General features: G+C 42.3%; 89 protein-coding genes, 2 tRNA genes and 6 pseudogenes (1 of these 97 running past the window's edge). 45 read left to right on the top strand and 52 right to left on the bottom strand.

Features of this window, described 5'->3' with window-relative positions; all coding sequences use genetic code 11:
- The 5 genes from H6H03_RS23900 to H6H03_RS23880 all read right to left on the bottom strand — a co-directional run.
- Nucleotides 1-279 carry the 5' portion of a hypothetical protein gene (locus H6H03_RS23900; RefSeq protein WP_190957540.1) on the bottom strand. It extends 9 nt beyond the left edge of the window, so the window shows 279 of its 288 coding nt (coding positions 1-279); the start codon lies at nucleotides 277-279; the stop codon falls past the left edge of the window.
- A 387-nt stretch (nucleotides 280-666) separates the two neighbouring features.
- Entirely contained in the window at nucleotides 667-1,383 is a 717-nt protein-coding gene (locus H6H03_RS23895) for a CPBP family glutamic-type intramembrane protease (RefSeq protein WP_242057967.1), read from the bottom strand.
- Between the two features lie 314 nt (nucleotides 1,384-1,697).
- Nucleotides 1,698-2,015: a hypothetical protein gene (locus H6H03_RS23890; RefSeq protein WP_190957539.1), complete on the bottom strand. Its 318-nt coding sequence runs from the start codon at nucleotides 2,013-2,015 to the stop codon at nucleotides 1,698-1,700.
- Entirely contained in the window at nucleotides 2,012-2,254 is a 243-nt protein-coding gene (locus H6H03_RS23885) for a hypothetical protein (protein ID WP_242057966.1), read from the bottom strand. The genes H6H03_RS23890 and H6H03_RS23885 overlap by 4 nt, the downstream gene beginning before the upstream one ends.
- Nucleotides 2,255-2,523: 269 nt before the next feature.
- The gene (locus H6H03_RS23880; protein WP_242057965.1) at nucleotides 2,524-3,141 is read right to left on the bottom strand and encodes a TetR/AcrR family transcriptional regulator; all 618 of its coding nucleotides are present in this window, start codon (nucleotides 3,139-3,141) and stop codon (nucleotides 2,524-2,526) included.
- Between the two features lie 235 nt (nucleotides 3,142-3,376).
- Here H6H03_RS23880 and H6H03_RS40510 point away from each other — a divergent pair, with 235 nt between their 5' ends.
- Entirely contained in the window at nucleotides 3,377-3,532 is a 156-nt protein-coding gene (locus tag H6H03_RS40510) for a hypothetical protein (protein WP_242057964.1), read from the top strand.
- 90 nt (nucleotides 3,533-3,622) lie between these two features.
- Here the strand turns inward: H6H03_RS40510 and H6H03_RS40505 are convergent.
- Together H6H03_RS40505 and H6H03_RS23865 are read right to left on the bottom strand one after the other, a co-directional pair.
- Nucleotides 3,623-3,778, bottom strand: a pseudogene (locus H6H03_RS40505) (Ig-like domain-containing protein); the annotation flags it as partial.
- A 17-nt stretch (nucleotides 3,779-3,795) separates the two neighbouring features.
- Nucleotides 3,796-4,017: pseudogene (locus H6H03_RS23865) on the bottom strand (helix-turn-helix domain-containing protein); the annotation flags it as partial.
- Nucleotides 4,018-4,055: 38 nt separating this feature from the next.
- Between H6H03_RS23865 and H6H03_RS23860 the strand changes: the two are divergent.
- The gene (locus H6H03_RS23860; protein WP_242057963.1) at nucleotides 4,056-4,445 is read left to right on the top strand and encodes a Na/Pi symporter; all 390 of its coding nucleotides are present in this window, start codon (nucleotides 4,056-4,058) and stop codon (nucleotides 4,443-4,445) included.
- A gap of 256 nt (nucleotides 4,446-4,701) precedes the next feature.
- Here the strand turns inward: H6H03_RS23860 and H6H03_RS23855 are convergent, their stop codons facing one another.
- The 8 genes and pseudogenes from H6H03_RS23855 to kdpA form a co-directional block, all read right to left on the bottom strand.
- Nucleotides 4,702-6,480 (bottom strand): iron uptake porin, encoded by a 1,779-nt coding sequence (locus tag H6H03_RS23855; protein WP_190957536.1) that lies wholly within the window; start codon nucleotides 6,478-6,480, stop codon nucleotides 4,702-4,704.
- A 488-nt stretch (nucleotides 6,481-6,968) separates the two neighbouring features.
- Nucleotides 6,969-7,133 (bottom strand): annotated as a pseudogene (locus H6H03_RS40500) (pentapeptide repeat-containing protein); the annotation flags it as partial.
- 165 nt (nucleotides 7,134-7,298) lie between these two features.
- Complete coding sequence (locus tag H6H03_RS23845; RefSeq protein WP_190957535.1) at nucleotides 7,299-7,634, bottom strand: hypothetical protein; 336 nt, start codon at nucleotides 7,632-7,634, stop codon at nucleotides 7,299-7,301.
- Nucleotides 7,627-7,995, bottom strand: a complete 369-nt coding sequence (locus tag H6H03_RS23840) for a TrkA C-terminal domain-containing protein (protein ID WP_313931905.1) — start codon at nucleotides 7,993-7,995, stop codon at nucleotides 7,627-7,629. The genes H6H03_RS23845 and H6H03_RS23840 overlap by 8 nt, the downstream gene beginning before the upstream one ends.
- 270 nt (nucleotides 7,996-8,265) lie before the next feature.
- Nucleotides 8,266-8,904 (bottom strand): K(+)-transporting ATPase subunit C, encoded by a 639-nt coding sequence (gene kdpC, locus H6H03_RS23835; RefSeq protein ID WP_190957534.1) that lies wholly within the window; start codon nucleotides 8,902-8,904, stop codon nucleotides 8,266-8,268.
- Nucleotides 8,904-9,173: a potassium-transporting ATPase subunit F gene (locus H6H03_RS23830; RefSeq protein WP_190957533.1), complete on the bottom strand. Its 270-nt coding sequence runs from the start codon at nucleotides 9,171-9,173 to the stop codon at nucleotides 8,904-8,906. Before H6H03_RS23830 ends, kdpC begins: the two co-directional genes overlap by 1 nt.
- Nucleotides 9,174-9,303: 130 nt before the next feature.
- The gene (gene kdpB, locus H6H03_RS23825) at nucleotides 9,304-11,445 is read right to left on the bottom strand and encodes a potassium-transporting ATPase subunit KdpB (protein ID WP_190957532.1); all 2,142 of its coding nucleotides are present in this window, start codon (nucleotides 11,443-11,445) and stop codon (nucleotides 9,304-9,306) included.
- A 108-nt stretch (nucleotides 11,446-11,553) separates the two neighbouring features.
- Nucleotides 11,554-13,299, bottom strand: a complete 1,746-nt coding sequence (kdpA, locus tag H6H03_RS23820; protein ID WP_190957531.1) for a potassium-transporting ATPase subunit KdpA — start codon at nucleotides 13,297-13,299, stop codon at nucleotides 11,554-11,556.
- Nucleotides 13,300-13,742: 443 nt separating this feature from the next.
- Here kdpA and H6H03_RS23815 point away from each other — a divergent pair, with 443 nt between their 5' ends.
- Nucleotides 13,743-14,831 (top strand): nucleotidyltransferase domain-containing protein, encoded by a 1,089-nt coding sequence (locus tag H6H03_RS23815; RefSeq protein WP_190957530.1) that lies wholly within the window; start codon nucleotides 13,743-13,745, stop codon nucleotides 14,829-14,831.
- Between the two features lie 280 nt (nucleotides 14,832-15,111).
- Here the strand turns inward: H6H03_RS23815 and H6H03_RS23810 are convergent, their stop codons facing one another.
- The 3 genes from H6H03_RS23810 to H6H03_RS23800 form a co-directional block, all read right to left on the bottom strand.
- Nucleotides 15,112-15,408 (bottom strand): hypothetical protein, encoded by a 297-nt coding sequence (locus tag H6H03_RS23810; protein WP_190957529.1) that lies wholly within the window; start codon nucleotides 15,406-15,408, stop codon nucleotides 15,112-15,114.
- A gap of 211 nt (nucleotides 15,409-15,619) precedes the next feature.
- Nucleotides 15,620-16,744 carry a magnesium chelatase ATPase subunit I gene (gene bchI / locus H6H03_RS23805; protein ID WP_190957528.1) on the bottom strand — a complete coding sequence of 375 codons (1,125 nt, stop codon included), beginning with the start codon at nucleotides 16,742-16,744 and terminating at the stop codon, nucleotides 15,620-15,622.
- A 36-nt stretch (nucleotides 16,745-16,780) separates the two neighbouring features.
- The gene (locus tag H6H03_RS23800) at nucleotides 16,781-16,918 is read right to left on the bottom strand and encodes a hypothetical protein (RefSeq protein ID WP_190957527.1); all 138 of its coding nucleotides are present in this window, start codon (nucleotides 16,916-16,918) and stop codon (nucleotides 16,781-16,783) included.
- Nucleotides 16,919-17,155: 237 nt separating this feature from the next.
- On the opposite strand from H6H03_RS23800, the gene H6H03_RS23795 reads away from it, so the two are divergent.
- Together H6H03_RS23795 and H6H03_RS23790 are read left to right on the top strand one after the other, a co-directional pair.
- Nucleotides 17,156-18,352, top strand: a complete 1,197-nt coding sequence (locus tag H6H03_RS23795; RefSeq protein ID WP_390842898.1) for a glycoside hydrolase family 10 protein — start codon at nucleotides 17,156-17,158, stop codon at nucleotides 18,350-18,352.
- 500 nt (nucleotides 18,353-18,852) lie between these two features.
- Nucleotides 18,853-19,512 (top strand): SanA/YdcF family protein, encoded by a 660-nt coding sequence (locus H6H03_RS23790; RefSeq protein ID WP_190957525.1) that lies wholly within the window; start codon nucleotides 18,853-18,855, stop codon nucleotides 19,510-19,512.
- Nucleotides 19,513-19,551: 39 nt separating this feature from the next.
- Here H6H03_RS23790 and hetF read toward each other — a convergent pair whose 3' ends face one another.
- A complete protein-coding gene (gene hetF, locus H6H03_RS23785) occupies nucleotides 19,552-22,068 on the bottom strand; it encodes a cell division protein HetF (RefSeq protein WP_190957524.1) in 2,517 nt (838 codons plus the stop codon).
- A gap of 2,351 nt (nucleotides 22,069-24,419) precedes the next feature.
- Here hetF and H6H03_RS23780 point away from each other — a divergent pair.
- A complete protein-coding gene (locus H6H03_RS23780) occupies nucleotides 24,420-24,743 on the top strand; it encodes a thioredoxin family protein (protein ID WP_190957523.1) in 324 nt (107 codons plus the stop codon).
- On the opposite strand, the gene H6H03_RS23775 is transcribed toward H6H03_RS23780, so the two are convergent.
- Nucleotides 24,730-24,963 carry a hypothetical protein gene (locus H6H03_RS23775; RefSeq protein WP_190957561.1) on the bottom strand — a complete coding sequence of 78 codons (234 nt, stop codon included), beginning with the start codon at nucleotides 24,961-24,963 and terminating at the stop codon, nucleotides 24,730-24,732. The genes H6H03_RS23780 and H6H03_RS23775 overlap by 14 nt on opposite strands.
- A 189-nt stretch (nucleotides 24,964-25,152) precedes the next feature.
- On the bottom strand, nucleotides 25,153-27,003 hold the full coding sequence (locus tag H6H03_RS23770) for a S8 family peptidase (RefSeq protein WP_190957522.1): 1,851 nt from the start codon (nucleotides 27,001-27,003) through the stop codon (nucleotides 25,153-25,155).
- 117 nt (nucleotides 27,004-27,120) lie between these two features.
- On the opposite strand from H6H03_RS23770, the gene H6H03_RS23765 reads away from it, so the two are divergent.
- Nucleotides 27,121-27,555 carry a hypothetical protein gene (locus H6H03_RS23765; RefSeq protein ID WP_190957521.1) on the top strand — a complete coding sequence of 145 codons (435 nt, stop codon included), beginning with the start codon at nucleotides 27,121-27,123 and terminating at the stop codon, nucleotides 27,553-27,555.
- Nucleotides 27,556-27,884: 329 nt separating this feature from the next.
- Here H6H03_RS23765 and H6H03_RS23760 read toward each other — a convergent pair whose 3' ends face one another.
- Nucleotides 27,885-30,755, bottom strand: a complete 2,871-nt coding sequence (locus tag H6H03_RS23760; RefSeq protein WP_190957520.1) for a choice-of-anchor D domain-containing protein — start codon at nucleotides 30,753-30,755, stop codon at nucleotides 27,885-27,887.
- 975 nt (nucleotides 30,756-31,730) lie between these two features.
- Between H6H03_RS23760 and thiD the strand changes: the two genes are divergently transcribed.
- Nucleotides 31,731-32,573, top strand: a complete 843-nt coding sequence (gene thiD, locus H6H03_RS23755) for a bifunctional hydroxymethylpyrimidine kinase/phosphomethylpyrimidine kinase (RefSeq protein ID WP_190957519.1) — start codon at nucleotides 31,731-31,733, stop codon at nucleotides 32,571-32,573.
- 225 nt (nucleotides 32,574-32,798) lie between these two features.
- Here the strand turns inward: thiD and H6H03_RS23750 are convergent, their stop codons facing one another.
- Nucleotides 32,799-32,999, bottom strand: a complete 201-nt coding sequence (locus H6H03_RS23750) for a hypothetical protein (protein WP_190957518.1) — start codon at nucleotides 32,997-32,999, stop codon at nucleotides 32,799-32,801.
- Nucleotides 33,000-33,131: 132 nt separating this feature from the next.
- On the opposite strand from H6H03_RS23750, the gene H6H03_RS23745 reads away from it, so the two are divergent.
- Nucleotides 33,132-33,716 carry a hypothetical protein gene (locus H6H03_RS23745; RefSeq protein ID WP_190957517.1) on the top strand — a complete coding sequence of 195 codons (585 nt, stop codon included), beginning with the start codon at nucleotides 33,132-33,134 and terminating at the stop codon, nucleotides 33,714-33,716.
- Nucleotides 33,717-34,077: 361 nt separating this feature from the next.
- A complete protein-coding gene (locus H6H03_RS23740; protein ID WP_012410794.1) occupies nucleotides 34,078-34,416 on the top strand; it encodes a P-II family nitrogen regulator in 339 nt (112 codons plus the stop codon).
- Between the two features lie 206 nt (nucleotides 34,417-34,622).
- On the opposite strand, the gene rdgB is transcribed toward H6H03_RS23740, so the two are convergent.
- Together rdgB and H6H03_RS23730 are read right to left on the bottom strand one after the other, a co-directional pair.
- On the bottom strand, nucleotides 34,623-35,201 hold the full coding sequence (gene rdgB, locus H6H03_RS23735; protein ID WP_190957560.1) for an RdgB/HAM1 family non-canonical purine NTP pyrophosphatase: 579 nt from the start codon (nucleotides 35,199-35,201) through the stop codon (nucleotides 34,623-34,625).
- Between the two features lie 65 nt (nucleotides 35,202-35,266).
- Nucleotides 35,267-36,703: a phosphoglucomutase/phosphomannomutase family protein gene (locus H6H03_RS23730; protein ID WP_190957516.1), complete on the bottom strand. Its 1,437-nt coding sequence runs from the start codon at nucleotides 36,701-36,703 to the stop codon at nucleotides 35,267-35,269.
- A 376-nt stretch (nucleotides 36,704-37,079) separates the two neighbouring features.
- Between H6H03_RS23730 and H6H03_RS23725 the strand changes: the two genes are divergently transcribed.
- Nucleotides 37,080-37,787, top strand: coding sequence for a hypothetical protein (locus H6H03_RS23725; protein ID WP_190957515.1), 708 nt, complete (start codon nucleotides 37,080-37,082; stop codon nucleotides 37,785-37,787).
- 294 nt (nucleotides 37,788-38,081) lie between these two features.
- Here H6H03_RS23725 and H6H03_RS23720 read toward each other — a convergent pair whose 3' ends face one another.
- The 5 genes from H6H03_RS23720 to H6H03_RS41435 all read right to left on the bottom strand — a co-directional run bounded on the left by H6H03_RS23720 (nucleotide 38,082) and on the right by H6H03_RS41435 (nucleotide 42,418).
- Nucleotides 38,082-38,576, bottom strand: coding sequence for a plasmid segregation centromere-binding protein ParR (locus H6H03_RS23720; RefSeq protein WP_190957514.1), 495 nt, complete (start codon nucleotides 38,574-38,576; stop codon nucleotides 38,082-38,084).
- Between the two features lie 5 nt (nucleotides 38,577-38,581).
- Entirely contained in the window at nucleotides 38,582-39,733 is a 1,152-nt protein-coding gene (locus H6H03_RS23715) for a ParM/StbA family protein (RefSeq protein WP_190957513.1), read from the bottom strand.
- A 217-nt stretch (nucleotides 39,734-39,950) separates the two neighbouring features.
- Complete coding sequence (locus H6H03_RS23710; protein ID WP_190957512.1) at nucleotides 39,951-40,574, bottom strand: DedA family protein; 624 nt, start codon at nucleotides 40,572-40,574, stop codon at nucleotides 39,951-39,953.
- 566 nt (nucleotides 40,575-41,140) lie between these two features.
- The gene (locus H6H03_RS23705; RefSeq protein WP_190957511.1) at nucleotides 41,141-42,223 is read right to left on the bottom strand and encodes a Gfo/Idh/MocA family oxidoreductase; all 1,083 of its coding nucleotides are present in this window, start codon (nucleotides 42,221-42,223) and stop codon (nucleotides 41,141-41,143) included.
- Nucleotides 42,224-42,292: 69 nt separating this feature from the next.
- A complete protein-coding gene (locus H6H03_RS41435) occupies nucleotides 42,293-42,418 on the bottom strand; it encodes a hypothetical protein (RefSeq protein ID WP_277926179.1) in 126 nt (41 codons plus the stop codon).
- A gap of 536 nt (nucleotides 42,419-42,954) precedes the next feature.
- Between H6H03_RS41435 and queC the strand changes: the two genes are divergently transcribed.
- Nucleotides 42,955-43,632: a 7-cyano-7-deazaguanine synthase QueC gene (gene queC / locus H6H03_RS23700; protein WP_190957510.1), complete on the top strand. Its 678-nt coding sequence runs from the start codon at nucleotides 42,955-42,957 to the stop codon at nucleotides 43,630-43,632.
- A 46-nt stretch (nucleotides 43,633-43,678) separates the two neighbouring features.
- Here the strand turns inward: queC and H6H03_RS23695 are convergent, their stop codons facing one another.
- Both H6H03_RS23695 and H6H03_RS23690 read right to left on the bottom strand, forming a co-directional pair.
- Nucleotides 43,679-45,064, bottom strand: coding sequence for a hemolysin family protein (locus H6H03_RS23695; RefSeq protein WP_190957509.1), 1,386 nt, complete (start codon nucleotides 45,062-45,064; stop codon nucleotides 43,679-43,681).
- A gap of 110 nt (nucleotides 45,065-45,174) precedes the next feature.
- Nucleotides 45,175-45,873, bottom strand: coding sequence for a hypothetical protein (locus H6H03_RS23690; RefSeq protein WP_190957508.1), 699 nt, complete (start codon nucleotides 45,871-45,873; stop codon nucleotides 45,175-45,177).
- Nucleotides 45,874-46,154: 281 nt separating this feature from the next.
- Between H6H03_RS23690 and H6H03_RS23685 the strand changes: the two genes are divergently transcribed.
- Nucleotides 46,155-46,227 (top strand) — tRNA-Ile (locus tag H6H03_RS23685).
- 176 nt (nucleotides 46,228-46,403) lie between these two features.
- Here the strand turns inward: H6H03_RS23685 and H6H03_RS23680 are convergent.
- Nucleotides 46,404-46,820: a hypothetical protein gene (locus H6H03_RS23680; protein ID WP_190957507.1), complete on the bottom strand. Its 417-nt coding sequence runs from the start codon at nucleotides 46,818-46,820 to the stop codon at nucleotides 46,404-46,406.
- Between the two features lie 101 nt (nucleotides 46,821-46,921).
- On the opposite strand from H6H03_RS23680, the gene pyrE reads away from it, so the two are divergent.
- Both pyrE and H6H03_RS23670 read left to right on the top strand, forming a co-directional pair.
- Nucleotides 46,922-47,545, top strand: coding sequence for an orotate phosphoribosyltransferase (gene pyrE, locus H6H03_RS23675; protein ID WP_190957506.1), 624 nt, complete (start codon nucleotides 46,922-46,924; stop codon nucleotides 47,543-47,545).
- 114 nt (nucleotides 47,546-47,659) lie between these two features.
- Nucleotides 47,660-48,339: pseudogene (locus H6H03_RS23670) on the top strand (Uma2 family endonuclease).
- 228 nt (nucleotides 48,340-48,567) lie between these two features.
- Here H6H03_RS23670 and H6H03_RS23665 read toward each other — a convergent pair.
- Both H6H03_RS23665 and H6H03_RS23660 read right to left on the bottom strand, forming a co-directional pair.
- Entirely contained in the window at nucleotides 48,568-49,149 is a 582-nt protein-coding gene (locus H6H03_RS23665; RefSeq protein WP_190957505.1) for a Uma2 family endonuclease, read from the bottom strand.
- Between the two features lie 24 nt (nucleotides 49,150-49,173).
- On the bottom strand, nucleotides 49,174-51,879 hold the full coding sequence (locus H6H03_RS23660) for a CBS domain-containing protein (RefSeq protein WP_190957504.1): 2,706 nt from the start codon (nucleotides 51,877-51,879) through the stop codon (nucleotides 49,174-49,176).
- A 150-nt stretch (nucleotides 51,880-52,029) separates the two neighbouring features.
- On the opposite strand from H6H03_RS23660, the gene psbZ reads away from it, so the two are divergent.
- The 7 genes from psbZ to H6H03_RS23625 all read left to right on the top strand — a co-directional run bounded on the left by psbZ (nucleotide 52,030) and on the right by H6H03_RS23625 (nucleotide 57,737).
- Nucleotides 52,030-52,218 (top strand): photosystem II reaction center protein PsbZ, encoded by a 189-nt coding sequence (gene psbZ, locus H6H03_RS23655; RefSeq protein WP_096537631.1) that lies wholly within the window; start codon nucleotides 52,030-52,032, stop codon nucleotides 52,216-52,218.
- A 188-nt stretch (nucleotides 52,219-52,406) separates the two neighbouring features.
- Entirely contained in the window at nucleotides 52,407-52,985 is a 579-nt protein-coding gene (gene ribH, locus H6H03_RS23650; RefSeq protein WP_190957503.1) for a 6,7-dimethyl-8-ribityllumazine synthase, read from the top strand.
- A gap of 23 nt (nucleotides 52,986-53,008) precedes the next feature.
- Nucleotides 53,009-53,221, top strand: a complete 213-nt coding sequence (locus H6H03_RS23645) for a hypothetical protein (protein WP_190957502.1) — start codon at nucleotides 53,009-53,011, stop codon at nucleotides 53,219-53,221.
- Nucleotides 53,222-53,282: 61 nt separating this feature from the next.
- Nucleotides 53,283-53,354, top strand: a tRNA-Gly gene (locus tag H6H03_RS23640).
- Between the two features lie 802 nt (nucleotides 53,355-54,156).
- Nucleotides 54,157-54,564, top strand: a complete 408-nt coding sequence (locus H6H03_RS23635; RefSeq protein ID WP_069072751.1) for a hypothetical protein — start codon at nucleotides 54,157-54,159, stop codon at nucleotides 54,562-54,564.
- Nucleotides 54,565-54,568: 4 nt separating this feature from the next.
- Nucleotides 54,569-55,834: a glutamate-5-semialdehyde dehydrogenase gene (locus H6H03_RS23630; RefSeq protein WP_190957501.1), complete on the top strand. Its 1,266-nt coding sequence runs from the start codon at nucleotides 54,569-54,571 to the stop codon at nucleotides 55,832-55,834.
- Between the two features lie 331 nt (nucleotides 55,835-56,165).
- On the top strand, nucleotides 56,166-57,737 hold the full coding sequence (locus H6H03_RS23625; RefSeq protein WP_190957500.1) for an alkaline phosphatase D family protein: 1,572 nt from the start codon (nucleotides 56,166-56,168) through the stop codon (nucleotides 57,735-57,737).
- A 106-nt stretch (nucleotides 57,738-57,843) separates the two neighbouring features.
- Here the strand turns inward: H6H03_RS23625 and H6H03_RS23620 are convergent, their stop codons facing one another.
- Nucleotides 57,844-61,713: a CHAT domain-containing protein gene (locus H6H03_RS23620; protein ID WP_190957559.1), complete on the bottom strand. Its 3,870-nt coding sequence runs from the start codon at nucleotides 61,711-61,713 to the stop codon at nucleotides 57,844-57,846.
- A gap of 445 nt (nucleotides 61,714-62,158) precedes the next feature.
- On the bottom strand, nucleotides 62,159-62,845 hold the full coding sequence (locus tag H6H03_RS23615; protein WP_190957558.1) for a hypothetical protein: 687 nt from the start codon (nucleotides 62,843-62,845) through the stop codon (nucleotides 62,159-62,161).
- A 443-nt stretch (nucleotides 62,846-63,288) separates the two neighbouring features.
- On the opposite strand from H6H03_RS23615, the gene H6H03_RS23610 reads away from it, so the two are divergent.
- Entirely contained in the window at nucleotides 63,289-65,478 is a 2,190-nt protein-coding gene (locus tag H6H03_RS23610; protein WP_190957499.1) for a DNA polymerase III subunit gamma/tau, read from the top strand.
- On the opposite strand, the gene H6H03_RS23605 is transcribed toward H6H03_RS23610, so the two are convergent.
- Together H6H03_RS23605 and H6H03_RS23600 are read right to left on the bottom strand one after the other, a co-directional pair.
- Nucleotides 65,435-65,662, bottom strand: a complete 228-nt coding sequence (locus tag H6H03_RS23605) for a hypothetical protein (protein WP_190957498.1) — start codon at nucleotides 65,660-65,662, stop codon at nucleotides 65,435-65,437. The genes H6H03_RS23610 and H6H03_RS23605 overlap by 44 nt on opposite strands.
- A 3-nt stretch (nucleotides 65,663-65,665) precedes the next feature.
- Entirely contained in the window at nucleotides 65,666-67,072 is a 1,407-nt protein-coding gene (locus H6H03_RS23600; protein ID WP_190957497.1) for a glycosyltransferase, read from the bottom strand.
- A gap of 465 nt (nucleotides 67,073-67,537) precedes the next feature.
- Between H6H03_RS23600 and H6H03_RS41430 the strand changes: the two genes are divergently transcribed.
- Complete coding sequence (locus H6H03_RS41430) at nucleotides 67,538-67,663, top strand: hypothetical protein (RefSeq protein WP_277926178.1); 126 nt, start codon at nucleotides 67,538-67,540, stop codon at nucleotides 67,661-67,663.
- 99 nt (nucleotides 67,664-67,762) lie between these two features.
- Nucleotides 67,763-68,137, top strand: coding sequence for a type IV pilus biogenesis protein EbsA (ebsA, locus tag H6H03_RS23595; RefSeq protein ID WP_190957496.1), 375 nt, complete (start codon nucleotides 67,763-67,765; stop codon nucleotides 68,135-68,137).
- Between the two features lie 499 nt (nucleotides 68,138-68,636).
- Here ebsA and H6H03_RS23590 read toward each other — a convergent pair whose 3' ends face one another.
- The gene (locus tag H6H03_RS23590; RefSeq protein WP_190957495.1) at nucleotides 68,637-71,015 is read right to left on the bottom strand and encodes a bifunctional serine/threonine-protein kinase/ABC transporter substrate-binding protein; all 2,379 of its coding nucleotides are present in this window, start codon (nucleotides 71,013-71,015) and stop codon (nucleotides 68,637-68,639) included.
- Nucleotides 71,016-71,338: 323 nt separating this feature from the next.
- On the opposite strand from H6H03_RS23590, the gene H6H03_RS23585 reads away from it, so the two are divergent.
- The gene (locus H6H03_RS23585; protein ID WP_190957494.1) at nucleotides 71,339-71,599 is read left to right on the top strand and encodes a MoaD/ThiS family protein; all 261 of its coding nucleotides are present in this window, start codon (nucleotides 71,339-71,341) and stop codon (nucleotides 71,597-71,599) included.
- Nucleotides 71,600-71,730: 131 nt separating this feature from the next.
- On the opposite strand, the gene H6H03_RS23580 is transcribed toward H6H03_RS23585, so the two are convergent.
- The 3 genes from H6H03_RS23580 to H6H03_RS23570 form a co-directional block, all read right to left on the bottom strand.
- Nucleotides 71,731-74,022, bottom strand: a complete 2,292-nt coding sequence (locus tag H6H03_RS23580) for a DUF11 domain-containing protein (protein ID WP_190957493.1) — start codon at nucleotides 74,020-74,022, stop codon at nucleotides 71,731-71,733.
- A gap of 606 nt (nucleotides 74,023-74,628) precedes the next feature.
- Complete coding sequence (locus tag H6H03_RS23575; RefSeq protein WP_190957557.1) at nucleotides 74,629-75,471, bottom strand: M56 family metallopeptidase; 843 nt, start codon at nucleotides 75,469-75,471, stop codon at nucleotides 74,629-74,631.
- A complete protein-coding gene (locus H6H03_RS23570; RefSeq protein ID WP_096537646.1) occupies nucleotides 75,471-75,890 on the bottom strand; it encodes a BlaI/MecI/CopY family transcriptional regulator in 420 nt (139 codons plus the stop codon). The genes H6H03_RS23575 and H6H03_RS23570 overlap by 1 nt, the downstream gene beginning before the upstream one ends.
- A 418-nt stretch (nucleotides 75,891-76,308) precedes the next feature.
- Here H6H03_RS23570 and H6H03_RS23565 point away from each other — a divergent pair, with 418 nt between their 5' ends.
- Genes H6H03_RS23565 through H6H03_RS23555 form a run of 3 tightly spaced genes read left to right on the top strand, consistent with a single transcriptional unit; the run spans nucleotide 76,309 to nucleotide 78,405 of the window.
- Nucleotides 76,309-77,043 carry a 2-phosphosulfolactate phosphatase family protein gene (locus tag H6H03_RS23565; protein WP_190957492.1) on the top strand — a complete coding sequence of 245 codons (735 nt, stop codon included), beginning with the start codon at nucleotides 76,309-76,311 and terminating at the stop codon, nucleotides 77,041-77,043.
- A gap of 28 nt (nucleotides 77,044-77,071) precedes the next feature.
- Entirely contained in the window at nucleotides 77,072-77,302 is a 231-nt protein-coding gene (locus H6H03_RS23560; RefSeq protein WP_242057961.1) for a hypothetical protein, read from the top strand.
- Nucleotides 77,302-78,405, top strand: a complete 1,104-nt coding sequence (locus H6H03_RS23555) for an AI-2E family transporter (protein WP_190957491.1) — start codon at nucleotides 77,302-77,304, stop codon at nucleotides 78,403-78,405. The genes H6H03_RS23560 and H6H03_RS23555 overlap by 1 nt, the downstream gene beginning before the upstream one ends.
- Before the next feature lie 178 nt (nucleotides 78,406-78,583).
- On the opposite strand, the gene H6H03_RS23550 is transcribed toward H6H03_RS23555, so the two are convergent.
- Together H6H03_RS23550 and H6H03_RS23545 are read right to left on the bottom strand one after the other, a co-directional pair.
- Nucleotides 78,584-79,975, bottom strand: coding sequence for a sensor histidine kinase (locus H6H03_RS23550; protein WP_190957555.1), 1,392 nt, complete (start codon nucleotides 79,973-79,975; stop codon nucleotides 78,584-78,586).
- Nucleotides 79,976-80,505: 530 nt separating this feature from the next.
- Nucleotides 80,506-81,048 carry a PEP-CTERM sorting domain-containing protein gene (locus H6H03_RS23545; RefSeq protein ID WP_190957490.1) on the bottom strand — a complete coding sequence of 181 codons (543 nt, stop codon included), beginning with the start codon at nucleotides 81,046-81,048 and terminating at the stop codon, nucleotides 80,506-80,508.
- Between the two features lie 250 nt (nucleotides 81,049-81,298).
- Between H6H03_RS23545 and H6H03_RS23540 the strand changes: the two genes are divergently transcribed.
- Nucleotides 81,299-82,879 carry an alkaline phosphatase D family protein gene (locus H6H03_RS23540; RefSeq protein WP_190957489.1) on the top strand — a complete coding sequence of 527 codons (1,581 nt, stop codon included), beginning with the start codon at nucleotides 81,299-81,301 and terminating at the stop codon, nucleotides 82,877-82,879.
- Nucleotides 82,880-83,023: 144 nt separating this feature from the next.
- On the opposite strand, the gene H6H03_RS41425 is transcribed toward H6H03_RS23540, so the two are convergent.
- Nucleotides 83,024-83,737, bottom strand: coding sequence for a hypothetical protein (locus H6H03_RS41425; protein ID WP_190957488.1), 714 nt, complete (start codon nucleotides 83,735-83,737; stop codon nucleotides 83,024-83,026).
- Nucleotides 83,738-84,017: 280 nt separating this feature from the next.
- Here H6H03_RS41425 and H6H03_RS23530 point away from each other — a divergent pair, with 280 nt between their 5' ends.
- From H6H03_RS23530 to H6H03_RS23505, 6 genes are all read left to right on the top strand, one after another.
- A complete protein-coding gene (locus tag H6H03_RS23530) occupies nucleotides 84,018-85,223 on the top strand; it encodes a sensor histidine kinase (RefSeq protein ID WP_190957487.1) in 1,206 nt (401 codons plus the stop codon).
- 163 nt (nucleotides 85,224-85,386) lie between these two features.
- Nucleotides 85,387-86,031: a response regulator gene (locus H6H03_RS23525; protein WP_190957486.1), complete on the top strand. Its 645-nt coding sequence runs from the start codon at nucleotides 85,387-85,389 to the stop codon at nucleotides 86,029-86,031.
- Nucleotides 86,032-86,145: 114 nt separating this feature from the next.
- The gene (locus H6H03_RS23520) at nucleotides 86,146-87,387 is read left to right on the top strand and encodes an AAA family ATPase (protein ID WP_190957485.1); all 1,242 of its coding nucleotides are present in this window, start codon (nucleotides 86,146-86,148) and stop codon (nucleotides 87,385-87,387) included.
- 8 nt (nucleotides 87,388-87,395) lie between these two features.
- Nucleotides 87,396-87,920, top strand: coding sequence for a hypothetical protein (locus H6H03_RS23515; RefSeq protein WP_190957484.1), 525 nt, complete (start codon nucleotides 87,396-87,398; stop codon nucleotides 87,918-87,920).
- Nucleotides 87,921-88,006: 86 nt separating this feature from the next.
- Entirely contained in the window at nucleotides 88,007-90,610 is a 2,604-nt protein-coding gene (gene mutS / locus H6H03_RS23510; RefSeq protein WP_190957483.1) for a DNA mismatch repair protein MutS, read from the top strand.
- Between the two features lie 236 nt (nucleotides 90,611-90,846).
- Nucleotides 90,847-91,098 carry a hypothetical protein gene (locus H6H03_RS23505; protein ID WP_190957482.1) on the top strand — a complete coding sequence of 84 codons (252 nt, stop codon included), beginning with the start codon at nucleotides 90,847-90,849 and terminating at the stop codon, nucleotides 91,096-91,098.
- A gap of 152 nt (nucleotides 91,099-91,250) precedes the next feature.
- Here the strand turns inward: H6H03_RS23505 and H6H03_RS23500 are convergent.
- Nucleotides 91,251-93,944: pseudogene (locus H6H03_RS23500) on the bottom strand (beta strand repeat-containing protein); the annotation flags it as partial.
- Between the two features lie 1,671 nt (nucleotides 93,945-95,615).
- On the opposite strand from H6H03_RS23500, the gene H6H03_RS23495 reads away from it, so the two are divergent.
- From H6H03_RS23495 to H6H03_RS42250, 3 genes and pseudogenes are all read left to right on the top strand, one after another.
- Entirely contained in the window at nucleotides 95,616-96,536 is a 921-nt protein-coding gene (locus tag H6H03_RS23495; RefSeq protein ID WP_242057960.1) for a DUF928 domain-containing protein, read from the top strand.
- A gap of 101 nt (nucleotides 96,537-96,637) precedes the next feature.
- Nucleotides 96,638-98,587, top strand: a pseudogene (gene leuS, locus H6H03_RS23490) (leucine--tRNA ligase); the annotation flags it as partial.
- A 21-nt stretch (nucleotides 98,588-98,608) separates the two neighbouring features.
- Nucleotides 98,609-99,145: a class I tRNA ligase family protein gene (locus tag H6H03_RS42250; RefSeq protein ID WP_449289994.1), complete on the top strand. Its 537-nt coding sequence runs from the start codon at nucleotides 98,609-98,611 to the stop codon at nucleotides 99,143-99,145.
- A 73-nt stretch (nucleotides 99,146-99,218) separates the two neighbouring features.
- On the opposite strand, the gene H6H03_RS23485 is transcribed toward H6H03_RS42250, so the two are convergent.
- The gene (locus H6H03_RS23485) at nucleotides 99,219-99,851 is read right to left on the bottom strand and encodes an FMN-dependent NADH-azoreductase (RefSeq protein WP_190957479.1); all 633 of its coding nucleotides are present in this window, start codon (nucleotides 99,849-99,851) and stop codon (nucleotides 99,219-99,221) included.
- A gap of 710 nt (nucleotides 99,852-100,561) precedes the next feature.
- Between H6H03_RS23485 and H6H03_RS23480 the strand changes: the two genes are divergently transcribed.
- Entirely contained in the window at nucleotides 100,562-101,434 is an 873-nt protein-coding gene (locus H6H03_RS23480; RefSeq protein WP_190957478.1) for a helix-turn-helix domain-containing protein, read from the top strand.
- Nucleotides 101,435-101,476: 42 nt separating this feature from the next.
- Here H6H03_RS23480 and H6H03_RS23475 read toward each other — a convergent pair whose 3' ends face one another.
- From H6H03_RS23475 to H6H03_RS23465, 3 genes are read right to left on the bottom strand one after another with little or no spacing between them, the layout of a single operon-like run.
- A complete protein-coding gene (locus tag H6H03_RS23475) occupies nucleotides 101,477-102,094 on the bottom strand; it encodes a response regulator transcription factor (protein ID WP_190957477.1) in 618 nt (205 codons plus the stop codon).
- A complete protein-coding gene (locus H6H03_RS23470) occupies nucleotides 102,091-102,906 on the bottom strand; it encodes a S1C family serine protease (RefSeq protein ID WP_190957476.1) in 816 nt (271 codons plus the stop codon). Before H6H03_RS23470 ends, H6H03_RS23475 begins: the two co-directional genes overlap by 4 nt.
- A gap of 26 nt (nucleotides 102,907-102,932) precedes the next feature.
- The gene (locus H6H03_RS23465) at nucleotides 102,933-103,838 is read right to left on the bottom strand and encodes a S1C family serine protease (RefSeq protein ID WP_190957475.1); all 906 of its coding nucleotides are present in this window, start codon (nucleotides 103,836-103,838) and stop codon (nucleotides 102,933-102,935) included.
- 505 nt (nucleotides 103,839-104,343) lie between these two features.
- Between H6H03_RS23465 and H6H03_RS23460 the strand changes: the two genes are divergently transcribed.
- From H6H03_RS23460 to H6H03_RS23450, 3 genes are all read left to right on the top strand, one after another.
- Nucleotides 104,344-104,631, top strand: coding sequence for a Mo-dependent nitrogenase C-terminal domain-containing protein (locus H6H03_RS23460; RefSeq protein WP_190957553.1), 288 nt, complete (start codon nucleotides 104,344-104,346; stop codon nucleotides 104,629-104,631).
- Nucleotides 104,632-105,066: 435 nt separating this feature from the next.
- Nucleotides 105,067-106,158 carry a hypothetical protein gene (locus H6H03_RS23455; protein ID WP_190957474.1) on the top strand — a complete coding sequence of 364 codons (1,092 nt, stop codon included), beginning with the start codon at nucleotides 105,067-105,069 and terminating at the stop codon, nucleotides 106,156-106,158.
- 458 nt (nucleotides 106,159-106,616) lie between these two features.
- Entirely contained in the window at nucleotides 106,617-107,621 is a 1,005-nt protein-coding gene (locus tag H6H03_RS23450) for a zinc-binding dehydrogenase (RefSeq protein WP_313931901.1), read from the top strand.
- Nucleotides 107,622-107,863: 242 nt separating this feature from the next.
- Here H6H03_RS23450 and ypfJ read toward each other — a convergent pair whose 3' ends face one another.
- Complete coding sequence (gene ypfJ, locus H6H03_RS23445) at nucleotides 107,864-108,721, bottom strand: KPN_02809 family neutral zinc metallopeptidase (protein WP_190957473.1); 858 nt, start codon at nucleotides 108,719-108,721, stop codon at nucleotides 107,864-107,866.
- Between the two features lie 694 nt (nucleotides 108,722-109,415).
- On the opposite strand from ypfJ, the gene H6H03_RS23440 reads away from it, so the two are divergent.
- Both H6H03_RS23440 and H6H03_RS23435 read left to right on the top strand, forming a co-directional pair.
- Nucleotides 109,416-111,317, top strand: a complete 1,902-nt coding sequence (locus H6H03_RS23440; RefSeq protein ID WP_190957472.1) for an ATP-binding protein — start codon at nucleotides 109,416-109,418, stop codon at nucleotides 111,315-111,317.
- A 515-nt stretch (nucleotides 111,318-111,832) separates the two neighbouring features.
- Nucleotides 111,833-114,919 (top strand): ATP-binding protein, encoded by a 3,087-nt coding sequence (locus H6H03_RS23435; protein WP_190957471.1) that lies wholly within the window; start codon nucleotides 111,833-111,835, stop codon nucleotides 114,917-114,919.
- Nucleotides 114,920-115,343: the final 424 nt, after the last annotated feature.

The following is a 115,343-nucleotide window of genomic DNA, read 5'->3' as shown; positions in this document are numbered from 1 at the left end:
GTACCACACACGCACACATTGAAAGCAATTGATTGCAAGACCCTGACTGATCATCACTGGGTGGAAAGCATTACTGGTCGTCACTCCGTAGACATCATCACTTGTGCCTTCAATCCGATCGGGTAAAACAACAGTTTCAACATTGATCACCTGTATCGTTGTACTTGCAATCCACTGATTGACAGCACTCACAACCTCAGAGAAGGATTCGTAATCGGAAGGTCCGCCGAAGGGTCCCCGTTCAGTAATCCGAGGCGCAAAATCTTTGTACTGAATCATTTGATTTACCACCTTAAAACTGTAGAGTTGAGCATCAATTCAAGTAGTGAGCATCGCCCACCATTTTTAAAACCTTTCTTTTTAAAACCTTTCACGGTAAAGCTTTGTGGGCAGTGCTAGTAGTCTGCCAACCCAAAAATGTTAGGTGGGGGCAGGCAGAGGAGCAGGGGTGCAGGGGTGCAGAGGAGAGTTCAATGTGCCTTGTTCTTTCCCCTCTGCCCCTCTGCTCCTCCGCCCCTCTGCCCTTGGAGCTAGCCACCATGCAAAGTTTTCTTGGCGTACTACTAGCCCTACGATATCTATTCCAAAACTTAAGCCAACCTTGCCAGTAAACCCCTAAGAACAGAGGCAAAAGCATGAAAGCTGATATGGGCTAACATTGCAGCATTAGTGCGAATATTGCCAAAAGAGCCAGCCAAACGCAATCCCCACAATCCCATTCAGTAACAACGCCCGAATAATCACAACTGGAGTGAGGGGAACGATTGCGGCAGTCGCTGGCAGGTGTAGTAGTCCAAATACCAACGCGGCTAAAACGATCGCACCCTGGTAAATCCCTTGACTTGGCAACGTAACGCCTTGTTTTAGCCCTTTCCACGCGATCCAAACAAGCAGCGACATTAAACCCCAGCGCATCAAAATTTCCTCAGTCATGCCGCCATAGAACATGGCTGTGAGCAAATTCAACCAACTTGGCTCTGTATTATTTGCTGCCCGTAGCGCTTCAGGTAGGACAGGTTGCATCAACTGATCGAGCAACAAGAAAACGATCGCCGCCGCTGCACCCACACCCAAGCTCCACTTCATCTCAACGGCAAAAGATGGAGACTTAGCGGTGTGAAACACCCAATGATCAATCAAATGGGAGCTTAATCCAACACGATAGGCACAACCAATTCCGATTAGAATGCTGATTGCCAGTAGAATTGAATACTGTAGTCCTTGCAGAAGCATTAAAATCCCCAATGGGGGCACTTTTTCCAGTATTTCTGGAGACAGTTTCGCTAACTTTTGCTCGACTAAGGGAATAGACGCGATCGTGAACATGACAATTCCCACACTGCCCAATACAAATAAAATCCCGAATTGTTTGATAATTGCCATTGGTTTAACCTCCAGATGATCCGTCTTATTAGCTCATGCCAGCAACTACCATCACCGGGATAGTGGGCAGGTTGAAAACGACATGAACGATGACAGCAGTTCAGACCGATCCGCTGCGGCGGAATATCTCGGCAGTAGTAGGGTAGGCAGTGTCCACCATTTTGTAAAACCCTTCACAGTAAGGTTTTGTGGGCAGTGTCCACCCTACTGGCAAAGCTGTCACTTGAACGTACGTTAGATAACTACGTTGCTCCAGTCGCTTGGCAGCCCGCAAGTGGGATTTAGGTGTTGGCAACTCATAGTTTGAAACGGCTCTATCCTAAAATTCGGGTTCGATAACCACGCCGCTCCAGTCGCCTGGCAGCACGTCGGGCATCGCGACGATTGTAGTGGATACTCTCATAAATCCATTTGCGATCGTCACGGCTGCGGTAATAAACCACAAACGGCCGATTGCGATATCGATCGTCGCGATATCGTTCAGTACGATCGCGATCGTACTGAGCGATTAACATATTCGGATCTCGATCAAGGTTCTGACCAATTTTTTCTGAATCTAGTGCCTGTGCCGTAAAGGGCATAGTTACTACGAATCCCGTACTCACCAGTGCTAGCAAAATTATCTTTTTCATGAGATTAGTTTGAAGGTGTAAAACTTGGATTGACCGAGCAGAATGCTGATTGCCAGTAGAATTGAATACTGTAGTCCTTGCAGAAGCATTAAAATCCCCAATGGCGGCACTTTTTCCAGTATTTCTGGAGACAGTTTCGCTAACTGTTGCTCGACTAAAGGAATAGACGCGATCGTGAACATGACAATTCCCACACTGCCCAATACAAATAAAATCCCGAATTGTTTCAGAATTGCCATTGGTTTAACCTCCAGATGATCCTTCCTATCAGCCCATACCAGCAGCTACCATCACCGGAATTGTGGGCAAGTTGAAAACGACGTGAACGACAACAGCAGTCCAGACTGATCCACTGACGATATCACCAACGACTCTTGCGATCGCTCTGGGAAACGGGTTGGGACTTTACGCTTGAACACTCCATAGGCGATCGCTAGGAACAGAGGGATAAGCACGAGTTGCGAGAGTTCGTAAAAGGTCGCGTTGCTAGTTGCCTTTGCTATTGTTTTCAGGGTTCGACGGGATCACCGACGGCTCCACCAGTGGCTACGCGCACGGCGTGAGCCATGTGCTTGATCGGGTTGCCGATAGAGGCGCGATCAACTCCCGCCATAAGGGCGGCACTGACATCTTCACTAATGACGCGCAAGACTGCGGTGGCAGTCGCCGCGTGCAGCCGCACCTCGATATCGTCAGCCGGGCGGCGCAGGCGATCCGCGATGATCTCGGCCATCTCGCGCTCTATTCGATCGTGAGTCATTAGCCAAGCCGCGCGCAGATCCGGCTCTTTTTCAGCTAGCACGGTCATTTTGATCACGGCATCGTCGTAGGACTGCTGATCGGGATTCTTGGGGCGATTCGTCGCCCACTCGACGAGGTGATCTTCGAGGGAAACCTCCCGAGGCCAGCAGCGCAACACCGCCAAACACTCCTCAACATCCTGCGCCAAAACAGGTTCAGCGCAGCTCTCCTTGTTACGGAAGTACCGCCAGAGGGTACGCACCGAGATTCCTACCGCGTTTGCGATTTGCTCACCACTCGTGGCAGCGACACCCTGTTCCCAGAACAAACGCGCCGCCTCCCGCGAAATCTCCAGACGTATTCGCTGATGCCGCTGCTCACTCATCCCCCTTGGTCTGCGATCGTTGGTCGTGTCGCTATCACCATCACTCCTCATAGCCGTCTTTCGTTTCAATACTTGTCATTAAATGTCAATTTGACATTTAATGACACCAATCGCAAGAGGTAGCTTTGTCGACAGTGTTATTGAACTTAGGACTGATGCTTCTGTGCAAGATTGTGATAGCACCACAAGGATTAGGTAGTTAAATGTTGGCTCATTCGATGGCAAGCTGTTGTTCTTGCCAGATACCAAAACCAATGACCCCTGGCTAGTGCCATTGCGCTCTGGTAGCCGTGAGGTGCTGGAAGGGTTTTGCGATGGGCTGCGCCCCGCCGTAGGCTATCGCGCTCCGACCAGAGCGAAGAAGCCAACGAACAGTCACGCACCTAATTGACAGATATGACGAATTACTTTCTTTATGGCTATTAAAAGTACCTGTAGTGTTGCCGCCATTGCCATCAGCGACAGTGAAAGTGAAGCTGTCAGTGCCGTTGAAATTGGCATTGGGGGTGTAGATAAAGAAGTCGTCACTGGGGTTGTCTGGAGTGTTGTTGTCGTTGAGTGCTAGTGTGCCGTTAGTGGGGTTAGTGAAGTTGCTAATGCTTAAAGTATCATTATCTAAATCTGTAAATCTACGCAGAATATCTCTAGTTATGTTAGAGTTTCAAGATTATCTGGGTCTCCGTGCATACACCAATATGCTACTGTTCTGGGCGAACAACCTAAAAATTTAGCAATTTCATGTTGCGGTTTACCATCATTCTGGAGCAGAATAATGAGAATTCTTTCTCTGATATGCGATTGGTCGCTCTCTTTTAGAGCTTGTTGTAGTTGTGTGACTTGTTCCGTCGTTAAAAAGTTCTTGGCTGGCTGTGGCATAGTTGCTTTTAAACGGCTTCATCTTCTTATTTGTAACTTTGGCTAGTCAAGGATTAATCTCATTACCCGCAGGTGTGGCGTTAATGCTGGGTGCTGAAGTTGGCACTTGTGCTGACACGCTAGTAGCTACTCTGGGGCGCGACCGCCCAGCAGTGCGGACAGGTGTCTTTCATTTATTATTTAATCTTGTTTGTGCTGGTGTAGGGATTATATTTGCTAGCCAGTTGGCAACAGTCACTCAGTGGATTTCTCAGCTATTTGGTGCTGGAGACGATATTGCTCGGCAAATTGCTAATGCACAATTGATATTTAACGTACTGGGAGTGATGATAGCGATCGCTTTTTTACCCTGGATTGCCCATGCATTAGAACGACTAATTCCTGATGGACAAAACCAAAATCGGCAAGTTGAAATGTTAAAGAAATAATTACAAGACCATAAGGGGAAAGACAAGGAAACCAGGAGAACTGCAAGGGAAATTTCACAAAATACTTGATACAAATTATTACTCTCTAATTCTCTCCCCCGCCATCTCAGAGAACTGGAAATTACACCCTAAAAAATTTTCCAATAAGCACGAATTCGCTAAAAATTAGTCATTTGACTAATAACTAATGAATAATAACAAAATTAAGTCACCAAAGTTAAAATCTTTGGTGACTTAGTAGTGTTTTGCTAAACCTTTAGAATGTGAAAGTTGTTCTTAGGGTACCAATAATTGCATCGTCGTTATCGCTGTTTTGACCAGGAGAGGTCAGCCAAATCACACCAGGGGTGATTGAGATGTTATCTGACACGCGATATCTATAGAACCCTTCAAAGTGATAAGGTACGTCATTACCAACAAAATTTGGTCGGTTACGGGCATATGGTTCTGCACCAGCAAAAATACCCAATACGTTACCTTTTTTACCGAAGTCAGGCAAGGCTATTCCAAGACCATAGCTCCAAGCTTCATAATCATCATCTGCGCCGAAGCCTGTGATATCGTGGTAAGAAATGAAGCCACTAACTGAGAGTTTGTCACTAGGTCTGAAGGCTGCTTCTATACCGTAAGAATTACTGGAAGATCCGTTTAGTGTAGTTAGGGTATTTGCTTGACCTGTACCTACAACGCGGTTAGTGCTACCTAAACCACCACCTAGATCGAATAAATTACCGCCTCCAGCACCATGATAACCATGAACGTAGGTAGCAGCGATCGCTAAGCGATCGCCAATACTAAAGTTCAACTGTCCTAGAGCAGCATAGTTACCCTCGAACAAACCTTGATTTCCCCCAGGATTATTAGCATTTGACGCTAAGTAACCTATGGTCAATGAACTTGGTCTCAAAATGCTACCACCTTTACCAAAGGGTAAAGTCAATGCCGCACCTGCACCACCACCAATACGATAGATGGGACTTTCAGAAGCAAAGGTAGACAACGCACCATTACCACCGTCATAATCCTCAAAATAAGGGTTATTAGTGGCAACGTAATCGCTATGAATACCTCCGGTACCTGCAATGTAAACTTGGGCTGGGCCAATGGGTACGTAATACGCCAACCAGTCTATAATCACACTGTTGTTACCAGTGCTACCGATTTGAAACGTTTGTGTACCTTCAGCAGTATCAATAGGAAAACCAGCATCATCTATTTGACTAAAGGCTGTTGCATTACCAGCTGCCAGACGGGTGTGTAGTACATCTTTACCCGTGAAGCTGGTTTGCAAGTCTAAACGTACCCGATCTTGGAAGACAGTATTATTAACATCGCCAGTGTTACCGCCAAATATATCACTAACAGCAAAAATAGCTTCACCGACTAGTTTGGTGGTAGTGGAAAACTGATTTGCTTCCAGTTCAGCAGTACGCGCTTCTAAAGCATCTACTCGACCACGCAGAGTTGCCAGTTCTGCTGAAAATTCTTCTTGCAAACGCTGGAGAGTCGCCAAATCCTGTTTTGTCACCAAGTCAGCAGTTGCTGTGGCAATCAGTTCAGTAACCCGGTCTAAACAAGCATTCAAACCTGCGGCAAACTCATAACGAGTCAGGGCCCGGTTACCACGGTAAGTGCTATTCGGGTATCCAGCAATACAACCGTAGCGCTCAACCAGAGATTGCAAAGCTTGAAATGCCCAATCAGTCGGCTGTACGTCGGAAAATTGAGAAACTGATGTGACTTGAGACAGTGAATTCTGTTTTTTGCCTTCGCTGCTGTAGCGGTTAACTTGTTCTAAGACTTGACTATCATCAGTCTTTGCTTGGGCAACCACAAATTTTTCGGCACTTGGTTGCTGTATTTGCATCGATAGTGAGGCGCCAATAGCTTCTGGTGCTTCTGTCTGAAAAGCTTTTGCCTTTGCATCTTCAGAAGAGCCTGCTACCTCAGCAGCTATAGCCCTAGCGGAAACCAACACCGTCACTCCTAAAACTACTGGACTTAGTACCAGAGTTTTCCACAATAAATGAGACATTTTTTATTTTCCTTTCCCAAAAAATACCCAAAATCAGTGGGTTCAAGAAAAAGAGAATAAGCAATTATTCTACTTGGTAAAAATATTATCAGATTGTAGTCACATGAGCTATGTCTCACAGAATATTTACGGATGAAGAATCGTAAACTTTTGTAGATGACTTGTGTTTCAAATAAACCGTTGTCAGCATTGGGCACTTAGTAGTCAAAAGTCAGAATCTAGTACGATCGCCCTATTGATTCATCATCCTATTTTCCTAAATTCTGACTTTAAATTGATCAAAAAGTCTTTATGCTGGTATTTCGCTAGCTTTTGACCCATTTCTAGACTTTAGCTTCTTCTTTTTGACTCTAATTTGCGGTAGTTCCTTTTTATCTTTATAAAATTAACAGATTTCCACGAGAGTTGGCCAGATTTCTAGAGAGCCATGAAACTAGCTAATCACATCCCCAATAATTCTAGAGACATTTTGCTGAAAAAAGTCCGGTTCAAACCCATAAAAAACCCGCTCCTTGGAGATTCACACCGCGAAGGTCTACCCACTCCAAATTTGCATACCGGAGATTAGCATTTTTCAGCTTCGCTCTTTGAAGATTTGCCGATCGCAAATCAATTCCTTGTAAGTTTGCTTTTGAGAAATCCAATCTTGATAAATTACAACCGAAACATTTTCTTGTTTATTGAAGCTGTTGAATAACATACTGTCGAAGCAAATCATTGCCTTGACTAATCAGGGAAGGAGTAAAGACAAATGCCATCGGAATCAGGGGTCGTAAAAAGAGATTCACAAATGTGAATTAAAGTTAAATCAAATAACTCTAGCGAGATTTGTAGTCAGAGCAATTTAGGGCTTCTTTGGTTAGAGCAATGGAAGGATTTACTGCACACTTGAGATAATAATTGTTCTTAAAAAATTGACACTTTTTACAAGGATGTTGCTGTACAGTTTTGATACTTACTATTTCATCTTTATCCTGTGTTACATTTTGTTGTGGCTCTTCTAGTGCTTTGCAGAAACATGAAACAAAATAAACAAGAATTCCCCAAGCCATCATGAAGCAAACATGAGCCAAAAATACTGCTACAAAGGAAATATCTCCGTCCCGCGCTTTGATGTGATTATGTGTTGTTTCAATCGCTTTAGCTTCAATCAAGGTAGACTGATAAACGCTCTTTTGGAGGAATAAATTCTGAATCATCTGAATTGAGAGATTGTTTGTCTGTTGGTCGAGATTCCAATAAACAATTGTTGAGGGAATAGTAGAGAGAATGGATTTTCTTGAGAGTGACTTTGAGAGCGGGAATCATCATTGGATGAATCGCGATCGCTAAGATGTAATCTCCAGCACAAATAATCGGATTATCTGTTGCGGAAAGCACTTGATTTTCTCTTAAAATTCCCAAAAAAGCACATTTATCTGGTAACTGAATCTCAGTTAAATGAATACCACAGTAAATACTATTTACTTGGATTAAAACACCAAATAAACTTGGTTCTAAAGTTTTTTTTAACACTCAATCTTCTTTAACTCTAATAATATTGTCCAACAGTATAGAGAAAATTTTATTTAGAATTGATATATTTTCTAACAATAGAAATCATATCTAAATATATATATATCTACCTAATAGTTAGCAAGGCATATACTTAGAGATATATAAAAGCGGGATATTTTTACCATAAAAAATTATTCATCATTTGTAAAAAACAAGCTCTCCGAGTTATTTAAAAATTCGGAGAGCTAAAACTTGAATAGATAAATATTTTAAGCACTTTTCATGCTTTTATTCTTTGATTTTATCCAAAGCTAAATTCAACTTCAAAACATTAACTCCAGGCTCACCAAAGATGCCGAGAAACCGACCATCTGTGTTTTGAGCAATTAAAGTTTCGAGTTGATTCGGCTGAACTCCCCGCGCTTTGGCTACTCGTGCAATTTGGGCTTTGGCGGCTTCGGGGGTGATGTGGGGGTCAAGGCTAGAACCAGAGGTGTAAACAAGATCCGCAGTTGGCTGTACGCCTGCTGTTTTCAAACGATTGAAATCACCTTCAACTTTTTTGCTTGGGTCTGGGTCATCTTTTCCTTTGATGCGTTCTAGTAATGCGGGATTACTGGGAGCTAAATTACTAGCACCGGAAACTCCGGTTTGTAAAACTCCTGCATCATCTTTTTTGGGGTCGGCTGTGCTGTAGCTAGTGGTACTAGGACGACTGTTAAAATAGCGATCGCTACTAAAAGGTTGACCAATTAATGCAGAACCCACTACTTGACCTGTATTATTTGTCAGCAAACTACCATTTGCTTGAAAGGGAAACACAATCTGCCCAATGGCAATCATCAAAAAAGGATAAATAATCGCTCCTATTACCCAGAGTACCAAGGTAGAACGAATAGCTCTGCTGGCTTCGCGTGCAAAACTCATTAAAATTTCTCCGGTACAAACATTACAAAAAATAAATAGATAGAAAGTCCTAGCGTCACCAGTCCTAGCAGTCCCACTCCCCAAGCTTGACTCCGGGAAAGTTGTTCGCTTGTGGCAGCATAAACTACGGGTGCAACTACTAAGTTGAAGCACATTGCGAGGAATAAATACAATGGCAGTTTTTGTTTACGCCATTGACACCAGATTTCACTTATTGCTTCAGATAGTTGGGATATAGGAATAGTGTGTTGGATGTGAGGGAGTTTCATAAGTAAATTTAGGGTTTACCAAGAAAGAAATTATCTAAGAAAACGTAGACGCAAACCGGCTTGCCGCAGGCTACCGCAGAGGCCACAGAGAAATTAAGAGGACAGAGAAATGTTTTTTAATTTGCAAGTCCTAAGAAAAGGGCAAAATTATATCTATCAGTTTGATGGCAATGAAGGGAGCAATGATACCACCAATGCCATAAATGAAGATGTTGCGGCGTAGTAATTGGTCTGCTGAAAGAGGCAAGAATTTTACTCCTTTAAGTGCTAAGGGAATTAGTGCTGGGATAATCAAGGCGTTGTAAATTAACGCTGAGACGATCGCAGATTGAGCGCTCTTTAGTGCCATGATATTAAGTGCGCCGATTCCAGCCGCAGCAAAGATAGTCGGAATGATGGCAAAATACTTGGCGATATCGTTGGCGATGGAGAAGGTTGTTAATGCTCCACGGGTAATGAGCAGCTGTTTGCCAATAGTTACTAAGTCAATCAACTTGGTGGGGTCTGAGTCTAAGTCCACCATGTTAGCAGCTTCTTTGGCAGCCTGTGTCCCAGAGTTCATCGCCAAACCCACGTTTGCTTGAGCCAAAGCAGGCGCATCATTTGTACCATCTCCAGTCATTGCCACCAGTTTACCCTGAGCTTGTTCCGAGCGAATCACCTCGATTTTGTCTTCTGGAGTCGCTTCGGCAATGAAATCATCAACTCCAGCTTCCTGAGCTATCACCGAAGCGGTAATTCGATTATCACCCGTGAGCATAACGGTGCGAACACCCATGCGGCGGAGTTGGTCAAATCGTTCTCGCAAACCAGGTTTGACAATATCTTTGAGGTAAATAACACCATAAATTTTCTCATCCTGGCAAACAGCTAAGGGTGTACCCCCTAACCGGGAAACTCGCTCATAAGCTGCATCTATATCATCGGGAACGTAACCGCCACGAGAACGCACAAATCCCTTAATTGCGTCCACCGCACCCTTGCGAACTTGTTTACCATCGGGTAGATTTGTACCACTCATGCGGGTTTTGGCGGAAAACTCTACACCTTCGGCTTTCTCGGTATTAAAATCGATCCCAACCTGGGACTTTTCTGCTAATGCCACAATTGACTTGCCCTCTGGGGTATCGTCAAATAAGCTAGCAGCTAGGGAAACTCGCGCCACATCTTCTAGTGAGTGATTATTCAGGGGAATAAACTCATCAGCCATGCGGTTACCCAACGTGATTGTTCCTGTCTTATCTAGCACCAAAGTGTTTATGTCGCCGCAAGCTTCCACTGCTCGACCAGAGGTGGCGATGACGTTAAATTGGGCAACCCTGTCCATCCCTGCAATACCGATCGCACTGAGCAAACCACCGATAGTTGTGGGAATCAAAGCTACCAGTAACGATATTAAAATCGCCACGCTAGCACCCGCACGTAAACTGTTTGCCGCCTCAGCACCAAATACAGTGGTGATAAAATTGGCGATGTAGCTGACAAATGGCGGCATCGTCGCTACTACAATTAAGAACACCTGTGTCAGCACTGCTAACAATACCGTCAAGGCAATCTCATTGGGAGTTTTGGTGCGTTCTGCTCCTTCTACTAAGGAAATCATGCGGTCAATAAAGCCTTGACCTGGGTCGGCAGTAATCTTAATCGTCAACTCGTCGGAAAGTAAGCGCGTACCTCCTGTCACCGAACTGGCAATATCCGTACCTGGTTGCTTCAACACAGGCGCAGATTCCCCAGTAATCGCAGACTCATCAACTGAACCAATACCTTTAATTACTTCGCCATCGGCGGGAATCAGATTATTGGCAATTACCTTTACCAAATCACCCCGCCGCAGTTCCGTAGAATTGACTTTTTCAATGGAACCATCAGGAAGGATTTTATTAGCGATGGTATCCGATCGCGTCGTTCTCAGTGAATCAGCCTGAGCTTTGCCCCGTCCTTCAGCCACAGCTTCAGCAAAGTTAGCAAAAACGAGTGTGAAAAACAGAATAAAGGTAATCAACCCATTTAACAAGCGTTGTTGGTTGATATTTGCCTGGATTGTACCAAACAAATTTGGGTTAAGGGTAACTAGAAAAGTGACAATTGTCCCGACCCAAACAACAAACATCACTGGATTTTTAACAGTAATTCGCGGATCGAGCTTGACAAATGACTCACGAATTGCTCTCTGGTAAATTCCCCGCATATCTGCCTTGGGGGTGTGCTTGCGCGAATCACGAGTTCCCGATGGAACGCGGGGTGAATGAGGATTAGTAGTAGTTGGCATAAATTAAATTATGGGAATGGGGCATTGGGCATGGGGCATAAGTCTTTGAGGTGGATTAACGAGTATCAAAGACTCATTAATTTATCTCTGCTCCCCACCTCCCTACTCCTACCCAATACCTTTTGCGATAAAAAATGCTTCACCAACAGGGCCTAATGCTAATACTGGGAAGAATGTAAGTGCGCCTAGAATTAAAATCACGCCTGCGGTAACGCCTGTAAATAATCCGGTATCGGTTCGCAATGTCCCAGCAGTATAGGGAACAGCTTGCTTGCGAGACATGCTATCTGCTAAAAACAGTAAACCCAGTATGGGAATATAGCGCCCTGCTAGTAAACTAAAGCAGGTACTCAAGTTCCACCACAAAGCGGTTAAAGTCGGTTCTGTACCTGTAGCTATTGCTAACGGCGAAGGTTGGGAATCGCCTAAGCCTTCAAACCCGGAACCGTTGTTAGCAGCAGCGGAGGCGTATTCGTAGATAACTTGAGCAAAACCGTGGAAGCCGGGATTGCTAATTCCTGATAATTGTTCGGGAAATGCTAGAGCGATACCTGCGGGAATCATAATTGCGATGGGGTGAACTAGCAAAATTAAGAAACTAGCCAGTACAACTTCCCGCTTCTCAATTTTGCGTCCGAGAAATTCTGGCGTGCGTCCCACCATTAATCCTGTAGCGAACACAGCCAGAATTAGGTAAGCAAACAAGTAAGCGGTTCCTGTACCCTGTCCCCCCCAAATAATTTGTAGGAACATATTGGAAAGGGTAATAAAACCGCCGTTGGGCATGAAGGAATCGTGTAAACTATTGACTGCACCACACATGGTACCGGTGGTACTGACCGCGAACAGCACAGATTGTGCCCAACCAAACCGGACTTCTTTACCTTCCAAATTCGGTTGCTGACTTCCTAGCACCGCATTCACAGCCGGGTTGCCGTTGTATTCACCAATGGCTGTAACGATAATAAATACTAGATAAATAACACCCACCATGCCGTAGACTAACCAAGCTTGCTTAGTGTTATTAGCAAACAAGCCATAGGTGTAGATTAAGGAAGTGGGAATCGCAAGCATGGCGACAATTTCAATTAAATTGGTAAATCCGTTGGGATTTTCAAAGGGGTGTGCGGAGTTGATGGCAAAAAAGCCGCCGCCGTTTTCGCCTAATTCTTTGATGATTTCAAAATGGGCAACGGGGCCGCGGGCGATCGCCTGACTAACGTTAGGATCTTCCAAGGTGGGAAACACCGCTACACTCGCCAGTGTTTCTGGCACGCCAGCCGCCATCAAAACAATCCCGCCGACAATACAAATAGGCAGCAGAATTCGCGTAATCGAGCGAATTAAGTCTACATAAAAGTTGCCCAACGATTTACCAGTTAATCCTCGAATAAAAGCTATTCCCACAGCCAAACCAGTGGCCGCTGAGGTGAACATGTGATAACCAAGTCCCCACATTTGGCTGGCATAACTCATGTAAGTTTCACCAGAATAATGCTGCTGGTTGGTATTAGTAATAAAAGAAATAGTAGTATGCAGCGCTGTATCCCAAGTTGGGGCATTTATCTTAGTTGGGTTTAATGGTAACCATCCTTGATTCATAATAATCAAGAAAATTAGCAACCCCATTGCAACATTGCTATACAATATTGCCCGCCCATACTGCCAACCAGTCATATTTTCTTTAGCTTTTACACCAACCAAGGAATAAAGCACTCGCTCAACCGGATTTAAAACTGGATCGAGAAAAGTACTTTGTTCTTGGTAGACACGCGCCATATAGCGCCCAAAAAATGGAGTAATTGCTACTACAATTAGTAGCGTTAATATAATTTGAATCCATCCTTCTAACATTGGATTAATCGAACTCCGACATGAGTTATGTTGAAATGATTATTAAATAGATTGCTGTGAATATTTAAATGATTCTTGGTTGATGAATATGTACTTTACAAATCAATCATGAAACTTTTTGTTAAGAAAAACAAGGTGTAAATTAATATTTGAACTTAGATATATTAGCGATATAGTTTTGCAGGAATATAAATTGTTAGAGTGTTTATTTTGATATATATCTGCAAGTATATAAATCCTAAATCATTCGGGAACAACAAGATCCCCGACTTCTCAAAGAAGTCGGGGATCTGAAGCCACTCAATTTTCACAGTATCCTTAAAGAATTCAGGTGTCTTGCAGCCTTGAGGGAAGCTTTGTTAGATTTTCAGGCTCAAGCAGATTTAGAAACCTGGTTTAGTGCATTAGAATAGCACAACCCTCGTTATTTATACTCCATTGAAATGAAAAGAATAGAAATTGAACAAAGAACTATTTTAGTTGGTTTGGCAGGTAGCCACGGATATGGTTTAAATCGTCCCGATTCCGACTTGGATTATCGCGGAGTGTTTATCGCACCCAAAAGGTACTATTTGGGATTCGATCGCATAGAACAAAAAGATGCTGGCTGGGATGAACCAGGAATATTTCCATTTCTAGATAATAACAAAGATACAGTTATATATGAATTAAAAAAAATCATCCAGTTATTATCGGGAGCCAACCCCAATGTTTTAGAATTACTCTGGTTAAATAACTATCCTTTTCTAACTCCAGTCGGACAGCATTTAATTAATCATAAACAATTATTTTTGAGCAAGAAGGTAAAGCATACTTACACTGGTTATGCCTTCGCTCAAATCAAAAAAATGGAAACTCATCGCAAGTGGTTATTAAAGCCACCGCAAAAAAAACCATTACCATCTGACTTTGAGATAGAAGACGAAGCAGCCCTAACCAAAGATGAACTAAATGCTTTTTTGGAATATCTTTATAACTTAATTAGAGGCAGAATTGAGTTTTTGGAAGAAGCTGAGCAATTATACAAATTGCTGACAGCAGATATTGATTTTAAAGGAGTGTTAAAACAATATACTTTACCCGACGAAACTTTAGAATATACCCAAAAATTAACTAATAGCCGTAAAGATTTTATCCGCCTGCTTCAGAAAAGTCAAAGTTATCAAACAGCCCTAAGAGAATGGAAGGCTTACTTATCTTGGCAGGAAAATCGAAATCCGGCTAGAGCAGAAATGGAACTCAAGTCTGGTTTTGACCTCAAACATGGGATGCACTGCATTAGATTGTTACGCAGTGGACTAGAAATATTACGTCAAGGAGAGGTGATTGTAGATAGAAGAATAGCTGGTGATGCTGATGATTTAAAAGCTATCCTCAAGGGTGATTATTCCTATGAACAGGTTATGAAAATGGCAGAAGATTTAGTTGCCGAAATGGAAATTGTTTACGAACAATCTAACCTGCCTCATAAACCCGATCTAGAGCAAATTAATGAATTGTGTATGGAATTAGTGGAAATGCAAAAGTGGTGAAAAAGAGGGGGAAAGGGGAAAGGAACCAGCAATTTCAAAACAGGGGTTTCAACGCATGGAGTCGGCAATTTTTATTGCACTATGTATCTCCTCAATCTTCTTTTTTGTTCTCCATTTTTCAAAACAGGGGCTTTATACCTTGTGGTGAAAAGTTTTTTCTTCTTCCCTTCCCCTTTCCCCTTTTCCCCTTCTTGGTAAATAAAAAAATTAGAAGTGAGAAGTTGAGAGTTAGGAGTTTTTAATTAACTTCTCACTCTTAACTCATAACTCATGACTAAATTTAAAGAGTCTGAACTAAATCAGCAAAGCCAAAAAGGCTAATAATTAGTAATAGTAATGCTGTGAATTGTGTAATTCGTGTTTGCGGTGAGGGGGCGATCGCTTCCCGCACTAAGATAGAAATAGATGCTCCAACTACTAAGCTCAAGCCTAAGATTAAATATGGTCTTTCGGGTAAAACACTCGCTATTGCCAGCATAGCGATCGCTAAAAACAGCATCAATAATTCTACAAACCGAGGCGGGTTGTATTGGCTAGATAAAATTAAGCTGTTGAACCAAAAATACCAAAATCTCATAGTCAGTATTCAGTGCTAAGTGCCCAGTGCTGAGTTAGATCTTAAAAGTTAAGAGTTAGGAGTTGGGAGTTAAGAGTTGGGAGTTACTTGGAAGTTAGAAGTTACGAGTTAAGAGTTATTCTCGTTGTCTCTTTTTCCTCTTGTCTCCCTCATCCCCCACTCCTAACTCCTAACTCCTAACTCCTAACCCCTAACCTCTAACTCCTAACTCCTAACCTCTAACTCCTAACTTCTGACCTGTGCCATTTTTTTGTGCAGTATCATCTTCTGGGAGTTCGACGCCAAACACACGGCTAAAAGCTTTGCCAACTTTGTAGCCAGAATCAATCGATTCCAAGGGGTCTTTCCGCAGCCTGTGACGCAAGCACAGCGTAATAACGCGGCGAATATCGTCAACTGTAACTTCACTCCGTCCTTCAAATGCCGTTATGGCTTTGGCGGCGCGGTTACTAACAATGTCACCCCGTAAACCATCTACATCCAGTTCAGAGCAGACTTCAGAAATTTTCACCCGCAAATCATAGTCAATTTTTACTTCTGGTAACAGTTGCTGGGCATTGACAATTTGCTGTTGTAGTGCTTCTTGCTGGGGTTTATACTTTTCGAGAAATTCTGGAGGATTTTGGTCAAATTCCGATCGCTGTTCCACGATTTGTACTCGTAAAGCTGGTTCTTTGACTGTATGAATTTCTGCGTGCATCCCAAAGCGATCGAGTAGTTGGGGGCGCAGTTCGCCTTCTTCTGGGTTTCCAGAACCCACAAGCACAAAACGTGCCGGGTGACGGATTGAGATGCCTTCCCGTTCTACAGTATTCCAGCCACTGGCGGCGGAATCGAGTAGTACGTCTACAAGGTGGTCATCTAGTAAGTTGACTTCATCCACATAAAGAATGCCTCGGTTAGCCTTTGCCAGCAGTCCTGGTTCAAAAGCTTTGACACCCTCAGATAAAGCTTTTTCGATGTCGATAGTGCCGCAAACCCGGTCTTCTGTGGCTCCTAATGGCAGGTCTACCATTTGGACTTTTTTGTGAGTTACGGGAATTTCTGCCCCTTGTTCTAACAGTTGGCGGACATCATCGCTCATCAAGTCAGGGTCGCTAGGATCGCTACTAAACGGGTCATTGGCAACCACAGAGATTTCTGGCAGTAGATCCGCCAGCGCCCGGATAGTAGTGGATTTTCCGGTACCGCGATCGCCCATGATCATTACACCACCAATTTTGGGGTCAATCACGTTCAACAGCAGCGCCAGTTTCATTTCTTCCTGGCCGACAATTGCCGTAAAAGGAAATACGACACGACGCGCACTTGCCGTAGATTGAGCAGTTGGACTCACTAAATTACCTAACAATATTTTTCTTATTACAGTTTTTTATTGTGACACAGCTGGGGACTGAGGAATAGGGAGATGGGGAAGTGTGGGGAGTGTGGGGGGAAAGATTTTTTCCCTATCCTCCCACACCTCCCACCTCTCCCACACTTCCTGCTTGCCCCATGCCCAATGCCCCATGCCCCATTCCCAATACCAGATATATTGGGCACAAATGCCTACTTGCTACGTCAAGTTTCTTAATGTGCATAAGTTTGATTTAGTTTTTCTGGTGCAAAAGTTCCATACACAAGGAACCAACAACTACCAATCTGTCAATTTTTTAGTAAGTATAAATGCTTGTAATATATGACTAGTAGATTGAATCACAAAAGCAAGCAATGGCGTGTGTGGGTAGCTAATGCATCATTCAAACCTATGAAATCAACTTTTTTTGTTCGAGGTTGGCGACGAAAAGTTAAATATATTTTCCCGCTGCTGATGTTAATATCGTTTATTACGGTATTGTTGGTAGACAGCTTCAGCCCTGCTGTTGCCCAGCTACCCCGTCAGGAGATTCGCGGGGTTTGGATGACGAACAATGATTTTGACACCCTCAAGGATCGCGCCAAAGTGCAAGAGGCGATGAGTCATCTGCGTCGGCTGAACTTCAACACAATCTATCCAGTGGTTTGGAATTCTGGCTATGTGATGTATCCCAGTGCGACAGCACAACAGGCAGGGATTCAACCTTTTGTTTATAAAGGTTCAGATGGACATGATATTCTTGCTGACCTCATTAATCAAGCCCATCGCAAGGGACTCTTAGCAATTCCCTGGTTTGAGTTTGGATTTATGGCACCCCCAACGTCGGAACTAGCACTAAATTATCCAGATTGGTTCACACAAAAGCGCGATGGTAGTCAAACTTCCATCAGCGCGGCTGGTGAGGTAATGTGGCTCAATCCCTTCCATCCACAAGTGCAACAATTCATCAGCAATCTTGTGCTAGAAGTTGTCACTCAATATGATGCCGATGGCATTCAGTTTGACGATCACATGAGTTTGCCCCGTGAATTTGGCTACGATCGCTATACAGTTGCGTTGTACGCTAAAGAAACAAAAAATAATCCCCCAGCAAATCCTGAAGATCCAGCATGGGTAAAGTGGCGGGCAGATAAAATTACCGCCTTCATGGTACAACTGAACCAAGCTGTGAAGCAGAGAAAACCCCAGGCAATTTTCTCCGTTGCTCCTAATTACTATCACTTTGCTTACAAGTTCCACCTGCAAGACTGGGTTAATTGGATACGGCAAGATATTGTAGACGAGTTAATTGTGCAAATTTATCGTCCAAATCTGCAAAGTTTCATCGCAAATATTTCCCGCCCAGAAATTCAAGAAGCCCAACAAACCATTCCCACAGGAGTGGGAATTATGACAGGCTTACGAAATAACCCAGTCCCAATGCAACAAATTAAGTCTCAGGTGCGAGCTGCCCAAGAACGGGGTTTGGGTGTAACCTTCTTTTATTATGAAAGTCTTTGGAATTATGCACCTGAACCTTTAAACGAACGCCAAGCAGCATTTGAAAACCTCTTTCCATCTCCCGCACTCCGCGCCAGAGTTGAATAACTTTTTTGCACAAGTGCTTAGTACATCTCATCATTAATATTGGTTAGAAATACTAGTGGTCTATCGCATTAATTTTGCTAGGTAAACTCATTTTCGATTTCTCTTCTTTTCTTCTTCCTTAGCGTTCTTTGCGTCCTTTGCGGTTCGTTATTTTACCCCTCATAATTAATGCGACGAACCACTAGCTGTAGATGAGTTCGATTGAAAAAAGAATTTGACAGATAGATTCGATAGGGGCGCAAAGCTTTGCGCCCCTACAAATTTTTGATGTGTTGCAAAGATTTTTTGAAATGGTATTAGATATCTCGTTTACCGACAAAATTGTTGGTAGAGACGTTGCATTGCAACGTCTCTACATCTGTTGTGATTGCGAAAAATCCTGGGGTGCAATCGTTGATTCGTTATAGGTGTTCAGACTCAAAAGCGATCGCTCCCACTGCAACTTCACCCAAAAAACTGCGTCTATTGCAATAACAGAATTATCTTGACAATTAAAACCTATGCTGCCTAAATGGTTTTTGTCACACTATCGACTCATATTTAGATTACTACTATTAACTGCAACTATCAGCCCGCTAGGGCTAAATTACTATGTAAATGCAATTACTAGCAATCGCCGCTACACTCAACCAGAAAAAATTCCAGCCGGGCGCGTTGCCATCGTCTTTGGTGCAGGAATTTACCCTGATGGTACACTATCGCCAATGCTTAGCGATCGCGTCTCTGCTGCTGTAGAACTTTACAAATTGGGGCGAGTTCAAAAGCTGTTAATGACGGGTGACAATAGCCGCGATGACTACAATGAAGTCCAAGCAATGCAGAATTATGCAGTGGAAAGAGGCGTACCTGCTCAAGATATTACCTTAGATTATGCTGGATTCAGCACTTATGAAAGTTGCTATCGAGCTAAAGATATTTTCGGAATCAAACAAGCAGTTTTAGTTACCCAAAAATTCCATTTACCCCGCGCAGTTTATACTTGCGATCGCCTTGGCGTCAAAGCCATCGGTTTGGGAACACCAGATTGGGAAAGCTACAGTTTTCAAACTGTTATGTACTCCACACTGCGGGAGGAGTTGTCTACTCTCAAAGCTTTGTGGGAGGTTAATATAACTCGCCCTCAGCCAACTTTCCTCGGATCATATCAAGGAATAAAATGAGTTGCGAGTGGTGTAATTCAAAGAAATTCTGAATTCTGATTACTCTTCTCGACTCTTCTCTTGAAGAAGCGATCGCCAATCTTTAATTGCTTTTTCTGTCCATAACCAATTTTTAGCTAATTTATCTACTTGAAAATTTACACCATCGGATTTCATTACCATTTGTCTCAACTTTATCGCTTCATTCATATATTGTGCTTGTTTGGCGCTAGATTCATCTAGTGCAGATTTATACAGTCCCAGAGCTAAACCAGCATAGGAAGTTAAAGCATCCTGAGGTAATGGCGTCTTTGTGGATGTAGTAGAAGCATTATTCTGTGTTTTGAGAGCTAAATTTAAAGCCTTGAACCAAGAATCATTAGCTCGATTCAAATTACCTTCTGCGTAGTAAGCAAATCCTAAAGCGTTTTTATATAAAAGCGAATCTGGTTTAGCCTTAGCAGCAGTCTCCCAGTAACGACGAGCATCATCAACGCTATAGTTAGCATCTCCAGTCTGGATTGATTGCCATGCTAGTCGCCCCTTTAAAAAGTTGACAGATGGATCGTCAGCTTGCTGATTTGTAACTAGCTTCAAAGCAGTTTCAGCCGCAGCAAAGGCACCACGATTGAGTAATTCTTCCACAGCAAACAACCCACCTTGCAAATCGCCTTGGCTCAATTTTTCAGTAGCGGTGGCGGTAACGATTCCAGTTGGTGCTGTTTCTAAATCGATACTTGGTTGCTTTTCGATGGGTAAAGACTCAGTAGGAATTGGTGGTATCTTCGACAGATTCGTCTGTAGTCGATTTTGCCACCACCAATTTAAACCGATGGCAATTGCGATCGCACTTATTCCCACAACGCCAACAATCGGCCACAGCTTACGCCGTTGGTTACGATTTCTAGATGGAGATGAGTTTGGCTGCGATCGACGAGAAAACTCCGAATTTTGCCAATGTCTTTCTGAGTTTCCAACAGTTTCAGGAGGCGGTGCTGGAACTTCTCCCCACAAATCTGCTTCCTCCAAAGAGGAAGTAATTTCTTGTGAAACTGGCCTATTTGGTAGACTATTTTCGTTAATTTGTTGCTCGATTTCTGTGGGGGATTTTTGCTCATCTAGCCGCCGAAACAAATCCGAAACGATCGCCGAATCTTCTGCATAACTTGGGTCATCATACTCGATTTCATCAACGAGATCGCCCCAAGTATCTTCACCTAGCCAATCCAAGCCAGCAGGATCGCGCCCCAAATCAGCAGGAATCATTTCCTCAATTCCTAAAGGCATTTCCGGATCGTCTGCGATCGCAGCATACATGGAACTAGGAATTGTCCCTACAGGCGAACTATATTGGTTGAGCGACTCCTGACTTTGCCCTAAAGCAGTTTCCTGGCTCAGAAAACCGTCAAATTCTGGCTGGAGATACAAAATGGGTAATGCCCAGTACATTTGGTGAGAACCATAGGCAGAAATTAATCCTTGGCGCACCCGACTAACGCATAAATCTACTGGATACCCCTGACTCAAATTGCGGTAAAATAATTGCGTGAGTGTCAGTGCCACTTCATCCGGAATACGCTCTGACATTGCCAAAACACTAGCAATTCCTCGTTTTACAAGACTTTCTGCCAGGTTGCGTTCCCCCGTATCTTCAGAAGCCCCCAAGGCAGCTGTATAAGCCCCCAAGCAGGAATTAAACACCGCCATCTGGATGTTGTTGTTGACGAGCAAACCTGCCAAATCGTCTCCAGTCAGAATTTCCGTTAACCCAGTTCTGCGACTGGCAAGATAAATTTCTCCGCCATTTGGGCCTAAGTTGCTATGACCAGAGTAGTGTAGAACGTGATATCTGCCTTGCTCTAAAGCTTGGGTCAGTTCTTCCCGTCCTGGTTGGTCTAACACAGTGAGTTCAATTTCTGGGAGATGACTGCTAGCTTCAGCAAATCGTGGTGCTGGACGCGCAAGTTCCGCTTGCAGTTTGATTGCTTCCTGTTTGAGTAGGTCGAGACGGACTTGATCTAAGGGCGAAGCAATTACCATCAATACTTTGACACCAGTTTCTTCCATTGGCGTAGGCGTAGCCCCCCGCAGGGATCGCAAACGAGAAGCCCCCAAAATTCCGCTTTGGAAGCGAGAAAAAGCGACATAAGGCCCAGTGGCTAAGGGGCGATCGCCTGCGTGCATCACTTCCCAAGGCAAACGAGCTAACCTGGTGTCTTTCAGCCCCAAGCGTAAGCGCAATACTTGTTGGTGATTCTGGGCAATACCTTGGGCAGTAATCCAACTATCTCTGAGAGTACCTTGAAATAAGGCATTATATAATTGTTGACCTAAAGCCACCAAATTAACAGAATTTCTTGCAATATCACTTTCCCGACCGCTAGAGGCGAATGGATCTCCTTGCAGGACTGACTTCAACGGGTCATTCATCAAATGCCCAGCAGCCATCAACCAATCAGCTACAGGCCAAGTCACCAATTCTTCTGCCAATGGCACCCCAGGCGCGACTTGTTCCGTCCGCACCAAGTAGTCGTTTTGCCCTACTGGGGTTACGGATATGTGGAATTCCTGGGTCACAGCTTCTCCTGCTCGCCTCCTAAATTCGGTTTGAAACGCGAAAGTTTCAAGTCGATTTTTCGCTCCCTCTGATAACTTAGATGCATCCCACCCTTGAATGTTTCTGATTTTTAGTTGTTTTGGCTTTTCTACCTTTACAACTTTATCCGGATTGGATTAGTTCGGTCTAGAACACTTTATTGGTAGATGCACCTTGATCTTCAACTCCCCTAGTAGGCTAACACCCACTGGGGGTTTTTTTATTTTGGCAAACAACAGCAACCTCTAATATCAATTTCGTGTGAACACTTATAGTTAGAGTTAACACCCAGACACAAAGAGAATTCGGAGTGCCAGCTTTTGGCGATCTCAGCTTCTGCTAAGGAAGACGCTGCCCGAACCGAGGACGCTCTACACTAGGAGCTTAGAATTATACAGCAAATTTCAATTGGGTGAATTACACAACCTTAGCTCGAAAAACCAGATATAAGTCCTAATTTTGCTGTCAAATTCCGGATTATGAATTCTGAATTCTGCTGTAAGTAATTAAACTAACTTGACATAACGCAGATATTCTCCGCCAGAAAATAATGCTTAACTTTAGAATACTTGATTGGCAGATGAATGTACCTCGATCTTTAACTCCCCTAAATCGCTTAATATCCACTATCACAGCACAGCAAAAACCCAGCGAGCATCTTCAATTAACCAAACCAGGGGCTTAAGCGCCCTATCTAAAACATAGGGAAAGGTCTGGCAAAGTGTAGTAGTTTTTGTTTGACACAAAAATAATCAAGTTTCTTGGAAATTTATCCTGAGCATGATGGTTAAACCTAGAACATTTAATTGGTAGATGCACCCTGATAACTAGCTCCCCTGGTAGGCTAATAGCCACTAGGGGTTTTTTTTGCTCATCACACATCTATTTTTCAGGTAGCGCACTAATCATTGAATAATTGGTAGATTTGACCGTGCCAATTTTAGATTTTAGATTAAAAATTATTTCAGTTCATACCGTCGGTAGTGAGCGGAACAAATCCAAAATTTAAAATCCGACGCTCCATAACTTGCTAACGCTGCGCTATCAAGCCCTGTAACCTTGTGTCGTCTTTAATCCAAAATCGGCAATCTAGCTTGAAAAGCTTGTTCTTCACCCTTGACGTTGGTGTAGCCAGAGGCTCGCGGATACGGAGAATTACTACTCTATTGCCGCAAGCCTGAGGTCACGCCAGCACCCTACGAAAAGCCACTCTCTGGGCGTCTACCCACAAGTCGGGAAACTCGTCCCAGCGACTGGCTGAACTTTTAGCAAAATCCAAAAATGGTTGACCTGATAACTAACCCCTCTGATTGGCTAACACTTGTTGAGAGTTTTTTTTCTGGTGAGTAAACAACAATAACCTCAACTTCTGCATAATTTATCCGGTGGATAGCCATTAACTTGAGAAAAAAGAATTGGTAGATGCACCCTGATAACTCAACTCCCCTGGTTGGCTAACACCCACTGGGGGTTTTTTTGTTTGGAACCATCGAAGAATTTTAGATTTTAGATTTTGGATTAGGGTTTTTCGGTTAAGAGCAACCTCTTTTCTAGACACAACAAATATCAAACCGAAGCCCAGCACCCTTGTGATTGGGATAAATCTAAAAGACCCTCGCGAACTTGCTAACGCTACGCGATCGCCAATTCCAAATCTTGTTGGAGCTCGATCATTTTCTCCGGAACATGCTGGCTGCCCCTAGAAAACATTATTGGTAGATGCACCCTGATAACTCACTCCCCTAGTAGGCTAACACCAACTGGGGTTTTTTTATTTTAAAAAATAATTGACCTTTGTACAAATTTATCCGGAGTATGGTGTTCAACCTCAGAACATTTAATTGGTAGATGCACCCTGATAACTAACTCCCCTGGTAGGCTAACACCCACTGGGGGTTTTTTTATGCCTAGAGCCATAGCAGCTTGTCGTTAGACATCATGAGCCTCCATAAACTGCCACATACCCAGAATGCACCTTGTTGTTACTGCTGGTAGACCTTGAATATCCCTTTATTGACAGCTTAGAGTAAAACTTGGTCGCCCAATCCCTGAATCGCTTTCCTTTTATTTTTAGCTAAACAGGTGACTCTAAAATGATTGCTATGATATTTAATCACATTCTTAAGTTTTTTTCTAGATTCCTACTTTCTCGTTCTTCGACTGCTGCTTCCTAAAAATAGGTCATTGGGCATTTGTCATTAGTTTTTCTTTGCCTCCCCGCGTCTCCCCATTTCCCCGATGCCATTTTTGTTGACATTAATAACCTGCTATATGGTATATTTCATGGCGTTATGCTAGGACATCTAGCCTAAAACCAAAGAGTTGCCAACCGATGAGTTTAGCTGTAATCAAGTTTTCTTCTGAAGAGTGCGGCATCTGCCACAAAATGTCTTTTTATGACAAAAAGGTGGCTGAAGAACTGGGTTTAGAATTTATCGATGTGAAAATGCAGGATACAGCTGCCTACCGCAAGTATCGCAAGATTTTATTGACTCAGTATCCTGATAAATCAGAAATGGGATGGCCTACTTACATTGTTTGCAATTCTCCAGAAGGAGAATTTGAGATTGTAGGTGAGGTAAAAGGCGGTCATCCCAAAGGTGAATTTAGAAGCCGTCTCCAGCAGGTTCTCGATTCTACAACTAGTGAGAATTAATTACCTCAAAAGATTTAACCTCTAGGACAGGGCCAATCATGGCAGCTGTCATGACATCTTCACGCACCTGTCCTTTAACTTTTGCTTTTTGTCCGGCTTTGAGTAAGTCTTGATCTGCCCCTCTGAGGATTTCGTAAGTAACACCCTCTTCTGTAACTAACGCCCATGCGCCTGGGCCAATATCACGGCGTTGAATTGTACCTGTAAGTGTAATGCTCATAAATAGTTCTGATTGGGAGAGTAGGGACTGGGGACTGGGGACTGGGGACTGGGGACTGGGGACTGGGGACTGGGGAGATGAGGGAGTGTGGGGAGTGTGGGGGGTAAAGATTTCTTCCCTATCCTCCCACACTTCCTGCTTGCCCCATGCCCCATGCCCAATGCCCAATGCCCAATGCTCCATACCCATTTATGCTGCTTTTTCTTGGTTTTGCAATGCTAAACGAGCAAGTCCATAACAAAGTATGGCGTTGGTAATAAGGAACAGACGTGCTAAGTTAACATTTCCAAATCCCCAAACTGCTGGGTCGTAAATAGCACTTACTGTCAAGCAGGCTGCTACTCCTAATGTTGAACCAATGGCAAACCATTTCCAACTAGGATGTCCTAATAGTAATGCCATTAATACAATAGGAATCAATACGCTGGCAAATAGAGGATTGAATGCATCACTTCCTTGGAGGGTATTGCCGAGTTCTGGAATTGAACTGCCCAAAACCCGGAAAGGCCATTGGGGAAGGTCAAAGATATAGATTCCCTTGAGGAAGAATAACCCAGAACTGCCAGCAATTAAACCGCTAGACAAAGACCAACTCCAAGTGAAGGGGAAGTAAACCCGTAAAAACCAAGCCAGCAAGTAAGAACCAATCACCATTAAAATCTTCGGTAACAGTGCTACTGCACCACCGTCAATCCAAAAGCCGGGATTCAGGTAGCCATTATCCCGTAACCACCGGAAGAAATCTTGGAAACTGATTTGCCCTTCAACAGCTAGTTTGACTGCTGCTTCTGCATTGAGTTGTCCAGCACCATAATAGTTCAAACCATCATCTTGGATAACTCGTGCCGACTGTTTGAGGACTTTTAAAACTTCATCTGGTTCTTTAATACCAGTAGCTTTGATTAATGCTGCAACGCCAGCAATGTGGGGGGAAGCCATGCTTGTACCTTGGAAACCAAGAAATACGCCTTCGCCTTTTTCGTTGATAGTTTCTTGGAGAATCTTACCAGCTTCACTACCACCAGGAGCAGAGATATCGACACCTGCACCAAAGTTAGAATAGGGTGCTTTTTCGCCGTCTGGACCGATCGCTGAAACGCCAATAACGTGAGGATAACGTGCTGGATAGCTTGCCCCGTTGGCACTTTCATTACCCGCTGCGGCAATGATGACTACACCTTTTCTATGGGCATACTCGATCGCTTCTTTCATTAACTTGCTTTCACCGCCACCGCCCAAGCTCATATTAATCACATCTGCGCCTTTATCAGCAGCAAATTTAATCGCTTCGGCAATATCGGCTACGGTACCGCCACCATAAGCACTCAGTACCTTCAGCGGCATCAAACTGGCTTCATAAGCAATTCCAGCTACACCATATTTGTTATTTGTGGCTTGGGCAATGGTTCCAGCAACGTGAGTACCATGACCGTTATCGTCATCGGCCTGTTCTTTGTCGTTGACAAAATCATAGCCTTTGACGAATTTTGTTTCATACAAGTCGCGCACCTTGGTAATGCCAGTGTCTATGACTGCAACGGTGACGCCGCTGCCTTTGGTTTGACTCCATGCACCTTCGATGCCAATTTTGTGCAAGTTCCACTGCTTGCTGTAATATTGGTCATTGGGGCCAGTTAATGAGAGATTTACCTCATCATTTTCTTCGGGGCGCAAAAATTCTCCCAACCAAGCGGCTTCACCTGGTTGTGGAATCTTTCTGTAGATATAATTTGGCTCTATGAATTCTGTAGCTTGGGCAAACTGAGATTTTTTCAGTTCTTGGAGTCGTTGCCGATCGCCCTTGATAATATACACATTATCCTTAGCCGAAAACTTGTTGTCTAATTGGGGTGTAACGTTGTATTGTTTGGCGATCGCTTGTAAATTCTGTTCCACCACAGTTGATGGAATATCTTCACGAAAATCAAGCACAATCGTCTCAAACTCACCTTTAGCTGCCAATCCCTGGAAATTCAGGAAACCAAATACAGCAGCTCCCAACCCAATGACAAACAAGCACAATAATATAAGCTTTCTCATATTAACTCATCACCGCTTTTTGCCAGTTTTCCCACTACCATAACTTATCTGTGCCCCTTGTTGGTGTAATTTGCACTTTAGTTTACCTTCACTTCATAACTCAGGACTGTTGAAACGATGGAACGTGGTCTTTTGTGGTTACCTCTGTTAGCAATGTTTTTCTGGCTAGCTTGGCAAGGCTCAAGGGAGTATCAAAAAGTTGAAGCCTATCGCGTATGGGCAGAGCAATTTGAACGCGCTAAGTATGATATTTATTCAGTATTAGGTCAAAAAGGAAACTCTATAACTTGGGGAAAACCCACACCCAAAGGGCCGATTAAACTAGAGACATTTTCTTTAGTTAATGTCCAAGAAATACATCTTTTGATAGATGGCAAGTTAGTAGATATGGAAAATCCGCCCGATAAAGCCCGTTCTATAGAGTTAGAATTTGTATTTTCCGAATCCGCTGACTCAGTGCGCGTTCCGTTTACAGAAATTCCTTTAGCGGCAGAATGGGCAAAGTTTTTAGATTTAGGGTTAGCAACTTGGCGATCGCCAACAAATCAGTAGCTATAGCAGTCCTAAATCATTTGTGAAAATTATATATCTCTTTCTTCTTTTTTCTCTTTGCGTACTTTGCGTCCTTCTCTGGAAGACGCTATGCGAACGCGGTTCGTTTCCTTATTTATATTTTTCACGACTCATTTAGGATTGCCATATATCAAGTTTGGCTAATTATTGATGGCAGTAAATATTAAGTTTTTCCAACATAAACACTTGATAGGAATCAGGCGTAGGGAACTCGATCAAAGAATTTAGTTGTTCAAGACTAAATCTTTTGAGTCTAGTTATTCCCCTACACCTGTTTTGAAGAAACTTGCTTATCAAAAAAAACAGAACTAAATAGTCATAAAAGTCGTAGAAGACTGAGCCAAGAGTATACTTGCACTGGCATTATCCAACTTTGCCAACACTTGATTGTCAGAACTATCGAGAATGAAGGCTTGAGTTCCTTGTTGCTGTATCAACAATTGACCAAACTGGAGACCACCAGAAAGGGCAATTTTGTCTATACCTACATTAAAATCGACAATCGAGTCAGTACCTTCACCTGAAGCTAACACAAAAGTATCACTACCATAATCCCCCGTCAGCACATCGTTGCCTTTACCACCGTAAAGCCAGTCGTCACCTGAACGACCGTTGAGTTTGTCATCATCGATACCACCAAATAAAGTATCGTTGTCATTATTACCCCACAGATAGTCATTGCCACTATCCCCATAGAGGAGATCGTTACCATTTCCTCCCCAGAGAGTATCATATCCGTCACCTCCCCAAACTTCGTCATTTCCTGGATTAGCTACTATTGTGTCTGCCCCTCCAAAGCCATAAATCTTGTTGGCTGGGGCATTGCCTTGTAAGAATTCAGAACGGGCGGTGCCATTGATAACTGGAATTTCCGGAGTGGGAGCGGGTTTAACTATGCCGGTAATGGCAAAGTCAAAGGGGCTTTCGTTACTGTCGTTGTTGCTTAAACTAAAACTACCACTATAAGTACCAGGTGTAGTGGTGTTGAGTGCCACGCTTATGGTAGTGGAAGCATTAGCAGCGACACTAGTGGGGAGACTTCCTACTAAACTAAAACCGTCAGGAAGCTCAAGATTACTCAAGTTGAGTGCAGCTGTGCCGATGTTCTGAATAGTAAAGGTTTCAATTAGAGTGTTACCAACAGTAGTGTTGCCAAAGTCAATGGTAGTCATGCCATCTGCAATGTCAACGGTGCCATTGAGGACTTGGATTTCAGGAGTAGGAACAGGTTTGACTGTGCCACTGATGGCAAAGTCAAAGGCACTTTCATTACTATCGTTGTTGCTAAGAATCAGAGTCCCACCATAGCTGCCAGGTGTGGTGGTGTTGAGTCCGACGGTTATGGTGGTGGAAGCATTGGCAGCCACACTTGTGGGGAGAGTTCCTACTAAACTAAAGCCGTCTGGTAGTTTGAGATTACTCAGATTGAGTGCAGCTGTACCGATATTTTTAATCGTAAAGGTTTTGGTGAGAGTGTTACCAGCGATCGCATCACCAAAATTGATGGCAGTGGTAGTCCCATCTGCAATGTCAACTGTGCCATTGAGGACTTGGATTTCGGGAGTAGGAACAGGTTTGACTGTGCCACTGATGGCAAAGTCAAAGGCGCTTTCATTACTATCGTTGTTGCTAAGAATCAGAGTCCCACCATAGCTGCCAGGTGTGGTGGTGTTGAGTCCGACGGTTATGGTGGTGGAAGCATTGGCAGCCACACTTGTGGGGAGAGTTCCTACTAAACTAAAGCCCTCTGGTAGTTTGAGATTACTCAGATTGAGTGCAGCTGTACCGGTATTTTTAATCGTAAAGGTTTTGGTGAGAGTGTTACCAGCGATCGCATCACCAAAATTGATGGCAGTGGTAGTCCCATCTGCAATGTCAACTGTGCCATTGAGGACTTGGATTTCGGGTGTGGGAATTTTAATGGTTGGAGCTTCATGGGCACCAATGTCAACCACTGCGGTGCCGTTGCCGTCCCCATCTTGAGGAGTTCTCCCAGTTACATTATTGAAAGCACTGGAACCTGCATCGATAGCAATACTTCCAGGTTTGAGTGCAAAATTACGACCCGCAGCATTCACAAATTGGGGATCTTTACCCAGAATCAAATTAGTTCCTGTTTTGTTGTACGTATTAGTGTTGTAAATCAAATTGTGGTCAGCTTTAATATTTTTAGTTGAGCCACCTACAACATACGAAGTGCCATTTAACTTGGCATACATAATGTTGTTTACAACATTCACATTTTCCGATCCACCACTAATCAAAATCTCACCAGCGCCTTGGAGTTCGGGGTGTTGTGAATTTTGGTAAGTAGTGTTGCCGATCACATCGGCATTAGAACTTTTGTATACCTGGATGCCAGCACCACCATTGTTGTAAGAAGTATTGTTGGTAATTAAAATTTTCCCTTTGTATGGTTGATTATCTAAGCCCAGACTATTAGCAGCATCAATCATAATGCCGTGTCCTTCTGTAGCTTTACCTGTACTACTTTCCCACCAAGGGATGTAAGTATAATTGTCGAAACTTACATTATTACGAATGATTATTTTGTAATCGGTGGTGTTATTGTCTAAATTGCGATTATTGAGAGTGGTGATAGCATTTGCTCCCCAAGGGCTATACCAGCATGTTTCAGAAACAGTATTATTTTCAATGATGATATAGTCAGCTTCTTTACTTGTAATTCCACCACCTGGGAATTTAGTAACAGTGTTACCGCGAATTGTAATGTGATGAGAACTGTTGTTGGCTTTATCCGGTTGAATGTAAATCCCGGCTCCATTTGTTAGTGGATTGCCTAAATTTCCTGCTTCTTTCTGTGCGTACTCTAATGTAATTTGATCGTTAGCACCGACAAGCTTCAGTCCCTCGATCGTGATGTAGGATGAACCTACAATGTTGATGGCTTGGAAATTTGTTGATTTGATTAGAGGATTGTGACCAGGTAAGGCTTTGAATGTAATTGGTGCGTCTTCAGTACCCTGTTTTTGATTGATATTCAAAACTGCGGTTTTGGGGTATTTACTCTGTTCATAAGTACCGTTCATAACGTACACAGTATCGCCTGCTTGCACTAGGTCAGCGGCTTTTTGCAGAGTACGAAACGCGCTTCCTTCTTTCAAACCATCATTGCTATCGTTACCTGTTCCAGAAACGTAGTATACTTTGCCAGCCATAGTTTTACTCCAAGAATATGTAAGTTAATTCGTATTAGGCTCTTAGCAACTCAGTTCATTGCTATGTAGTTATCTGAATGGGTGGTCTGTTAAGACTGTTTTCAAAAGTCACAGTTGTCCGCTCGCAACTTCTAAATTGCGTCGGTTTGAGAAACACTGTTGTCAAACTGGAAATTTTTTGTCCTGTCAACCGCTGATGGTTAAACAAAGGATGTAAATATCGTCAATCGTCAGGCTGTTGTTGAGGAAAATCAGACGATTAGCGTGTTCGTTTGGGCGATCGCTTTGGAGTAGAATCAAATCCAATCTCCACTGCGTAGGCGCAGCCCAACCTAGGCATCGCTGATACTATAAGAAGTTGATACAGCGGTCATATTTGGTATCTAATTCCTGTGAACTTTATCCGTTGTCTGAGGTCAGAAGTTGCCAAATCGGCATAGGCAAGCGCACCCCTGGCTGATAACTGGGGACTTAAAGTTACAGTGGTCAAAGCTGAATTATTTCAAACTTTAGTAGGTTGACCCTTTAAGTTAAAGCGACTAATGTAACAACTTAGTCAAACCTGTCTTAATCCGTGTAAGCGAATTTTGTTAACTCAGTTTAGACTAACCTTCACAAACAGTGATTGATATCAGTAAATACTCAGATTTTGGTTAGATTTTTTACAACAAACGCTAAAAATATATGGAAACTTAGTGGTGAGTTCTGTTAATTTTTAGCCTGATATGTGAATAAAAAGGGCTTTATACAAGGATCTGATAAAGTTCCTTGCAATTGACTCGGCTTCATATACAAGGGATTATTTATGGTCAAGTCACACCGGACGCTAAAATCAATTGGCAGCAGGCAATAGGCAATAGGCAATAGGCAATAGGCAGTAGGCTTGAAAATCTTTTGGTATCCGGTTTTGGTGCTTGGTTAATGTCCTAATCTACCTGACAACTGCTATAACATCTCACCAGTAATCTTCATAATATGAACACCCAAAAAAATTCCAGAGTACCTGTTGCTTTAACCATTGCCGGTTCAGATAGCGGTGGCGGCGCAGGAATTCAAGCTGATTTACGTACCTTTGCTTTTCACTGTGTCCACGGTACTAGCGCTATAACCTGCGTCACAGCACAAAATACTCTGGGAGTGAACAGGGTTGATGCTATGCCACCAGAGGCTGTTGTAGCGCAAATTCAGGCAGTAGTTGAAGATATTGGCGTACAAGCTGCCAAAACTGGAATGTTGCTGAATCAAGAAATTATTTTTGCTGTTGCCCAGCAAGTAGAAACTTTACAAATCCATAACCTGGTGGTCGATCCGGTAATGGTGTCACGTACAGGGGCACAATTGATTGATGATGATGCTGTGAAGACTCTGTGCCATAGCCTTATCCCTAAGGCAGCTATCATCACACCTAATCGCTACGAAGCCCAAATTTTAAGCGGTTTAGAAATTTCTTCTTTGGAAGATATGCAAGCCGCGGCTGAAATTATTCACAAAACTCTACGGACAAAGGCTGTTTTAGTCAAAGGTGGAGGTATGCAAGGAAATTTGCGTGGCGTTGATATCTGGTTTGATGGCGAAAAGTTGGAAGCTTTGACCACAAAGCAAGTAGAGACAACAAATACCCACGGTACTGGTTGTACACTATCGGCTGCGATCGCTGCTAATTTGGCAAAGGGAAAAAACTTGTGGCCAGCAGTTCAACAAGCAAAAGAATACATAACTACTGCACTGACTTACGCCTTAGATATTGGCAAAGGGCAAGGCCCTGTGGGACACTTTTTTCCATTGTTGGAACTGGGGACTAGTAGTCTGCCAAGGTAACTTTGCGTTGTGGTCAGCAGAGGAGCAAAGGGGCAACGGGGCAGGGGGGAAAGACTTACTGCAAGTTTCTCCCCTGCTCCCTTGCTTGCCTCCACGTAGCAATTTTGGGTTGGTACACTACTAGATCTGGGGACAACAATTCAAAATAGGACTTACGCACACTCTACGAATCCTTGGCGTTCTTCTCTTATCTACGAGACGCTAAGAGCGAACGAGACGCCTCTCCTAGAGAAGGCGTCTTGGCGGTAGCCTACCCTTCGGGAACGCCAACGGCGAACGGCAAGCCGCAAAGCGTCTACGATAAATAAAGCTTTTTGGCGATTTTTGCGTAAGTCCTGCAAAAGTCAAAATTAAATAATTCCTGAGCACTGGAAATTGGCGAACTAGAGGAGATTTTCCCCCAATGCCCAATGCCCAATGCCCCATGCCCCATGCCCAATAAAAAATCTTTGCCGTCTGGGCATTTTTCTATTATTCTTGGGCATAGTTTCAGGGCTAACTTTCTCTGTTAGCATCTCTGTACGATCTAATCACTTTTATTTTTAATACCAAGCCCCAATGGGAACAACCACAGGTTCTGTTCACAGGAATTCGTCAACACGGACTAGTCAACCGTATCCTCCCTCTGTACCACTATCTGTATACCGGGAATTGTCAATGGAGTTGCAAGCAACCCAAGCAAAGCTAGATGCACTGACGGCAAAAAATCAGCAATTAACACAAGAAAATCAACTACTACGCCAAGAGATCGCCAAAGTTGTTGAGTCTTTTTCACACTTGCAAAATTTTGTAGATTCCTATGGGATGTTTAGCGAACGCCAAACTTCCCAAGCTTCTGGGAATGTTAAAACTGCCCGCAAGAAGCAAGTAACACAAGCACCTCCACCTCAACAGGTTTCTCGTCCCCGCCCATCTCAAAAAAGCCGCCAGGAGTTTTCTACACCTGTGATGGAAATAAATTTCCCCACACCAGAACCAGTTTTTATAGAAGAACAAGAAGTAAGTTATTATTCTACTGCCCAGCCAGATGCCAAGGAACTTAACGGCTGGTGGTTAATTATTACCATCTTGTTAATTATGCTTACTGCCTTTACTGCTGGATATTTAATTGTACGTCCCTTGTTTGAACATCAAAAACGTTAGTTGACACTCCCACAGTCAGCAGCAACCTTCATAACTATTGTCAAATTTCTCTTTCATCGCTGTTTTAAACATCTTAGCGGATCTACTCAATAGCAGAATTTATCTCTTTATCAAGTCACAAACACCACATAAAAGGAATGCTAATTTGACAGCAACTTGCTCACGTCACAAGTTCAAGGATTATCGAATTAGTTAATTGAGTCTGTTTCTGGCTTCAAAAGCACTCACACCAAACATCTACAATTTGAAAAAAGTGGCAATTATTACATATGTTTTAGCAAAGGCGCTACTAGTTACAGTTTCAGACAACAGATCTGGTTAGATAGATAAACGAAGCTAGTACAAATCACAAGTCAAAGAAATGAAAAAAGTAGAAGCTATTATCCGCCCATTTAAGCTTGATGAAGTGAAAATTGCCTTGGTTAACGCTGGGATTGTTGGGATGACGGTTTCTGAAGTCCGGGGGTTCGGACGCCAGAAAGGTCAAACTGAACGATATCGCGGTTCCGAGTACACTGTTGAGTTTCTCCAAAAACTCAAAGTGGAAATTGTAGTTGATGATAATCAAGTTGATATGGTGGTGGACAAAATTATCGCCGCCGCCCGCACTGGTGAAATCGGTGATGGTAAAATTTTCATCTCGCCTGTTGAGCAAGTGATTCGGATTCGTACTGGCGAAAAGAACACAGAAGCGGTTTAAAAAAAGTTATGAGTAGAGACGCGATTATACTCTTACGAGAAGACGCTCTTCGAGCGTCTACGCGTCTTTACAAGAGTTATGAGTAGAGAAGCGATTATACTCTTACCAGAAGCCGCTCTTCGAGTGTCTACGCGTCTGTACAAGTTAGGAATTATGGTAAATCTTCATTGATTATTCCTAAACTCACAACTCATAACTTTTAACTCTTAACTCTTAATTCTTTCAAGTTGCGGAAGTAAAGCTGTAAAAGCCTTGCCTCGATGGCTAATTGACCCTTTTAATTCCCGTGTCATTTCGGCAAAGGTCAATTGCAACTCTTGTACGTAAAAAATAGGGTCATAACCAAATCCACCATCACCACGAGGTGCATGAAGAATTTCACCACGACAAATACCTTCAGATTGTAATACGATCGCACCATCAGGGCTAGCGATCGCGACTACACAAACAAATTGAGCTTGCCGATTTACTTCGTTACCTAATTCTTTGAGTAACCTAGCAATGCGTTCTGAGTCTGTTTTGGCGTAGCGTGCCGAATATACACCTGGTGCGCCATTTAATGCGTCTACTTCTAAACCAGAATCATCTGCTATGGCCCAGTTTCCTGTGGCTTTGGCGATTTGTGATGCCTTCAAACAGGCATTAGCGGCAAAGGTTTCGCCCGTCTCTTCAATTTCTAATTCTTCAGGTTTGAGGATTAATTCCCAGCCAGAATCTGCCAGGTAAGCTTGCATTTCCCGCAATTTACCTGGATTTCCTGTGGCTACTACAAGTAATTTGGGCATGGGGCATGGGGCATTGAACATGGGGGATTAGTCACTTGCAAAGGGCAAATGACTAATAACTTATTTTACTCTGCCCACTGTTTCGCCCAAGCAAGAGTTTGATGCACTTGCTCAAGTGTTGGGGCTTCACAGTAAAGGCGTAAAACTGGTTCAGTTCCGCTAAAACGAATCATTAACCAGCTTTTGTCAGCGAGGCGATATTTATAGCCGTCAATTGTTTGGCAATCTATTACTGCTTTGCCGGCGATTTGTGTTAAAGGTTCGGTTTGTAGCTGTTGCAAAAGACGCGATCGCACTTCCATACTGGCTAAGGGTAAATCAATGCGATCGTATGCTGAGATAAATCCTGTTTGTTGCTGCAAGTGGCGATAATATTCGCCTAAATCTAAACCAGATTCGACGATCGCTTCTAGGACATACAATGCTGATAGCAGTGCATCGCGTTCGGGAATATGGCTACCATAGCCAATACCTCCCGACTCTTCACCGCCTAGTAAAACTTGTGTTGCTAACATTCTGTCAGCGATGTATTTATAACCAACTGGTGTTTCAAATACTGACAGTTTATGTAGTTCTGCCACAAGGGGCATTAAGTCAGAACCGCTGACAGTTTTGACTATTTCACCCTTAAAGTCGCGCCGTAGGGTTAAGTGGTCGATGAGTATCGGAATCAACACTTGAGAACTCAAGAAGTTGGCTTCCCCGTCTACAGCGGCGATGCGATCGCAGTCTCCATCAAATACTAATCCTACAGATAAACTGGATTTATTGGTTTCTCGATGAGTTTTAATAACTTCAAATAGCTTGGAAAGGTATTTTGGCAAGGGTTCCGGCGCACCACCACCAAATAATGGGTCGCGTTCGCTGTTGATTTCTTTAACCTTATCCCCTAAAAGTTGTGCCAACCCGCCAGCCGCAGCGCCATGCATGACATCGACAAATACCGTCAGTTTACCAGAGGCGATCGCTTCCCTAATTTTGGCAATATCAACTTTACGTTCGAGTGCTTGGGTGTAACTCGGCCAAGGATTGAATTTCTCTTGCTTGCCTGGAGTCGCTGTCGGTGGTACTCCTTCGGGCAACAATGCTTCTATCTCTTGTGTGACTTCTGGCGATACCGAACCCCCAAAATATCCCTTGACTTTTAACCCTAAATATGCGCCTGGATTATGACTGGCTGTAATTACTAGTGCCCCTAAAGCATTAAGTTGTTTTGCTGCCCAACTAAATGCTGGGGTAGGGGCGTAGGTTTCGCTGAGTAAAACATCAAATCCGATGGAGGTGACAGCATCGGCGACAGCACGAGCAAAGTCTTCCGCCATAAATCGGCGATCGTAACCGACAATTATAGTCCGGCTACCCACCGTAGAATAATATGTATTATATAATACTTGTGCAGCGACTGGCGCGACTAGGGCTAGGCGTTCAAAGGTGAACTCATCTCCAATAACGCCCCGCCAGCCGTCTGTACCAAACTTGATTGAGTTAGCTACAACTGCCATCTAAGTATCCTAACTGTCTACCTGAGGATTCTAGCATTTATACAGTGTATAAAGTAAAAAAAGAATATAGTATTAACGTGTAGTAGTATTCGGCTGTTTCGACATAAAAGCGATCAAATTTGTGCAATAGAGGTAAATAGATAGCCAGCGATTTGTCGTTAAACAACATCTTTTCTGTAGATAACATACTCTCTATTGGATTATAAGAACGAGGTTTCAGCAAATTTACCATTAACAGTGCAGATCAACGAAGGCTAGGGTGTACCAAATAATATAGACCTAGAAAGCGGTTTCTATAGCAATCAAGATTATAGAAAAGACTTCGCTTAAACTAACGATTCAGAAGCGACCTGTATTGCTCTGGATACTCGGAAGTATGGTATTAACCTTGTCCTCTTTGATGATCGCAAAGTTACCAAATAGAGATTTAGACACCCTCACTTGTAAACGAGTAACTCCAGAGTCAGGGGGTTGTGAGATACAAAGAATCAGTTGGAGGGGGTTGGAGACAGCCTCAATCCCTCTTAATGAGTTGCGTGGTGCTGAAGTTAGGCGAAGAGTTAATGTAGATAGCAAAGGAAAAAAACAAACAACAGCACTACTTGTTTTATACACAGACAACGATTATTTCCCTTTAACATATAACAACACGCTGTTAGAGAAAGAAAGGATTGCTGAGCAAGTCAATCAATTTTTGAGAAATTCTCAAGATACCTCTTTAATCGAAACAGTAGAAGAAGTACACATTGGCAAATGGATTATTTCATCGATTATTGGAATTTTTGGTCTGGTGGCAATACTTTCTGATGAAGTTACCTGGATATTTAACAAGGCTACTGGTGAGGTTCAATCAATAAAAAGAGGCATACGAGGCATTAGAGCAAATAATTATGCCATTAACCAGATTTCGGGCATTCAATTCGAGCAACGCCAGCGGAAGAACAAAGAAGGTAAGTTAATCACAGACTACAGACTGAACCTTGTTTTATATTCAGGAAGTTGTTTGCCAGTTTCAGATTTTACGAACAATATAAATACTCTGGAAGTTTTTGCTAGTTCAATCAAACAGTTCTTGAATTTGTAATATCGAATTGCTTGTGTAAGTCTCTGGATTATTATCAATGGTGCTGTTAATTTTGCAATAAATCAGCAGCAGGTAAAGTCAAGCCGGATTGCCATCGCCCCAGCTGCAATAATCTAAATCAGCATGAAATTTTTATGCGCGATCGCTTTTTACCATACTTAAGTAGTTGTAAAGGCGCTTTCCACCAGAAATTCTATTTCTAAAAAATATCAATAAATATCAATAATCCTTAATAGTATTTACTATTAAGGATTGATGACAGGAGCAAAAACCGCTCAAAAACGTGATTTTTTCTTAAAAATCATCGAGAAACTGACTAAGGCGACTGATTACAGGGTCAACCTCTTGAGGAGGGGCAGGAACACTATAAGAAGTATTATTGACTACTTCTACTTGACTTGGAGACTGAATAAACGATCGCTCATTGACTATGAGTGCCAGTTGTGCAACTTGTTGAGAAAGTTGCAGCAGATGGTGTTCCAACGCCTCCAAACGATTAGATCCCTTGGCAAAAAAACGTTCCTCAAGGCCAGCTACTTGACGTTGCAGCTCACCGATTTGTTGTTCAATCGGTTGTTGTTCCATCGGTGTTGTGGCTGCTGTTTTTGGAGCAGGTCGTACAGATTCCGGTACACATAAGGATTGCCACAGGGCTTCTTTGCATAGGTCACTGAAAGTTTTTTCGGGTTGTTTCTCCAAATAACTTTCTACTTGTGCCAGCAAGCTTTCATCAGCAAGCCCTGGGTTGAACGTGACGGATTTAACTACCTTTTTTGACCATTGGAACATTAGTTTTAAGCCCTAGCAGCGCGAACGGCGGACAATTGCGCCTCTCCATAAATATACTGCCCCAAAGCATTCGCCTGCCGGGAAGGTGCAGATAAATGAGCATTAATCTTTGCTTCCTTGAGCAAACGTTGAACATCTTCCCAGAAAAACTCACCGCCTCCGCCAGTAAGAATCACATCGGTAACACGTTCTGGCAACCAGGCTAGCACACGGCTGCAAATTTCCCGCGAAAACATTTCTATGAGATTCGGCAGAAAATCGTCTAGGTTGGCAGGCTTGCTAGCGCCTTTGGGACGGTAAAAGCGTTCGCCTTTGGGTTTGTTAACAGCGGAAATGAGCGCCAGAGATTGACTATCTGCTCCCTCAATTTCAGCAGCTACCAGTTCATAAAACTTATTCATACCGAAGTCTTCACTCTTAGAAGCACCTCTGGCAAAGCGGAAGTTATCTACCATCAAAAGATCGACAGTTTGATGTCCGATATCAACGATCGCCACCGAGATTTTTGTAAAATCGGGGCTACCGGGGCTTTTCTTCGGTTGAGCTTCACACCACAGCAAGCTACCGTAGCCTTCTGGCATGACCCAAACCTTATTGACGTTCAGTGAAACAGATTCACCTCGGAAATTTAACACATGAGGGCCACCTACTTGGCTGATTAACTGTGCTTTTTCCTTTTCAAATTGCTCTAAAGAAAGAAAAGGTAGACCTAGCACAACTGAGATCTCGTCTTTGAGTTTGAAGTAGCCAGCACATGCTAATACCTTAACCAGTGCAGCCTCTACCTTAGATTGTCCTACTCCTAAATTTGCTCCAAAATCTGCTGCCAGTTGACCTACAGCATATCCATTACCTTGATATTCCAGCCACAAATCCATTAAAGGGTCAGTAGCGCGGGCTTCAAAAACACCACCGCGTACTTGTTCTATAGACATCTGCTTGACGTTGGCAGGTACGAACACAACACTACCAGGTTCGCGGCTGACACAAGTCTTAGTGGAAGTTCTGCCTAAATCAACACTGAGAATGGTTTTACCTGAACTTGTGCTGCCTGGCTTGGGAGTATTAACAGCATTTATGGGAGTCGATGCTGATACTCTATTCATGGGTATAGCAGCGGCATTAATGGGGGTGGCGGCGGAAGGTTGGTCTGTCATGAAAGCTCCTAGTTCTAACTTAAATGTAAAAAGTTGTCATGCTCATCTTACAAAAATGCGGGCAACCAGAAATTCTAGGTTGCGTCAAGTGTAGCTAGAAATACGCCAAAAATTAATTCTGGCAATTGCACATCTAGTATTATTTGGCATAGTGTAGGCGAATTTTGGCCAGATGTAACCCCTGCTTTCACTGCTTTCAAACCAAAAGCGCCCCTGTTTATCTTCTGGTGCGTCTTTGCTGACGCTTCAACACCCAGAAAACAAATGCTAAAACCAAACCCCCAAGCACAATTTTGGACACAGGAGCAAGGTATTCATCCACAAGTTCATACTGACTACCTAATATATATCCTGAGTATGTTAGCAAACCCACCCAAGCTGCGCTACCTAAGGTGCTATAAAACAGAAATGGTAACAAGTGCATATTAGCGATCCCTGCGGGAACAGAAATCAAAGTGCGGATTCCTGGTACAAGGCGACCAATCAATACTGCTTTGCTACCTTGTCGATCGAACCAGCCTTTAGCCTTAGTAATATCTTTACTGGATATAGCCAACCATTTACCATATTTGTCAGCCCAAGCTTTCAAGCGTTTTTCGCCCAAAAACTTACCTGGATAGTACCAAACAAGTGCGCCCAAGACAGAACCCAAAAGTCCTGCAAAAAACACACCAATGATATTGAGTTTTGCCCCTCCTGGTTGATATGGACTTGCTGTAAATCCAGCCAATGGCATAATCAATTCTGAAGGAATGGGGGGAAAGAGGTTCTCTAAGAACATCAGTAGGGCAATTCCCCAATATCCCAAAGAGTTGATAGTGTTAGTTATCCATTCAAGCATTGAGTTAATTCCTAAAAATTACTGTACTAGTTTTTTATTTGGATAGGGCTTGGGCATTGAACAAACAGGGAGTGTTGACTGTTGAGTGATGACTGGAGAGCTAGGATTTATTTACTTTGTCCCCTTGTCTTTTTGTCCTCTCATGTCCCCACTCCCTATTTTCCAAAAGAAGTGTTTTCTAAATAATTAGATCCCCCTTAGCCTGCTTTTTTTTAATGACTAGGGAGGATCTAAAGATTTGAGGCAAATTGCAAAAAACACTCTAAGGTTCTGGATCATTGGATATTAGGCATTGAGAGTGCTGAGTAGCGCGATCGCAAGCGGGGCGTTTAGCCGATACTGCCTGAGGAGTGAGGAGTTAAGAGTTATGAGTGCTGAGTGAGAAGCTAACAGTTATTATCCTACCCTTGTGCCCCTCTGCTCCTCTGCACGCCAGTTGCTACCCTGCGGGAAGGCTTTCAGCGAACAAGCCGGCATTGACGACACTTGCTTCAACGCGGGGAACCCGCGCAACGCAGTGTCTCCCCAACGCACTGGCTCTCCTCTGCCCCTCTGCCTCTTTTGTTCTAGACTGTCGGGGTCAATGATTGTACTCTTGGTTCCGATTGCCAGTCTAAGGGATTCCAAACCCTTTCTTCTAGTGCCATCTGTTCAATTAAACTGGCTAATCTTAGAGCTTTGAGAGCTTGTTCCCCACCTACTGAGGGTTGATTGCCACCATGTACACAGTTGACAAAATGTTCTAATTCTGCACTTAGCGGTTGAATATTGCTGGTGTAGACTTTTTCAATGACGCCATCCTGCCTGTAAAGTACTTGTCGATGGTCGGCAAGAGAGTTAGGATTTGTTTGTCGATGAATCAAAATTTCATTCTTGAGAAAATCTGCCTCAGTGAATGAGTTTTTGCAGTGAGCAACAATCCGGCGAATTTTGCGGTGAGTGACTTTACTGGCAGTCAGGGTGGCGACTATACCGTTAGCAAAGCCCAAGGTGGCAGTTACATAATCTAAATAACCGGAGTCTAGGGCACGAGTACCGCTAGCGGTCAATTTGGTCACTGGGGAAGCTGCTAATTCTAGAAGTAAGTCAATGTCATGGATCATTAAATCTAGGACAACCGAAACATCGTTTGCTCGGTCTGAGTAAGGACTCATGCGGTGTGCTTCCAATGCCAGTAATTCTTCCGTTTTCAGGACTTGGCTAAGTTCCCTAAATGCTGGATTAAAGCGCTCAATGTGACCTACTTGGAGGATACATTGAGACTCAGCTGCGGCATTTACTAGGGATTCTGCCTCAGAAATACTGGCTGCGATCGGTTTTTCAATCAAGACATGAATTCCCGCCAAGAGACAGCTAATACCCACGGCATAATGCAGGCGGGTGGGAACAGCAATACAAACTGCTTCCACCAGGGGTAGCAAGTCACAGTAGTCTTCAAAAAAACGCACTTTGTACTTGCTGGCAGTTTCTAGCCCTCGTTCGACGTTAATATCTGCTACACCTACTAGCTCAACGTCTTTCATTGAACTCAAGACGCGAGCGTGGTGCTGTCCCATGTTACCCACCCCAATCACGCCTATGCGGATTGGTCGTGGCTGGTTGCGCTGTGTATATGGATTCGGTTCTGCCAGTGACATGCTATTTTGCACTATTATTCTCTCCTCAACCACCAAATTAAGAGACGCTACGGCCGTTGGCGTTTATACAAAGAAAGCCAGTTACGATCCGTCTAAAACCATCCAGATGGTAACATAGACCCTATGTTTATGAAGAATTTCAAAGTTTGCGATCGGTTCCCGCAATCCAGCCATCTTTTGTATAGATAGTTCGGGCTTGGTTGGCATTTTGCATTTTCTACAAAAAAATATGTGTCTTTTTATTAACTTTAGAATATCAGGTAAGACTTAAGTATAAATTCTCTAAAATTCTAAGGGTCGTTTTTTTGTGCTTGGATTCTCCTTAAGGTTAGAGTTGGGCAATTAATTTCAATCCAATTGACAGTATTAAAATTACAAAATAATAAACCAGTAATACTATGTTTTTTTTCCAAAAAATGGTATGGGAGAATTACCGCTAGCGATTACCTGAAACGGTTTTTGGATGATTATTTGCAGCATGTGTCGTAGACACGTTCGCGTAGCGTCTCGTAGAGAAGTAGCTTGCCGTAGTTTTAGGCTGAAGCAAACTAGCAAGAGTCTCTCAAAGATAAGATATGACACCACTTTTTGAGAGAAACTGGTATGGATTGTTTCTTTTGAGTATCTAGGGTGCAAAGGTGTTTACAATCACTCACAGAAATTCAGGAGTATTTTTGCCATTGCTTGTTGGTATGTTGTTGAAGCGTGATTTAGTGATTTGAAATCCAAAATTTGCAACCGAGATGAAAGCTGTAATTTTATTATCTGGGGGATTGGACTCTTCCACAATTTTGTACAAAGCTAAAATGGATGGCTGTGAATGTTATGCCATTTCTTTTGATTACCAGCAGCGACACCGACGAGAGTTACAGTCAGCCCTACTTGTGGGTCAAAAAGCTGGGGTAATAAAACATCAGGTGGTTAATTTTGACTTACGACAATGGGGTGGTTCGGCGCTTACCGATAACGCTATTGATTTACCCCAGGAGCGTTCCCTGGATGAAATGGCTCAAGATATTCCTGTTACGTATGTTCCGGCTCGTAACACGATCTTTTTAAGCTTTGCTTTGAGTTATGCCGAAGCGATCGCAGCTGAACGTGTCTATATTGGTGTCAACGCCTTAGATTATTCAGGATATCCTGATTGTCGCCCCGATTATATCCAAGCCATGCAGGAAGTTTTTCGCCTGGGAACTAAACAAGGGCGCGAAGGAGAACCAATTAACATTGTTGCGCCCCTGATTACCCTGAAAAAAACCGAAATCATTCAACTTGGCAACCAATTGGGAGTTCCTTGGGAGCTAACTTGGTCTTGCTATGCCGGTGGTGATGTGGCCTGCGGTGTCTGTGATTCTTGTCGTTTGCGGCTAGCGGCGTTTGCTGAATTGGGACTCGTCGATCCAGTGGCTTATAGTTTTTAAGTCAGGAGTGAGGAGTGAGGAGTTATGAATTATGAATAAAAAACTCCTAACTCTCAACTTCTAACTCTTCTAACCGTCGCAGTTCAATTTGATGCAGGCGCGGGCCAATGACTGACACCACAGTGAATTCAAGATTTTGATAATGGAAGGTTTCGCCTTTGGCAGGAATTTTCTGTAACTGATACAGCAAAAAGCCTCCCAGTGTCTGATATTCTCTTGTCAAGGGTAAATCGAGATGCAAGACCTCATTCAGGTCTTCGAGGTTGATTTGTGCCTGTACCAGAAATTTATCCTCGTCTAACATCTGGATTAGCAAATCGTCGTTGTTTTCAGGTTCGCTGGCGTCGCCAATTATTTCGGCAATGACATCTTTGATGGTCACTAATCCCACAGTACCGCCAAATTCATTGACCACCATCACCATAGCTGGTTTTTCTTGCTGCATCATCGGCAAAAGTTCACTCAAGGGCGTGTGTTCTGGAACAAACCGAGCAGGACGCATCCAAGGTTGAATTTGTGTCTCTAAAGTTAGTTTGCCTACAGCTAAAGGTTGTGCCAAATCTTTAAAATAAACAATGCCGCGAACATCATCCAAAGATTCACCAATCAAGGGATAGCGGGAGTAACCAGTAGCAGCCATTTCCTTGAGTAATGCTTGGAAAGTAGCATCTTTTGGCAACGCTACAATACTGGTGCGGGGAATCATCACAGCTTGAGCCATCACATCCCCAAACTCAAAAACATTATTGAGGAGTTCTCGCTCCGCACGCTGTAAACCGGTAGACCCCCATTCTGTAGAGATAATCACTTGCAATTCTTCGGGAGTTACAGGCGGTCTCCAACCTTGACCAGTGTATTCAATGCCAAAAATTCTTAACAACCAACGAGTTGATTGGTTGAGAATCCAAATAAAGGGGCCAAAAAAACGAACGATCGCTTTTACCGAAGGCCCTAAAAATCTAGCTAGCTGTTCTGAATAGAGCATAGCTAATGATTTAGGACATAATTCGCCTAAAACAATTTGCAAATAAGCAATTAAGAAAAAGGCGATGGGAATCGATAAGGAATGGGCAAAGAAGGTAGTCATTTCACTGGGTAGAGGCCAGGATTTTAACCACGCTTTCACCAGAACGACAATCGTACTTTCTCCAATCCATCCCAGAGCCAAACTAGAGAGAGTGATACCTAACTGGGTGGTAGATAGCAGTCGGTCAATACTGCGTTGTAGCATCTCCACAGCTCTGGCTGGAACATCCCCAGCCTTAACTAGCTGGTGAATACGCGATCGCCGCACGCTCACCATCGAAAATTCTGCCGTTACAAAAAAGGCATTTATGGCAATCAGCAGTAAAACTGACAACAATCGCAGCCCTGCCTCCGTCCAAATTAAATTAGGAAAACCACTCACCGCCAAAGCTTGTGTAAAATTCACGCCCTCTATTTAGGGAGACTGGGGACTGGGTATTGGGTATTGGGAATGAGGGATTAAAAAAAATTCTTTCCCTGTACCCAGTCCCAAATCCCCAGTCCCCAATACCCCTTTTACCTTTCTACAGGAATATTCAATGCTTCTAGCTTTAATTCTTGAGCAGGATAATCAGTTAAAGCCAATGATATTTTTTTGACATCATCAAGTAAAGCCGTGGGAATGCTCACTGTACCTGTAAATGCTGGCCCATTGACAGGCAATTCTGTTGGTAAACCTTCTGTACTAGCGCTCAGGGTTCGTCCTTTATCATCAGTAACATCTAAAAAACTATACAAGAAGCGCACAGAATCCTTACCTTTGTTCTGCATTTTTACTTTCAAGAGTAAATCACCGCCAGAGTAGCGGGCAGATTGCACGGACATAGTTACGCCTTCACTCTGGGCAACCACTGGAAAACCTGGCTGGGGTTTTTCCTCAACTACTTCTTTTGGTTTTTCTTCTGGCTTCTGCTTACTGCTATTGGTTTCTTCATCATCTTCCTCTAGCTTTTCCGATTTCGCAGCCTTGGTCTTACCCTCAATTCGCGCCTTGACAATTTTCAGAATTTCTTCCTCTTTTAATAGCACTACTCCCTGTTGGGAGTTATTTCCTTTACTGCTGGCAAATTTAGTTGTAGGACGCCCATCTGGTGTGCTAACGCCTTTGAGTGCTGAACTTCCTAGTTCAAACCCCAAAAACGCGCTTACAGAACCTGCTCCTAACATCAGGATTAACAAAATCAAAGTAAGAAGTACAGTAGAATTTATTTTCATTGCTGACAAGCTAATGCACAATAATGCTGGTTTTTTTAAGAATAATGAAGCTTGACACCTCAATCCTTAAAGGAAGTTAATCAATATTAGTTTGCACTATTTCATGATTAGATTATGTAGTATAAAAATCTGGCAAACTATTGTCGAGTATTCACAGGCAGTAAATTTGTGCTAAAATAGGGGAGTTTGCTAAAATTAAGTACGTAAGGTAGTGTACCTCACTCTAAAATTAGCAAATAAACTTGACTTAAGGGTTTAAATAACTAAACCCAGCAAAACAAGCGCCTTTGGCCGATTGGGGAGGCAACGAACTCATAATTCGTCTTCAGGCTGGTTCGATTCCAGCAGGGCGCACTAAAGTTATAAAAATAAAATATAGATGGGAATAGGGTATGGGGGATAGGGCATTGGAGGTGCTGGGTGTTGGGTGTTGACTGTTTACTGTTGACTGAAGAGTTAGGAGTAATTAGACTTGTCTCCCTTGTGCTCCTACGCCCTTGATTTCCCTATTCCTAACGAGGTGGTAAAGTTTAAAACTTGAATTCAGTTCCGACTTTTAGCTTGTTAGCATTCAAGCGCGGTGACATCATTAGCGATGTGTCATAGGGATTTGGTAAATCAGGAGTGCGAATATAGGGATCGTTGCCTGCTTGCTGAGTCAGAACATCGTGATATAGAGTATTAACCAATTCAGCATCACGGGCAATTTCATTTTCTGGGAAGGAACCACCAAAACTGGCGCCAGATCCGAGAAATGAGTCTAGTTGACGCTTGAGGGTGCCGTTTTCATAAAAATTGCGATCGTGTCGAAAAAATGCGCGTTCAAACACATCACTTGTAGTCTCGCTTTTGGGTGTTTCTGTTTGGGCGGCGACAATAGAGGGAAAAGCAATACCAGCAGCAAGCAGTATTAATAAACCACCAAAGGTTTTTAATTTTATACCCACGTTCCTTACTCCTCAAATTTGTGGCGAATCTTAATTTATGCTTAATTTCAGAACTGTTATCAGTTCAACCTTTGGTGTAGCACAACTTTTAATGTTTTGTAATGACGTATCCTACTGAAACTCTTACTGACTCAAATATTTGGGCAACTACCCCTGATTTGACTCACTTGCGCCAGAAACTATTAGATTTATTTGCTCAGGTGGCTTATCAAGAGGGTGATTTCGTTCTTGCTTCTGGGCTACGTAGTTCTTATTACGTCAATAAGATGCAGGTAACACTGCACCCCCAAGGAGCTTTGGCAGTCGGACGGTTACTATTTCCTTTACTATCTGAAGATACGCAGGCTGTAGCGGGTTTAACAATGGGGGCCGATCCACTTGTGACAGCAGTGAGCGTGGTTTCCGTTTATGAAAATCGGCCGATACCAGCGCTGATTATCCGCAAGGAAGCCAAGGGTTATGGGACGAGAGCTTATATAGAAGGCCCAACTTTAACAGAAGGTGCAAAGATAGTGGTTTTGGAGGATGTCGTCACAACTGGGCAATCTGCTCTCAAAGCAGTTGAGCGTCTTCAAGCAGCAGGTTATACCGTTAATGAAATAATTGCATTGGTAGACAGACACCAAGGTGGAGGGGAATTGTACCAATCAGCTGGGTTGAAGTTTGAGGCGCTATTTTCGATTAAGGAAATTCAAGAACGCTTCCGACAACTGGCAAATTCATAAACAATAGCACTTCTACTAATTCGTAATTAAAAATTGGTAGAAGTTTCAGCTACAGATAGCGATTTACAACACTGTTAAAATAAACGTAGAACTAATTGATGCTAGATTGATTCTATGACCATTGCTCAAGAATTAGAATCTCAACCAGACATCTCGAAAGATGTAATATTTCCTCCTAGTGATTTATGGAGTGATGAGCCTCCCTTAGAAAGCGATCTGCATCTACGACAAATTATCTTACTTTTACAATCCCTTGAATGGTTGTGGCAAGACAGAAATGATTTTTATGCAGCGGGAAACCTAACTATCTACTACAGTCCACACAAAAAAAATCAGAATACTTTCGCGGCCCAGATTTATTTGTAGTGCTAGGAACGGAATGTAAAGCCCGGAAAAGTTGGGTATTGTGGGAAGAATATGGCAAATATCCGAATGTCATTTTAGAAATTTTGTCAGAATCAACAGGGAAAACAGACAAAAGTTTAAAGAAAGAAATTTATCAAGATACTTTTCGCACACCAAATTATTTTTGGTTTGACCCATATACATTAGAATTTGCTGGATTTCACATAGTAGATGGAAAATATCAACCTCTGCAAGCAAATGAACAAGGGCATTTGTGGAGCAAACAATTAGGGCTTTATTTGGGAATTCATCAGCAATTATGACGTTGGTTTACATCTGATGGACAGTTAGTACCGACACCTGAAGAAACTGCTGCACAAGCACAAGAGAAAGCAGAACGTTTGGCAGCAAAATTGCGAGAATTAAATATTGACCTAGATACAATTTAGTAAACAGGACTTACGCACAGGTAACGGAAAATCGTAGACCCGGAGCGGCTTGCCGTAGGCTACCACAGATAACGCAGAGAACACGGAGGAATAAGAGTTTCAGAGGCTTATTGCGTAAATCCTGGTAAAGTAATAATGAGTGCGATCGCCGACTACAAACGGTAGCACAATTACGAGATTAAATATAGACTATAGATACAATTTAGAATACTGCGATCGCTTTAATTCTTATTCTATTTCCAAATTAATTCCTTCATAAATCTCGCTGAAGCTAATTTGAAAATCTATTGATTTTAATGTTAATAAAGCATCTACTGATTCGTATTCAGTTAATACCCATTGACCTTCAACATTTTTATTAAACTGCTCAACAAGGTATTCGTATTGATTAATTATAATATATTCTTGGAGTGTCGGAATAGAACGATAAAATCTAAATTTATTAGTTCTATCATGATTTTCTGTTGATTTAGATAATACCTCCACAATCATTATGGGATTTGTAACTGTAGTAGTGCTAGTTCCTTCATAAAGTGGTTCTCCCTGAATAACCATGATATCAGGATAAGTGTAGATACGATAACGCTGTATCCATAATTTGACATCACCCATGTAGATTTTGTAATTTTTACCCCGAATTGTAAATTTAAAATTAGCGTAAAAATTACCTGCAATTTCATTGTGATTAGTCGTACCACCAGCCATTGGAATAATTTCTCCATCTCGATATTCATTTTTGAAATCTGATGTCTCCTCTAGTTGTAAATATTCTTCAGGAGTGTAGTGTTTTTTTGATGCTTGAATTTGCATAATATCACCTAGTTGCAATATCAATTAGTGAGGATAAGACTGGCTTAAAAACTCCTCTGCTTCTGCTTTATTTTTAATTACTCCATCTAAAGTTGCAGCAAGTAAATCATCTAACATTTGTCGATACTGCGCCCCTGGTTTATAACCTAATTTTTTTAAGTCATTACCATTTAAAATCGGGCTAATGTTAGCCAAAACTGTTAAGTAATGCCATATTTGCCCCCTGATTACTCGCTGGGTTTGTAAAGCAATTAAAACTAACATTGGTAAGTCGTACTGCCGGAGAAATTGAACTACTTGACTAGGGCGTTGACATGCAGGTAAAGATTCTAAAACTTCGGCTTCAGCCTGAGCTAAATTTTGCAAGCGTTTAATGCCATCCTCTTGTAATTGCAGATTTTTTGCCACTTTCGCCCGATATTGTGGTTGTAGGTGGCCGATTATTGTTTCTAATCGCATTTCCCAATGAATCAGGGTTTGTTGGGGGTCAAATCGCCGTAAACACCGTTCTAGCAAGCGTAATTGGCGCAGGAGTAATGCATCTAGCTTCAGGGTAGGATGGATACATTGCAATGCCCCTAAGTTATCGAGTAACTGTAAAGCTGATTTCCAGTAAGGGGCTTCTAAGATGTGTTTTAATTCTGTTTTCAGTCGAGTTTGGAGAGCTGGAGTTTTGCTATTCTCTTGAGCAGTGCGATCGTAAACACCACTGTTGATGGCATAGCGGATAAACTCTTGTGTTTGTGGTTCAATTTCAAAACCGAAGCGCACGGCAAAGCGCACGCCGCGATAAATGCGGGTGGGATCTTCGATAAAGCTGTTGGCGTGTAAAACCCGAATTTGCTTAGCTTGTAAATCCAGTAAACCACCAAAGAAATCGAGTAATTCACCAGCACGGGGAGAAGTTAGGCGCAAAGCTAGGGCGTTAATGGTAAAGTCTCGCCGATACAAATCTTGACGAATAGAACTTGCCTCAACTTCTGGATTTGCTGCTGGATAAGGATAAAATTCTGTCCTAGCGGTAGCAATATCAACCCATAAAGAATCTAATTCGGGGTCTTTGTGCCACAGCAAAGCCGCAGTTTGAAAAGCCCCGTGGATTTCTAAACGAGCCGTTGGGTAAAGTTGTTGGAGTGCTTTTGCTAATTCCACACCAGCGCCAACATCTGCTGATTTATGAAAGCCATCAACTACAAGGTCAATATCTTTAATCATCAAGTTGCCTGCTGCATCGGCTAACAGCAAGTCCCGCACCGCACCCCCGACAAGATAAAGATGCCAGCCCCGTTTTTCTGCCTCTTGGGATGCTGTAGTCAGCAATTGCCACAGTTGAGGAGCCAGCGAAGATGACACGGAGAGGTTAAGACGCTCTGATGTAAACGGTAAACCAGTACCTACGTCCCCGTGTTCCTGCGTCCCCATGTCCTCTTCATGTAATTCGCGCAATACATCAGTACGGGTAACAATACCAACTAATTGCCCGTTTTCTAATACTGGTAAGCGTCCGATATCATAAGTTACCATCAGCGCTTCAATTTGTGGCAGTGTCGTATCTGGTGTAATCGTTTTCAGATTCGTGGTCATGTAACCTTTAACTGGGGCATGACTAAATCCGTGATGCAGGGCAATATCGAGATCCCGCCGCGAAATAATACCCACCAATTGCCTTTGGGTATCGACTACAGATAAACCAGAGTGTCCATAGCGCAATAAAATGCGCTGGGCTTCGGCAATTGTGGTTTCAGGTAAAATAGTCCGAACAGGAGAAGACATCAAATCCCTAGCAGTCGGCGGATGCGGAATTTGGGCTTTTAACGTGTTAAGGATCTGTTGTAATGTTGCTTGTGAATCTACTCCTCTTAAGTTCAGCGATGCAGCTTGGGAGTGACCCCCACCACCGTAGAGTTGGAATAATAAATTGAGATTTGTTTTGGGAATTTGCGATCGCCCAATTACTGTTAACCTGGAATCACCATCACCCAAAGGATATTCATTAGCCAACAGGATGGCATCAATTTCAGTTAATTCTAGAAGTTCTGAAGCCAGACTCGATAAACCAGGCACAAAATTATCTGTCTTTAAAGTTACCCAGCCAACTGTATATCCGCGCAGACAGATATATTCTAAATTTTCCAGCGATTTAGTTAATAGCTGCTGTAATTGCAAAGACAATCCCGGATCGCGGTATGTGGAAATTACTGATAAACTAGCACCTTGTTGCATCAACCAAGCCAAAGCTAAAGCATCTCGTGGTGTAGACTGGTCAAAGGTCAACGAACCGGTGTCAACATGGATACCCAAAGCCATCACTGTGGCTTCGGCAGGAGTCAGGGATATTTGCTGTTGTTGCAATTGCTCGACAATTAAAGTTGTCGTAGCTCCTACTGAAGAAATATGCGATCGCGTCGCGGGAATATCGGATTGTTGGCCTAAGTGATGGTCATACAGTATAATCTCTGAGACATTAGGTAAATCTAACCATTCGCCAGCTTTACCCAGGCGATCGCGCTGTTGCGTATCCACCACATTCAAAGACCGAATTTTTTCTGGATTCACCGAACGGCGCTCAATTAACGAATACTCATCCCGATGCAACGCTAAGAAATCCCGTACAGGAGGGTGAGAACCGCCAGTCAGCACAATCTTGCTTCCCGGTAGTAAGCGCGTTAGCCCTACCGCTGCTCCTAGTGCGTCAAAATCAGCTGTTGTGTGACAAAGAATTAAATCCATATTTAAGAGTCATTAGTCATCGGTACTTAGACAAAGGACAAATGACTAAAGTGTTGTAATTTCTGGTAGCTTAAAAATAAGAAGAAAGTGTCGGTGTCGCCCTTTAGGATATTCTATCTTTAGTATTTAGCTGTATTGGGAGAAGCAAAAATGACCATAATATTCCAATTTGCTTTAATTAGCCTAGTTCTGTTGTCTTTTGTTCTAGTTGTTGGCGTTCCTGTTGCTTACGCCACCCCTCAAAATTGGGTTGAATCTAAAAAGCTTCTCTGGCTTGGTTCTGGTGTCTGGATTGCTTTGGTATTTTTAGTTGGTTTGTTAAACTTTTTTGTCGTCTAGGCAACGGCTTCCCTCTGGCGCAGACACCTAATATAAAAATTAGAGGGGCAGAAAAGCCAAGGTCAAAGATTAAGGAAAAAAGCAGAAATTTTTTGCAGTTTCCTGATTTTTGACCCCGCTTTCCTGCTCCTCTAGATTTAAATAAGAAATGTATATTGGCCAGAAGTATAGTTGATTAAGAGGCAGTCATGGCAGTTTTTGAGGGAACTTTTACTCAAACGGAACCTTTGCGTTTTGCAGTGGTGATTGGTCGATTCAATGACCTAGTTACCGGAAAGCTGCTTGAGGGATGTCAAGATTGCTTGAAACGCCACGGCGTAGACCCCAACCCCCACGGGAATCAGGTAGACTACGTTTGGGTACCGGGAAGTTTTGAAGTGCCTTTAGTAGCTCGCCAACTAGCACTTTCCCATCGTTATGATGCTGTAATTTGTCTTGGGGCAGTGATTCGAGGGCAAACACCCCATTTTGATTACGTATCTGCGGAAGTTTCTAAAGGCATTGCCGCCGCTAGCTTTCAAACTGGAGTGCCAGTTATTTTTGGAATTTTGACTGTAGACACTATGCAGCAAGCCTTAGAACGAGCAGGTATCAAAGGCAATCATGGTTGGGATTACGCCCTCAATGCCCTAGAAATGGCTAGCCTAATGCGGCAACTGCGTTCTAACTTGGCAGAACCATATCCTCTTAATACCCAGTCTTTGCCACCTTCTTTTCCAAATGCCAGCGTCGGCAATTTAACAGTAGAGTCAGAAGAATTAAGTTAGTAATAGGGCATGGGGCATGGGGCATGGGGCATGGGGACAAGGAAAGAACTCACCAGTGTCGGCTTTTGGCGATGGCTTCTCGTGTCGGAGACGCTGCGCGAACGCCAAGGCCAAGGGCGAACAGAACTTCGGAGGAAAGACTTATTGTAATTTGTCTCCTTGTCCCCTTGTCTCCCCATTTACCCACACTTGCCCATCTGCCCCATAACCAATGCTCCATGCCCTATGCCCAATAATTAATATTAAGGGGTTGACAATTTAGAAGAAATCTGACATATTAATAAATGACCGATGATTGCGGGTATAGCTCAGTGGTAGAGCGTCACCTTGCCAAGGTGAATGTCGCGCGTTCGAATCGCGTTACCCGCTTCCAAAAAAGTCTTAGAGTCAAAGATTCTAAGGCTTTTTTTATTGCAACCCTGTGTGCAAACAGGCTTGCTGTCTGACTCCCAAGGGTAAGACTTGAAATATACCTTACTTGGATGTTGTGGTATGACCAGACAAAAACAAAACCTTTTTCGGCTAACGTTGACCTACGATTGATGAAGCAGGGACGACAGTTGAGTTTTTGGCTATCTGCGTGGTACTCTGGTAGTAGTGCAAACCGCTATTTGGCAGACGAAAGTAGCCATAGTGAGCAAATTTGTCAAAGCGGAAAACAAAAAAGCTAAAGGCCATACTGAAGCTTACAGGTGAACACTGTAGTCTCCCACAAGACAGAGCTTCTACGATATAAACTTGATAACTGCATACTACTATATAGTGACCCCAAGGAAAACGAGGGTTTATTATTAGGGTGTTGTTTATCAGCGTAGCCTTCCCAAAGGATTTGTTTTAGAAGTGGTAGCTACGTAGGGTTAAAATCGTACCAGGTGCGTCAGCAAAATGAATGCCCGCAAACGCGACCACATTACCTTTAAAGCGACAGATGGAAAGAAGGAAATTTTTAAACAAGATTGCTAGCTACGAGGAAAGACCGCAAACAGATAGTCCTCTATTTTACGGAAATTACGCTACTTAGAGTAGTGTACATCTACTGTTTGCAATTATGGCGACATTTGTTTTGCCAGCCAACTTATATAAAGTATAAAGAGAGAAGCCCTCAAGGCATTTACCACGGGATCGTATTCCCAGCATTTATGAAAAACACGCTCAAGTTATTAGAACGCTTGTGCAATCTCAAAAACCAGAAAAGATAGACTTCAATACTGAATACCCCTGTCCCTGTCGTCGGCGGGGTCAGTTAATTCCGATTACGTTGACAGAAGCATTTGGTTGCGATCGCTGTCAGCAAATCTTTGTAGTGGAAGATAATGGTCATGTCCTAGAACAGCTTTCTACCACCTATCCTTACAAGCGAGCTTGGCGTTGGATGGGAAATAGTTGGCATGTTGTCCATCCTCGTTTGGGAGAAAGCTATCTGCCTATAGCACTTGGCATTATTTTCGTGCTAGTGATTATATGGCTGCCATTAGCACTGCGATTGGCAAATAGTTCCAGCATTATTGCTTGGGCAATGGTGGCGGTGCTGTTGGCTATCCTGCCAGCACTAATGGTCTGGCTTACTTACAGACGTTAACTCAATGACTGTTGAAGTTTTGGACGAACGCCCCCAACCGATTAGTATTGCTCAACGAGCGTATCAAGCTTCCTTAAAATTGGGGATTACCAAGGGAGCAGACCGCAGCCGTGCGGTATTGGCGATGGCACGGGCACTTGAGCGCTCATTTGACGACATTCTGGAAGCCAACACCTTGGATTTAGAAGCCAGTCGGGAAATGGCAGTGCCAGAGTTGATATTAGACTGGCTAAAGCTGACTCCCACCAGGCTAGAGACGACCGTGGACATTTTACAACGGTTGGGGGAACTATCAGATCCGCTGCGGCGCGTCAGGAATGCTGATTACCAATTGGAAGATTCCCAAAGTTACTCCCAGCTAATGCCCTTAGGAGTGATTGGGTTTATTTATGAGGCATTTCCTGATTTAGGGGCGATCGCAGCGGGTTTTTGTATCAAAACTGGCAATAGTATAATTCTCAAAGGCAGTACTGAAGCCAGCCATTCTAACGCGGCCATTGCTTCAGTCCTGCAAACTGCGATCGCGGAAGTCGGATTACCACTGGGCTGCCTAGAACTTATCACAGCAGAGCATGGCGCTTCAATTCGGGATTTAGTCACCCAAGACGAGTACGTGAATTTAGTGATTCCCTACGGACGTTCCAGCTTGGTGCAGCAGGTGGTAAGACAGTCAACTTGCCCAGTCTTAAAATCAGCAATGGGCAATTCTTACCTCTACTGGTCGCTAAATGCCAGCTTAGAAATGGTGCGGTGGATGATTCTCGATAGCCATCAGAGCGAACCAGATCCAGTCAATGCCATTGAAAAAGTGCTAATTCATCGTCAAGCCTTGCCATCATCCTTAGCAGTTCTGTGGAACAGCTTAATGGAAAAAGGCTTTGAAATTAAAGGCGATGCAGAACTAGTAGAAGCCTTTCCCCAATTGCAATTGGTGAAGGAAAACGAATGGGGAAACCCTTATTTAACTAGGACAGTAGCTTTTAAACTGGTGGATAGCTTAGAAGCTGCGATCGCGTGGATTAATCAATACAGCAGTGGTCATGCCGACTGCATCGTTACTGAATCCTACCAGGAAAGTCGGCAGTTTGCTTTAGGAGTTAACAGCGCCTCCACCTACATCAATAGTTCCCCGCGTTTTTCTCGCAACCCCTCACGGGGAGATTCAGTATTTCTCGGCATGTCTAACCAAAAAGGTCATCGCCGCGGATTTATCAGCCTGGAAACTTTGACCACCGTGAAGCACATCGTTCAGGGGAATGGCAGGTTTTAAATTGAATGGGGCATGGGGCATGGGGCATGGGTCATGGGGCATGGGAAGACAAGGGAGACAAGGAGAATAACTCTTTACTCAGCATGGGCTAAACGCCCCGCTACCGCTAACAGCAATTTCAATGCCCTATGCCCTATGCCCCATGCCCTATGCCCCAATAGAATTTTAAACTTAACATAATCTTAATTTCCGCTTGATCCTGGATTGCTAAGTTTCTTGTGTTTGGTTGGGCAGCAAGTGGGAGAGAAGTCAAATCAAGCCATTGTTTGCATTTTTGGCAGCTGACTCCACCAAGTTTGTCAACTATATCTAGATCTGGGTAAAGGTGAATATGGAATTTATGGATTGTGAGACTCTGCTGGCAAATCGGTGTAGACGGCGGAGTTTTTTGCTGGGTGCAGGATTCTTAACAGGATTAACAGTAGCTAGCCAATGGCATCCGGTACTCGCTAATTCTAGGTTTTCTGGCTATCCATTCAGTCTTGGTGTGGCTTCTGGCGATCCTTTACCGGATGGGGTTGTGATTTGGACGAGACTCGCTCCTAATCCTCTCAATGGAGGTGGGATGCCATTCGTAAATGTCCCAGTGCGGTGGCAAGTTGCCCTTGATGAAAAGATGACAAAGGTGGTGCGTCGAGGAACAGTGCTAGCTACACCAGAGTTAGCACACTCAGTACACGTTGATGTCCGGGGGCTAGATCCTGACCGTTGGTACTGGTATCAATTTCAAGCGGGTAGAGAAGTTAGCCCCATTGGGCGGACTCGCACAGCACCAGCATCTTATGGCTATATCTCAAAACTAAACTTTGCTTTTGTTTCTTGCCAAGACTGGCAAAATGGCTACTATACGGCTTATCGCTATTTGGCTGAGGAAAACCTCGACCTTGTGGTTCATCTCGGTGATTACATCTACGAATACGGGCCACAACCTGGCGGCCCACGCCAGCATAATGGCCCGGAAATCCTCACTCTTGCCGACTACCGCAATCGCCACGCCTTGTATAAAACTGACTCGAATCTCCAAGCTGCTCATGCTGCTTTTCCTTGGATTGTCACTTGGGACGACCATGAAGTTGATAACAACTACGCTAATTTAATTGCTGAAGACAACCAAACCCAAGAAGCTTTTAAGAAACGGCGAGCCAATGCTTACCAGGCTTATTATGAACACATGCCTTTGCGTCAGTCTTCATTGCCCAAAGGCCCAGACGCGCTGCTTTATCGGCGGTTTACTTTCGGTAATTTAGTTGAGTTCAACGTATTAGACACTAGACAGTATCGCACTGACCAACCTTGTGACGATGGACTCAAGCCACGTTGTGCCCAAGCTTTTGATACTAATGCTACGATGACTGGCTCAGAACAAGAGCAGTGGTTACTAAAAGGCTTAGACAAATCGCGATCGCGTTGGAATGCGATCGCTCAACAAACCATGTTCGCTGAGTACAATTTTAATAGTAATCCCGGTCCTGGTGTGTTCAATGTAGATCAGTGGGACGGCTACGTAGCTGCACGTAATCGGCTTTTAAATTTTCTCAACCAGCGCAAACCCTCTAATCCAGTGGTAATTACTGGAGATATCCATTCTAGTTGGGTACATGACCTGAAGCTTGATTTTAGTAATCCAAACTCACCAACGGTAGGTACAGAGTTTGTAGGAACCTCAATTACCTCTGACTTTCCCACAGGATTTATCGCTCCAGTTAAAGCTGCCCTACCGAATAATCCTCATACTAAGTTCTTTGATGGTGCTTTCCGGGGATATGTTCGCTGTCAGCTTACCCCACAAACTTGGCAAAGTGACTACCGAGTTGTATCTAGCATCGTTGATTTGAATGCCTCTGTCAAAACCCTAGCTTCTTTTGTAGTCCAAAACGGACAACCAGGAGCGCATTCAATTTAGGAACTGGGGACTGGTGATTGGGAATGGGGAGTGTGGGGAGTCTGGGGGGAAAGATTTCTTCCCCATGCCCCATGCCCCATGCCCAATGCCCAATGCCCAGTCCCTTCTAATTTGGCTTCCCTGTAATCGTAAATGCTGCCCAATAGTAAGGATGATTATAAAGTTTTTTATCTGATGTCATTTTGCTATTTCTATATAATTGTGTTGCTAAATAAGCTCTAATTCGTACTTCCTCAGGATGTAGATTGTTGAGTATATCTTCATACCATTTTGTCAGTTCTCCAGCAGTTAGTTCTTTGAGCCATAGTGTTGCTTCAGCTAAGGCTTTAATTGCTGATTTATCAGGCTGTAATCTTCGGTAAAATTCTATGATTACCAAGGCGCTAGCGGAAGATTCTACAGTCCAGAGAGTACTTACTACATGAGGAACGCCCTGATTCAAAAAACCATTAACTAAACTTACATATTCGCTGCTGGTAATGTAGGTGCTGGTAGTGGCATTTTCACAGGCAGAGAGGGTAACAAGGTTATAACTTGCTAGATTTTGTTGACAAATTTCTTCTAAAGTGAGTTTATCTTCACCTGCTAATGCCAATTCTGATTTTTTCGGTTCACCTAAATTATTCGTGGCATAACCAGTAAAGTGAAAAATATTGTAGTTATCAAATAATGCATTTTGGACAATATCTTTCGTAGCTTGTGCGCCCTGAATTCGCTGGTTATTAACAAATATTTCGCTGACAATTTCCGATTCAAGCTTGGCAAATTTTAGTGCAGGATAACCTGCGCTTTCAGGATACTCAATACTGAGTAACAACTGATTTTGCCACGGCAACATTTCTTGATTTTTTATTGATAAACCTATCTGGGCACTAGGCAAATAAGTAACGGTGAAATTTGACTCGATATTTGGTAAATTTTCCTCAGATGGAGAAGAAATATGAAAAAGGGTATGAATCGGCAATCTGTACAAATCGCGGTGAGGAATTAAAATCAGTTGGGTGATGCCTTCAAGTTCTTGAGCAATTGTGGAAATATTCAGAATTTCATAAAGCTGTAACAGCTTTTCTTCCATATCCACTCGCCAAGGATGCTGAGTTTTACTTTCTTTATCTTGGGCTGTGGTGCGATATTCTTGGTATTGTTGATGCCAATCTTCTAGCCAATTTTCAAATTCAATCAAGCGCCGCACTGCTTCGGGTAGGGGCAATTCATTGAGACGAATGGTCTCTTCTCCTAAAGCGATCGCCCCAACATCTTGAATGGGTGTAAACAGTAGAATCGGTGATGGCGCTTGGTCTTTGAGAATGAAAGTTTGTAGGGCGACTGGACTAATATGCCAGTAAATAATTGCTGTTGTGGGATTGAATAGTTCTTGAATTGCACCATAATGGGGCGAATAAATATTATCATCCCAGCCAAAAAGCAGCCAATTTAAACAAGTATTTTTGCCCTGTTCGGCAATTTCCCAGGCTTCTACGACATCACCGTAATCTACAGCTAAATCAACTGCCAATTGATCGAAGCCGACAAATTTCAAAGCTAACTGTTTTTTACTTTCTTCTGAACGAGTTTCTTCATTCAGTAATTGTTGCAATAAATCTCTACCTCGTTGCAGTAATTCTTGAAGTTGTGTTGTTTGTCCCAAACCCATTAGCACTTTGCTTAGGGATTGCAAAACTTCTAAATGCAACAGGGGAAAATATTCTAAGGTGAGAGTTAACAGCGCTTGATGATACTCGGATGCTGCTTTGCGCCAATAATCACGGGGATTAGGCTGTTTTTTACCTTGGTCGTAATAAGTATTACCGATCGCTACATGCAATCTACCCCAACCTTCTGGGTGAGTATCTGTACGCAGATGCTTTAACCCTTCTTCGTAGGTGGCTAATTTACCTTCGTAGCCTACCTGTTGTAAGGCGGGATTTGTTGCGGTGATACTACTCGATAAATTCCGCAACAAATCCGCATCCACTAAATTACCAACGGCGGTTCCCCTACCAATCCAAGCTTCCCAGTAATCTTGTTTAATTTGCAAAGCGTTGTCATAACAAACGATCGCTTCAGTAAATTGTTCTAAATAAAACAATGCCACTGCTTGATTATACCAGGCTAAATGGAAGTCGGGTTTAATGGCGATCGCTTGCCGATAGGAAGTGATGGCTTCTTGGCGGCGTCCTAAGTTATCTAAAGCTACACCCCGGTTGTACCAAGCCAAATAAAAGTCGGCTTGAACTGAAAGTGCTTTGTCCCAAGAAGCGATAGCATCTGACCATCGTCCTAAGTTAAACAACACTACACCCCGGTCTATCCACACTTCGTGGTAGTCTGGGTCAATTTCTAGCGCCCTGTCGTAAGATGTAATCGCTTCTGCAAATTGTTCGCCTACAGCTAGTGCTATGCCTCGGTGATACCAATTTTCTTGGTCTTGTGGGTGTAAATCGAGGGCTTGGTCATAGCTAGAAATTGCTTCCCGTAGCCAGCCTAACTTCAGCAGTGCTAAACCTTTACTAGACCAAGCTTCTTGGTAGTCTGGCTTGATTTCTAAAGCTTTATCAAAGGAAGCGATCGCTTCTTCAAAGTATCCTAGTTCTCCTAGAGTTCCACCCCGGTAATACCAAGCTTTGTAGAAGTCGGGTTTGAGTTGGATAGCTGTTTCATAAGCGGCGATCGCTTCTTCAAAACGTTCTAAATGAAACAGCGTCAAGCCGCGATTAAACCAATATTCCCAAAATTCCGGTTGTAGTTCAATGGCTTGGTCATAAGATGCGATCGCGCCTAACAAATCTCCTGTTTTTGCTTGACTTAGACCTTGATAAAACCAAGCTTGAGCTTGGTTAACAGGATCGTTGCCATAGCGCTCAATAATACTTGGAGAATTGCTGCTTTGAACTGCCAAATTAGAAGCAAGTTGCTGCACTAAATTGCTGCTTTGATCCAACCTCACCCACAACTCATCTAAAGTATTAGCCACATTTGGCTCTAGATTCGCTAAAGTGCTATCCCAGTTTTGTTCTGAGTCAGTTGTTGCCAATTCAGTTTTTTGCCTCGCAGGAAGCAGATTTGCTGCTGTTCTAGTTTGAGTATCTTCCTCTTCATCGTCCCACCTCAGCTGAGTTAATGTAGCGATCGAATCTTTTGCTGGGGGGAGAGGGAAATTTTCAGATATTGTGCTTTGGGTATCTTCTGCCTGATACTCCAATATCACTTCTTCTAAATCCTCCCTCGATACTTCCTCAACAAAGGCATTTTCCGATACTGGCGTTACTGTTTGGGTATCCGGGTCATCATAGTCCCATAACTCTTCGCCTAAATTACGGATTAAGTCTTGTCCTGGCGAAGTTACGATAATTTCTTCATCATTTGCAGTTTCTATGACATCTGGCTCATCATACTCCCATAACTGTTCCCCTAAGTCGCGGAGCAGTTCTTGGTCTGGAGTATTTTCTGTGACATCTGGCTCATCGTACTCCCATAACTGTTCCCCTAAGTCGCGGAGCAGTTCTTGGCCTGGAGTCAATTCGACTAGATTTTCTGCCTGATTGTCCTCATCCTCTATTTCTGTTTCTATTTCTGTGGGTAAGTTTTGCATCAGCCGTATGCCAATCTCATAGGCAACATCTCCAATTCTGCCGATACCAAGTTCTCGCAGCTGCACCATCTGTATTGCTAACTGCGGATTCGGTGTGGGTGAAGCTAGTAAGTTTTCGCCAAACGTCACCAACCAATCTACCCAGCGTTCAGCCGGAATGCGATTTTCGATTCGTTGCAGATACCTCAATGCCCATTGGCGTCCTCGTCCTTGATACACGCCTTCTAGCAATTGGATAAACAATTGTTCCAAATCAGCATCGGTTAGTTCTGGTAGAATCTCTACCAGATTATGTCCTCTTGCACCCTTAAAAGAACGAGTCTGCTTAGTTGCAATGAGGCGTTTTAAAAACCTTTTAAGCGACTGAGATATCCGCCTGAGCATCTGCCACACTCTTGGATTTTGTTTTTCTAGATTGTAGCCATCGTTGTGTTAAAAAAGTCATGAATTACGTGAAAACCCATTATATCCGTACAGTGTTTCTGTGGCAGGCTAGCAAAAAATACACAAAAGGTCAAGAATGCAGTATTATAACGCTACAATTCCAAAACTCAACTCTAGACTTTTGCAGCCCTGATACCACCGTATCAGTTTTCTTGAAGAATACAGTCGCAAGAATCTAGGCAATGCACAGGGTTTTGTTGACCGTGGCAATTTTAGATCTTAGATTATTTCGCTACTCCTGCACAGGAGCAAGCTAGACACCCTGTCACTTGTAGGCGGAAAAATCCAAAAATTTAGTCGCTCTCTAACCCAAGAAAGGACAGGATTCATTACTATACTATTGCCTGTTGCCTGTTGCCTATTGTCTGCTTAAAGGGCTTGGTAATTAATTTTCTGTTTGCTCTGGAGTCGATTGGTCGCCGGAATACAATTGACTAATTAATGCCTGCACCAGTACTTGTGGATCGTCAGTTTCAACAGCCAGCTGCTGGGCAATTTGATGGCGTAAATTTTCATCGTGCTGCAACATCACAAATAATTCTTCTAGGGTAACAGTTTGATATTCTCCCTCTGGTAAATTTTCTTCTTCATATGTTTCCTGGGATGCTGGGGCGGCTGGTTGAGATGGCAAATTAGTACTCACAGTATCTGGCCCTGCATATTCCCAAACTGGTTCGCCTTGATTGCGTTTTAACAACTGCATCCCGATATTATAGGCAACATCTGTGATTTCTCCGATGCCCAACTCACCGAATTGCACCAACCGTGCAGCCATTTCATTGTTAGGCGTGGGTGATGCTAGCAACCTGTCACCAAAGCGTCTCAACCACTCGACCCAGCGTTCAGTTGCGATCCGATGTTCAATATTTTGCAGCCACTTACGTGCCCAAGCTTCACCTCGTGCTTGATTTACTCCTTGCAACAGTTCGTTGAAGAGAAATTCCAGATCCGTATCAGTTAGAGGTGGTGCTGGTTGTTTTTGCACATTCCCCCTAACTTTTGAGGCAGTCTGTTTTCTACCAAATAAGCTCCCAAAAAGCTTTTTGAGCCATTGAACTAGCCGCTTGAACATCTGCTGCACCATTGAGTGTTGTTTATCTTTAAGATTGTAGCGATCGCATTGCGCTATGGCGTTACTTCCGTCAAGAAAATTCGGGATTCGGGCAAGGGGGTAGGGGGCAGGGGGAGCAGGGGAAAAGGTTAAAGGTTAAAGGGAAAAGGAATAAATTTAATCTTTCCCCTTTTCCCCTTACCCCTTTCCCCATGCCCAATGCCCAATTTTTAGAACAAATGTACTAAATGGTATGCTATAATTCGGATGCATCGATGGTGAAATCATAAAAATATGTTCTCTTGGCTTGCTTCTCTTAGTGCCAAAATTTACAGATTAAATATAGTGCAATTGGTATGGCAACATCGACAAATAAAGCAGGTGCAAGAGATTAAAATAATTGAATCCCAAATTCGACTCGGTGCTATTAATCAACGTTAAAAGGCATTGAAGTCCATATTTCCATGTCTTACGAACCCCTGCACCATAAGTATCGCCCCAAGAGTTTTGCTCAACTGGTAGGTCAAGAGGCGATCGCCACCACCCTCACCAATGCGATCGGCACATCCAAAATCGCCCCCGCCTATTTATTCACCGGGCCTAGAGGTACGGGGAAAACTTCTAGTGCTCGAATTCTGGCTAAGTCTCTAAATTGTCTCAAAAGTGACAAGCCCACCGCCGACCCCTGCGGTGTTTGTGATGTTTGTCAGGGAATTACTAAAGGCTATTCCTTAGACGTAATTGAAATCGATGCGGCTAGCAACACTGGTGTCGATAATATCCGGGAGTTGATTGAAAAAGCTCAGTTTGCTCCTGTGCAGTGTCGCTATAAGGTTTATGTAATTGATGAATGCCACATGCTCAGTAATCAGGCATTCAACGCGTTATTAAAAACACTAGAAGAACCGCCAAAGCACGTAGTTTTTGTATTGGCAACAACAGACCCACAACGGGTGTTACCGACAATTATTTCACGTTGTCAGCGGTTTGATTTTAGACGTATTCAGCTAGAGGCGATGGTTAAGCATTTAATTGCGATCGCCTCTAAAGAAAACATTAATATTTCACCCGATGCTGTAACTTTGGTAGCCCAACTTTCTCAGGGGGGTTTACGGGATGCCGAAAGTTTGCTAGACCAATTGGCTTTATTACCAGGTGAAGTGACGCCTGATAAAGTTTGGGATTTGGTAGGGACGGTAAGCGAACAAGACTTATTAAAGCTGTTAAATGCGATCGCTCAAGACAAACCAGAAGCAGTTCTCGACTATACCCTCCACATTTTAGATCGCGGTCGAGAACCGCTGACTATTCTGCAAAATCTCGCCGCTTTTTACCGCGATTTACTGATTGCCAAAACAGCACCCAATCGCCACGATTTAGTTGCTTGTACTCAGCAAACTTGGAATGCACTGGTGGAGTTTGCCCAAAACTGGCACATGAGCACGATTTTGGCAGGACAAGAACACCTACGAACAGCTGAAGTGCAAATCAAAAACAGCACCCAGCCGCGTTTGTGGTTGGAGGTAACAATATTAGGACTGTTACCCAGTGCAACGAATATTCAGCCACAAGCCCCAAGTTTACCATTGCAAGTTAATACACCTGCTGTATCTCCAAAGCATCCTCCAGCAGTTGCCCAAAATCATTCAGCCTCTTCCATACCTTTAACTAATGGGCAAACAGATCGTAATTCTGGAAACCATCATCAACCAGCTGCCCCAAATCACGCTGTGACATCATCTACGCCAGATGAACGGCAAACAAACCACAATTCAGAGAAGCATAATCAACAAGCTGCCCCAAATGGCGCTGTGAAATCATCTACGCCAGATGAACGGCAAACAAATCACAATTCAGAGAAGCATAATCAACAAGCTGCCCCAAATCACTCGGTGAAATCACTTAGCCCAGATGATAGGCAAACAAATCACAATTCTGCTAATAACTCGGTTTCATCACTAACCCCAGAACCCTTACCCTCTGAGAAAAGTGAACCAGCTACCTCCTCAGAAGTTGTTGAAACGCCGCAATACGACTTAACTCAAGTTTGGCAGCAGGTACTCGCTAACTTCCAACCAATCTCAAGGCGAGAACTGCTACGTCAAATGTGCCAACTTATAGAGTTCGATGGTGCAGTGGCTCATATTGCCATCAAACAGGCATGGTATGAAAAAGTTAAATCCGATCTACCTATAATTGTCAAGGCTTTCCAGCAGACTTTTCAACGTGAAGTTAAGGTAAATCTAGAAAAAGGAACTTCATTAAACTCTACCCCAGCTAAAAAAGCTCCAGTACGGCAAGATTCTACTCGCCCTCAGCAACCACCTACTCCCATTTCCAATGGGCAAATTCCGCCTTCAGCACCAGTACCACAGCCAGCTACTCCACAACCAGCACCAACACCATCAGTAAAAACCGAGTCAGCATCCAGAAATGGCAATGGCGTGAATGGAAATGGTGTAAAACCTGTGCCTCCTCCACTAACCCAAACACCCCCACCTAATTGGGAACCGGATGAAGTGGCGATCGCAGCTCAACGTTTAGCAGAATTTTTCAACGGTCAAATTATCCGCTTCACAGATGATTCAACAGAATTTTCTGATTCTATGCCTACACCTGAATGGGTAGAAGAATCAGAAGTTGATGATGAATAAATTGGGCATTGGGCATTGGGCAAGCAGGAAGTGTGGGAGGTGTGGGAGGTGTGGGAGGTGTGGGAGGTGTGGGAGGTGTGGGAGGTGTGGGAGGAAAGGGAAGCATAAATTCTCTTTTTCCCCATCTCCCCACACTCCCCTCTCTCCCCACACTCCCCACACTCCCCCATCTCCCATGCCCCATGCCCTATTCCCCAACCCCAGTATGCAAGGTTTTCACCCATTTCAGGCGCTTTGGTCTGATGGACATACGGGCGGTTGTACTGCTCATAACTACTAGCCAATGCAACATGTATAAACTGCCGCGTATAGTCTGTAGTAGTAAGGTAAAATACGTAGAAAATGAAAATTCTCGATCTTGACGTATCCGTCTCAAGCCTGTAAACATGCCTACCATCGACATGCTGACGGATAAGGTTGTGATGGGGCTTAATATTGGTGGACGATGACGAGCGATCGCCATTAATAAATCTGGTACTGCTGCTGTGGGCAAAATGTACATAATCAGCATAAACATCAGCAAATCCCAGCTTTTGCGGGTTCCCATGCGATTTTTGAGAATTAAATCCCAATAATCCAAGTAGCGCTGATATCCGCCTTCTGCCCAACGGTTACGCTGATGCCAGAGTGCAACTGCTTTTGTCACTCCTTCTTCTTGCACTGCTGGATGAAAAACACACTCAATATCCCATTTTTCCAAATGCAAGCGGATTGTTAAATCCAAGTCATCGGTAATGGTTTCTTCATTCCAGCCACCACAGCTTTGTAAAGCTGAACGCCTGACAAATTGACCATTGCCGCGCAGTTCGCCAATTCCACCAAGGGCTGTCCGTTGTTGCTGAAACCAGGTATCAAGTGCCATTTCTGCCATTTGACCCTTAGTCCAAAAATTTTCTTTGGCGTTGGCGATCGCTTTTCGCACTTGCACCGCCCCGACATTTTCCCTTTGGAATAAAGGTATTACCTGTGATAATAAATCTGGTGTTACTTGGGCATCAGCATCAAATACTGCAATGATTTCGCCCTTGGAGAGCGGTAGTACTTGATTCAACGCCCCTGACTTACCGCCACCAGCGTCTGCTGAGCGGGTAAGTACTTTGAGTTTGTCATATTTGTGCTGTAATTCTGCTAATAAATGGGGCGTATTATCAGTGCTGCGATCGTCAATTATCCATACTTCGTATTTGCCATCTGGATAGTCCAGATTACAAAGATTTTGGGCTAATTTACCAATTACCGCTTCCTCATTTTTCGCAGCCACTAACACAGATACATAGGGATAATCTCCCTGCATTTCTTTTGGTGAGCGACGAGGTTTAGTAAACACTACCACCAAAGCATGAAGACCTAAAACGGTGGTCAATCCTAATATGAATATGGATGCCCAAGAAACTAAATGCAGAGCGATCGTGCCACTCCAGACGATAGTCAAGACCAGAGCTGCTTTACGTCTACGGCCTTGAAACCGGGATGGTAGAGACACAGATTCTGTCTCTAACACAGACTCCTCATCTACTGAGAGGTCAGACAACAAGGAGTTGAGTGGATCAAGCTCTTGATAAGAATCTTTTTCGGGCCAGGAATTCGCTGGCATAGGTTGCGTTGCTTGATTCAAAAACCACTATTTGTCTACAGTTAGTAATTTTACGGACAAATATCCCTAACTACTTTTCCCGATATTAACTCGGAATGGGTAAACTGTAACACCCACTATCCCTTAGCCTAGAGCTTCTGGGACTACCATTTTTGTCACTGCCACTGTGTTTAATTCCCTTAACATTAACCACATTTGCCACTCTTAGACGCAAGCTTGATTCCTTTAATAGGCTCTTAGCCAGGAAGCTTGTAGAGTATGGAGCTTCACCAATGGAAACTCTAGTTTAGGCGAAGCGATCGCAAGGCAGCAGCACTTTATTCTGGGAACAAACAGCAATAACCGCATCCACCACTTTATAGCAGGGATTTTTTAGTGTATTGCCCCCAACTTCGATAAAAGTTAATGCAGCCTTATTGTAACCGAAATTTTAATATTTCTTAGCAGTAACTTCATTTATTGGGTATGGGGCATTGGGCATGGGGAGGTGTGGGAGGTGTGGGAGGAAAGGGAAGCATAAATTCTCTTTTTCCCCATCTCCCCACACTCCCCTCTCTCCCCACACTCCCCACACTCCCCCATCTTCTATGACCCATGCCCTATTCCCTACTATGTGCCTTAGAGACATTTTTTGGGAATACTACTAAGAGCCTATCGCCAGTTGCCAACTAACTTGAGGAGTATTGAATAATGTCTATTGAGCAACTCCAACCAGCTACTCAACAACAAGCCAGTGTTTACTTACCTTACGTTCAGGGTGCTAAAAGGAATCTTTTACCTTTTGCCATTAGTCTTTATCAAAAAGGGGTTTTGGAGGGACATCGAAAAATAGAAGCTAGCGAACATGTCCCTTTTGTTGCTTCTTGGAATGTTGCTACCCTACCTTCAGATTTAACGCGTTGTCGAGTACAGTTTGATGGCAATGCTGAACTGAGTTACGAACTGATGATGGCGAGTTTTGAGTTTATTAATTATTTAATTGAACTTATGGAAAACTATAAACGTTATCGTGCTACCGATTTTTCACAGGGATTTTATCGCAAGCTTTTACGCATAGATGAATGACGGAATTCTCAATTCAGAATTGATCGGCCAGAGTTCTTTGATAACCAAACCTCAAAACCACTAAGAAAATCAATAAATTATAGCAAGCTCGATTTTCAACCAAAAGCTGCATTTTGATTTCTAACTCTGGAATCCTTCGAGTTAAAGCGTTCCGAAAAATAAAATTCCCGATTTTTTAGAAAAATCGGGAATCTCAAGTAAAAAATATTAATTTTATTGAGCGGTGTCAGCAGAATTTACTTGCTCATCAAGGTCGCTAAGTTGAATTTAAAAATCAAGAGTTTGCAATAATAAAGTTGCAGATTCACCTTCAATTTCAGTAACTAACCATTGACTTATGTCAGTTTTCACATATTGCATAACGTCGTGGTAATCTTGCTAGATTAAGATATATTCTTTAAATTCCGGAATTGAGCAATCATATAAAAGTGTGTAATAGATTTTTTGTGTTTTTAATATTTCCTATATTATGAGTTTTTGCTTGTAAATAACCTATAATTTAATCACCTGGAAATTGGTTTGATAAATCTAAAGGTATAAATTCAATATGTCCTGTATTGGGATTTTGTACGATTTTCACCAAATGAATATTATCCTGTTGCCGATCGCCATTTGGTTTAAAAGAAATTAAGCCTGTGGCGCCACTTGCTTTAAAATTAGTTTGAGCGATCGCTTGTTGCAAGTTTTCACGACTGGATGATGGTGTTTTTTCTAGGCCTGCTAGCAATACACGAGTTGCATCGTAAGATAATGCACTGTACCAAGTACCTGTTTTTTCCCAGGTTTTCTCCATTTTTTGAGGAAAATCTCGATTCAAATTACTTCTGGAATGCCAAGGTATAGCTACCACTGCACCGGCTTGGTTACCTACTAATGCTTTGAGAAGTTTATTATTGTCTAGACTATCACCACCAACTACTAAATATTTGTTTTGTTTCGCATATTCAATTACCTGAACTGCGGAATCAGAGGTTAGTCCATCAGTAGTTGGTAATAAAACAATTACATTTGCTTTTTGTTGTTTCACCTGATTGATAGTAGATTCTATATTGTCATATAAAGGTAACTCTACTACTACTTTTCCACCTAATTCAGAAAGTCTACCTTTAATTTGCCCTTGCAGAGATTTACTATAGTTATTATTAGGGTTAAAAAATATCGCCGCCTTAAGTTTATTTTCTTTCTTTAAGTAGTCGGCTAAAGTTTGAGCGATGACACGATTGCTAGGAACAACGCGAAAAAAGCAATTAGGATGATTTGATTTACAGGACGTAGATAAAGATTCTGATGTTGCTGTAGCAGAAACTAATAATAGATTGTGTTCTTGATACACTTTAACCGCTACTAAAGTTGTGTCACTTCTAAAATGACCAATAACAGCTATAACATCCCGTTGATTTACTAAAATTTTTGCTATTTTTTGGGCATCTTGTTCTTGATTGTTATCACTAGCAATCAAAACTTTTAGGCCTATTTTTTGAGTTTTATATTTTTGATTAAATTCATTTTGTGCCTGTGCAACACCACGCAATATTTCTTTGCTGGAGTTGATGTTGTCATTATTATTGCCTAGAGGAGCGACAACAGCGATAGTATAGGCATTAATTTTCTCAACTTCTAAGCGGCTGTTATTAAGATAAATCAAAGTTTCGGGGTCACGATCTTTTTGCCACGCCTTCTCTAACCAAGTAATGGCATCTTGATAATTTCCTGCCGCGATCGCCTTTACTCCTTGTTCTTTTTCTGTTACTTTCATATTAATATTTGGTAACAGAATTTGTTCGCCGCAACTGATACGATCGTCTTGGGTAAAATTCCTAAGCCAAATTTTTGAACATCCGTTTACTCCGTTGAAATACCAATAACTAGTAGGTAATCCAATTCCAAATAAAATAGCCGTACCAGCTATCCAAGGAGGAATACGTGGTAAAGTAATTGGATGATTCAGGCGTCGTAAAATTACTTGAGTATTTTCTGGACGATTTTTCCAGTATGGCTCCATCATTTCATCGAGCAAATCGAAAAGCGATCGCCACCTCAATTTCTCTAACCAGTTTCTCCAATAATTTGAGTTAAATATAACTTGGTCGCGCCAAATTAACTTACCTGTTTGGTGGTCTTCTTCCAGATTCAATGGTGGCTTTCCAGTGAGTAAATGCACAAAAGTTCTTCCCAAAGCAAAAAAATCTGATTGCTTCACTACTGTGCCTTTCATTTGTTCTGGCGATGAGTAACCCAGTGTACCAACGATGGTATTTTCATTTTCTTCTTGCACATAAGTTTGTGCTAAATCACGTACTGCTCCAAAGTCAATTAAAACAATTTTTCCATCTGGTTTAACCATGATGTTGGCTGGTTTAATATCCCGATGAAAATAGCCTTGGGCGTGAACTTGCTGTAAAATTTCTAGTATTTGTTTTAAATAAGCGATCGCTAGTTCTAGTGTGATGGGTTTACGATCGCGATTTTTCAACCATTGTTGTAAATTTAAACCCTCAATTTTTTCCATTACCAAGCAGTATAGTGGCTCTGGACAATTTGGAAAGTTCAATTCAAAATATCCATCTGGCTCAACTTGAGGAATTCCTGAATGATTTAAACGAATTAATACTTCAGCTTCTCGCTGAAATAAATTAACTATCTTAGATTTTTTATCTGAATCATTAAATAAAGATAAATTCAAAACCTTGAGTACTTTTTTTGTTCCATTATCTTCTACTTCAAAAGTCCGAGAAAAACCTCCACTACCTAATAAGTTAATTACTCGGTATTTGTTTTCTAGTAACAAGCTTGCCCCACAGTTACGACAGAAAATGTTACCGTTGGCATTCATTAAATCAGCAGGATTTGGACAATTAGGATTGAGACAATAACTCATATAGGATTGCTATATTTGATTTTTGAAATTATCTACGTGGTGTGCGTTGGCGTTGGCGTTGGCTCTCGTAGAGAACCCTCTGACACCAGAAGCGCAACGCAAGCGCCAGAAGCAGGGAGTAGAGGCTGGAGGTTTTTCAAGTTGAATGCGAATTTTTCAAAAATTAAATTACAGTCCTATAAAGCTAAGGGTATTACTTAAGTGTGGCAATATTATTCGATGTTGATTTGTGCCCACCTGCTTAGTAATGTATAATAAATTTCAAAAATTAAGGGTACTTGTCAAGCGTTAAAATACTTGCTGGCCCTGCCAAAGTATGTTGTATGTCTAAATCTGCAATCACCGTTACCGTCAAATTGTTCGCTGCTTATCAAGAAGCTTTTAAGGTTTCAGAACTGATACTGGAATTTCCCAATGGTACCCCGGTGAAAGCAATATGCGATCGCCTCATAGCTGAACACCCCGAACTCTCCCAATGGCGTAACGTTACCCGCTTTGGGATTAATCTGATATTTGTCGAACCTGATACCCTCTTACAAGATGGCGATGAAGTTGTATTAATTCCGCCAGTTAGCGGCGGCTAGCAGAACAATTGGAGTTTGGAGTAGAGACGCGATTATACTCTTAGGAAAAGCTGCTCTTTGAGCGTCTAGGCGTCTGTACAAGTTAGGAGTTAAAGATTGAAAACTCCCAACTCCTCACTTGTGACTTTTTCTTATTTCACCTTGGCGCGGAAGCGGATAAAACCGTAAACGTCTTTGGCTAAATTGGGTAAATCTGGGCTGCGGGTAATATTAACTACTACAGCGCCATTGCTATTAGTACCGCAGGATGATGGTGCTGACTCGTTAGCAGCGTAAAAACGTCCGCGATCGCCATCCTCTACATTGCTAAAGTAAACTGTAGGATTACTAGAATTAACTGCAAGGGCAATACCTCGATCTGCTCCTGATAAACCGCCATCACCAGGAGTATTACCATTAAATGCAGTGGGAATAAAAGTAGCATTGCTAGGAACTAAGTCGCAGAATTTAACGTTAGTAGCATCATTCGGCCCCTTGGAAAGAAAGTAGATAGTGTATTCCAACTCATCTCCTGGCTTCACAGTTCCAGCATTAATTAATCCCCGCAGATACCCAGCAGGCCATTTGTCATCGTTATCCTCAGAAGCATAGGGTTCTGGTACATAGTTGGCAGCATCATTCGGCACGTCGCTGCGACCATCTACAATGTCGGTTAAATCTTGATTATTGATGCGGGTGATGCGTTTCAATAACAACAGCTTTGCATTCACAGCATTAATAATGTTGAATGTAGCTGGTTCGCTTACACCAGGATAATAAGTCCATAAATCCAACCCTTTAGTATCTCCAAAAGAGCCGTTGCATGATGTCCCAGCGTTACCAGCGTTACCAGACTGACCAAATTTCCGGTTATCGCTGGCGGTGTCGAAACCGTTAATTGGGTCGCTCAAGGCTGGATTTGGTGGATTAATCCCACAGAGTACTTGACCAGTTGTACCAATTTGAGTACCACCGATTGTTTTATAACCGCGATCGTCATAAAATCCTCTGGTGTTGCCTATGGGATTACCGGCATTCAGCATTGTAATGGTAGGACCACCAGTAAAATTGTTTTCCGCGTCTAGCAAGGGAAAGTGATATTCACCTCCATAAGTTCTGACACGAACTTTGTAATTATTGCCAACCGGAAAATAATTGTCACTGTTATCTTTACCATCCCAATTAATTGCTTGCTGTCCCGTGGTAGGCATAATTCCTCGCAAAAGTCGGTTTTGCGAGTTAGTGGGATCAAAATTGCTGCCGTCTCGGCTGATAATGAGTTCGTAAGTGCCTGCAAGATTGCTGTCAAAGCTCAAAGTACCGCCTGTGCTGTAAGAACTGTTATTTCCTCCAGCTGTGCCGTTGAATTGTAAATTACTAACAACAGGAATAATTGGGCTAAGGGGAATACCAGTTCCCTCTAAAGTGCCATCGCGTTTGTAACGCTCAACGTATGGAAGCACGTTGGTGTCGATGGAGTTAAAAAAGGTAGCGTATTGCGGACGAGCCAAGCTAACACCACCTTGGGGATTTGCTAGCTGACTATCCGCCCCCAGTATGTCGTGGTACAAAGGCGATATCCCGTCGCTGTCAAAGAAGCCAGTTTGATTACCATAGAGAACAAATCCGTTAGGATCTGTACCCCTGAGTTCTACTTTATATCGGAAGCCATCTGTGGTTACTGGATAGACTGGGAAGTTGAGATATCGACCGTTACTACCAGTAAAAAGAGCGAGATAATAGCTGAATAAACGCCCATTCAAGTCAGTTGTTGAAGTTTGATCGCTACTGCGTACTGTTACATCCCAAGCTGCTACACTAGTTTTCTGTTGATCGTTAAAGTTGTTGATACTACTCAAATCAATTTCACCAGTAGGAGTGGCATTAGTAGAAGAGTTATCTCCATCAGGCCCGTAGAAAACGATATCATAAACTCCACTGGATGGAGCCTGGTAGTAGCAGGGAATATAGCCGTTGGGATTACCTCCGCCAGAAATAGCACGTGGGCCATTTAACTCCTGTTGGCGAGTTGAGATAAAGCCCCGCCCAGCTTGAGAAGTACACACAAAATCTGCTGTGCCGGGAACAGTTTCACTGCCAATACTTCCACTGACACGACCGGGGTTGTAAACGCGCACATTACCACTATTTACCCCAACTGCGCTGGAACCCAAAAGAATATACTCATCTTTGTTGGCATAGACTTTTAGTAAAGTTCGTCGCAGCACCAAACCGCCATAAGTATCAGTACGCCACTCTAGGTTAGCTCTACTACTGCCGACTGGAGCGGTACTGGGATAGAGGGTGCGGCTACCTTCAGCTTGAGCAGATTGTATGCCAAAATTCAGGTAGCACAGTAAGAGAACAAGGCCAGTTAGTAGTTTTTTATAACGGTTGAAATGCTTGTTATTGACCGCTAAAAGACATTTTAACAGTAGACTCATTTATGCTCTGCTAGCTCCTGATGTTAATTGAATGAGTGCGATGTCTGCGACAAGGCACTCTGTATCTAGGCAAAATTTAAAAAGCACTTAATAAAGAAGAATAAAAACTCTAATGCACTTAGGCGATGCCTGCTGTTAGGTTACCCAAGTTGTACGAAAATCTACCATCTTGATTTGCATTCGCTCTACAATTGTTAAATCGATAGAACTAGCCCTTCAAGAGTGTAGATGCGGTTTCTAACCACTGTTTTCTGTCGATTAAACCTTTGCGTTCCTTTGCGCCAACCTTTGCGATTGCTCTGCGTTTAAAGATACTACCTTTTTAAACGCAAAGGGACACAGAGTAAACGCAAAGTGACGCAGAGTTTTGCCAAATTCAATATTCAACTTGAGCGAAGCGATCGCAATTTATTTTTGAAGTAATTTCTATTTTTTAAAACTATAATCCCATAGTTAATTTTTATGCAAAAATCAACTTATAAATAAATTATCTCATCTTGTGGGGTGGACATCTTGTCCGCCCGTAGAAAAGGGCGGGCCAGACGCTAGTAAAAACATTGTAATGCTACGTCTCTACATGTATATTCATACCTTTTTCAATTTAATTTAAGTATGAAATATCACAGTTATTAAAGGTAGAAATGCTAGTAGAAAGCTATGCCAGGACTGCAATTGAGCTTCTGGGGTTGGTTCTGGTGGTACTAATAAAGCTTCTACTCTTTGTTCTAAGCGATCGCCTGCGCTAGAAGAACCCAATGCAGCACAGCAAATTTCTGATGATAGAGGGCTGCTACTAACCACCAACAGCAGTGACTCGGCTAGCACCAGAGGGTCTACCTGCAATGCTGCATAACTGTCGGCGCGGAGTTCGCGCAAAACTAACAGTTCTTGCCACAATGGTTCTGTATTGGGCAACCAGGCAGTGCAACAACGCACCCAACCCAGCCAGAAAAACCAGAATGTATCCCTATACTGGTAATGCCCTTGCTCGTGCGCTAAGACGCTTTCTAAATGATTTGGTGAAAGAGTTTGCAGTAATCCTTCGCTTACCACTAATTCAGGATGCCAAAAACCAATTTGTCCTGCAAACATCGCTTCAGTTTGCAGTAGTCTGGCTCGTTTTTCCCCCAAATTGACGCTAGGACAGTTGCGAGCAGATTCCACAGACTGCCAACCTTGGAAAGCAAGTCTAATGCATAAAATGGCAAAAATAGCTAAATAAATTAATGCCAGAAAATAACTGATTGAGCCTGTGTACATCCCGCCCATTTTTCCTTGAGGCCCCATGAACAAAACAGCGATCGCTGTCATAAAAATTAACAAGGGGGGGAAGAGAAACAAAAATAGCGATCGCTGCCACCGCAAACTCCAATTGCCTTGGGGTTCTCTCCAAGAGGATCTTAACCACCAAGCAACTGCCAAAGCAATCAAAATCATCATTAGATGCATCATTTTTCCTCCCTGGCTTGGCGTGCAGATTGTATGCGTTTGGCGATGGCTGCAATTTGTTCGCTGGCTGCTTCATCGAGACTATCCGCGAAGGCTGCAATCACATCTGGGTTACCCACCGCGAGAAATCGTTGTAACTGTTCGTGGGCTTTGATTACCTGTGATTGTTGTTTACTCAACAACGGCCGCCAATAAAATGCCCGTCCTTTTTTATCACAAGCTAGCCAACCTTTGTCGGTGAGGCGTCGCAGAACAGTAGTTACAGAAGTATAAGCTAATTCGCGGTTGGGATCGGCCAAAATGCGATCGTGGACATCTTTGACTGTGGCTGAACCAAGTTCCCAGATGATATTTAAAATTTCCGCTTCTAAGGGGCCTAAAGATAGTTGTTTAGGGCGGTAATCGGGTAAAGGTGCCATAGGTTTGAAGGGGAGTAGGGCATGGGGCATTGGGCATTGGAAAGCAGGAGGAGAATAACTCTTAACTCAGCACTCCGTCTTTGGCCAATGACTCTTAGCTGTCTTGTTTTAGATTACAAGATTGTGCAGCAAGTCTTAAAGTCTAAAAACATAAAAATGAGCTTTTTGAGCATTTTTAGGATTAGGGACTCTTAATATTTAGCTAAAAAGCTGTCCCCTTATGTCTTCATCTCCCCATGCCCCATGCCCCATGCCCCATGCCCCATGCCCCATACTCATTTATCTATCTAATGAGATACATTGTGTATTCTGATGCTAAAAAAGATTGTGTGAGCAATTGTAACTATAGTTAGTGACGCTAACTAGGTAGAATGTTATTTGTTTGCCGCACTAGTATAAAAGCAGGTGTATCCAGCGCGTGAAGCTATTTGTATACCATACTCCGGAATTAACTCCAACGGATAAAGCGCCAGAATGTGCGATCGCAGTCGATGTCTTGCGAGCCACTAGCACGATAGCGACTGTCTTGGCTGCTGGAGGCGAAGCTGTACAAGTATTCAGCGATTTAGATCAACTAATCGCAGTTAGTGAGCAATGGCCTCCTGAAAAACGTCTGCGGGCTGGAGAACGCGGTGGCGCTAAAGTAGCGGGCTTTGAGTTGGGTAACTCTCCCCTCGACTGCACCTCAGAATTGGTGCAGGGGCGTCGGTTATTTATCAGTACTACAAATGGCACTCGTGCTTTACAACGGGTACAAGACTCGCCAAATGTATTAGCCGCAGCCTTAATCAACCGAGCAGCAGTGGTGCAATTTCTTCTAGAAAAGCAACCACAGACAGTGTGGATTGTCGGCTCAGGTTGGGAAGGCAGTTTTTCTTTAGAGGATACAGTTTGTGCGGGTGCGATCGCTCATAGTGTTTTACAAAAAACCAAATTGTCACCAGAAGAATTAGCTGGTAACGATGAAGTTATTAGTGCGATCGCTCTTTATTCTCAATGGCAAGATAACTTATTAGGATTATTCCACCAAGCTAGTCACGGTCAACGTCTATTACGTCTTGAATGTCAAGAAGATTTAAAATATTGTTCCCAAACTGATGTTTTAGATGTCTTGCCAATACAACAAGAAATAGGAGTTTTAAAAAGGGGATAGGGCATAGGGCATTGGGCAAGCAGGAAGTGTGGGAGGTGTGGGAGGTGTGGGAGGTGTGGGAGGTGTGGGAGGTGTGGGAGGTGTGGGAGGTGTGGGAGGTGTGGGAGGAAAGGGAAGCATAAATTCTCTTTTTCCCCATCTCCCCACACTCCCCCCTCTCTCCCCTCTCTCCCCACACTTCCCCATCTCCCCAGTTCCCAGTTCCCAGTCAACAGCAGCCAAAATAAAGTTAAAACTTTTGTGGAGTAGTCATCACTAATGCAATCAGCAAACAAACTGCCACGATGGTTAAATATAGGATTGGCATTCCCCATTATTATTCTCAACGGCTGGCTGTTGCTCCAGGTTGTGCAGTATTTTCAACCTCTGGTGAGCATTATTGCCGCCGCTATTCTACTGGCTTTCGTTTTGGACTATCCAATTCAGTTTCTTCAGCAACAAGGGGTGAAACGGAACTTGGCGATCGTGGGAGTGTTACTTTTGACTGTGGTGATTATAGTGGGTTTAGGCATCACTTTGGTGCCACTGATTATAGAACAACTCAATGAATTAGCTAATATTTTGCCTAGTTGGATTGATTCTGGTACTCAGCAGTTACAAGCTTTTCAAGACTGGGCATTAAGTCAACAGCACCTACCTATTAATTTTAGTGCTTTGGTTAGCGAAATTTTAGAAAGATTATCTAATCAAATCCAGTCGTTCACGGGGAGAATTCTCGGTTTTGCTGTTGATACTATTGGTATTGTGCTCAACGTACTGCTGGCGGTGGTGCTGACTATATACCTCATATTAAACGGGGAGCGTCTTTGGGATGGAATTTTTCAATGGTTTCCTCCTAATATTGGCTCAAAAGTCCGGCAGTTACTCCGAGAGGATTTCCACAATTATTTTATCGGTCAGGCGACATTGGGTGCTGTGCTGGGAGTGACGATTATACTAGCATTTTGGATTTTGCAAGTTCCCTTGGCGCTACTTTTTGGCATTGGTATTGGCTTGTTTTCTTTGTTCCCTTTTGGTACAGGAATTGGTATCGCTATAGTTAGTCTTTTGGTAGCGTTACAAAACTTTTGGCTAGGAGTGGAAGTTTTAGGTGTAGCTGTTGCAATAGATCAAGTTAATTCTAATTTTATTGCACCCCGAATTCTCGGCAATTTAACTGGCTTAAATCCTGTCTGGGTAGTAATTTCTTTACTACTGGGGGCTAAATTAGGAGGCGTACTGGGTTTGTTAATTGCAATTCCTGTTGCCAGTTTCATCAAGGATGCTGCTGATAGTTGGCGTGCTGGTGAGTTAAATCAAATAGATGATATTGAGTTAAACTCTACAAAGGTTACAAATGAAACGGCAGGGACTTATAGTTAGCATTTAATTAATCATATTTGAGTTGTGAAATTAATTTTGGAGATAGGCAATAGTAAATATCAAGTAAGGTGCGTTAGGCTACAGCCGTAACGCACCGCCAGATAACTACATTAAAATATGCACCTAAAACAGACTCAAAAAATTTTATTTTTAAATTAAAAATAAACTCTTATATTAACTAAACACAGGAACTAAGTTCAACTGGAATTTTAATAATAAACTCAGTTCCTTTGCCAGAGGCAGAAATGCATTGTAGTTGACCACGATGTTTTTCTACAATGATTTGATAACTAATAGATAACCCTAATCCAGTTCCTTTACCAACTGGTTTAGTAGTAAAAAATGGGTCAAATAATCGCTTTTGTAAACTTTCTGGAATTCCAGAACCATTATCGGCAATGCGAATAATTACTTCCCTATCATCAATGAGTTCAGTGCGAATGCGAATTTCGGGTATGGGGCATTGGGCATTGGTTATTTTTCCCCATTCCCCACTCTCTATTACCTCTTCTACGGCATCAATAGCATTTGCCAAAATATTCATAAACACCTGATTTAGTAGACCAGGGTAACACTCGACTAAGGGAAGATTTGCATATTCTTTAATCAGGTTGATATTTTGAGCAATTTGATGATTTTTAAGACGACTTTGTAAGATTAACAAAGTACTTTCAATACCTTCATGGATGTCAACTAATTTTTTTTCAGATTCATCAAGACGGGAAAAATTTCGTAGGGAAAGAATTATTTCCTCGATTCGCTTTGTACCTATCTTCATAGAATTGAGAAGATTAGGAAGATCTCTAGTTAAAAAATCGAGTTCAATTTGAGCGATCGCAGTTTTAATTTCCCCTTCTGGTTCAGGGTAACATTGTTGGTACAATCTAATTAAACTCAGCAAATTCTCGCTATACTCAATCGCATGGACAAGATTACCAGCAATAAAGTTAACGGGGTTGTTAATTTCGTGGGCAATTCCAGCCACGAGTTGTCCCAAGGCAGCCATTTTTTCATTCTGAATTAATCTGGTATAGTTTTCTTGCAAATCGCGAAAGCCTGCTTTAGCAATTCTCGATTGTTCTTCTACCTGCTGTAATTGAACTAGCGTTAAAACGTGAATTTGAGAATATGCTAAAAGTAATTGATGGAAATCAACCAACCTATATTTTCCAGATGCAGTTTTAACTAAAATTGGTTCATAGGCTATTTGATGTGGTCGTTGCAAAGTTACTTCAGTGGCTTTGACAATGGACATATCCTCAGAAAGTATTAATATCTCTCTCTGAAAAAACTTGTAGAGAATTTTAATCGGTCTGAGAGAGAATAATGACAAACTATAGGGGTGGCTCATCTGCTCAAAGAATTTTCGCCGTGAAATCATCCCCACATATTGTTGATGGTTATTAAGAATAATTCCTGGTAGTAATGGCTCTTGCTTAAAAAGTGTAACTAAATCATTGCCTGGACGCTCTACTTCGATTTGAACCTGCCAAAAGGGTAACTCTTGTAAAGTTGACTCTAATTGCAAGTTTGGCTGATTAGCATTTTTTATGCCACTTGTAGCCATCATACTCTCAATACTAGACTGTTGAGGTAATATTTCTGGTAACATGGTGAACAAACATCTCGCTAATTTTTAACTTCATCAATTGTTACAAACTTATTTTTCCCAAATTGCTAACTAAAATTCACAGGCTAGATGCGGAAAAATCAAGTATGTCATAGTAGCGATTATTAGCTGTATTGTATTATTTATTACCACAAAAATATTACATTTACAGTAGGAGCAGAAAAAAGTTAAGCATAGGCCAAGCCCGCCGCAGGCATCGCTCTTTACCTGTAACATCAATTACATAAGAAAAGTATTACCAATCTCCTAAAAATTTTGTTCCTGAAAAGTAAAAATAAAAATGAAGTATGAGAGATTCACACTTCATTTATCTTTTGTTTAATTATAGGTTAATAAATGATTAAGCTGTCGCGTTTTTATGTTGGCTGTTGATGGTTGACAGCTAACCATCAACAGCCAACGACCCTCATGAATAACTGTGCAATTTAAAAGCGTAATACCTTATATTTTCTAACTCTGCGAAAATTAGGTTAAGCTTTAGCTTTAACCTTTTTGATGGATGTTCCTTTTACCTTTAATATTCCAACAAGACCACAAGCCAAGAGAACGCCACCTAAAGTTGTAGGCTCAGGTACTTTTTTATAAGAAACTTTACCAGAAAAAAGTTCAGTATTTGGAGAAGTGCTAGAAAGAACTGTAAAATTATCACCAACGATTTCGTAAGTGATGAAGTTTTCAGGATTGATATCGTTGAATGTATATTCTAATCCGACAAAAGATGTCTGCTCTATTGAATAGACAATGGGAAAATCTGGATAATTTAAATCGTCTTGTTCCGTGTAAATTGTCGATTCACCATCAAATTGAAAAGAGACTGAGTTAGCGATCGCTTCTGGAATATTATCATTACTAAAAGTAGAATCATCAAAACTAAAAAAGCCTTGTCCTTTCTTTGTAGGGCTATCAACGGTGAAAGCGTAATTAATAATTGCCGCAGATACAGATTTTAAATCTACGGTGGCTAAACCCAGAGCAAGACTACCAGCAAGCACTATTTGTGGAACAAATTTCATTTTTTCCTCAGGATAAACTTCTGCAAGCAATCTAGACATCAAGTTTAAAAATATTATTTTGGAGTAATGAGTTTAAATAAACTTTAATTTTAGGTAAAAATAATATTTAAATTGAATTAATATTAAATTTAATTATGAAAAATAAATATTTATTTATTAACCATTCGATAACTCAATCTTTACTTGTTGCCTGAGAAAGATATGGTAGACACTTATCGTGTAATGCTTCTTAGGCTTGATATTATTTAATATGCTAAACCGTCGTCAGTTTTTGCTACGTTCGGCTGTCACAGCAGGTGGAATTATCACCACAAATGTTGTATCAAAATCCCCAGTTTTTGGACAAGCACCTGCAATGATTACCTCTGATAAAATGCGTCCTAGTATACCTTATGGTGTAGCTAGCGGAGATATATCCAACGATGGCATTGTGATTTGGAGTAAGAGCGATCGCCCTGCCAAAATGATTGTAGAATATTCTACCAGCGAATCTTTTAAAAATGTGCAGCAAGTTGTGGGGCCAAATGCTTTAAAAGATAGTGACTTTACAGCGCGACTTTTTTTGAAGAATTTACCACCAGACCAACAAATATTTTATCGGGTAATTTTTCAAGATTTAAATTATAAAAATACCTATAGTGCAGCTGTTAAAGGTAGTTTCAAGACTCCCTCCAAATATGGTCGAGATATATTCTTTGTTTGGGGTGGTGACACCGCAGGTCAAGGATGGGGAATTAATCCTGATTTTGGTGGGATGAAAATTTACGAAACCATGCGCCAGCTTCAACCCGATTTCTTCATCCATTCTGGAGATAATGTTTATGTTGATGGCCCAATTCAAGCAGAAGTTATCTTAGACGACGGCACAACTTGGAAAAATATTACTACACCAGAAAAATCCAAAGTTGCAGAAACATTAACAGAATTTCGTGGTAATTATATCTACAATTTGCTTGACGATAATATTAAACGTTTCAACGCTGAAGTTCCCATTTTAGCACAGTGGGACGACCACGAAGTCACAAATAACTGGTATCCTGGAGAAGTTCTTTTAAGCGATAATCGCTATACAGTTAAAGATGTTAACTTGCTAGCCCAAAGAGGAAGGCAAGCATTTTTAGAATATATGCCTATTGGATCTGAAACAAACAATCCAGATAAAACCAGAATTTACCGTTCCTTCAATTATGGCCCATTATTAGACATTTTCATGCTCGATGAACGCACTTACCGGGGGCCCAATACTCCTAATAATCAATCGATACCAAGTAAAGAAACGCAATTTTTAAGCAGAACTCAAATACAGTGGTTAAAAAGACAATTACTATCATCAAAATCTACATGGAAAGTAATTGCTAGTGATATGCCTCTGGGATTGATAGTTAGAGATGGTAGCACAGATTTTGAAGCTTGGGCTAATGGAAACGGCCCAGCTTTAGGAAGAGAATTAGAACTTGCGGATTTACTACGATTTATTAAAAATAAAAATATCCAGAATGTTGTTTGGTTAACTGCTGATGTACATTATGCAGCAGCCCATTATTACAACCCAGCAAAAGCGCAGTTTACTGACTTTAAACCTTTTTGGGAATTCGTCGCCGGGCCTTTGAACTCTGGTACATTTGGCCCTAACGAATTGGAAAATACTTTTGGCCCAGAATTGAAATTTCAAAGCCTTCCTCCAGGTACAAAAGCAAATCGTCCCCCAAGTGAAGGTTTGCAATTCTTTGGAGGAGTTAAAATTAATGCCAATACAAAAGTGATGACAGTTTCATTGCGGAACTTAGCAGGGGAAACTGTTTACACAGTAGATTTGCCACCGGAAAAATAAATATTAAGAGTCAGAATTTAGAACCCCGGCTTCTTAAATAAGTCGGGGTTCTAACTTTTTACAAATGATTAAGTAATGCTATAAACCAGTTCTAAATCAGGAAGTGCAATCTTAGATACAGTCAACAGTCAAAATTCATTAATATTAAGTAAGGGTGATAAAAGAGAAGTCAGCGCTGGAAAACTTAGCTTGGTTAGACAAGCTTGTAAGATTGTTTAGATTAGCCAGGACGCTGATTGCTCCGCCGTCTCCTAAATCGCTAGAATATACTAGTCTTGAAATGCCAAGTGTAGAGTTGTAATAAACAAATAATCCTGCATCAGATGTAATCTTATTGTTATTAGCAATGCCTTTAGCAGCAGCAGCAGCATTTGGAAATGCATCAAGTAGAACTATTACATTGGGATTACCTGATATTTTAGAACTAACCCCTTCTTTATATTTGACGCGTTCCCCAAAACCAAGTCCGAGCTGCCCAGTTTCAAAGACGAAATTATCTACACCAATTTGGTAGTCGGTAATTTTATCTGGCTGATTCAACACCCTAATACCATTGGGGCTGCGTGGTGGGTAGCCGTTAGGAAAGAGGGGATCACCGTAGTCAAAACTATCTTTACCAGCTCCGCCTGTGAGTGTATCCACACCAAGACCACCACTTAAGAAATCATTGCCATTGCCACCTCTTACAATGTCATTGCCTGTCTGAGCAATGAGAATATCATCCCCATTTCTACCTTCAAGAATGTCATTACCCTTATCTCCATAGATTAAATCTCTACCCGCTTTGCCATCGATATAGTCATTTTTGACTGTACCAAACAAGGTATTATTGCCGTTATTTCCAATAATATTTGCCATACCTATCCTTGATTGAGGGTTGCGAATTTTTGTTGTGTGAACTGAATTTATCCTAGAGGTTTAGTAAAAGATAAACATCTGAAAAACGTCTCTAATCCCAGCACAACTAATTAGATAAATTCTTTTTGACTTTGGTTTTTCGCTAAGTAAATCTCTCTATATCTTTCGTCGTGGTTAAAAGTATCTACTACAACGAAAGTTATAAACCTATGAATTGCTGTGGTGTTAAAGATACAGTTAAGAGTATTAATTAAAGAAAGCTTTGCATCCGGCTAGTTCTATGAGTCTGTTACTTCCCATCCGCCCTAATCCTTTTCGCTTTCTGCTTTACACCGAATGGGTAATGCTCACTTGTTGCGGTTCACTCGCTGTCATTGAAGCTCTGGAAAATCGATGTATACCAGTTCAACACGTGCTGATTTTGGCCTTGCTTGGTTTAATGGGTTTGAGATTACCAAGCGGCCATTCCTGGATCAAAGTGTTATATACTGCGATCGCCATGATTTTAATTTTTAGCGGCACAGTATTGGGATATCTCCATATCTTACCCACGCTGTATTTAATTGTCGTGATTCGCAGTTGCTTTTTGTTTAGTTCGCGTGGGCGCTTAATTGTGGCAGGTTTGTGCTTTCTCCTATTTTTGGTGCATCAAGGACAGTATCTTCAAACCGTTGTCCAGATAGTGCCACCGGGACAACAACAGCGATTTTGGATGCATCAATTAGCTGAGATGCTGATGTTTGCATTGGGATTATTCTTGGTTTTGCAGTTGGTAAATATATTGCTAGTGGAGCAAAAGACGCGCAAACAACTGACTGTTGCCCACGAGCAACTGCAACAGTATGCTTTGCAAATTGAAGACCTCGCGGCCGTCCAAGAACGTAACCGCATCGCCCGCGAGATTCATGATTCTTTAGGTCATGCTTTGACAGCTCTCAACGTGCAAATCCAAACAGCAATTAGACTTTGGTCTGTTAACCCTGCCTCGGCTGAGTCATTTCTGAGTCAAGCTCAACGGCTAGGCGAAATGGCGATGAAGGAGGTACGCCAATCTGTGAGGGCGTTGCGCGAAGATGTACCAGACGAGCGACCATTAGAAGATGCGATCGCATCTTTGGTGGAAGATTTTCGTCAAGGCACTGGTTTGTCTCCCAGTACTAAAATCAACCTGGGAGTCATTGTACCACTGCCTGTGGTCAGAACCGTATACCGAATTGTTCAGGAAGCCTTGACTAATATTTGCAAATATGCACAAGCCACAGAAGTCAAAATAGAGATTGTTGCTACCAATGACAATATAAATCTGCGAGTCGAGGATAACGGTAGGGGATTCGATCTCAACGATAAAATTACTGGATTTGGAATCCAAGGAATGCAAGAACGAGTGGCGGCTTTAGAAGGTTACTTTCACTTGGAAACCCAGCCTGGTTGTGGTTGTAGAATAACAGTTGAATTGCCATTGCGATCGCCAGATACTTTAGACTGACACGGCGACAGGGGGACGCGGAGAATTTTTTGAGTAAGTGATTAGGTGGACATAAGATGAGGAGTGTTTAACGGTAAGTAAATATATCTAAAAAATAATCCGAAATTCTACTCGTCGCATTGGTAGATTAAATAATGTTTACCTAAGTAAAGTCGCACTTCACATGATTCGCTTGTTACTGGTGGACGATCAAAGTTTAATCTGTCAAGGTTTGAAAGCCATGCTAACGCTGGAACCAGATTTGCAAGTGGTAGGAACTGCTGATAACGGTGAAACAGCCATTGAGCAGGTAGCTGCTTTACAACCCGATGTAGTATTGATGGATGTACGGATGCCTGTGATGGATGGCAGAGAAGCCACACGGATTATCTGTCAGCAGTATCCAGAGACGAAAGTTTTAGTTTTAAGTACATTTGATGATGATAGGTATGTCGCTCAGTCCATTCGTGCGGGCGCGAGGGGCTATTTACTCAAAGATATGCCTTCCCAAGAGTTGGCACAGGCGATTCGGTTTGTGCATTCTGGATATACTCAACTAGGGCCAGGACTAATGGAAAAGTTGATGGCTAATATCCCACCAGAGCCTGTTAAATCCAAGCCAGAAAAGAAAGAATTAACTGAGTTAACCCCCCGCGAGCGAGATGTGTTGCGCTTGATTGGCCAAGGTTTGACTAATCGTGAAATCGCTCAAGAACTTTACATTGCCGAAGGGACGGTGAAAACTCATGTGACTCACCTTTTAAGCCGCCTCAATTTGCGTAATAGATCGCAAATGGCGATTTATGCTAACTCTGTTTGTACATCTTAAATTTTTTGGATAATTAAAAGCTCTTGTTAGTGGCGATTATATTAAAAGGAGAAACGGTGAGCAATAGCCACTTATAAGAGCTAAATTTAAGTAAGTAGAGTTTTGGAGTTGATCGTGCTTAAGCAACTCATTCTTGAAAATTGGAAAAGTTTCCGTTATGCGGAGCTTCCACTCGATCCTTTGACAGTTCTGATTGGAACAAATGCAAGTGGTAAATCTAATGTGGTTGAAGCTTTAGAATTTTTACAACGAATTGCTAAAGGTGAAAATATTGAAGCAGCTTTAGCAGGAAATAAAACACTTCCATCTATTCGCGGTGGTGTAGAATGGGCCGCACTTAAACCGGAAACTGAGTTTACATTAAAATTTATAGTTCAAGGTGATGAAGAAAATACAGATTATTTATATTCAATAGAAATAGAAACACAACCTTTCGTAAGAACCGAAAAAGAATTCATACAAATAATAGATACACAATCTGAAAGTTCAAATATATTAAGTGAATTTTTAATCCTAGACAAAGATAGTTTTCTACCGATTAGAAGTGCATTGAACTCAATACCAGGAAGTGGTAGGGCAACAATAAAAGGGAGAGATGAAATTCGTAAAAGATTTAATTTAAAAAGTGCTAACGATCTTTCTGAGAAAATTCGACAAATTACTTATTTAGTTATTAGCTCACTAGACAAGATTTTTGTTTTAAACCCCATACCTTCTACAATGAGATCGTATTCACTAATATCTGACACTTTAGAAAGCGATGCTTCAAATATTGCAGGTGTCCTAGCAGGGTTATTACCAGATGAACGAAAAAATCAAGTAGAATCAACTCTATCTCATTACCTCAAATATTTACCCGAAGGCGATATTCAAAAAGTATGGGCAGAAAAAGTGGGTAGATTTGGCACTGATGCCATGCTTTACTGTCAAGAAGAATGGAAACCTGGCCATATTACAGAGATTGATGCTAGAAGCATGTCAGATGGAACTTTACGTTTTATAGCAATTCTCACAGCACTACTTACGCGACCAGAAGGTAGTCAACTAGTAATTGAAGAAATAGATAATGGCCTTCATCCCTCGCGTGCAGAATTACTAGTCAGAATCTTACGAGAAATTGGCAGTAAAAGAAAAATTGATATTTTACTTACTACCCATAACCCAGCTTTGCTGGATGCTTTAGGGCCAGAAATAGTTCCTTTTGTGGTTGTCGCACACCGCGATAAAGAAACTGGAGAAAGCAAACTTACTATTTTAGAAGATATTGATAATTTTTCTAAGTTGTTCGCATCATATTCTTTGGGTGATATGACAACTAAGGGCGCGATTGAAAGAAGCCTTTCTCGAAATGAATAGTTAATAATATGAGAAAGGTGTTACTCATTGATACATCACTTTTATGCGTTTGGTTACAAGTTCCAGGTAGAGAAATTGCTGGTAATAATGATTGGGATTATCAGCGTGTAAATCAGAAAATTGAGGCAGAAATCGCCAAATCAACAACGCTGGTACTACCTTTAGCTACTGTTATAGAAACGGGTAATCACATTGCACAGGCTAAAACAGCAAATTCAGAAAGTAAACGTATAGCAGCTCAAAAATTTGCCGAAATCATAACTTATGCAGCTGATGAAACCTCACCTTGGGCTAAGTTCCGCGAACAAATCGTTCTTTGGGAAGAAGATGAATTGAAAAAGTTAGCCGCTAAATTCCCCAATCAAGCTGTAGAAAAGACTTCTATGGGTGATGCTAGTATTGTCATCTTAGGCTGGCACTATCACCAAAAAGGTTTCCATGTAGAGTTTCTGACTGATGATGACAAGCTAAAATCTCAAGAACCACCTTCGCCACAACCACCTACACGCCGAAGCAGTCGAACAAAAGGATAAAATATTTTTGAGCGATCGCCCTTTGCTTCTAACATCACGTTATCATCGGATATTGTGGCATTTCCGTGCGTAACTCGATAGCATCTATGACGGCCTCTCACTCTGAAACTCCATCTACCAAGCCTGATGCAAGTACTTTTATTTCTGACCATCGACAGGTAGACCGCAGTAAGCTAAGTCAAATGTACCTGCACTATGTCGAGACGAAGGATAAATATCCTCACGCGATGTTGCTGTATCGAGTGGGCGATTTCTTTGAATGCTATTTCCAAGATGCTGTAAAATTAGCGCAAGAATTAGAATTAGTCCTCACTAGCAAGCAGGCTGGAGAACAAGGACGGGTAGCCATGTCTGGCGTTCCGCATCACGCTTGGGAACGCTACGCGACGATGCTAGTGGAAAAAGGCTATGCAGTGGTAATTTGCGACCAAGTGGAAGATGCAGCAGAAGCTACTGGGAGACTGGTACGGCGGGAGGTAACGCGCGTCCTCACTCCTGGCACTTTGCTGCAAGAGGGAATGCTCAAATCAAGTCGCAATAATTACTTGGCAGCAGTGGTAATTGCCGCAAATCATTGGGGCTTAGCTTATGCAGACATCTCTACAGGAGAATTCCTCACCGCCCAAGGCAGCGATTTAGAACATCTGACACAAGAATTAATGCGCTTGCAACCTTCAGAGGTGCTGGTGCCTACAAATGCGCCTGATTTGGGTAGTTTGCTGCGTCCGGGGGAAACTTCGCCACATTTGCCGGAGTGTTTGCCGCCAGCATTTTGTTATAGTTTGCGATCGCAATTTCCATTTTCCCAAGGCGAAGCTAGACCTAGATTATTGCAGAAATTTAAACTGCGATCGCTTGAAGGACTCGGTTGCGACCATCTCCCCCTCGCCGTTCGTGCGGCTGGCGGTCTTCTAGAATACCTGGAAGATACCCAAAAAGAAAACCCAGTCTCCCTACAAAGACTGCGTACTTACACTGTTACTGACTATTTAATTGTAGATAGTCAAACTCGCCGTAACCTAGAAATTACTCAAACTGTCCGCGATGGCACATATCACGGTTCCCTACTCTGGGCATTAGATAGAACGAGTACAGCGATGGGTGGGCGTGCTTTACGGCGGTGGTTATTGCAACCATTAATCGATATTAAAGGCATTCGCGCGCGACAAGATACCATCGAAGAATTGATGGAAAATACACCCCTACGTCAGGATTTGCGACAGTTGTTACGGCAAATTTATGACTTGGAACGGCTAACGGGAAGGGCGGGTTCTGGTACTGCTAACGCTAGAGATTTAGCAGCTTTGGCAGATTCACTTTCACGGTTACCCGAATTATCCCACTTAGTTGCTGATACGCGATCGCCATTCTTGAAAGCTTTGCAAAAAGTACCGTCAATTTTGGAAGAATTGGCACAAAAATTACACGCACATCTGGTAGAGTCGCCACCAATACATATAAAAGAAGGCGGATTGATTCGTCCTGGCGTGAATTCCCTATTGGATGACCGGAAAGCAACTGTAGAAGCAGACCAGCAATGGATTGCTAATTTGGAAGTTGACGAAAGAGCAAAGACAGGAATTCCCACATTAAAGGTAGGATTTAACAAAACCTTTGGTTACTATATCAGTATTTCCCGCGCCAAAGCCGACCAAGTACCCGCCAATTATATCCGCAAGCAAACCCTGACCAACGAGGAACGCTACATCACCCCAGACTTGAAGGAAAGGGAAGCCCGAATTCTCACAGCGCGGGATGATTTAAATCAATTGGAATATGAGATTTTTACGGCATTGCGGGAAGAAGTAGCAGAACAAGCGGAAGTAATTCGTAATCTTTCCCGTGCAGTAGCGGCCGCAGATGTGTTGTGTGGTTTAGCTGAATTAGCGGTGCAGCAAGGTTACTGTCGTCCAGAAATGTTGCCAGGAAGGGAAATCAACATTGTTGATGGTCGTCATCCAGTGGTGGAACAGTCTTTACCTGCGGGGTTCTTCGTGCCGAATTCGACGCAATTGGGAAGAGACGAAGAAGCGGAGAGTGAAAATGTCTCTGCGTCCTCTTCACCCACTCCCGATTTAATCATTCTCACCGGGCCAAACGCCAGCGGCAAAAGTTGTTATTTGCGTCAAGTGGGATTGATTCAGTTAATGGCGCAAATTGGGAGTTTTGTACCAGCTAGATTTGCTAGGTTGGGAATATGCGATCGCATTTTCACTCGTGTCGGTGCAGTAGATGATTTAGCAACTGGTCAATCGACATTTATGGTGGAAATGAATGAAACCGCAAATATTCTCAATCATGCCACATCTCGATCATTAGTTTTATTAGATGAAATTGGTCGGGGAACGGCAACATTTGATGGTCTTTCCATTGCTTGGGCGGTGGCAGAATATATAGCAGTGGAAATTCGGGCGCGAACGATTTTTGCCACTCATTACCATGAATTAAATGAACTAGCTAGCATTTTGCCGAATGTAGCTAACTATCAAGTGACAGTGAAAGAATTACCCGACCAAATTATCTTTTTGCACCAAGTCCAACCAGGAGGCGCAGATAAATCCTACGGAATTGAAGCGGGAAGATTGGCGGGTTTACCTGCGGTAGTAATTCAACGAGCAAAACAAGTAATGGGACAAATTGAAAAACATAGTAAGATTGCGATGGGTTTACAAAATTTGGATGTTGATTAACTAGTGATTTGTCCACCTGACAAAATAATTAATTCAGCTATCAACGTTGTCATAGCATTTTTTTGTGAGGCTGCGCTAAATTCTTTTGACTTCTTATATCATGTCCGCTTGATTGCTTATTAAACACGAAGAACCCAAAAGAGCCAAAGCTACGCTTTGTCTCCCCTCCCCGCTTGCGGCTACCGTGTACATACAAGTCTTTTAGAGTTGTTGTGTAAGACACAGAAGCTTAATTTTTGCTTTTCGATGCAACAAAGGTGCAGGGCGATGCAACTAAGGTGCAGGGCGATGCAATAAAGGTGCAAGGCGATGCAACAAAGGTGCAGGGCAATGCAACAAAGGTGCAAGGCGATGCAACAAAGGTGCAGGGCAATGCAACAAAGGTGCAAGGCGATGCAACAAAGGTGCAGGGCAATGCAACAAAGGTGCAGGGCAATGCAACAAAGGTGCAAGGCAATGCAACTAATACCATTTCACTAAAATCCTGATACAAATTCTTTCCCCTCTGCTCCCCTGCTCCCCCGGTTACTGAGCGCAGCGCCGCCCTGAGCCTGTCGAAGGGTCGAAGTATGCTCCCCTGCTTGCCTAAATGTATCAAATTTAAAGTGAAACGGTATTAGTGATGGCACACTAATTTCGATTAAACAACCACAAAATTATTGTTGGTTAATGACAATCCAGTAGATAATTGTGCAAGTTTTATCTGAGTAAACCCAGATGCACTACCGTCGCGATCGAAGAACAACGCACCTGTAATGTCGTTGTAGATAAATCGTGCAGTGTTAGTAGTTGCAGATGTTCCGATGGTCAACTGATTTGCTTGCAGTGAAGGTATTGACAACCCGCCACCAAAACCAACAGCCGATACCTGAATCACATCATTAGTCGTGCTGAAGTCGTAAATAGTATCAACAATAGTATCAACGCCATCATTGACACTATTGAAAACAAAGGTATCATTACCACCACCTCCATAAAGGGTGTCGTCACCGTTCCCACCTGTGAGGATGTCATTGCCATTGCCACCTTTGAGGGTGTTATTTCCTGAGGCAACAAAGGCACTAAGAGTATCATTACCATCGCCACCATCAAGTAGATTATCGCCTGATGAATAGTCTACATCTATGATGTCGTCGCCAGACCCACCATTGAGGGTGTTATTTCCGGAAGCAGTAATGCCTGCGTCGTCTAACAAGAATTCTTCAAAGGAGGCACTAAGAGAATCATTGCCATCGCCACCATTGAGTAGATTATTGCCTAATGCATAGTCTACATCTATGATGTCATCGCCAGCCCCACCATTGAGGGTGTTATTTCCTGAGGAAGCAATGCCTCCGGAGAAGAAGAATAATTCGCTAGAGGAGGCACTAAGAGAATCATTGCCATCGCCACCATTGAGTAGATTATCGCCTAATGCATAGTCTACACTTATGATGTCGTCGCCAGCACCACCATTGAGGGTGTTATTTCCTGAGGAATAAATGCCTCCGTAATAGTAGATGTATTCGCTAGAGGAGGCACTAAGAGAATCATTGCCATCGCCACCATTGAGTAGATTATCGCCTAACGAATAGTTAGCACGTAAGTCATCGTTACCAGCGCCACCGTTGAGGGTATTATTGCCAGAAACGGCAAAGGAAGGGTATTCAATTCCAAAGGAGCCAGAGGCACTAAGAGAATCATTGCCATCGCCACCATTGAGTAGATTATTGCCTGTTGAATAATCAGCATACAAGGAATCGTTACCAGCACCACCGTTGAGAGTATTATTACCAGACCCATAGCCAGCCAAATCGTATCCGCTGAATCGGCCAGAGGCGCTAAGAGAATCATTGCCACTGCCACCATTGAGTAGGTTATCGCCCGTTAGATACACAGCATCCAAGGTATCGTTACCACTTCCACCAATAAGGGTATTATTTCCCGCATTGCCCCTTAAAAGGTCGTTGCCACTCTTACCATCAATGATGTCATTACCCCCCTGACCATTAATCACATCATCTGAGTTGTCAAAGCCGTTGACATTGTTGTTCAGGTCATTGAGGAAGGTAACTGTGTTTTTTTTGAAAACCTTGCTTTGGGTGGAGTTGGCATCGAAGACATCAAAGCTGTCTGTAATGCTAGTTTGCCCGTCAAACAGGATATTGCCGACCTGAGCGAGATTATCTAGGTTTTCTAGGGCAAAGTTTTGCAGGATGACTTTGGAAACAAACGTCTTTTCAAAAGTTATTTCTAAGTTGTTACCATTTTGATTTAATAGCAGGTTTCTCGGAGTGAAAATACTGTAACCTGTATCAAATTGCAAGGTATCCAAGGAGGCCAGGGTTGCAGCTAATGGGTTTGAGCCTTTACCAATGCCACCAAAATCAGTGATGGTAATGGCACCAGTGCGGTCGAAGTCTAACTTGACAACAAATTTATCCTTGCCGCCGCCACCAGTTATGAAAGTATTCTCAAGAGAATAGGGAGCAGCAAAATAACTATAGAACGTGTCATTCCCATTGCCACCGTTCAAGGTGTCCCCAGTATCACCAAAGAGAGTATCATTGCCATCACCCCCAAAGAGTAAGTTATTGTCTTTAATATAGGAACTGTTGAAAATGTCAAAAATATAGTTACCAATGAGGGTGTCATTTCCTGCACCACCAATGAGAGTATCATTCCCCTCAGCACCCCTCAAAAGGTCGTTGCCACTCTTGCCATCGATGATGTCATTACCTCCTTGACCATTGATGACATCATCTGAGTTGTCAAAGCCGTTGACATTATTGTTTAGGTCATTGAGGAACGTGACCGTATTCTTTTTGAAGATAGTGGTTTGGGTAGAGTTGGCATTGAAGACATCAAAGCTATCAGTAATCTTAGTTTGCCCATCAAAGAGGATATTTCCGGCGTTTACCGTGGCTCCAGTAGATTTAGTGAGGTTATCTAGGTTTTCCAAGGCAAAGTTATTCAGAGTGATGGTTGTGATGAAAGAGTTGCTTTCAAACTTGATTTCCAAATTTGTGCCATTCTGAGTCAGGAGCATATTTTGGGCAGTCAAGTCACCACCAACGAATTTGATGATATCGGCTTCGGCAACCACATCTGCTGAAGGATTTGTGCCTTTACCGACTCCACCAAAATCAGTTATGGTATCTCTTTGGTAAATTCTGAAGCCATCTGTGTTGTCAATTTGGTTGAAAACAAATATATCTTGGCCACCACCACCAGTTAAAATGTCGCTATCTTCTGCGCCTGTGATGATATCGTTCCCCCCTAGACCGTTAATGGTGTCGGTGTATTGGGTGCCTACTAACGTATCATCACTTATGGTTCCAATGATATTTGCCATAACTTTTACCTACCTTAATGGATTTTTTCAGGAACTTCAGTTTTCAATTTGCTGTTTGTGCTTTCGGGCACAAAAATTCGCTTAAATTTGACCAAAAAAAGGCAGAGGGCAGGAGGCAGGACGCAGGAGGAAAAAATTTATTTTCCCTCTGCCAAAAGGGTCACAAGCCCCTAAATTTATTTATGAATAAAAGTCAAAAAATACAGCGTCCTTTTAAATCCCCTAAATTTATTTATGGGGATTCCCTTCTGCCTCCTTAAGTTTTTGGAATATTGTGTAGGTCAATTTTGATACAAAACAATCTTCATCGGATATTCACCTTTCAGGTGACTTTTACGCCGCACTTGTCCAACAATCTGAGATTATCTAAGTCTTAAGCACTATACAAATTAATCAATGTGTGTATTGAATACAAAGGCTCATTTCGGGTTTTTTAAGCATATATGTTCGCTAGAAATCAATAACAAACATTAAAAGACAAGCCTTAATGCCTAAAAACCACTCTTAATATTTGGTTTTGCCAGTGCCTAAGTCCTGATAGCTGGAAAATAGGGGAGAGTTAACTATTGAGCCAGAAAAAAGATTTTTATACTCTCATTACGAATAATTATCCTTACATATGTACCTTGATAGGGCAGAACATCAGATATACTACTGTATTTACTTAGATATATTTGCTTACAAAGCATATCTTTGCATACTCTTTACATTACTCATCACTCAGTGTAAAGATGGGTAATTTTATTTATATATTATTTATACTTGCTTGTAGTGATTTTTCCCAAGGCAATTAGGAATTGGTATAACCTTTCTAAGCGAAAAAACTTACGATCGCCATTCCTATTCTATAGACCTCTTGCAAAAAACACTTTTGCACTCTTGTGGGAAAAGGGATACATGTTAAAGGGGAAAGGAAAATACCAAACCTTTCCCCGACTTCTGCAAGAAGTCTAATATCGCTTAACAAAGTTCATATATCTTCAGTACCTTCTATTGTGTGGGGTACTTGGGTAAATGCCATCGCTAAGGCTGCGATCGCTCGCTGTGTTAATCTGTTCTTATGTGTGCAGAGAACTAATAAAAAATTAGGCGTCCCGCAAAGTTGCGTTTCTTGGTCGGATTTTCAATAAAGCGATCGATTTGATTAAACAATCTGCAAGTGACGACATCGTTAATATCATCGATACTCTCAATAATCTCGTTAAGTAAATATAACGTAACAATTCACCACTTAGACAATTTGGGATTTTAGATTTTGGATGAAAGTATTTTCAATTGCTCCCACAGATAAATCCCCATCAAAGAACCATTGGTGAGAATCCAGAATTATTTATACCAGGGAACGCAGAACAGGGAACATGAAACAGATTTGAAAGTCTATTATTGTCAGAGTTTTACAAGCAGGTTATGTTCTAAACTATGGTTCAACTACTATAAAAATCAATATGCTATGGCTTCGGAGTTTTATTCACATTATTAACCTTAAGGCTTAAAACCTGATTAATTCTGACTTTTGTATTCTGGATTCTCAATTATTAGCAATTTAAAATTTCTTCACGAATATACTTTTACCTAACTACAAAGTAGCACAGATAAAGTTTTATCACTGTCAAGTTTAAGCTAACGTATTACACAAACAATTATAATGTATTACAAATGGACATGGATATTATGAAATATAAATTTTGGGCAAGTTGTATGCTTGCTGCTTTAGCATTTCTGCCCTTAGAACCTCTTAGCATGACTCAGGTTTTAGCAACAGAGTCAGTTTACCAACTGGCACAAAACAGAGCTGCTTATACCCAATATATGCAGCTTGGTTATAGCGAAACCAAACGAAGAAATTATCGAAAAGCTTTAGGATATTTTCAACAAGCAGAACGCCTACGTCCCGGAGATAGATATGCTACTGCGGCAATTAGAAATGTTACAAGTTATATTCAACGTGGCAGTGCTAGAAATCGTATTGCTTTTGTTCCAGGTAAACCCGGTAGAGTCAGGTCAGCAGGAACGCGAGGAAGTTGCCTTGAAATTGGACAATCTATCATTCCTCTAACACCAACAGATAAAGAAGCTCAACGAACTACAGCAGAACATCCTACATTCTATTTCTATATTCCTCAAACTTCTACAAAACCAGAAGCACTAGAATTTGTTTTGCAGGATGATAACAGCATTGACCCATTGTATAAAGAAACTTTCAAGCCTGTTGGACAGAATGGTATTGTGAGTGTAACTATACCTACTAATAAATCATCTCTACAAATTGGCAAAGAATATAGTTGGACTTTTTCAATGATTTGCGATCTTGCTAACCGCGATAAAGATTCGTATACAGAAGGTAAAATAGTGCGATCGCAAGATGAAAATCTAGCCCTGCAACTCAAAGAACCAAACACAGATTTGGATCGTGCAGTTTTATTTGCCACAGCTGGATTTTGGGAAGATTCTTTGAGAACTTTAGCTAATTTACGCCGCCAGCGTCCTAACGATCCCGAAGTTCAGAAATACTGGGAAGATTTGTTAAATTCTGTAGACATTAAAGATGTTGTAAATAAGCCACTATTGCCCTGTTGTACTGCCCAAAGATAAATTCACAATTATCTAAAAACCCGGCTTTTATCGTGTCCGCTTGATTACTAGTTAAACTCGAAGAACGCCAGTTTCTTTTACAATGTGAATATTGACAAAGTATCCGTCAATGTTACAATAACACTACAAAAAGAGGACTTTGGTATGAACCACTGGGACCTGTAAAGCCGGGTCAACCAGATCCGGCAAACGTTTACAATCATCTTTCCATTGAAGCTCATTGGCAAAATGTTTGGCAGCAAAGCCAAACCTACGAAGTGGATTTAGCGGCAGCCGCTCATCCGTTCTACAATTTGATGATGTTTCCCTATCCATCCGCAGAAGGGTTGCATGTCGGCAATGTCTACGCTTTCACTGGAGCAGATATCTATGGTCGCTTCATGGCGATGCAAGGTAGAGCCGTTTTTGAACCAATGGGATTTGATGCCTTTGGTATTCACAGCGAAAATTTTGCCATCAAGAAGGGCATTCATCCTGGCCTATTGACTGTACAGAATGTTGAACGATTTCGAGAAACACAGTTAAAACGAATTGGAAATCGCTTCTGCTGGAATTATGAAGTCCAAACCACCGACCCCTCATACTACAAGTGGACACAATGGATTTTTTTGCAGTTGTTCAAAGCGGGGTTAGCAGTTCGCAAAAAAGCCCAGGTGAACTGGTGTCCTAGTTGCAAAACAGTACTTGCAGACGAGCAGGTAATTGCAGGTGAGTGCGAACGGTGCAGCACACTGGTTACTCAACGGGAATTAGAGCAGTGGTTTTTCAAGATTGCTAATTATGCTCAACGTTTGTTAGACAATCTCGATCGCTTGGACTGGTCAGAAAAAGTCAAAGCCGCTCAACGTAACTGGATTGGGCGTTCAGAGGGCTTGCAATTTAACTTGCACTTAGCTGAATCTGAGTTGCAAATCCCAGTCTTCACAACTCGTCCAGACACAATTTTTGGCATGACTTATGTGGTGCTTGCCCCAGAACATCCTCTGGTAGATCGAATTGTCACAGAGGAATATTGCCAGGCCATTGCTACTTACAAAGAACACGTATCCCGTCAATCTGAGTTTGCCCGCACCACTCACCAGAGTAAAACCGGGGTGTTCACGGGTGCTTATGGGATTCATCCCCTTACCCAAGAACGTATCCCGATTTGGATTGCCGATTATGTATTGTCGAGTTATGGCACTGGCGCTGTAATGGCAGTACCCGCCCATGACGATCGCGATTTTCAGTTTGCCAAAACGATGGGGTTACCAATTCGACAGGTAGTGATTCCTACCAGTGCGTCATCTACAGCACCCCTTGAACTCGATACTGCATTTACAGAACATGGAACCTTGATTGAGTCTGGGAGGTTTACCGGACTTGCCTCACAAGATGCCATACAGCAGATTATCCAATGGTTTGAGCAGCAGAATTTAGGCGATCGCACCGTACAATTCCGCTTGCGAGATTGGTTAATTTCACGACAGCGGTATTGGGGACCACCGATTCCTATCGTCTACTGCGGCAGCTGCGGTATCGTACCAGTGCCAGAGGAACAATTGCCCGTTCATTTACCCGAAACCGAGGATTGGTTGCCCAGAGGAACAGGAACATCTCCTCTTGCACAAATAGATTCCTTTGTCAATACTATTTGTCCTTGCTGTGGTGGTGCTGCTCATCGAGAAACGGATGTGTCAGACAACTTTCTCGATTCTGCTTGGTATTTTCTTCGCTATCCTTCGAGTAAATATAATGATGTTCCTTTCGATGCACAAATCACTGCCAAATGGTTGCCGGTGAATATGTACATCGGTGGGGCAGAACATTCAGTGTTACATCTTTTGTATAGCCGCTTCATTACAATGGTGTTGCATGATTTGGGTTATATCGAATTTGAAGAACCCTTTGAATGCTTCCGCGCTCATGGATTGCTCACCAAAGATGGAGCCAAAATGAGCAAATCGAAAGGTAATGTGGTGAACCCCGATGAATACATCGAGGAATATGGCGCAGATACCTTACGTACATACTTGATGTTTTTGGGCCCGTATCATCAAGGAGGTGATTTTTCCGATCGCGGCATTGCCGGAATGCGACGATTTTTAAATCGGGTGTGGCAACTTGTGAGCAAGCATCGGCATTGCCTTGAATCCAGTTCGCCAGATTTGGACTCTGGGCGTCGTCTACACCAGACAATCAACAAAGTCTCAGAAGATATACAAGCGCTCAAGTACAATACGGCGATCGCTGCATTGATGGAGTATCTTAACGCGCTTCAACTCAAACCGAGCCTTTGTGAGGTGGAATTGAAGTCATATTTGTTAATGTTGGCTCCCTTTGCACCCCACCTCACAGAAGAACTCTGGCATCAAATTGGTGAATCATCCTCGATTCATCAACAGACCTTTCCTCAAGCCAATCCAGAATTTCTTACCCAAGAACAGGTGACAATCACAGTACAAATCAATGGACGCAAGAGAGCAAACATTCTTCTGTCACCCACTGCATTGCAAGAGGAAGCGATCGCCATTGCCAAACAAACACAATCTGTTCAACGTTATCTCGAAAATCAGGAAATTTCCCGTGTTGTTTATGTTCCCGGCCGAATTCTCAATCTTGTAACGTGAGTTCAGAGGGACTGGGGATTGGGGATTGGGACTGTGGTTACAATCTCCCTCTCCCCATTTCTCTACAATGAAACTATGCTGCAACTAATTCTGTGATTTTCGCACGAGCTTTTGCGATGGATTCAGCCAAACTTGTACCGCCTAACTCGTCATTTTCAACATGGATAAAGCTGATATCGGTGATGCCTATAAAACCAAAAACTGTTCTTAAATAAGGGTCTTGATGATTCATCATTCCGTAGCGTTCGCCAGGTTCAAAGCCAGAAGCGCCACGTGCGGTAATAATCCACATTTTTTTATTCAATACCAGAGGCTTGTAAGGGTTCTCAGTATCCTCTGGTTCATAGGCAACAGTTCGTCCAATCCGCACAATTTGATCGATATACGCCTTGAGGGTGCTGGGAATGCTGAAATTGTACATGGGAACGCCAATGACGTAGAAATCGGCAGCTAAAAATTCATCCACTAGCAAATCGCTAATGTGAATCGCCTCCTTTAATTGAGGCGTGTGTTGTTCTGGCGGTGTAAAAGCAGCAGCAATCCAGGGTTCATCTACATGGGGAACTGGATTTCGTCCAATATCTCGGTAGGTAATGGTATCAGTTGGATGAGACTGTTTCCAAGCTGCAACGAATTCTTTTGTAAGTCTGCGAGAGTGCGATCGCTCACCGCGAGGACTAGAATCAATATGCAATAGATGTGTCATAGTTCTTTTTGCTCAGTGACAATTCCAGCTTAGATAAATCACCCATACCCAACTATCTGATTTTTGTGCAATTATCAAAATCTTGCTGTCGATTTTCAGGCTAATCGCTGGAAGTCTTTTATAATTTACTTAAATACATAATGTAAGCAGGAGTCAACTTATAGCGATTCCCAGTTAAGTGAGTTACAGATAATATTTTGAAACGCAAAGGGACGCAAAGTAAAGCGCAGAGGTACGCAGAGATTTATCTAGCGGAGAATTATAATATTTGACTAAATTAAAACTTACAGTAAATTGGAAAATCTATAATGTATTTATGAAACATAAATTTTGTAAAAATTAATTATTAATAATATAGCGGTAGTCACATAGGTTATGACATTTTAAAAACTTGAATGCTAGGCATAGTAGGACTTTTACCTCCTGCCATAACACTTAAAATTAATAATTTGTGATGCAGTTAAACATAAAATAGTAAAATGGCTAAATTAATGCAATAGGTTTAGAGCATGTTTGAAAAGTCCTCTTTTTGGTAGCAAAACGTTCTAGATCTCCCTAAATCCCTCTTAAAAAGAGGGACTTTGATTTTGGTTCCCCCCTTAAAAAGGGGGGTTAGGGGGGATCGATAAAGTGCCTAAAATCACAACCAACCACTTTTCAAACAACCTCTTAGCTCAGAAAATTATAAAGATAGATTCTTTGTTTTTATCGTGAAAATTCCAACTGGCTGTCAGACTCAAACAACCTGCTTGCCTATCCTGTCTAGCCAAAACCAGGGTTGGGAAAATATTCTGGTTGAGGAATTCCAACACCCCGCAGGTGAAGGAAGAGGTTATTACAGCGATGAACATGCAATTTGTCTATCTCTTGCACCCCGTCCAGTGCCTTTGTTGCAAATTCAGGAAGGCAAAACTTATACAGGGCTGTACGGTAAAGGTGACATTTCCATAACCCCTGCAAAAACGCCATTTTTTGCCCGTTGGGATCTAGAAGACCATTACTTGCAGATTCGCATTGCATCTGGTTTCATCCAGAGTGTTGCTAGAGAAACCATTGATACAAATCCCGAACGGTTAGAATTAGTCAGAGAATTCCGAACTCGCGATCGCCACATTGAGTCCATCGCTATGATGCTCTTGTCTGAGCTAAAACAAGAAAATTTAGGCGAAAGGCTTTATATTGAATCATTAGCAAATGTCTTAGCAGTGCACTTGCTCAGACAATATTCTGCTATCAAACCCCGGCTTGCTGTTTACAACGGTGGTTTACCTGAGCGCCAACTACTTCAAGTCTTAGAGTACATTGACGCACATCTGCATCAAGACATCAAGCTTGCAGATTTAGCCCAATTGCTAAGCATGAGTCAGTTTCATTTCAGTCATCTGTTCAAACAAGCTATGGGTATTGCTCCCTACCAATATCTACTTCAGCAACGAATCGAACGCGCAAAGCAGTTGTTGAAAAAAAGCGATCGCTCGATTATCGAAATTGCTTTAGTGTGCGGCTTCAACAGCCACAGCCATTTGAGTAAACAGTTTCGGCAAATCACAGGTATGACACCTAAAGCCTATAGGCAAAACTAGTATTAATACGTAAATGACTGTGGCAAGCTGAGTTAACAAGTTTTACAACATAATCAAACCTAAGCGGACACCAGCCGTCACCGCCTCAGTACGGCTGGACACACCAAGCTTTTGAAAAATTGATGAAACATGAAATTTCACCGTATGTTCGGAAATTTGTAGGCGTTTGGCGATCGCTTTATTCCCCAGCCCATAACCCAGCATTCCTAAAACCTCCATTTCCCGATGCGTCAAAGTTTGCACGGGGTTAGCTACCACTTTTTGCCGCATCGGCAGCAATTCCAAAACATCAGGGTGCAGCACTACCAAACCAGAAGCCACTGCCTCAACACCTGCAATAATTTCCGCCTCTGTGCTGGTACTAGATAATATACCTTGAACACCCAAACGGAATGCTGTTTCTAGATCGATACCATCAATATCCTCAGCGATCGCTATAATTTGCTGTTCTTGAATTAACTGTAATTTTGACCACATTGGTTCTGGGTTACTACCTAAATCGAGCAAAATTACATCCGGTTGTAATTGCTCAATTTCTTTCGACACCACATCCAAGTCAGATGCAGTGGCCACCACTGTCAGGTGCGTATTGCTACTTACTACCGCTGATAAACCTGCCCGTACCACGGAAGAAGCAGCAACCACAATCACCCGAATCATGTAGCCTCCACAGCAGTTTGTCCGGTGATATAAACTACCAATTGCCGACCATTTCGCAGGAGTTGTAATGAGATAGACTTGTCACTTTGATGCAGGTATCTAGCCAAGTCATCAGGTTGAGTAAAAGTCCGGCCAGAGACTCCAACTAATACATCACCAATTTGTAACCCCACATTTTTCGCTACACTGCCAGGAAGTATTGATAAGACTAGTAAACCTAGAGTACGTCTGCTTAAGACTACTGGTTGCAGTGTCACTCCTAATTGCAGACGATGACTACTGTGTAAAAGGCGGTCAACACTATTGCTGGGAATCGCCACAGCCAAATTATTGACAATCATCGTGTTAATACCAACCACTCGGCCAAGACTGTCAGCCAACGGGCCGCCAGAATTACCAGGATACAGCTGTAAATCTGCCATTACAGTGCGTGAATGATTAGTGTGAACAATCCCCATTGTGACTGCACCAGTATCAGCTAAAGGATTTCCTACCGCCAAAACTAGTTCCCCAACTCGTAACTTATCGGAATCACCGATAGTTGCAGTATTTAAATCCGTGGCGTTAATTTTTAGTGCTGCTAAATCCTGCTGGGGGTCAAAGTGCGATCGCACTGCTGCAAATACCCTACCATCCGATAATTCCACAGTTGCCCGGTTGCTAGTTGCTACATGGGCATTGGTAATAATCAGCCCGTCAGCTTGCCAGATAACACCAGAACCGACTGCTGTAGCACTAGTTTTAACTTTGACTGTGCTTTGACGCAGTTTAGTGGCTACTGCTGACAGTTCATCATTGAATTGCGTAATCATAATTGCTTTAAATCTGCGGTAATTATTTAATCAACAGGGCGTTCGCCAATCAGGATATCTAAATTAACTAATGCGCCACCTCGAACAAGCTGCACGTTGATGAGTTTACCAATGCGATCGCTATTATTCAGTAGTGCTAGCACATCATCTGTATCACTCACGGCAATACCATCAAATGTGACCAACACATCCCCCAGCAACAAACCAGCATTATCAGCAGGGCCAGAGGGTTCGACATTAACAACAATCACCCCCGTGGCTGTCGGTAAATTTAAGGCAGTTTTCAGGTTGCTAGGCAAGCGTACAGGCTGCATTCCCACACCCAAATAGCCTCGTGAAATATGCCCTTTAGTCAGTAATTGATTAACCACGCGATCGATTGTAGACGCAGGGATAGTTAAAACTGTACCGCGTCGCCCTGATGTATTCATCCCAACTATATAACCAGACGCGTCTACTAGAGGCCCGCCTGCAAAACCAGGATAAAAACTGATATCCGGGCGAATGAATTGGTCAATATTACCACCACTCATACTCCGCCACGCACCAGTAACTACACTTACTGCTCCCATTGCTGCCCGTAAGTCACCTTGGCTACCCCTTGCCAGTCCCAGTACCAAATGACCGACTTTGAGATTTGTCGCATCGCCAATTTGTACCACAGGAAGTTGATGATTTTGCAATTGAAAGACAGCTATATCAGTGCTAGGGTCATGGCCGAGAAAAGAAACTGGTCGGGTCACTCCATCTGATAGAGTGATGGTGATTTCTTCATAACGCCCAAGTGACTCATCCGAAGTGATAATAATACCGTTGCGCCAATGAATCCCGCTTGGGGAAATGCGTTTACCAGCGTTGACAGCAACTACAGCACTCCCCGCTTGTTCTACTGTGTCGGCTAAACTGTTAGACAGTGCCAGCAATGAAGACATAAACTTCTCCAGCAATATTTTGTGATGCTTCTATCGTGCCGTTTTATATCTACAGGTAGCATCGGAAAAATGGAGAGAATTCTACCTAGCAAAATGGCTAGTTGTGTTTAGTTTTGCTTGCTTGGTGATTTCAAAGGGCTAGTAAAGGCACGGCAATGGTCTTTACCAACGTATTTGTATCATAGTTCGAGTTCAAGAGTACCAGTAGTCAGCAAACCCGACATAGGCAATACTCAGGATTAGGAATGCGATCGCCAGTTTAGGATTGTTTGATTCCAAGCGAATGCATTTAAAATACAACAACTAGCCACCGTACATACACTGGCTGCTGTTTCTAGCGCTATTAGTCAGAACTGATTAGCTGTTTTGGTGTCTCAGCAATTTTACTGTATTCATAATTGAGTTTGAAAAAGTCAATAAATAATCTCGTAATTCTACTATGTTTATCCTGATAAATCGTAGTAACTTTATAGGGGTAACAGATTGATTGAAGGAAATTTCTATGATGAACTTATCAGCAAAAGCTCAATCGAATAACAAATTATTCAATCAGCTACGATATCAGCTTGAAGCTGTAGAAATACATAATGATAAACTTGCTAGACTTTTGTGTAAACTCATCCCCTCTCATTGCCCATTTGAGAGAACTGTGACATTTTTGGGACGGATACTTTTTCGCATTCCACCTTTGTGCAAATTAAACCCTCTTTATGAAGAAATAATTGGTCTTCGTTTTAAATGTTTGACGTTTTTAGCAGATGAATGTGGTGAAGATGTGACAAAGTACTGTTAAATATATAGGAATCCGATTTGATTACTGAAACTATTTGCGTAGATAGGCACTCTTGCAAAAGGCAACAGATTCAGCAGTGCGCCCTTGCGGTTTCCCGACTTGTTCGCCTCGCGTCTTTGAAAGGAAAAGCAACTGCACCAATCCGTAAAGCCTGCGGCATAGCTACGCTTCGGGCGCAGCCTCTCGTAAATAAGGGCAACAGGATTCTAGAAGATTAAAGGCAATAGTCAATAAATTCTGTTTTCACCAGATTTAGGATTGTTATATATAATTTATTAACGAATATCGTTGTCAATTTCCGAGGGTTCAAAACCTATAGAAACAGGATGAATACGACCATTAGCAATAAGCTTGGCAAAAATCTGGATTAATGAAATATTAGTACGGAATGTCCTTGTTAATACTCTTTTTTGGGCGAAGGTATTGCTAAATCTGATGAGCATTTTTGTAATTCTGACTAACCGCAAGCAGGAACTACGTTTACTTCTTATTGTCATAAGTATTGTAGTTATTCTTAGTCTTCACTATTCACCTACTTCCAGTCAAATCGTAACGCGAGACAAGTTTTTATGGCCTTTTTCATCTAGATCGCCTTGGAATATGCCTATTGGTTCAAATGCGCGTTACATCAGGGCAAATATTGAGAAGGCACAGAATATTGGCATCGATCGAGAGTACTTTTATAAGATTAATCCTAAACATCCATTACGTCCAGTTTATGCTCCTGGTGCTTGGGGTCAAGGACGCTGTACAGGTACTCAATCAATGGATATTTATTTACCGATACCTGATACATTGATTATTGCAGATGCCACAACATATCCATACCACACACCTAACAATGCTTCAGCCTTTTTGATGCCAGATGGTAAAACTTTAGTGCAGCTTGAACCTTTGACTCGTTGTCAAAAAGCAGGTTCAATCTTTGGTTGGCGTTACTATCCTGATATAAATATTTATGGAGAGGGAATAGGCGGCGCACATTTTGGTTCTGGTCTTTCTTCTATTGGTGGTTCTATTCGCAAAGGTGAACTTACCAACAATCAACCCATTCACCATGCACTAAAAGTTCTGCTGTGGGCTAAAAAATATCTTTACTACACAAATTATATTCCTGGGTATCGTTGGCCCGCAAATCGCGCTGATAATTATGCAGCTCACGTTTATGGTGGTAAAAACCCTGCCCTCGTGCAAGGAACTTTATTAGCCATTCCGCCAACAGTCAGGACATATACTCTCAAGTTGCAAACACCAGCAGCTAAAAAAATCTTTCATGCGCTACAAAATTATGGTGCTTATGTAGTTGATGATTCAGGATGGGACTCTCATGATATTGCAGTTGAGCAAGGAGTTAACGAAGAGTTTCGTCAAATCTATGGCTACGATTTGAAGGATAAAAATGGCAAGTTCTATGAGGACTTGATGAGATTATTTCAAGCACTTTATATTGTTGATAACAACAGTCCAAATAGCATTGGTGGCGGTGGTATTCCGCGTGTCGCTCTGGCTCCACCTATTGCTAACTAATATCAATGTCGGGCGATCGCCATAACAAAAATAATGTAGAGACGTAGCATTGCTACGTCTCTACAAATTCATAATCTTCATTTCTTGCATAAAGTTATTTCCCAGACACAATTAATTGAGTATGTTAGTGTCTGTGAATTGATGCTATAACTTTGACGAGGCAGGCAAGATTTAACCATCAATTAATTAAATCCTGGCTGCATTGTAAATTATCAATCCTCTGCTCATTATCGCTCAATGGGTAGAGCTTCTAAAGTTGAAAAAGGTAATATAGCTACTCAAGTAAAATTTATTACCAATGCTGAATACCCCTTGTTTGCCAACGCTGTAACTCTATTTTTACTTTCATTTCCATACCTAAGTGTGATTTACTAGGAATTAACTCTATAACTATGACTAAAATTTAGGAGTGAAAACTGCTAAGTGAGATTTAAATAAATACCAATTATTTGAAAATAATGATGAACCCCAAGACTTATAAAAAACTGGTTGTCAAACAGTTGAGCCGAGATTTTAGATCTGCTGTCGATATTGTTGAAGCTGATTTTCCTATACCTGCTCCCAATGAAATTGTCGTGCGTAATCTATATGCTGGAGTGAATGCTTCGGATGTGAACATTGCTGCCGGGGTATATTTTGAAAATACACCACCATTTGATGTCGGAGTTGAAGCTGCATCTGTTGTAGTTGCTCTTGGTAAAGATGTACAGCATCTCCACATAGGTGACCATGTTATTACTTTTCAAATAGGAGGCGGATACCGCGAGTATTTTGCGGTTGATACTACTCAAGTTATTCCTATTAAAGAAGTTACTCCAGAAATACTGACTGTTGTGGCTAGTGGTATGACTGCTGCAATTGGTTTAGAAGTTGTTGGAGAAATTAAAAGCAGTGATGTGGTATTGGTAACAGCCGCAGCAGGTGGCACAGGGAGTTATGCTGTTCAACTGGCCTTGCTTGCAGGTGCTCATGTGATTGGAACGTGCCGATCGCCCTTCAAAGTTCAATTTCTCAAGCAGCTTGGTTGCCATCGAGCGATCGATTACTCTCAAGAAAATCTTGACGAAGTTCTCAAAAAAGAATATCCCCAAGGCATCGACTTAGTTTATGAATGCGTCGGCAGTGAGTTGTTTGATATATGTGTTGATAACCTAGCACGACGCGGCAGACTAGTTATCGTTGGATATATTTCTGAATACTTATCGCCAAAACTAGAATTGGTAAACCGTCCGAGAATATACAACAAATTACTATGGAAATCAGCCTCAATACGCGGTTTTCTCTTTATTGACTATTTAGAATATCTACAAGAAAAACAGTCTCGACTGATGGAATTAGTATCCACAGGTAAGATTAAACCTGCTGTCGATCCAACAGAATTCAGAGGAATAGAATCTATTGTTGATGCTGTGGAATATTTATATAGCGGTCAAAATTGCGGGAAAGTGATTGTTCATTTTTAACAAACATTAAGTAGGCGGACATAATTAAATGTAAAATACAATTCAGCGAAACCCTTTACTATTGAGGGTTTTTCCTTCTGACTTCTGCCTTCTGCCTTCTACTTATCAGGTTATTGATTGTTAATTGTTGACGGTTAACAGTTAACCGTCAACAGTCTACCAAACTCATGAATCAGTGTGCAATTTCAAAGTACCTAGAAGATGATTGCAAAAATTTGTAATAGAAATTGTTTGTAATTTGTTTAACGATTTGTGCTGGCAAAGGTATTACATTGTTGAGTATCACCTGTTTGGATACCTTGCTTAAACCAGCGAACCCGTTGAGCTGAACTACCATGTGTAAAAGATTCTGGTACAGCATAGCCTCTAGCTTGTTCTTGTAAGCGGTCATCTCCAATACTGCTAGCAGCGTTCAATGCTTCTTCAACATCGCCTGTTTCTAGAATTTGACGTGAGCGTTGTGCGTGATGCGCCCAAACCCCTGCAAAACAGTCTGCTTGTAATTCTAATGCCACAGAAAGCTGATTTGCTTGGGTCTGATTCGTTTGATTTTGTAATACTCGAACTTGGTCTGAAATTCCTAGTAGATTTTGGACGTGATGCCCAACTTCATGAGCAATTACATATGCTTGAGCAAAATCTCCGGGTGCTTGGTATCGAGTTTTCAAATCACGATAAAAACTTAAATCAATATATACTTTCTCATCCTGCGGGCAATAAAATGGCCCAACTACTGAACGCGTAAATCCACAAGCAGACTGCACTGCATTTGAATAAAGAACTAACTTGGGTTTTACATAAGTTTGTCCATTTTGCCGAAACAGTTCGCTCCATGTATCTTCTGTGTCAGCCAGCACTACAGATACAAAATCCGCCATTTTGTCTTGAGGATTAGAGCCTGTTGATTGCGGTGAATTAGTCACAGGACTATCATTTGATGTAGGATTTTGTTCCCAAATCACGCTGGGATCGCCACCCAAAAGGAAAACTACTAGTGATATGAGTGCTGCTCCAATACCTCCACCTACGAGAGGAGCAGAAACATTCGTCCCACGCCGATCTTCAACATTTGTACTCCTGCGACCTAATTGCCAACGCATAATTTCTGCTTCCCACATCGAGCGATAAATATAGTTGCAATCAGATTGGATTTAATCCAAACCAACTGCTTTAACTATGCAAGAAAATGTTACCAATCTCAGCCATGCATTTCGTCTACCTACGGGCAAAGCGGTAATCAAGCAGAGTAAACCTTTAGGAAGATTATGAAGATATAATTGGCGATCGCTAAACAAAAAAAATTCGCAAAGAGCGATCGCTCTTATACTAAAATATTATTTTCACACTTAGTTCCAAACAAAACAAAGTTTTTGAATTTATATCTAGAACAGTTAAAGGTAAGAGAAACTGATATCATACCAATTCTCAAAAATTAAAATCTGAATTTCACAAATGGCGTTAGAGAATGTTTGAAAAGTCCTTTTGTCGGTAGCAAAAGGTTCTAGATCTTCCTAAATCTCTCTGAAAAAGAGCGACTTTGATTCTGGTTGCTCCTAAGCAGCAGGTAGCCAGCGCGGAAGGGTCTCCCCAAGTGGAGCGGCTGGCATGGGTTAGGAGGGATCAGGCAACAGGAAAGAAGGCTCTCTAAAGTATACTGAGTTTTTTCATAAATCAAATATGAGTCCTATATCTTGGGCATACTAAGGAGAAACTTAGGCAATCTTTTGAGCTACTCATCTCTAATTTGGGATGAAATGCCGAGAAGAAAGTCAGTACCTTGCAGGATTCAGCAAGATGGTGTTTTTCGACATTGTTACGCAACAATTTTCTCAGGCTTTTCTCTGGAGTATTCTTAATACTATTAGAGATCCGATCTTTGTCAAAGACAGACAACACAATTGGGTGTTCGTCAATGATGCATTGTGTGAGTTCATCGGATATCAACGTGCAGAACTAATTGGTAAGTCCGATTATGATTTCTTCTGCAAAACAGAAGCCGATATTTTTTGGGAGCGAGATGAACTGGTATTTACTACAGGTGTGACTGATGAGTATGAGGAATTAATCACAGATTACCAAGGTGAAACTCAGATTATTTCTACTAAGAAAAGCCTATTATCTGATGAGGCTGGTAATTCATTTATAGTAGGTTTAATTCGGTTGATTGCTTCCAAAAATAAAATTGAAACTGCTTTGCTGCGTCAAACAGTAAATAAGTTGGAAGAGGAAATTCACGATCGCCAAGAAACCGAGAAGCGCTTTCGCAGACATAGTACTGCTCTACAGCGACTTGTGCAAACTGAAAAACTACAACACGATGATTTTCAAATTGCTATCCAGTATGTAACAGAAGTAGCTAGTTTGGGTCTTGATGTCGGACGTGTAAGCGTTTGGTTATATACAGAAAAACGTTTGGGCATTCAATGTCTTGATTTATATCAACGTGAGAATAATTGCCACAGTCATGGTTTGGAATTATTTGTCTGTGACTTTCCCAACTATTTTCAAGCTCTCAAAGAAGAACAGGTTATTGCAGTTTCTGATGTTCATACCGATCCCCGTACTTCAGAGTTTTCTGCAACTTATACAACCCCACTGGGAATTACATCAATGCTAGATGCTAGGATTTGGTCTAGAGGACAAGTGATTGGTGTCGTTTGTTGCGAACATTTGGGAATTAGACGCCAGTGGACATTAGAAGAAGAAAGTTTTATTAGCTCGATTACTGATTTCGTGCGGCTGGTAATTGAATCGCGCGATCGCAAAATTGCTGAAGAAGCACGGCGACAATCAGAAACGCAGTTGAGACAACAAACTCAACAATTAGAAGAAGCGCTCAAGGAATTACAACGCACTCAAACCCAAATGCTTCAAAGCGAAAAAATGTCTTCTTTGGGACAATTGGTAGCTGGTGTTGCCCACGAAATTAACAATCCGGTTAACTTCATTTATGGTAATATTGCACCTGCTCATGATTACATTCACAACTTACTAAACCTAATTAACTTATATCAAGAATACTACCCTTATCCAGTTCCAGTTATTCAATCAGAAATTGCGGCTATCGACCTAGAATTCTTGATGACAGATTTACCTAAGCTACTATCTTCAATAAAAATTGGAGCAGAGCGGATTCAGGAAATCGTCCTTTCTCTGCGAAATTTCTCTCGTCTGGATGAAGCTGAATATAAAGCAGTTGATATTCACGAAGGGATTGATAGTACTTTATTAATTTTAGACTATCGTCTGAAAGCAAGACCAGATCGTCCTGGGATTGAAATTATTAAAGAATATGAAAATTTGCCTTTAGTTGAGTGTTATGCCGGTCAACTAAATCAAGTATTCATGAATATTTTAAGTAATGCTATTGATGCTTTAGAAGAACGAGATAAACAACGCAGTCAACAGGAAATTAAACAATCTCCTAGTGTCATTCAGATTCGGACAGAAATAATTAATCAAAATCAAATTGCTATTAAAATTGCCGACAATGGTCTGGGTATACCCGAAAAAATCAAACAACGAATTTTTGACCCCTTCTTTACTACAAAACCAATTGGTAAAGGCACAGGAATGGGTATGTCAATTAGTTATCAAATTGTCACCAAAAATCATCATGGAACCCTTGAATGTATTTCATCTCCAAATCGGGGTGCAGCTTTTGTGATTGTTATTCCTTTAAAACAACAGCAGTAGAGACGTTGCAATGCAACGTCTCTACATTTGGATTTATGCCGTATTAGCGGGATACTCCTGCCCATTCAATAGACTTCTTGCAGAAGTCGGGAAAAGGGGGAAAGGTTTGGTATTTTCCCTTTCCCCTTTTCCCCAAAACCTGACAAATATTGGGCTCTGTGCAACTTCCGCAAAGCCTGAATTCATTTATGCTTCTAAATTTATTTATCAGAATATAAATTATTAATTATTAATTATTAATTTTTTTATATTGTTTATCTTAAGGCATAACCAATGCCGTTATTTACAAACTCAGATTAAAAATAAACTAGCCTAAAAGACTAGCTTATTCAGTAGCATGATCCATCTTTAGTGAGATAGCTAGGTTTTTTATAGCAGCCTAAAATGCTTTTGATATATGAGATTTTTACTTATGAGTTTTTATTAACTTTGATAAAGAAGAAAAATGAATAAGTTTTTTGTTAACTCTTACAAACACAAGGATTGCTGTAACTGTGAAGTTTTATATTTTAAATATGTGTTTACCTCAAAACAGTACCCCAGTAGTTACAGAAACAGAAGTTTTGATTACAGAGGCATTGGGTAGTCGTCCAAGAAGACAGCCAGATTTAGCAGCTGAAAACAAAGCTCTTCATATTCTTTCTAAAAAACTGTGCGAACGGCCGCGATCGCTACTCAAAACCCTTGTACAGCTTGCACTCGACTTATGTCAAGCCGATACAGCCGGAGTCAGCTTACTGCAAACAGCGCCTAATGGCGAGTCAACATTTCGCTGGGTAGCGATGGCAGGTGCATTGGAGTTTTTAGAACAAAACACCACTCCAGGTAATTTTAGCCCCTGTGGCACAACACTTGCCTCTAGACAGGCACAACTTTATACCTACCCAGAACGCTATTTTTCTTATTTACATCATCCACAGTTTCCAATCACCGAAGGATTATTCATACCTCTGTGTGTAAATAATCAACCATTAGGCACCCTTTGGATTTTGTCGCATCGGGAAACGCGGCACTTTGATGCTGAAGATTATCGGGTGATGAACAGTTTGGCGGGTTTTTGTATCTCTGGTCTGCAAAATATTAATAGTTTGCTTCAAAAGCTAAATAATCCTCTACCTCAAGAGCCAGCCACTGGGGCAAACCTCGATTTTACTCAAACTCAGTTCGAGGCACTAGCGGCGAACTTGCCAGGTATAATCTATCGCTACTTTCCCAGCATGGATCGACCCTATCGATTTACTTTTATCAGTTCTGGGAGTAGCGATTTATTAGAAATGGAGCCGCAAACAATTGTTAAAGATGGCAATTCTTTAATTAAATTAATTCATCCAGAGGATGTAGCTTCGTTTCAAATTTCAGTTACTTATGCCATAAAAAATTTTCTCCCCTGGCGGTGGGAGGGTCGGATTATTACGCCATCAGGTAAACTCAAATGGATTGGGGGCACTTCCCGTGCCGTGGAAACGACACAGGGAAATGTATGGGATGGAATACTAATTGACATCACCAGTCACAAATTAGTGGAAGCAGCGTTGCAACAAAGTCAAGAATTCAATCGGCAGATTCTTGACAGTAGCGACGATTGCATCAAAGTATTAGATTTGTCAGGGCGGCTCTTATACATGAGTCCGGGAGGTCAGGCGTTACTCGGCATTGATGACATAAGTTTGTTCATCAACCGTTCATGGAGTGATTTCTGGGTTGGAGCTGACCAAGAAGCGGCGTTGAGAGCGATCGATCGCGCCAAAGCAGGCGAAATTTCCACTTTTCAAGGCTATCGTCCAACTCAAACAGGTGAGCCAAAATGGTGGGATAGCAAAGTTAGCCCAATTAAGGGAGCCGATGGACAAGTTGAACGTTTATTATGCATCTCCCGTGATATCACAGATCGCAGGCAAGCTGAACTTGAGCGAGAACATCTGCTTGCCTGTGAACGACACTATGCCAAACAATTAGAGGGATTGACAACAGCAGCACTGGCAATTAACTCTGCTCTTTCAGTGGAAGAAGTTTTGCAAGTAATCACCCAACAGGCAGCATTGATTATTGGCGCTCACCAGTCTGTCACCAGCATGACCATTAACCAAAACTGGGCACAGGCAATTAACGCCGTTTATATGTCTGAGAAATACGCTGCTTGGCGAGACTACGATGCAAAACCAGATGGCTCTGGAATTTACGCTTGTGTGTGTCACCTCAATCACCCAATGCGGATGACACAAGCTCAACTAGAAGCTCACGAAAGTTGGCGAGGTTTTGGCAAAGAGGCGAAAAATCACCCCCCGATGCGTGGTTGGCTAGCAGCACCCTTAGTTGGACGAGACGGACACAATATCGGGTTGATTCAGCTTTCAGACAAATATGAAGGTGAGTTTAACCAAGCTGATGAAGCCATACTCGTGCAGTTGGCGCAAATGGCCTCAGTCGCGGTTGAGAATGCGCGGTTGTACGAAGCACAGCAGCAAGCACGAGAACAAGCCCAAGCTGCCAACCGAGTTAAAGATGAGTTTTTGGCGGTGCTGTCTCACGAGTTACGCTCACCCCTGAATCCGATTTTAGGTTGGTCTAGTTTGCTTTTAAAACACAAGCTCTCGGAAGCGAAGATTGCTCAGGCGTTAGCAACCATCGAACGCAATGCCCAGTTGCAATCAGAACTAATTGAAGATTTGTTGGATGTCTCGCGAATTCTCCAAGGCAAACTCAGCCTTAATAACACTCAAGTAGACCTGAAATTTATAATTAGGGCCGCAATTGAAACAGTACGGCTAGCAGCACAAGCCAAGTCCATCACCCTCGAAGCAGTGCTGGAATCAAACGTAAGTCGGGTTCTGGGCGATCCAACTCGCTTACAGCAAGTGATTTGGAATCTGCTGTCCAACGCTGTCAAGTTCACACCCCAAGGTGGACAAGTCAACATCCATTTACAGCAGCTTGAGACTTTTGTTCAAATTACCATCAGCGATACAGGTAAAGGTATTGCTACTGATTTTCTTCCTTACATCTTTGACTACTTTCGCCAAGCCGATAGCACAACTACCAGAAAGTTTGGTGGACTAGGATTAGGTTTGGCGATCGCACGTCATTTAGTAGAACTGCATGGTGGGACAATTGAGGCAGAAAGTCTTGGTGTTGACGAAGGCGCAATCTTTACAATTCGGCTACCACTAATGTCTACAGCACCAACAACAGATTGCGACAGCAAACAGGTTGATTCATCTATTGATTTGAGCGCCATTGAAATTTTAGTAGTGGATGATGATACCGACACACGGGAATATACTGGGTTTGTGCTAGAGCAGTATGGAGCCAGCGTAACTGCCGCTTCTTCAGCAAAAGAAGCATTGATCGCACTTAAACAGTCTAAATTTGATGTTTTACTAAGTGATATTGGGATGCCCGATATTGATGGCTACATGTTGATACAGGAAGTTAGAACTTTGTTACCACCAAGTCAAAAGCTAAGAGCGATCGCTCTTACTGCCTATGCTGGTCAAATGAATCAGCAACAAGCACTAAAAGCAGGCTTTGACCACCACATCTGTAAACCAATCGAGCCAATAGCCTTAGTAAAAGCAATCTCTAATTTAGTTAGCTCTACTTAAGGAAAACTTTACCAAGCAATACCCAGAAAGCGGGTATTGCCTACCGTGTACACACAAGTATAGCCAGCATGGGTTTCAACTCTTCTAAGGGTGTTGTAGGGTATGTTATCGCGCCAGCGTAACGCACCGCCAAAGATTTACGGTGCGTTAGGACGGCAGTCCATAACGCACCCTACCTTTCCTCAAATCTTTTATAGATAGGGTTTTTCCGACTTGTGTGTACACCGTAGTGTCAAGGGGAGGGTTGGGGAGGGGTGTTGTCTATGTGTCGCATTCTTTTTTCAAATTGGTGTTAATTTTTGCTCTTCGATGCAACGAAGGTGCAGGGCGATGCAACAAAGGTGCAGGGCGATGCAACAAAGGTGCAGGGCGATGCAACAAAGGTGCAGGGCGATGCAACAAAGGTGCAGGGCGATGCAACAAA

It is taken from the genome of Nostoc paludosum FACHB-159, assembly GCF_014698835.1.
Taxonomy (GTDB): domain Bacteria; phylum Cyanobacteriota; class Cyanobacteriia; order Cyanobacteriales; family Nostocaceae; genus Nostoc; species Nostoc paludosum.
The sequence above is the reverse complement of the archived record's forward strand: the minus strand, read 5'-3'. Positions and strand labels throughout refer to the sequence as shown.

Coding starts and splice junctions, on each gene's coding strand:
- H6H03_RS23790 (WP_190957525.1), top strand. CDS start 18,853: ATGCTGCCTAAATGGTTTTTGTCACACTATCGACTCATATTTAGATTA.
- H6H03_RS23775 (WP_190957561.1), bottom strand. CDS start 24,963: ATGAGCATTACACTTACAGGTACAATTCAACGCCGTGATATTGGCCCA.
- H6H03_RS23585 (WP_190957494.1), top strand. CDS start 71,339: ATGTCTAAATCTGCAATCACCGTTACCGTCAAATTGTTCGCTGCTTAT.
- pyrE (WP_190957506.1), top strand. CDS start 46,922: ATGACGTATCCTACTGAAACTCTTACTGACTCAAATATTTGGGCAACT.
- kdpB (WP_190957532.1), bottom strand. CDS start 11,445: ATGCCAACTACTACTAATCCTCATTCACCCCGCGTTCCATCGGGAACT.
- ebsA (WP_190957496.1), top strand. CDS start 67,763: ATGTCTATTGAGCAACTCCAACCAGCTACTCAACAACAAGCCAGTGTT.
- H6H03_RS23590 (WP_190957495.1), bottom strand. CDS start 71,015: ATGAGTTATTGTCTCAATCCTAATTGTCCAAATCCTGCTGATTTAATG.
- H6H03_RS23780 (WP_190957523.1), top strand. CDS start 24,420: ATGAGTTTAGCTGTAATCAAGTTTTCTTCTGAAGAGTGCGGCATCTGC.
- H6H03_RS23545 (WP_190957490.1), bottom strand. CDS start 81,048: ATGAAATTTGTTCCACAAATAGTGCTTGCTGGTAGTCTTGCTCTGGGT.
- H6H03_RS23455 (WP_190957474.1), top strand. CDS start 105,067: ATGAGCATTTTTGTAATTCTGACTAACCGCAAGCAGGAACTACGTTTA.
- H6H03_RS23620 (WP_190957559.1), bottom strand. CDS start 61,713: ATGCTCAGGCGGATATCTCAGTCGCTTAAAAGGTTTTTAAAACGCCTC.
- H6H03_RS23665 (WP_190957505.1), bottom strand. CDS start 49,149: ATGCAAATTCAAGCATCAAAAAAACACTACACTCCTGAAGAATATTTA.
- queC (WP_190957510.1), top strand. CDS start 42,955: ATGAAAGCTGTAATTTTATTATCTGGGGGATTGGACTCTTCCACAATT.
- H6H03_RS23895 (WP_242057967.1), bottom strand. CDS start 1,383: ATGGCAATTATCAAACAATTCGGGATTTTATTTGTATTGGGCAGTGTG.
- H6H03_RS23880 (WP_242057965.1), bottom strand. CDS start 3,141: ATGAGTGAGCAGCGGCATCAGCGAATACGTCTGGAGATTTCGCGGGAG.
- H6H03_RS41425 (WP_190957488.1), bottom strand. CDS start 83,737: ATGGCAAATATTATTGGAAATAACGGCAATAATACCTTGTTTGGTACA.
- H6H03_RS23750 (WP_190957518.1), bottom strand. CDS start 32,999: ATGGGGCATTGGGCATTGGGCATTGGGGGAAAATCTCCTCTAGTTCGC.
- ribH (WP_190957503.1), top strand. CDS start 52,407: ATGGCAGTTTTTGAGGGAACTTTTACTCAAACGGAACCTTTGCGTTTT.
- H6H03_RS23530 (WP_190957487.1), top strand. CDS start 84,018: ATGAGTCTGTTACTTCCCATCCGCCCTAATCCTTTTCGCTTTCTGCTT.
- H6H03_RS23890 (WP_190957539.1), bottom strand. CDS start 2,015: ATGAAAAAGATAATTTTGCTAGCACTGGTGAGTACGGGATTCGTAGTA.
- kdpA (WP_190957531.1), bottom strand. CDS start 13,299: ATGTTAGAAGGATGGATTCAAATTATATTAACGCTACTAATTGTAGTA.
- H6H03_RS23830 (WP_190957533.1), bottom strand. CDS start 9,173: ATGAAACTCCCTCACATCCAACACACTATTCCTATATCCCAACTATCT.
- H6H03_RS23720 (WP_190957514.1), bottom strand. CDS start 38,576: ATGTTCCAATGGTCAAAAAAGGTAGTTAAATCCGTCACGTTCAACCCA.
- H6H03_RS23745 (WP_190957517.1), top strand. CDS start 33,132: ATGGGAACAACCACAGGTTCTGTTCACAGGAATTCGTCAACACGGACT.
- psbZ (WP_096537631.1), top strand. CDS start 52,030: ATGACCATAATATTCCAATTTGCTTTAATTAGCCTAGTTCTGTTGTCT.
- H6H03_RS23630 (WP_190957501.1), top strand. CDS start 54,569: ATGACTGTTGAAGTTTTGGACGAACGCCCCCAACCGATTAGTATTGCT.
- H6H03_RS23495 (WP_242057960.1), top strand. CDS start 95,616: ATGAAATATAAATTTTGGGCAAGTTGTATGCTTGCTGCTTTAGCATTT.
- H6H03_RS23810 (WP_190957529.1), bottom strand. CDS start 15,408: ATGAGATTTTGGTATTTTTGGTTCAACAGCTTAATTTTATCTAGCCAA.
- H6H03_RS23460 (WP_190957553.1), top strand. CDS start 104,344: ATGAACTTATCAGCAAAAGCTCAATCGAATAACAAATTATTCAATCAG.
- H6H03_RS23730 (WP_190957516.1), bottom strand. CDS start 36,703: ATGGCAGTTGTAGCTAACTCAATCAAGTTTGGTACAGACGGCTGGCGG.
- H6H03_RS23600 (WP_190957497.1), bottom strand. CDS start 67,072: ATGCCAGCGAATTCCTGGCCCGAAAAAGATTCTTATCAAGAGCTTGAT.
- rdgB (WP_190957560.1), bottom strand. CDS start 35,201: ATGCCCAAATTACTTGTAGTAGCCACAGGAAATCCAGGTAAATTGCGG.
- H6H03_RS23575 (WP_190957557.1), bottom strand. CDS start 75,471: ATGCATCTAATGATGATTTTGATTGCTTTGGCAGTTGCTTGGTGGTTA.
- H6H03_RS23760 (WP_190957520.1), bottom strand. CDS start 30,755: ATGGCTGGCAAAGTATACTACGTTTCTGGAACAGGTAACGATAGCAAT.
- H6H03_RS23725 (WP_190957515.1), top strand. CDS start 37,080: ATGGTATTAACCTTGTCCTCTTTGATGATCGCAAAGTTACCAAATAGA.
- H6H03_RS23660 (WP_190957504.1), bottom strand. CDS start 51,879: ATGGATTTAATTCTTTGTCACACAACAGCTGATTTTGACGCACTAGGA.
- kdpC (WP_190957534.1), bottom strand. CDS start 8,904: ATGAGTTTTGCACGCGAAGCCAGCAGAGCTATTCGTTCTACCTTGGTA.
- H6H03_RS23710 (WP_190957512.1), bottom strand. CDS start 40,574: ATGCTTGAATGGATAACTAACACTATCAACTCTTTGGGATATTGGGGA.
- H6H03_RS23795 (WP_390842898.1), top strand. CDS start 17,156: ATGAAATCAACTTTTTTTGTTCGAGGTTGGCGACGAAAAGTTAAATAT.
- H6H03_RS23605 (WP_190957498.1), bottom strand. CDS start 65,662: ATGGGGCATGGGAGATGGGGGAGTGTGGGGAGTGTGGGGAGAGAGGGG.
- H6H03_RS23570 (WP_096537646.1), bottom strand. CDS start 75,890: ATGGCACCTTTACCCGATTACCGCCCTAAACAACTATCTTTAGGCCCC.
- H6H03_RS23440 (WP_190957472.1), top strand. CDS start 109,416: ATGGTGTTTTTCGACATTGTTACGCAACAATTTTCTCAGGCTTTTCTC.
- H6H03_RS23765 (WP_190957521.1), top strand. CDS start 27,121: ATGGAACGTGGTCTTTTGTGGTTACCTCTGTTAGCAATGTTTTTCTGG.
- H6H03_RS23485 (WP_190957479.1), bottom strand. CDS start 99,851: ATGACACATCTATTGCATATTGATTCTAGTCCTCGCGGTGAGCGATCG.
- H6H03_RS23610 (WP_190957499.1), top strand. CDS start 63,289: ATGTCTTACGAACCCCTGCACCATAAGTATCGCCCCAAGAGTTTTGCT.
- H6H03_RS23555 (WP_190957491.1), top strand. CDS start 77,302: ATGCAATCAGCAAACAAACTGCCACGATGGTTAAATATAGGATTGGCA.
- H6H03_RS23715 (WP_190957513.1), bottom strand. CDS start 39,733: ATGACAGACCAACCTTCCGCCGCCACCCCCATTAATGCCGCTGCTATA.
- H6H03_RS23690 (WP_190957508.1), bottom strand. CDS start 45,873: ATGAAAATAAATTCTACTGTACTTCTTACTTTGATTTTGTTAATCCTG.
- H6H03_RS23435 (WP_190957471.1), top strand. CDS start 111,833: ATGTGTTTACCTCAAAACAGTACCCCAGTAGTTACAGAAACAGAAGTT.
- H6H03_RS23815 (WP_190957530.1), top strand. CDS start 13,743: ATGAAAAGAATAGAAATTGAACAAAGAACTATTTTAGTTGGTTTGGCA.
- thiD (WP_190957519.1), top strand. CDS start 31,731: ATGAACACCCAAAAAAATTCCAGAGTACCTGTTGCTTTAACCATTGCC.
- H6H03_RS41435 (WP_277926179.1), bottom strand. CDS start 42,418: ATGCCAACCAAGCCCGAACTATCTATACAAAAGATGGCTGGATTGCGG.
- H6H03_RS23885 (WP_242057966.1), bottom strand. CDS start 2,254: ATGGCAATTCTGAAACAATTCGGGATTTTATTTGTATTGGGCAGTGTG.
- H6H03_RS23525 (WP_190957486.1), top strand. CDS start 85,387: ATGATTCGCTTGTTACTGGTGGACGATCAAAGTTTAATCTGTCAAGGT.
- H6H03_RS23770 (WP_190957522.1), bottom strand. CDS start 27,003: ATGAGAAAGCTTATATTATTGTGCTTGTTTGTCATTGGGTTGGGAGCT.
- H6H03_RS23515 (WP_190957484.1), top strand. CDS start 87,396: ATGAGAAAGGTGTTACTCATTGATACATCACTTTTATGCGTTTGGTTA.
- H6H03_RS23550 (WP_190957555.1), bottom strand. CDS start 79,975: ATGATGGCTACAAGTGGCATAAAAAATGCTAATCAGCCAAACTTGCAA.
- H6H03_RS23540 (WP_190957489.1), top strand. CDS start 81,299: ATGCTAAACCGTCGTCAGTTTTTGCTACGTTCGGCTGTCACAGCAGGT.
- H6H03_RS42250 (WP_449289994.1), top strand. CDS start 98,609: ATGCGACGATTTTTAAATCGGGTGTGGCAACTTGTGAGCAAGCATCGG.
- H6H03_RS23465 (WP_190957475.1), bottom strand. CDS start 103,838: ATGTCTTCATTGCTGGCACTGTCTAACAGTTTAGCCGACACAGTAGAA.
- H6H03_RS23740 (WP_012410794.1), top strand. CDS start 34,078: ATGAAAAAAGTAGAAGCTATTATCCGCCCATTTAAGCTTGATGAAGTG.
- H6H03_RS23450 (WP_313931901.1), top strand. CDS start 106,617: ATGATGAACCCCAAGACTTATAAAAAACTGGTTGTCAAACAGTTGAGC.
- H6H03_RS23625 (WP_190957500.1), top strand. CDS start 56,166: ATGGAATTTATGGATTGTGAGACTCTGCTGGCAAATCGGTGTAGACGG.
- H6H03_RS23800 (WP_190957527.1), bottom strand. CDS start 16,918: ATGGGGCATTGGGCATGGGGCAAGCAGGAAGTGTGGGAGAGGTGGGAG.
- ypfJ (WP_190957473.1), bottom strand. CDS start 108,721: ATGCGTTGGCAATTAGGTCGCAGGAGTACAAATGTTGAAGATCGGCGT.
- H6H03_RS23855 (WP_190957536.1), bottom strand. CDS start 6,480: ATGTCTCATTTATTGTGGAAAACTCTGGTACTAAGTCCAGTAGTTTTA.
- H6H03_RS41430 (WP_277926178.1), top strand. CDS start 67,538: ATGGGGCATTGGGCATGGGGAGGTGTGGGAGGTGTGGGAGGAAAGGGA.
- H6H03_RS23470 (WP_190957476.1), bottom strand. CDS start 102,906: ATGATTACGCAATTCAATGATGAACTGTCAGCAGTAGCCACTAAACTG.
- H6H03_RS23580 (WP_190957493.1), bottom strand. CDS start 74,022: ATGAGTCTACTGTTAAAATGTCTTTTAGCGGTCAATAACAAGCATTTC.
- mutS (WP_190957483.1), top strand. CDS start 88,007: ATGACGGCCTCTCACTCTGAAACTCCATCTACCAAGCCTGATGCAAGT.
- H6H03_RS23645 (WP_190957502.1), top strand. CDS start 53,009: ATGGGGCATGGGGACAAGGAAAGAACTCACCAGTGTCGGCTTTTGGCG.
- H6H03_RS23475 (WP_190957477.1), bottom strand. CDS start 102,094: ATGATTCGGGTGATTGTGGTTGCTGCTTCTTCCGTGGTACGGGCAGGT.
- H6H03_RS23615 (WP_190957558.1), bottom strand. CDS start 62,845: ATGTTCAAGCGGCTAGTTCAATGGCTCAAAAAGCTTTTTGGGAGCTTA.